Below are 114,002 nucleotides of genomic sequence, written 5' to 3'. Positions count from 1 at the left end.
ATCATGGGTTTGCCGCGTCGCAAGTAACAGGTTAGCGCCTTCCCATGAGCCCAGATACTTTCTGCGCTGTTGCTGCCGTCCGGCAAGATTTGCCGGACGGCAGTTTTATTTTGCGCAACGCACACCCTTTGCAGCCTTACGGCCGCTGCATTACCGATGCCTTGTTGTATTGGGCCGAACGCACGCCCCACGAAACCTTTCTGGCCCAGCGTATCGGCAATCTTGATACGCCCGAAGCAGGTTGGCAGCGGCAGTCTTACGCACAAACGCTGGCGCGTGCGCGGGCTGTTGGGCAGTATCTGGTTAATGTCGGGTGCGGGCCGCAGGCGCCTCTGGCGGTCGTGGCCGAGAACAGTATTGATACCGCCAATATTTTGCTGGGGGCGCTGTATGCCGGTGTGCCGGTAGCGCCGGTGTCGCCGGCCTACGCCGCCGTCGAAGCGGCATTCGACAAATTGCTGGCATGCTTTTCTGCGCTTAAGCCGGCGGTTATTTATACCGACAATCTGCCGCGGTATGGCGCCGCCCTGGTTAAGGCGTGTGCCCAAAACGTTGCGGTTATTGCTCCCGAGACGCATACGGGTGCGGTAGCACTTGACGAGGTGCTGGCTACGCCGGCAGACAGTGTTGACGTACGCAACGTAAGCATTGCCCCGGACGATGTCGCCAAAATTTTGTTTACCTCGGGTTCAACCGGTGTGCCAAAAGGGGTCATCAATACACAGCGTATGTTGTGCGCCAACCAGCAGCAGTTGGCGCAGATTTTCCCGTTTGTGCAGCAGCGCAAGCCTGTGCTGGTTGACTGGTTGCCCTGGCATCACACCTTTGGCGGCAACGAAGTGTTTTTTCTGGCTTTGAGCCACGGCGGCACGCTGTATATCGATGCCGGCAAACCAGCCGGTGCGCTGTTCGAACGCACCGTCAATAATTTGCGTGAAATCTCGCCAACGATTCACTTCAATGTGCCTTTGGCGTTTCATCAACTGGTTAACCGCATGACGCACGACGACGTGTTGTGCCAAAGTTTCTTCAAGCACCTTGACCTGATTTTCTATGCCGGCGCGGGTATGCCGCAAAAAACCTGGTCCGACCTCGAAGACCTTGCCGTCAAGGTGCGTGGTCACCGCGTGCCTTTGGTTACCGCGTGGGGCGCCACTGAAACCGCACCGCTGGCGACGGGGGTGTTTTTCGATTCCAGGCGTGCCGACAATATTGGTTTGCCGGTGCCGGGTTGCGATATCAAGTTTGCGCGTGTCGATGACCGTTACGAGCTGCGCGTCAAAGGGCCTAATGTGTTTGCAGGCTATCTGGCGCGTCCCGATTTAACACCATCGGTTTTTGACGACGACGGCTATTTCCGTTCGGGCGATGCGGCGCGGCTCGTGGACGACGCCGATCCGGCCCAGGGCATTGTTTTTGAGGGCCGGATTGCCGAAGACTTCAAGTTGCAAAGCGGTACCTGGGTCTCGGTGGGGCGCTTGCGTGGGTTGTTATTGGGCGAATTACTGCCGGTGGTGGCCGATGTTGTTATTGCCGGGTCGGGTCGCACTGATGTCCGTGCCTTGGTTTTTATCGACCTGGCGGCGGCGCGTCGTTTGGTGGGCGATGCCACTCTAAACTACGAAGCGTTGGCTCAGCATGTCGATGTGGCGTCATTTGTGCAGGCGGGGGTGAGTCGTTACAACCAGCGCAACCCAGGCAGCGCCATGTACATTGCCGCTTATGTGCTGGCTACTCAGCCGCCCTTGGCTCAAGCCCGTGAAATCACAGATAAGGGCTCGCTGAACCAGGCTAATGTACTGGCCAATCGCGCTCAGGCCGTTGAGGCGCTATACGCCGATTAGGCGGGCTGGCAGGCCGCTGCACCCACCTCGAAGTACTGGCTGGGGTGCAAATACGGAAATGGGTTGTCATTGTGTGTGACGACAGTCGTTATATGGTGTTCCTGAATCAGATGTTCCAGCGTGGCCGGCAACCAGGCCAGGGTGGCCGCTTCAAGCGGGGCGAAGGGTTCGTCAAGTAGCAGCACGCGCGGACGTACTACCAGTGCCCGGGCAATCGACACACGCTGTTGCTGGTCTTGCGTTAGCCGACTTGCCCGCGTGTGCATTACATTTCCTAATTGCATGCGTTGCAGGGCAATGGCGGTATCCACATGTAGTTCATCACGCGACTTGTGCCTTCCGTGAGCCCGGTCAACCGCCAAAAACACATTTTGGTAGGCCGTCAGCCAAGGCAGCAGGGCGGGCCACTGCGGGACAAGTGCACGTTCGGGGCTCGGGCCAGTCACCTCCTTGCCGTTACAAATCACCCCGCCGCGCCCGGGCGTGATCAGCCCGGCTATCAATAGTAAAAAACCCGACTTCCCTTTATTGGGCGGCCCATGCACCACAAGGGTAGTGCCTTGGGACACGGTGACGTCGACATTCAGCAGCGACAACCCTGCGGCTTCGGCGCTATCGGTACAGACCTGTTCCAGTGAAATGAACTTGGGGTTATGCATAATGACGTGGTGTAAAGCGTGTTGCGGTTGCCTTGGTGGGTGTGGCGACGCAGGTAACGGGCTTAGCGCCGTCTGACCAGTCGAAAGGGTACGCGCAACCATGCCGGGAAAATGGCATACCGGAAGGTTTGCCAAGGGCTCAGGTCAAGCATTTTTGCGGTAAAGCGGTAGTTGTTTTCCATCGGGCACCCCATAATTTCGTGGGCCGCAGGCGCGGTATGTAAAACTATTGAGCAAAAAGCGTGCCATTGTTTAGGGTCAACCCTAGGTATGTGTTGCGCTATTGTGGTGCGATGGCCTTGTGTGCTGCCCCGAAGCGGGGCAGCACGTTAAAATGGCGACTCTTCCCGGAGGTCGATTTCATGCCTATGTCGCTGGCAGAGCATCTGCGTCAGTTTCGCGCTGTACTTGCGGTGTGCAAAACAGGCAGTACGTCACAGGCGGCGACCATTCTCCCGTTGTCGCAGTCGGCCATTGCGCGCGCCATCCGTGAGCTTGAAACCGCCGTGGGCGTACCTATTTTCGACAGAACCGCGCGTGGCATGTTGCCCACGACCGTCGGCCAATTGCTGTCGCACCGTGCCGAACGCGCTTTTTCGCAATTGCGCCAGGGTGAGCACGAGGCCTTGAGTTTGGCCGAACAAAACCCACCCCACGTCCCGGCTGGCCGGTTTGCCGGTACCTGCGGCTACCGCCATTTGCAAACCTATATTGTGTTTTGCGAGGCGCGCAGTGAAACAGCCACCGCCGGCCGCCTGGGGGTTAGCCAGCCGGCCGTCAATCAAACCTTGCGTCAGCTCGAACATATGCTGGGCGTCCGCCTGTTCCATCGCTCTGCGCGGGGCGTTCGGTTGACTGAAAGTGGCGAAGTCGTTTTGCAGCGGGCCAAGCTGGCGCTCGACGAGTTCCGGCAAGCCTCTGAAGACCTGGCTGCGTTTCAGGGACGCATGCGCGGGCGTCTGGTGATCGGCTCGTTGCCGCTGTCGTCGGGGGCGCTGGTGCCGCGTGCCGTCGACCGCGTGTTGGCGCAATACAAAGATTTGAGCGTCAGTATTGTTGATGGCACGTACGACGGCCTGATGTATCAGCTGCGTCATGCTGACATCGATGTGCTGGTGGGGGCGTTACGCCCACAGGCGCCGGGGGCAGATGTTATTCAAACACCGTTGTTCGAAGACACCTTGTCGGTGGTTGTCCGTAAGGACCATCCGCTTGAGGGGCATACCATTGCGGGCCTTGACCAACTGGTAGGTGAGTCCTGGATCGCGCCGTTGCACGGTACACCGGCACGCGATGCCTTCGAGCGCGCCTTTCACGCGGTCGGCGTCCAGCCGCCTTCAACCGTGCTCGAAGTGAACAGCGCCATTGTGCTGCAGGCGTTATTGCAAGACAGCGACCGATTGGCCTTGCTGTCGCGCCGGCAAATGTTTCATGGGATATCTGCCGGCGCGTTTAGTGTCTTGCCTGTTCAGGTCAAAGAAACGACCCGCTATATTGGCCTGACGATGCGCGCTGACGCTGACCCCAATATCACCATGAAATCGTTTATTCATGAGCTTGGACGGCTGGCGGCGTCGTTGGTGTAGTGGGCGGCGTATAACCAGAACGCCTAGGTAGGGTGCCGATTGGCATTGGTGGCGTAAACCGTGTGGTGCGATGATAGTGACCATTCCAAAGTGTTTTGGAAGTCACACAGATCTATAACTATATACGGAGATGCGCCATGTATTCTTTTATTGGTAAGCGTTTTAAAGTGGGCGCCGCGGCCTGTGCAGTGGCCGGCAGCCTGCTCGCAGCACCGGTTCTGGCCGACGAAATCAAGGTTGGCTTGCTCAGTCAGTACTCGGGCACTTATTCGTGGTGGGGTCAAGAATACGACCGTGGTGTTGAAATGTTCATGGCCGAAACCGGCGGTAAAGTCGGCGACCACACCGTTACCGTGGTCAAGCGCGACGAAGGCGGCGCAAACCCGCAGCGCGCTCGTCAACTGGCACAAGAGCTTATCGTTCGCGACAAAGTGCAATACCTGACCGGCGGTGTGTTTACGCCTACTGTCATGGGCACCTCCGACATCGTTGACCAAACAAAAACGCCTTACGTGTTTGTTAACGCTGCAACGTCCAGCATGACCAATAAAACGCCGTACTTTGCGCGTGTGGGCTATACATCCTGGGCATACGCCGTTCCCCTGATGAAGTGGGCCTACGAACAGGGTGCCCGCGAGGCCGTTACGGTTATTGCCGACTACGCGCCGGGTACAGACCTTGCCCAGGCATTTGACACCAGCTTTACCGAGTTGGGCGGCAAAATCACCGAGCTCATCAAAGTACCGTTGGGCACCACCGACTTCTCTACTTACCTGCAGCGTATTTCCGACTCTGGCACCAAGCACGTCTTCATGTTCATGCCTGTAGGCCCTATGTCGGCAGGCTTCATCAAAGCCTTCCAAGACCGTGGTCTCGGTAAAGGCGGCGTACAGTTGTATGCCGGCGCCGAAACACAAGAGTCCGACCTGCCTGCTATCGGTGATTCGGCTCAGGGCATTATTACTTCGTTGCACTATTCGCCTTACCTCGACAACCCGGAAAACAAAGCCTTTGTTGAAAAATACAAAGCTAAATTCGGCCCTGATGCAATCCCCAGCCTGGCTTCTATGGGCGTCTACGACGCCATGCAGGTTATTGCACACATGATCAAAGCCACCGACGGTAAAAAAGACGGTGACGCTGCCATGGCATCCATCAAGGGCTATTCCTGGAAGAGCCCTCGTGGCCCTGTCACCATCGATCCGAACACACGCGAAATTACACAGAACATCTACATTCGCAAAGTTCAGAAAGTTGACGGCGGTTTGCTGGGTAACGTTCCTGTCCACACCTACGAAGCCGTTGCCGAACCCTGGCACGCGCGCAATCCCAAGTAAAGCCAAAACTACGTAGTACACGGCGCGGCTCCAATATCACCGGGGCCGTGCCCATCAACTAAACGGTCGGGTCCAGGCCGTACTCTCATCTGCACATCAGGAAAGCCAGGTCTGCCCCGGTATTTAGGGGGGTGTGCTTCGGTCGCCCTGTGTTTATACGAGTTACCCCATGCCAAATGCGCTATCTACATTTCTTACCCTGACCATCGACGGGGTGTCTTACGGGATGATGCTGTTTCTCATCTCGGTCGGCCTCACGATTACGCTTGGGGTGATGCGGGTTGTTAACCTTACGCACTCCGCGTTCGCCATGATCGGCGGGTTTATTACCTTGTGGCTGATGCGCTCAGCTGACATGAATTTTTTTGTGGCGCTGCCGGTCGGCGTTCTCGCCACCATGGCGCTGAGTCTGATCCTCGAGCGCACCTTGTACCAGTGGGTGTACAAGTGCGATCCGCTTGGACAGTTGCTCATGACTATTGGTATGACCTTCGTTATTACGGCGCTGGTCAAAAACCTTGCCGGCCCGCAAATTCAAAGCATTGCGCTGCCCGACGCCTTGTTGGGGCAGTGGTCGTTGGGCTCGCTCAATATTTCAGTGTATCGCTTGTTTGTGCTGGGTCTAAGTGTGGCGGTGGCTGGTGCGCTTTGGCTGTGCCTTGAATACACCACGTTTGGTGCGCGTTTGCGTGCGGCGGTCGATAACCCTCGCATGGCGCGTTGCGTGGGCATCAACGTGCCCCTGGTGTTCTCGGTAACGTTTGCCATCGGTTGCGGTCTGGCTGCGCTGGGCGGTGCCGTCGGTACGCAAATGCTCCCGCTCGAGCCCTACTACGGCCTGAAATACCTGGTGTTGGTCCTGATCGTGGTTGCTGTTGGCGGCTTGGGCAGCCTGAAGGGGTCGCTGTATTCGGCGCTGTTGCTTGGCCTGATCGATACGATGGGTCGTTATTACATCCCCGCGTTGGGTGGTTTCATTATTTACCTTGCTGTATTGGCTATTTTGTTGGCCCGCCCGCAGGGTCTGGTTGGTCGTGCAGGCTAAGGGGGGGCACATCATGAACAAACAATCTGATGCAAATCTGGTCGTTGGGGCATTTCGTCGGCAACGCTATAACCTGGCCGACGCCGCGTTGGTGGTGGCCGCCGCACTAACACTGTTATTTGGCGAGTATTACCTGGCGCTGGCCGCGTTCGTGGTCATCATGGCCATCTTTGCGCTCTCGCTTGACCTGGCCCAGGGCTATGGCGGGGTCGAGTCCCTGGGGCATGCCGCTTTCTTCGGTGTGGGCGCCTACGCTGCGGGCTTGTATTCGCTGCATTTCTCGCCCGAACCCATCAGCGGGTTGTTGGTTGCCGCCATTGCAGCCGGTGTCGTGGGTTTGTTGTCGGGTTTTGCCGTGCTGCGTACGCAGGGCCTTACCCAGTTGATGCTTACCCTGGCCGTGGCGACCTTGCTGTACGAACTGGCCAACGTTGCCAAAGGCATTACCAATGGCGACGATGGCCTGACGGGTTACGATGTCGCCCCGTTGCTGGGCATGTTCCAGTTCGACATTTACGGCTACACCGGATTTGTATATGCCTTTGTGGTGCTGGTGCTGGTGTATGCGCTGCTTAAAAAGCTGGTGAATTCATCCATTGGCCAAACCGCCCAAGGTATTCGCGAAAACCAGACCCGTATGCGCATGTTGGGCGTGTCGGTCGAAAAGCGCTTGTGGGTGCTGTACACCATTTCTGCGGCGGTCGCTGGTATTGCTGGTGGTTTGTCGGCGCAAATCAATCGCATCGTCGGTCTTGATTCGCTGGCGTTTACGTTGTCGGCCAACGTCGTCGTCATGTTGGCCTTGGGCGGTACCGGTCGCCTTTATGGCGCGTTGTTTGGCGCCATTTTGTTTGTGGTGCTGTCCGACCGCGCCGCCGCTATCGACCCCACCAACTGGCTCGCGGTACTGGGCGTTGTCCTGATTCTTATCGTACGTTATGCCCCCGATGGCCTGGCCGGCTTTGTGGCGCGCATGGTCGCCAAAAGGAGTGAAAAATGACAGCAGCACTTGAGCTTCAAGGGCTGAGCAAGCAGTTCGGTCAACTCAAAGTTACGCAAGACGTCAGTCTTAAGCTTGAAAAAGGCGTGCGCCACGCGCTTATCGGCCCCAACGGCGCCGGCAAAAGTACGCTGGTGCACCAAATTACCGGCTTGCTTCAACCGTCCAAGGGTCGGGTATTGCTTAACGGCACCGACATTACCGGCATGTCACCAGAAAAACGTGTGAAGCTGGGTCTGGCGCGTACGTTCCAAATCAATTCGTTATTCAATCGCCTGACGGTTGCCGAGAACATCGGCTTGGCGTTGTCGGCCCGCGAGGGGCGTGATGGCCGTCTGTTCAGCAGTATCACGCAATCGCCCGAGCTGATGGACGAGGCGGCGGCGCTGCTGCATTCGCTCGGTCTGCTCGAGCTGGCCGGCAGAACCATCTCCGACCTGGCCTATGGTCAGCGCCGGCTCATTGAAATCGCGCTGGCCTTGGCGCTCAAGCCTTCCGTACTGCTGCTCGACGAGCCCGTAGCCGGGGTGCCTTCAACCGAGGGGGCGCGTTTGTTCGATTTGCTCGAGCGTCTGCCGCAAGATGTTGCGGTGCTGGTGATCGAGCACGATATGGATCTGGTCTTCCGTTTCGCCCAGCGCATTACCGTGCTGGTCGAAGGGGCAGTGCTGGTCGAAGGAACTGTTAAAGAAGTGCGTAACGACCCGCGTGTACGCGCCGTATACCTGGGGGAGCGTCATCATGGCTGAACTGTTGAAAATAGATAACCTGTTTGCCGGCTATGGTGAAACTGTTGTCATCGAAGGGCTGTCGCTTTCTCTTGCCGATGGCGAGGCCATTAGTGTGTTGGGTCGCAACGGTGTGGGTAAATCTACCTTGCTTAATACGGTGCTTGGGTTAACCACGCAGCATTCGGGCAGTTTGCATTATTTGGGCAAAGATATTGGCAAAGTGCCCAGCCACGAGCGTGCGGTTGCGGGCCTTGGCCTGGTGCCCCAAGAGCGCGAAATTTTCCCGTCGCTGACCGTGCACGAAAACCTTCGGGTGGCACAGCAGCCTGGCGAATGGGATCTTGACCGCATTTACGAACTCTTCCCGCGTCTGGCCGAGCGTCGTCGCAATATGGGCAATCAGTTGTCGGGTGGCGAACAGCAAATGCTGGCCATTGGCCGGGCGCTTATCGGCAACCCGCGTGTGCTGTTGCTCGACGAGCCTTTCGAGGGTCTGGCACCCATTATTGTCGACGCACTCGTCGATGCCTTCCAGAAGCTGCGTCAGGGGTCGCGCATGGGCATTGTGCTGGTCGAACAGCACGCCGAACTGGCGCTTGAGCTGACCGAGCGCGCGATTGTGCTTGACCGCGGCAAGGCGCGCTGGGAAGGCGAAAGTAAAGTGCTGCTTAACGACCCCGACCAGTTGGCACAGCTGATTGGCCTGGGCGCCGAAGACGAATGATTCTTTATTTATAGCAATATAAGTAAATTGCGCCGGTGTGCGCTTTATCTCACTGGTCGTTTCCAGGGGGGTTGGGCACACTGGCCCAGATACTCAAGTACAGGTTAGAAGGGGATTCCTAATGACAACATCTAAAGACTCCACACCACTGGCGGGCCTGGTGGTCAGCGCGCACTCGGCCGACTTTGTCTGGCGTGCGGGCGGTGCTATTGCTGCTCACGTCGAACAAGGCTATCGCATGAAAATCGTTTGCCTGTCGTTTGGCGAACGCGGCGAATCGGCCAAATTGTGGCGCAAGGGCGAAATGACCCTCGAAAAGGTCAAGGCTGTGCGGCGCGAAGAAGCGCAGAAGGCTGCCGATATTCTCGGCGCCGAAATCGAGTTCTTCGACCTGGGTGACTACCCGTTGCGTGTCAGCGACGATGCCCTGATGCGCCTAGTTGATATTTACCGCGAGCTTCAGCCCGCATTCGTGCTTAGTCATTCGGCCAAAGACCCCTACAACTTCGATCACCCGCTGGCCATGCATGTGGCCCAAGAAGCGCGGGTCATTGCCCAGGCCGAAGGCCACAACCCAGGGCAAAAAGTAGTGGGCGCACCGCCGGTTTATGCGTTCGAGCCACACCAAACCGAACAATGCGAATGGGTGCCCAACACCTTCCTCGACATCACCCATGTGTGGGACAAAAAGCGCCAGGCTATTGAATGCATGGCGGGCCAGGAACATCTGTGGGCCTATTACACCCGCGTTGCACAGCAGCGCGGCGTACAGGCCAAGCGCAACATCGGTATTACCGCGGCGCGCAACATCGAATATGCCGAAGGTTATATGCGTCTTACCCCCAGCGTCGTCGGAGACTTGTCATGAATCGTGGTGTTGTCGTTCGTAAAGTAACGCGCGCGGCGCAAGCCGATATCGACATGCTGCGCGAGGCCGGCTCGGCCACGGTGCACGAAGCACAGGCCCGCCTGGGGCTGCTGGCGCCGTATATGCGCCCGATCTGGTCGGGGGCGCAAATTGCCGGTTCGGCCATTACCGTACTGGTCCCACCCGCAGACAACTGGATGATCCACGTTGCGATGGAGCAATGCCAGGCGGGCGACATTCTGGTTGTGGCCACCACGTCTGAATGCACCGATGGCTATTTCGGCGATCTGCTCGCCACATCGGCCATGGCGCGCGGTGTGTTGGGGCTGGTTATCGATGCCGGCTGCCGTGACGTTGCAGTGCTTAAAGAAATGGGCTTCCCCGTCTGGTCTAAAGCTATCTCGGCGGCCGGTACTGTCAAAGAAACTCTCGGCTCGGTCAATATCCCGGTCGTGTGCGCCCAGCAAGTGGTCAACCCCGGTGACGTCATCGTTGCCGATGACGATGGAATCGTGGTGGTGCCGGTTGCACAAGCCGCCAAGGTGGCCCAGGCCGCGCGCAAGCGTACCGAAAAAGAAAACGCCACCCGTGATGTACTGGCCACTGGCAAGCTGGGGCTTGACCACTACGGCATGCGCGAACGCCTGGCCGAAAAAGGCCTGCGCTACGTCGATTCGCTCGACGAACTTTAAGCACGCCAGGGCAACGTATGCAAACCAGGATCCCATGCGTGCAAATGCGAGGAGGGACGTCCAAGGGGGCGTACTTCCTGGCGGCCGACTTACCTGCAGACCCCGCCCTGCGCGACCGTGTTCTGCTGGCGGTTATGGGCTCGCCCGATGCGCGGCAAATCGACGGTATCGGAGGGGCCGACCCGCTGACCAGTAAGGTGGCCATTCTGGGGCCTGCCTCGCGCCCCGATGCCGATATTGATTACTTGTTTGCCCAGGTGGTCGTCAACGAAGCTCGCGTCGACACCGGCCAAAATTGCGGCAATATTCTGGCGGGCGTCGGTCCGTACGCCATCGAAACTGGCATGGTCAAAGCCGAGCATGGGGTGACACGTGTGGCCATCCATATGGTTAACACGGGGCAAATTGCCGTCGCATCGGTACCCACGCCTAATGGCGTGGTCCAGTACGACGGCGACCAGGCTATCGACGGCGTGCCGGGTACGGCTGCGCCTATTCCCATCGAGTTTCGTGACACAGCAGGCTCAACCTGCGGCGCGCTGTTGCCGACAGGTAATGTCAGCGACATCATCGATGGCGTTCAGGTGACGTGTATCGATAACGGTATGCCGATGGTGCTGCTGCGTGCAGCGGATTTAGGCCGCACGGGGCGCGAATCCCGCGCCGACCTCGACGCAGATGCCCAGCTCAAGCAGCGTATCGAAGCCATCCGCCTTAAGGCGGGGCCGATGATGAATCTGGGCGACGTGGCTCAGCGTACTGTACCCAAAATGTGCCTGGTCTCCGAGCCTGCCCAGGGCGGTGCTATCAATACGCGTTGTTTTATTCCTCATCGCTGTCATGCCTCTATTGGCGTATTGGCGGCGGTCAGTGTCGCTACCGCAGTGGCTTTGCCCGGGTCAGTTTGTCAGGGTGTGGGGCAGATGCCCTCAGGTTCAAATCCGTGCCTCGACATCGAGCACCCCACCGGGCATTTAAGTGTCGAGCTGACGCTGCAAGGCGAGGGTAGCCAGGTTAGCGTTGCCAGCGCTGCGCTTATTCGCACGGCGCGTTGGCTTTTCGACGGGCGTGTACATATTCCGTCGCGTATCTGGCCGGGTCCCGGCCAGTAAATTTATACAGGTTCACCATGAGCAAACAAGCACTACTGCTATTGCCAGGTCTGTTGTGTGATGAGGCCGTCTGGACACATCAGCAGCGGGCTTTGTCGGCCATTGCCGATTCCTTTGTGCCCGACTACAAGTCGCTGGACTCCATTACCGCCATGGCCGAAAAGGTCTTGCGCGATGCGCCAACCCAGGTATTCGCGCTTGCAGGACACTCTATGGGCGGGCGTGTGGCCCTCGAGGTGGTGCGTATGGCGCCCCAGCGTGTCTCGCGTCTGGCTTTGCTCGATACTGGTTTCGAGCCGATCGCCTCGGGCGAGGCAGGCGAGCAGGAACGCGCCAAGCGCATGCGCTTGCTCGACATTGCTAAAGCCGACGGCATGCGCGCCATGGGTCAACAGTGGGCGCCGGGCATGGTTCACCCCGACCGCGTCAACTCGCCGCTTTTCGACGATATCCTCGACATGATCGAGCGCCGTACTCCGGCCGAGTTCGAAGCGCAAATTAATGCGCTGTTGGGTCGCCCCGATGCCGGCCCGGTGCTGGCGTCGTTGTCGTGCCCTACTAGCCTGATTTGTGGCCGTCAAGACGCCTGGAGCCCGTACGCGCGGCACGAAGTCATGCAGGGCATGATTCCCGCATCGTTGGCCACCTTAAGCGCTGTCGAAGACAGCGGCCATATGTCAACTATGGAGCGGCCGGATGCCGTTAGTGCCTTGCTGGCACAATGGTTGTTGCGTTAACTGATTTTGGGGTGCACATGAGCTCATCTGTTGAAGACGTACTGGCGATTCAGGCCGTATGTAAAGATCTGGCCGCCCGCACGGCTTATTATTCCGACCTGCAAGACTACGCATCGTTTGTGCAGTTGTTTACTGAAGACGCCCAGCTGACGCGCCCGGGTGGCACGCCGCTGGTGGGCCGTCAGGCAATTCTTGACTCATACCGCGCCAAATCGGCCGACCGCATTACCCGTCATTTTGTGACCAATTCGGTGGTGTACGACATTACGCCCGGCAGTGCGTCCATGAGCAGCTATGTTTTGCTTTGGAGCAGCTCTACCAACGAGCCGGTCGAAGCCTTTGGCCGCAAAGCCAACGCGCGTCAGGTTGCAGGTGAATTCATCGACAAGGTTGTACTGACCGACGACGGCTGGAAAATTGCCGAGCGCAGCGCGATTTTTCATATGTACACCGACTGACTTCATTGATCATCGTCTTGCCGGAGGATGCTATGGCGAATGATAAAAGCGCGCCCGAGATTCGCAAGATCGGGCTGATTGGTTTTGGCGAGGCCGGCGGCTTGTTGGGCGAGGGCCTGGTCAAGGCAGGCCTGTGGGTCACGGCCTACGACATCAAGTGTCACGACGCGGACGCGTTGGCATCGCTCGAGCAGCGTGCCGAAGCTGCAGGCGTTTTACTCGCTGCATCGCTTGAGCAGGCCGTTTCCTCGGTCGACCTGGTGGTGTCGGCGGTAACGGCCAGTTCGGCGGCACAGGTGGCTGAACAAGCCGGCCCCCTTATGCGTGCCGGCCAGTATTTTCTAGACATCAATTCGGTGTCGCCGTCCACCAAAACCCACGACCGTAATGCCATTGAGAGCGCCGGTGCGGCCTATGTCGAAGCCGCCGTTATGGCGCCGGTGCCGCCGTATGGCCTGCATGTGCCCATGTTGCTAGGGGGCACGCAAGCGCAGGCGGTATCGGCGGCGTTGAATGCACTGGGCATGCGTACCCGGGCGGTGTCGGCCGACGTTGGCGTGGCGTCGGCGATCAAAATGTGTCGCAGCGTCATGATCAAGGGCATTGAGGCCTTGACGGTCGAATGCCTGACGGCGGCCCGTCGTTACGGTGCCGAGCACGAAGTGCTGGCCTCGCTCGCCGAAACCTCTCCGGGCATGGGCTGGACGGAAAAGCAACCTCATTATTTAATCAGCCGCGTGGCTGAACATGGCCGTCGACGTGCGGCCGAGATGCGTGAGGTGGCGGAAACCTTGTCCGATGCGCACGTCGACCCTGTCATGGCGCTGGCCACCGCAAAGCTGCAAGACGCCTTTGTTGATTTGATGGCGGCCAAAGGCGTGACCTACCCGAAAGACCAGGCCTTCGACTGGCCGTCGTTTATTGACCGGCTGCGTGATTGAGCTGCGGGTTTGTCGTTGTGTCGCCATAGGTTATATCTGTATCACCCAACCCACTGGTGGCGCATGAAACATAGCCATTGATACGTAGCACCACTATAAAAAAAGCCCCGGCTTTGCTTGTGCAAAGTCGGGGCTTTTGTCATGCCGCGGTATAAAACTGCGGCATTGGGTTGACAGGTTTAAGCGGCCCGAAGGTGTTTAAGCTGGTTGTGCGGGTCGATGACGAACTTCTTGGGGGCGCCGTGATCGAAGGCTTCGTAACCGCGCGGGGCATCGTCTAGCGAAATAACCTGTACGCCGACGATTTCGGCAATGTTGATGCGGTCCCACAAGATGGCCTGCATCAGGGCGCGGTTATACTTCATGACAGGCGTTTGGCCCGTGAAGAAGCTGTGCGACTTGGCCCACCCCAGCCCAAAGCGAACACTCAGTGAACCGTGTTTGGCGGCGTCGTCGACAGCGCCCGGGTCTTCAGTGACGTAAAGGCCGGGGATACCGATCTTGCCGGCGGCACGGGTGATGTTCATGAGTGAGTTCAGGACCGTGGCGGGTGCCTCGACTTGAGAGCCGCTATGGCCGTGGCCGCGTGCCTCGAAGCCAACGGCGTCGATAGCGCAGTCTACTTCGGGAGTGCCCAGAATGGCGGCAATTTGTTCGCCCAGCGGGGTGTCGAGCGAGACGTCTACGGTTTCAAAGCCGACGGCACGGGCATGTGCCAGACGTTCGGCGTTCAGGTCGCCCACAATAACGACAGCAGCGCCCAGCAAGCGTGCCGATGCGGCGGCCGACAACCCGACCGGGCCGGCGCCGGCCACATACACCGTACTGCCTGGGCCTACCCCTGCCGTTACCGCACCGTGAAAGCCGGTGGGCAAAATATCAGACAGGCAGGTCAGGTCGCGAATTTTTTCCATGGCCTGATCGCGATCGGGGAACTTAAGCAGGTTGAAGTCGGCATACGGCACCATGACGTATTCGGCTTGGCCGCCGATCCAGCCGCCCATGTCGACGTAACCATAGGCGCCGCCCGCGCGCGACGGGTTGACAGACAAGCACACGCCGGTGTCTTGCTCTTTACACGTACGGCAACGGCCGCAGGCCACGTTAAACGGCACGGAAACGATGTCGCCCTTTTTCATGGTTTCGACGTCACGCCCGACTTCGAGCACTTCGCCGGTGATTTCGTGGCCCAGAATAAGGCCGGTTGGGGCTGTGGTACGGCCGCGCACCATGTGCTGGTCTGAGCCGCAGATATTGGTGGACAGCACTTTAAGAATGACGCCGTGTTCGGCTTTTTTGCCATTGGGGGCGACGAGCTCGGGGAACGGGATGGATTGGACTTCTACCTTGCCTGGGCCGACGTAGGCAACACCTCGATTAGATGACATGTCTCTTGCTCCTTTGTGGTTGGGGTAAAGCTTTGGATCTTGTTATGTACGGTTTCCTGATAATAGCAACTCCGTGCGGTTATGACGTCGTGCGCTGCAATATTTCGGGTCGTCCCCAATCGGGGTCGCCGCGCCAGGCCGGCTCGATGGTGACACTGCCCCCGGCGATACGCGAAACACAGGCGCACATTTTGCGTTGTTCGGCCTGTTGGGCCGGGCTGTAGAAAACGTCGCGATGGTCGATGGTGCCGTTAGCAGCAATGATGTCGACACTGCACAGGCCGCATTCACCGCGACGGCAGTTTGACAGCGTGGCGACGCCGGCCGCGTTCAGGGCGTCGAGCATGGTTTGCCCGGTGCCTACATTGACATCAATACCCAGGCGCGGCACATGTACCGTAAATGCTTGCGTAGGGTGATGCCCGCTGGCGCCAAACGTTTCGTATCGAAGATTGGCGCGGGAGCGACCCTGTTGTGCCCAAATGCTGCGCACCGCCTCCATCAGGCCGATGGGGCCGCACATGGCCAGTTGGCCGTCGGGCGGCAACGCGCTGATGAGGGCGTGCAGGTCGGGCGCGGGGTCTGCGTCGGCGACATGGATGTCGAGGGCCTCGCCCAATAGGTCGCGCAAGGGGTCTGCATAAGCTTGTTCTTGCGCGTTACGCACCAGGTAGGCCATGCGCACGGGCCGACGGCGCTGCGTAAGTGCGCGCGCGTGGCTGACCAGCGGCGTAACGCCGATGCCGCCGGCCAGCAGCAAGACTTCGGGTGCATTCCAGGCCGGTTCAAACAGCGAGACGGGCTCGCTGGCGCGCAAGCGCGTACCGGGCTTGAGCAATCGCATGTATTGCGAGCCGCCACGGCTGGCATCGACGGCCTTGACCGCAATGACGACGTGCCCGTTGGGGTGGCTGTCGACGATGGAGTAGGAACGGGTTTCGGGCAGGTTGCCCACCATGACCTGGACGTTGATGTGCGCGCCCGCAGCCGCCGTTACCGCCTGCGGAAATTGCAGCGTAAATTCGCGGACGGTGGGGGTCAGGTCGCGCGCCTGCACAACCTGCGTGTCGAACCATGTCAAACCGTTCACGCCCGCACCTCTTTCAGTGCAATGACCTCGCCTGTGGGCTGCTCGCTGGTTTCTTTGTCAATCATTTGGTCGATCAGGCGACGCGCCCACAGCGAACCAGCGTCGATGCTGAGGTTGTAGAAGTCGCGATCGGGCAAGCGGTTCATGGCTTGCTGTTGGGCTTCGATAATGGTTTCGTCTTCGTGCAGTATGCCGCCGGCGGCCTGCAGAACCTCGCGGGTAACGCGCTGTTCGTTAATGCGGTAATTACGCATGTGGCACCAGAAGTAGTAGGTGTGTTGCGCGGTAGACGGGGTGGGAATATGAATAACCCACATGCCAACCCCCTGCGAGCGATCGCCTTCAGGCGCGCCGCTGCCCGCCGGTGCAACGCCGACGTCCAGGGCAATAACGCTGGGCGCCTTGAAGTGGATGATTTGCCAGCGGTCGACCGGGCCGGGCTTGCCCAACTGGGCCGCCCAGAAGGCGGGCGCTTCTTCGTTCAGTACCCAGCGGCGTACCGTGGCTGTGGTCTCGCCGTGTACGGCATCGAACGGTGCTTCGGCCAGGGCTTCGTTGCCAATGCTGGAGGCGTGTACGTAAGTTTCGTGAGTGAGGTCCATCAGGTTGTCGAGCACGAGGCGGTAGTCGGCCTTGACTTCAACCATGCTGCCATCGCCCGCCCATTTCGCGTCGGTCATCCACGTCAGGTCGGGGATCAGGGCGGGATCGGCCAGTGCCGGGTCGCCGGGCCATACCCAGATAAAACGATGGCGCTCGATGATGGGGTAAGACCGGACGCAGGCTGACGGGTTGATGGTGTCCTGGCTGGGCATGTGGGTGCAGCGGCCATCGGCATTAAAGCGCAAGCCGTGGTACCCGCAGCGCACTTCGTCGCCAACTAGCGTGCCCAGTGACAGCGGTACCAGACGATGCCAGCAGGCGTCGGCCAGGGCAACGGCATTGCCGTTGGTTTGGCGGTACAGCACCATGGGTTCGTTACAGATAGTGCGCGACAGCAGTTTGCGGCCGACTTCGGCGTCCCAGGCGGCCACATACCAGGCGTTCATGGGAAAGGTGGGGCGTGCCGACATGATTGTCTCCGGCAAGATTATTGTTTTGCTGAAAGGGGGCCCCGGCTGATGCCGGGGCCAGGGCGTGCGACGATTAACGCGCGTCGGGTACGCGGCGTGTTTTCATGAAGTCTTCGAACGATTCGCCGCGCATGATGGCGTAGACCTCGAGGTTGGACTTTCGTGCAACGCGGGCGAACTTTTCGAGGACAAAAAAGTTGACGCCATGCTGCACCAGACCCAGCCAGTCTTGCTTTCGGATCAGGTCTTTTTCGGTGTCGTTCAGCCCGGCTTCGGTCATGACGCCTTCGGGGTCTTTCAGGTAGCGTTCACGCCACTCGGCCTTGATCATGTTCCAGAAGAACCGGTTGACGTTCAGGGTGCGATTGCAGGTGCGGATGTCGAAAGCATAAGTGCCTTCGATGTTTTCGATGCCTTCAAGTTGCGGATTCATTTAGACCCCCTTAAGCGTTGGCAGCGGCAGCGGCAGCGGTTGCCTGGTCGGCACCGGCACTGACTTCGTCGCCTTCAAACAAAACGACTGTCATGGCGGTGGTGGTGGCCAGGTAGTAGTTTTGATGGATTTTGTTGATTTTTTCGGGCATGGCACCGCGCATGGCCAGCCACATGATTTGTTCGACGCTTTCGGCGCCGCCCAGGCGGACATAGTCGGCGTGGGTCATGTCGAGCAGTTTCTGCGGATTGTTTTGCAGCAGCTCAAGGAATTCGAGATCCCATTCTTCGTTGTTGAAGCCGGTGCGCTCGCCGTGTATTTGGTGCGACAGGCCGCCGGTACCCACAATGACGACGTTCAGGTCTTTGGGGTAGGATTCGACGGCACGACGGATGGCTTGGCCCAGCTTGTAGCAACGCCGGGGTGTGGGCAGCGGGTACTGCAGTACGTTGACGGCAATGGGTACGATTGCACCGGGCCAGTCGGGCTCATGCTTCCAGAGCAGCGGCAGTGGCGACGCGCAGCCGTGGTCGATAGGCTTGTTCTGGAAGATGGTCAGGTCGAACTCGTCGTTGACGAGGGATTCGGCAATGTGGGCCTGCAGATCGACGTCGCCCTTGATTTGTGGCAGGTTGCGCAGGCCAGCGCCTTCGTCGGCAATGGGGAAGCGTTCGCCGACGCCCAGGGCAAATGTGGGGTACATGTCGAAGAAGAATGTGGTGGCGTGGTCGTTATAAATGAAGACCAGAACATCGGCCTTTTTGTCTTCGAGCCATTGGGCGACGGGCTTGTAGCCGTCGAACAGCGGCTTCCAGGCCGGGTCTTCTTGACGGCCGCGGTCGTAGGCCAGGGCGATGGTGGGAACGTGAGAGGTGCCGATGCAGCCAATGATTTTAGCCATGATGGTTCCTGGTAAAGATTAGAGGGAGGCGTACCCGGCTTCTTCGGCCGCGAGCTTGTACAACACGCTGCGCATCATCAGGCCGGGTTTGTCGGGGGCGAAATTAAGGTCGAATTGCGGCTCGATGTCAGTCTGGACTACCTTGAGGATGGCTTCAAGTGCATCGACGTCTTCAAGGTAGGCCTTTGTCGAGGCGTCGTACATAAACTGGTTGATCTCGGCGTCGTCGTGGGCGAAGTCGCGCGAGTTGAACCACCAGTAGTGAATGCGGCCGTTGGATTCGGGGGTGATCAGGTGAGTGATGTTGAAACGGTACACCGACGGTTTACCATCGTCGGGCGCATGGTCGATGATTTGGGCAAATGCCGTATGGATGGCCGGTGACGCAAAGCGCGCCTCGGACAGGCGATCGACATCTTTGTGCATGATTTTTGCCGGAATGCCGTAAATGCCTGGGGGCGGCGAATTTTTAAGCGAGCGGTCGATGATGACGACATTGCCTTCTTGGCGCACCTTGAGTTTGGACCGGGCGTAAGCGACAGTGCCGACGGTGCCCGGATGCAAAAACGGGAAGTGGGTTTGATCGAGCAGGTTTTCGTGCATCGATACATAGTCGCAGTCCATCGCAAACGAGCCCCCCACGCTGGCCCAGGCCGGGTCGTTCAGCCACGAGGTGTCGGGAATGAGGCTATCGTCGGCCAGATCGGGGTTGCCCATCCAGATCCAGACCAGCGGGCCGCGTTCGGCCAGCGGAAACGAGCGGACATTGGCGTTGGCCGGCACGATAGGCATGGACGGCATGTTGGTACAGCGGCCCGACGGGTCGAACGCCATGCCATGGTAGCCGCAGACCAGGGTGTCGCCTTCGAGGCGGCCTTTGGCCAGTGGAAACGAGCGGTGCGGGCAACGGTTGCGTACGGCGATGGGTTCGCCGGCCAGGGTGCGATACAACGCAACGTCGACACCCAGGAAACGGCGCGCGATGATGTCGCGGGAGATTTCTTTGGCCAGCCCGGCAACGTACCAGGCGTTGCGTACCAAGGGCGTGCTGTGGTCGGCATAGGCGCCACGCTCGAAGGTAAATGCGATGTCGTCGGTGTAAGTCATGGGGTGTCTCCTAGGCGTCGAGGACCAGGCGCGCGCCGGTTGTGCGGGAAACGCAAATACAAAGCGTCTCGCCGGATTGTTTTTCGTCTTGATCGAGGTAGCGGTCGCGGTGGACCAGTTCGCCGTCGGTGTCGAGAACGGGCAAAGGGCACAGGCCACATTCGCCGCGTCGGCAGTCGGACAGCACGTCGACCCCGGCTTGTGTCAGGGCATCTAGGATGCTGACGTCGCGACCGACGTGAACGATGCGGCCCGATGCGCGTAATTCGACATCGAAGGCCACGTCGTTAACTGTAGGGCCGGATGAGAATAGTTCACTGCGTACCCGGCCGGCGGGCCAGTTAAGGGCGTTGGCCGCAGCCTGAACCGCGTGCACCAGGGGGGCGGGGCCGCAGACGTAAACGTTGGTGTGGGCGGACTGTGCCGCCAGCACGCTACGGACATCGAGCGGATTTTGGTTGGATTCGCCACTGATATGAATGCGGGCCTGGGCCCCGCCCAGGCGCTGGACATCTTGGTGGTAAGCCATGTCGGCCGCGTTACGGCCGGCGTAAATCATTTCGAAGGGCTTGTTGCGACGAACCACACTGCGCAGCATGGACAAAATGGGTGTGATGCCGATGCCGCCTGCAATAAGCAGGGTTTTGCCGTCGCGCCGGTCGAGCGGGAAGTGATTTTTTGGGGGCGAAATATGCAGCGCGGAGCCGACGACAAAGTGGTCGTGAATATAGGCGGACCCGCGCTGACGATCTTCGCGCTGAATGGCAATGCGGTAGATGTCGGGGGTGTCGTCCCAGGTGCCCGTGCCGCCAATAAGCGAATAGTGCCGAACGATGGGGCCGCTGACGGGCGATTGGGTGTGCAGCTCGATGTGGGCGCCGGGTTCGAAGCGGGGTAGCGGCGTGCCCGCGGGCGAGCGCAGCAGGTATTCGCGGATGCGCGGTGTGAGCTGGCGTATGCCTGCGACCACGACGGGGATATTGCTTTGGGGCACGGCTTGTCTCCGGGGAACGTATAGACGTCGTTCACGAATATTGGATTCAAATTTTACTATTTGGGATCCAAAAAAAGCAAATAATTTTATTTTTTATGAAAAATAATGTTTTTTGGATCCCAAATTGGATTCAATATAATCATTAAGACGGCATTCCCGTGCTGTCGAGCGCGCACGATGCAGTGTGCGTCCGCCGGCCTTGCGTTTATCATCGCACTCATTCCGGCCGGTGGTTAACCTTTGTGTATCTGCTTATGACTCAGCAAACTTCAGTAATCGTTCGTCTTCGGGAAATGATTTTGCGCGGCGATATCAAGCCGGGCGAGCGTATGCCGGAAGCCGAGTTGGCTACGCGACTGGGCGTGTCTCGCACGCCCGTGCGTCAGGCCTTGCCGGCGCTGGCCCAGGAAGGTTTGCTGGTGCCAGCCGGCAAGCGAGGGTATTCGGTGCGTGCCTTTACCGCGCAGCACAGTATCGAGGCGCTGCGTTTGCGCGCCGTGCTTGAGGGGTTTGCCGCGCGCCAGGTGGCCGACAGGGGGGCGTCGCCCGCTTTGCTGGCCGCACTGAAAGCGTGTCTGGCCGAAGGCGATGCCATTTTTGCAAACCGTCAGTTGCAGGAAGATGATGAGCTGCGTTATGCCGAAATGAATGCGCGGTTTCACGGGCTGATCATGCAGGCGGCCCAAATGCCACTGCTTGAAAGCCTGACTGAACGGTGCAATGTGGTGCCGTTTACTGCGCCGCTTAGCATTGCATTTTCCAGCACCAGCAAAGAGCGGATGTTCGACTTTTTGTTTTACGCTCACCGGCAGCATCATTCTATTGTGCAAGCCATCGAAGCTCGCCAGGGCGATCGCGCCGAATTCCTCTTCCGCGAGCACGCTTACACGCAAGAGCAGAGTCAGACCCTCAATCCCGAACTCGGCGCTGTAATGTCCGTCCGCTCCGACGCAAGCTAAGCACGCCGCACCCGCACCCGCACCCGCACCCGCACCCGCACCCGCACCCGCACCCGCACCCGCACCCGCACCCGCACCCGCACCCGCACCCGCACCCGCACCCGCACCCGCACCCGCACCCGCACCCGCACCCGTGGTGCGACATACAGCCGCCCAACCTCCCCTCATAAATTGTTATGTTATAACATTGCAAAATTTTCAAAAGGGAAGTTTATGAGAAAAATCATCAAGCCTGCACCGACCACGTTGCGGGCAATGGTACTGGCCGGCGCATTTATTCCGCCTGGACTGGTCTGGGCACAAGCACTCGAAGCTTCGCAAATGGCGATAACGCCTCAAGCCGCCCAAACAGCCAGCGCAAAGCAGTTAGCGCAAGCAGGGCAGGCATCTGCTGATCCGGTGCCGGCGCGCACGTTGGCGCCGGTTGTCATTACCGCCAACCCGCTGCGCCCGGATGCGGGTACTGCCGCCGTCCCGGTCGAGGTCATCGAAGGCCGCCATCTGCTGATGGCGGATCAGACCAGCCTGGGTGTGGCACTGGAAAGCCTGCCTGGGGTGCATGCGGATACGTTTGGTTCAGGCGCCAGCCGACCGGTCATTCGTGGTCAAACCCTGCCGCGCGTTCAGGTATTGACCGATGGCGCTGCTGTTTTTGACGCGTCCGGCGTGTCGCCAGACCATGCCGTCATGGCCGAACCCATGCTTTCCGAGCGTATTGAGGTCATTCGCGGGCCTGGTGCGTTGCTGTATAGCGGGGGCGCAATTGGCGGTGTCGTCAACGTCATCGATGGCAAAGTACCGACAGCTGTTCCTGCCAATGGCGTAGAAGGACATGTTGATGTGCGAGGCGCGACGGGGCTGAATGAACGGGCAGGCGCATTTTCTGTCACCGGTGGAGACGGCCCGATTGCCGTCCATGTTGAAGGCATGAAGCGTCGTACTGGTGATTATCGTGTGCCGGACTGGCAGACCGATCGTCTGGCGGGCTCGGATCAGGATACGTCGGCGGGCAGCGTGGGGCTGTCGTGGATCTACGACCGGGGTTATACCGGCATTGCCGTCACCCGCACGCGCAGCCGCTACGGTATACCTGGGCACAGTCATGGCTACGACGAATGCCACGTGCATGGCGACCACTTGCATTGCGACGACCATCACGGCCATGATCATGGTGATGAGGACGAAGAGGCGCCGCCACGCGTTGACCTCAAGTCGCAGCGCATTGACTTGCGAGGAGAGTACGCTCAGCCCTTTACCGGTATTGAGCGTATTAGCTGGCGTGCGGGGTTCGCCGATTACCGGCACGACGAGCTTGAGCACGACGAGGTTGCTGCCACTTACAAGAACCGTGGCCGCGACCTGAGGCTTGAGGTTGCACACGCACCAATTGGCGGCTGGGAAGGGGTGGTGGCCGTCCAGGCCGGTCAGTCTGACTTTCGTACCTCGGGCGAAGAGCGCTTCATGCCATCGGCCTTGACCCGAACGCAAGGGCTGGCGCTGCTTGAAGCCTACGAGACCGGCAACTGGCGCTTTGAGCTCGGGGCGCGATACGATCGTCAGCGGATTCGACCCGACAACACCGCGCCGGCTTATGGCGCGTCAGGTGCGTCGTTCTCGGCGGCTGCTACTTGGCAAGTTGCATCACAGTATGCGTTGTCGGTGTCGCTGACACGCGCCCAGCGCATGCCATCGGCACAAGAGCTTTACGCCGACGGGGTCCATCTGGCCAGCAACACTTACGAACGAGGGGATTCCAGCCTGGGCAAGGAAACCGCGCATGGGATTGACATCGGCTTGCGCAAAACGGACGGCGACCTCACCTTTAACGTCAATGTCTTTCACAATGAAGTCCGCGATTACATTTATGCCCGAACGCTTGATCGCTACGAAGACTTTCGTTTGATTCAATACACCCAGCGCGATGCGCGTTTTACCGGGCTCGAAGCCGGTATCGACTATCGCGTCAGCAACGGTCTGACAATGGGCGTGTTTGGTGATCTGGTGCATGGTCGTTTGCGCGGCGACGGCAACCTGCCACGTATGCCGGGCGCGCGCGTGGGCTGGCGTGGGCAGGCGAACTGGGGGCCGGTTACTGCCGACGCTACGTTTTATCGGGTATTCAGCCAGCATCGCATTGGCGCCGGCGAATCAGAAACACCCGGCTACAACATGCTGAATCTGGGTTTGTCGTACGATACGCGCTTGGGTCAGTCTGATCTGACCCTTTACGTGCGTGCGAGAAACCTGCTTAATGTGCAGGCTTTCAATCACGCGTCGTATCTGGCGCAAGCCGCCCCGTTGCCGGGTCGCAGCATTATGGCGGGGGTGCGCCTTGATTACTAACCACCCTGTGCCATGTCGCCGCCGCGTCGTATTGCCCACCTCGATATGGATGCCTTTTATGCATCTGTAGAACTGTTGCGTTACCCCGATCTGCGGGGCCAGCCTGTTGTGATCGGGGGGCGCAGCACGCCTGCGCCTCGTACGCTGGCCGACGGACGCCGCGAATACGGCAAACTGCGCCAGTATGCAGGTCGGGGGGTGGTGACAACGTCGACCTACGAGGCACGTGCTCTGGGCGTGTTCTCGGCCATGGGCATGATGAAGGCGGCCCAGCTGGCTCCCGATGCCATTTTGCTGCCGGCGGATTTCCAAGCCTACCGACATTATTCCCGTTTGTTCAAGCAGGCCGTTGCCGCGATTGCGCCGCGTATTGAGGATCGTGGCATTGACGAAATCTATATCGACCTGACCGAGGTGCCGGGCGAGGCTGCGCAACTGGGTCGGCAACTGAAAGCGGCGGTGCACGAGGCCACGGGCTTGAGCTGTTCTATTGCCATTTCGCCGAACAAACTGCTATCGAAAATCGGTTCCGAGCTGGACAAGCCGGACGGCCTGACGATTTTGACTCACGATGATCTTGACGGGCGTATCTGGCCGTTGCCCGTGTCGAAAATTAATGGCATTGGTCCCAAGGCTAACGAAAAGCTGGCGGGTCTGGGTATAGCAACGATTGCCCAGTTGGCCAGCGCAGACCCTGCGCTGTTGCAGGCGCACTTTGGCCTGACCTACGCACGATGGCTGGTCGAGGTGGCGCATGGCCGCGATGATCGCCCGGTAGTGACCTTCAGCCGGCCAAAATCCATCAGTCGTGAAACGACATTTGATCGCGATTTGCATGTTGTACGTGACCGTGCAACCTTGTCTGATGTGTTTCGTCGGCTGTGCGAGCAAGTGGCCAATGACCTGATGCGCAAACAGTGTCGCGGGCGCACCGTGGGCATCAAGTTGCGATTCGATGACTTTCGCACCGTAACGCGCGACATCACCTTGCCGCACGATACAGCTGACCCGACGGAAATTCATGCCGCAGCTCGCCAATGCCTTCGACGTGTTACGTTCGACGGACGCTTGCGCTTGCTTGGTGTGCGCATCAGCAGCCTGATCGACGATTCGCCAGCGTCTTTGGTTGGCTCAGGCCCGGCGCGACAGCTGACGTTATACTGAAAAAGTTTGCTCCAGAATATGGATCAGTGCAGCGCGTGCCTGCCTGTGGTGGTTTTACATTAAAAACCGTATGCCAGGTGTGGGAATTAAAATTGCTCTGTATACTGACAAAAGAGACATTAACACCCAATTACCATGAAAAAAATACGCGAGCCCGCACAGCCTAAAAACCCGCTATCGCACAAAGAAGACCTGCCTGACGACATTACCCCCGAAGTCTTCAGCAGCCATGGGCTGTGGTCGCGCCCGGGTTTTTTGGTGCGCCGCCTAAACCAGATCCATTACGCCATGTTCTTCGAAGAGTGCACCGAAGGCAGTATTACACCGGTGCAATATGGCATTTTGACGGTGCTCTCGCAAAACCCCTGGCTGGACCAGACCACCATTGGCTACGAACTGGGGCTCGACCGCACCACCTCGGCCGACGTGATCAAGCGCCTTGAAGACAAAGGTTTGCTCGAGCGACGCGTCAACCCCCAAGACAAGCGCTCGCGTCAGGCCAATATTACGCCTGCAGGGCTCGAGCTGATGGTGTCGCTGAAAGACAGCATGGCTCGCGCGCAGCAGCGCCTTATCGAGCCATTATCGCCTTCCAATCGCAAATTATTTTTGTCTTTGCTGACCGAGCTGGTCGAGGCCAATAACCAGTACGGGCGCGCCGCGCTTAAAGCCGTTTAACGTTCACCGCGAAGGCTCTAAGGGTTTACGCCATGTTAACTTTGGCGTAATTGTCAGTATACTGACTAGAGGACTTTTAGAGGAGATCCGCTGTGAGCCGTATTCGTAAAATTGCGCTGGAAGAGCACTTTTCCGGGGTGGGTTTTGGAGACTATTCCAAAGCATTTGTAAGTTTGATTGATCCCCAGGTTGCCGCCGATCTGACCCGACGCCTGACGGATTTTGACGATGTTCGTTTAAAAGAAATGGACGCCGCCGGTATTGATTACGTGATCTTGTCGCAAACCGGCCCGGGTGTGCAGGTCGAGCAAGATGTGCAGCTGGCGATCAAGCGCGCCAAAGAAAACAACGACTTTCTGGCCCAGCAAATTGCCCGTCACCCCACGCGGTTTGGCGGCTTTGCCCATTTGCCCATGCAAGACCCGCTTGCCGCCGCCAATGAACTTGAGCGCGCGGTTAAAGAGCTGGGTATGAAGGGGTCATTGGTTAACGGTCATACCAACGGGGTGTACTACGACGACCCGGCCTACGACGTGTTCTGGGAACGCATGCAGGCGCTGGATGTACCTATGTACCTGCACCCCTTCAACATGTTCGATTCGCCGCATATGTTCAGCCGCCACCCCGAGCTAACCGGCGCAACCTGGGGTTGGGGCGTCGAGACGGGCACCCATGCCCTGCGTTTGCTGTTTGGCGGCGTGTTCGACCGCTTCCCCAACCTTAAGCTGATTATTGGCCATATGGGCGAGGGCTTGCCGTTCTTGCGCTGGCGTTTCGACAGCCGCTTTGCCGTTTACCCGCAGGGCGTCACCCTCAAGCGCAAGCCGTCAGAATACTTTGGCTCCAACATCATTATCACAACGTCGGGCGTATGTTCGCACCCCGCCCTGATGGGCGCCATCGGTGAAATGGGGCCTGAAGGCGTGCTATTCTCGGTTGACTATCCCTACGAAGATACCGCCACGGCCGCGACGTTCATTGAAACCGCCCCGATGGACGAAAAAACGCGGGCGCTGGTTTGCCATGGCAATGCCGAGCGTCTGTTCAAACTGAACGGAGACAAATAAATGACGACTTTCCTGTATGGCGCCAATGTGCATGCCAACGGTATTCGTCAGCACTACCTGCGCTACGGCGGCACCGACGGTGCCCGTGCTCAGCGCGATGCTGTCATTATTGTGCCGGGCATTACCAGTCCGGCCATCACCTGGGGTTTTGTTGGCGAGCGTTTTGGTCGTCATTTCGATACTTACGTCCTCGATGTGCGCGGCCGCGGTTTGTCAGAAGCGTCGGATACGCTTGATTACAGCCTTGACGCGCAAGCTGCCGACGTACTGGCGTTTGCCCAGGCCTTGGGCCTGAAGCGCTACAGCATTGTCGGGCACTCGATGGGCGGGCGTATTGGTGTACGCGCCGCACGCACCAAGCCTGCTGGTTTAACGCGCCTGGTCATGGTCGACCCGCCCGTATCGGGCCCCGGGCGTCGCGAGTACCCTTCAAAACTGCCTTGGTATGTTGATTCGATGGCGCTGGCCCGTAAGGGGTGCGACCTTGAAGCCATGCGTGCCTTCTGCCCTACCTGGACAGACGAGCAGCTACGCTTGCGCGCCGAATGGCTGCATACCTGCGACGAGCGCGCCATTATTACCAGCTTCAATGCATTTCATACCGATGACGTTCATGTCGATATGCCGGCCGTGGGCGTGCCCTGCATGCTTATGGTTGCCGAGCGTGGCGACGTGATTCGCGAAGAAGACATTGCCGAGATCAAGACACTCATCGCCGATGTTCAGGTGACACATGTGCGTGATGCCGGTCATATGATTCCCTGGGATAACGAAGAGGGCTTTTATCAGGCCTTCGGCGATTTTCTGGGTGCGTCTTTAACTTAACGCGCAACTCGCGCATTGCATCATCTAGGAGCTCAACATGCCTGTCAGTGATTATCAGCTTATTTCGGCGTGGCAGCAGGTGCTGAAGCTGTCCAACCTCGAAGCCGGCCAGACCGTTACCATTCTGACCAGCTCGGCCACCAATCAGCAAACGCTGTTGGCCGCTACCGTTGCCTCGCAGTCGATGGGCGCGGTCGTCAACCGTTTAGATTTGCCGCCGGTCAATGCCGAAAAGGCGCTGAGCCGCGACCCGTTAGCCTACCTGGGGACGACACCCCTTACCGGCAACAAAGCGGCCATTGCCGCGCTTAAAGAAAGCGACCTTGTCCTCGACTTGATGACCTTGTTGTTTTCGCCCGAACAAATCGACATCTTGAAAGGCGGCACCAAAATTCTGTTGGCCGTAGAGCCACCCGAAATTCTGGTGCGCACGGTGCCTACCGAAGCCGACCGTACCCGCGTCAAGGCTGCCGCCGCCCGCATTGCCGCCGCCCGTGAAATGACGGTTGTTTCCGAGGCCGGAACCGACCTGCGTTGCCCCTTGGGTGAGTTCCACCCTATCAGCGAATACGGCTTTGTCGACGAACCCGGCCGTTGGGACCACTGGCCCAGCGGTTTTGCGCTGACCTTCCCCAACGAAGGGCAGGCCAGTGGCCGTATCGTGATCGACAAGGGCGACATTTTGCTGCCACAAAAAATGTATTGCAGCAGCCAGATTATCCTGACTGTCGAAAACGGCTACGCCACAAAGATCGAAGGCGGCATCGACGCCGATCTGCTTAACGAGTACATGGCGTCGTTCAACGACCCTGAAGGCTATGCCATTTCGCATATTGGCTGGGGCTTGCAGCCGCGTTGCCACTGGTCAACCCTGGGCTTGTACGACCGCGAGCAAACCATTGGCATGGATGCCCGCGCGTTCGAGGGTAACTTCCTGTTCTCGTTGGGGCCTAACAACGAAGCCGGTGGCAAGCGGACAACGGCCTGCCATATCGATATCCCGCTGCGTCATTGCACGGTCAGGCTCGACGGCGAAGACATGGTTCGCAATGGCAAGGTGCTTGACGGGGGCGTTAAATGAGCCAATCTGACGCACAAACCTATGCCAAACAGGGGTTTGGCAATAGTTTCGAACTGAAAGCCCCGGTGGGCCTGCTGATCATTGACTTCGTCAACGGTTTTGCCGACCCGGCCGTGTTTGGCGGCGGTAATATCAAAGAGGCCATCAACAATACAGTGCCTTTGCTGGCCGAGGCGCGCAAGCGCGGCTGGCCGGTGGCGCACACCCGTATTGTGTTTGCCGACGATGGCGCCGACCACAATATTTTTTCGTTAAAAGTGCCCAGCATGCTGGGCCTGAAAGAGCACGATCACAACAGTGCCATCGTGCCCGAGCTCACTCCGGCCGACGGCGAACTGGTGGTGCGCAAAACGGTACCGTCGGCGTTTTTCGGTACGTCGTTGGCCGCCTGGTTGGCCATGCGCGGGGTGCAAACCCTGGTGGTGGCGGGCGCTGTTACCAGCGGGTGTGTGCGCGCCAGTGTGGTCGACGCAATGCAGTGGGGGTTTCGCCCGCTGGTGTTGTCCGATTGCGTGGGCGACCGTGCGTTGGCGCCCCACGAGGCCAACTTGTTCGACATGACGCAAAAGTACGCCGCGGTCATGACGCGTGACGAGGCCTTGGCGGCTTTACCGGCCTGACGCGGCTGGCCCGGGGCAGGTATCCGGGAGGTAGCGTGCAAAAAGAAGGGGGAGGCATTTTTTACATGCCTCCCCCTTCTTTTTGGCCTGTGGTTCTGTTGCCAACCGCGGCCCAGTCGAGTGTTTTAGCCCGCCCGAAAAACAAGTGCTTGGGCGGGTTGCACCAGCTTGCGCGTCAAACCGGGTATACCAGATCGGTAGCCAGAATTTCGGTGTCGTGAATGACCTGACGCTCTTTCAGTAACAGGCGGTCGCCTTCGCGTACGAAACGATCGTAGTATTTGCCGGCCAGATGTACGGTAGAGGGGCCTTCGATCAGGGTTTGCACCAAAAGGAAGTTGGCCTCGGCTTCGATGACGCCGTTTGCTTCGTCGACAATACGAATGTTGGATACCAGGTGAAGCGTGTGACGCGGCGCAAACATCTGGGTGCGACCGATGGCAACAGCACGGTCGTGCATCATGTTGCGGCCTTCGGCGTAGACCAGGCCCACCAGCAGGCCCAGGTCCGCGTTCTCGCGCGAGGTAATGCGGTACAGGCCGTCTTCCGTAAAGAAGTTGGGCCAGAGTTCGACATTGTTGGTGTCGAGCACGGCGCAGTACTCGTTATGAAACGCTTCGACTTCGGCGCGCAGTTGCTGGGCCCGCGTGGCGTTAATGCGTGCGGGTTGAAACGAATAATCAGTCTTCATGGTCGAAAGCATCTTACAACTCCATTACGCCGCGATAGTATTGGTACATGGCACGGATGGCCGCTTCGGAAATCAGGGTGTTCGATGTCCCGATGGTGCCGGTGTCGAGCTTGATGATGTTTACGTCGGTGCTGGAGCGGCGCACGCCTTCTTGCACAAAGCGCATGGCCTCGTTGTCTTCCAGCCCTAAAAAGCCCGACGGGCCCATCAGGTTGCCTTGGCGTAAACGATGGCGCAGCATCTCTTCGGTGTCGTCTTCGTAACCAAACATGGTCCATTGCATGATCATGCTGTTCGGGCCGTTGGGGATAATCTGACGCACGCCCAGGGTATTCATTTCGCGCTGAACCACCAGGTTGGGCCAGATGGTGGTCATGGTGACAGACCAGGGCGAATTGAACTCTTTGACGAAGTCCAGGAAGCGTTCGTCGCGCAGACGCAGTTCGTCGCTGAAAGAGCGCATTTCTTTCTTGGTCTCTTCGCTGACGCTGGCGTAGATTTCGTCTTTCTTTGCTGAACCCATAATGCCGTGGCGCCCGTGTTTGCTGTCGGCAAACATCATGGACTTGTTGCCGGCAACCAGCAGCCCGAACACCACCAGGAAAGAGTGCAGCAGCGTGGCATGGTAGGGGTCTTTCAGGTTCTCGTGGTACATCTTCCAGTTGCAGGGCAGCTCGTTGCGGTAGTAGCCCAGCAATTTAAGTTTTTTACCCGGGAACACCACCTTGAAATCTTCAAGAATTTCGGGGGTCAGGTACTCTTCGATGGGTTCGACCTTGTCGGAATACGACGCGAAGATGACGCCATTGAGCGCAGTTACGTTAAGTTTGCGCAGGCCGTGGTCTTCGTTGCGAAAGTCGCGCGGCATGCCGCCTTCTTTGTTAACACCGCGCTTGAACGGTACGCCTTGCAGGTCGCCCTTAAGGGTGTACGACCACTGGTGATAGGGGCAGACGAATTCTTTGGCATTACCTTGGCTGGACCGGCAAAATTCGGCGCCACGGTGCGCGCAGCGGTTCTCGAATACGCTGACGGTGCCGTCTTCGGCGCGGGCAACCACAACGGGAATGGCGCCGACGTATGAACGCTTGTAATCGCCTGCATTGGGGATTTCGCACTCAAGCGCAACATAGTTCCAGGTGTCGCCCTGGAAAATTCTTTCCATTTCGCGGTCGTAAACGGCCTGGCTGGTGTACACCCAGTCGGGGATGGCGTCCAGGCCTTGTTCGGGCCAGACGCACTGATCGAGTGCCGGGTCTTTTGACGCCACGGTTTGCCCGATGACGGTTTGTGACTGATACATGAAGATCTCCTTGGAAATCGGGGCTAAGCCGGTGACACCGGCGCGGCTTGGGCCAATACTTGTTTGGCAAAAGCACGTACGGTGACCGATGTGTCGGTAAATTGGGAAGGGTCGATGGCCAGGCCGGCTTCGAAGACCGGGCGCAGTGCGCGCAGGTCGCCGCCGGCGTTAACGGCAATAGCGTGCATTGGGATGTTGTCGTGCAAGCCGACCATAATGAATTTTGCAGGTGAGGCGCCCCCCGAGGTATCGCCCCGGGTGACGTAGTGCAGACCTGCTTGCGGCAAACCCAGCATCTGGATATTGTGACCAAACTGGTCCGTCCAGAACCACGGGTAAGCGGCGGGTTCGGCGGTTTCGCCCAGCATGGCTGCAGCGGCAATGCGTGCCTGCTCGTTGGCATTTTGCCAAGATTCCAGGCGCATGCCGGCGCCCGAAGCGTCTCGAACCTGGCTGGTGCAGTCGCCGGCGGCAAAGATGTCGCCATGGCTGGTGCGGCACTGGGTATCAACGACAATGCCACCATTATGGGTATCGATGGCCAGGCCGGCGTTGCGTGCCAGACTGGTGTTTGCCGTCAGGCCAACGGCCACGACCACCAGGTCTGCCGAAAGTACGGCGCCGTTATTGAGTGTAAGTTGCCAGGTGGCACCGGGGGCAGAGGGCGCCACCACCTCGCGAGTTGCTTGCCCTAAATGCAGCGTTGCGCCGCTTTGGGCGGCTTGTGCCTCGAGCCAACCCGAAAACTCGGGGGGAACTACACGCGCCAGAGCACGCGGGGCGTACTCAATCACCGATGCCTTCAGCCCTTTGCTCAGCGCTGTCGATGCAATTTCGAGCCCTAAAAACCCTGCGCCGACAATCACCACATGCTTGCCGGTTTGCATGGCGGCGCGCAAGCGCCGGGCGTCGTCGAGTGTGCGCAAGTAAAAAACGTTGGGCGCCGCTTCGGGGAAGTCGGGCAAGGTGCGCGCCAGGCCGCCGGTAGCCAGCAGGCATTTGTCGAAACCGACGGTGCGGCCGTCAGACAAGGTGGCGACTTTGCCGGTGGTGTCCAGCTGCGTTACGCTCAGGCCAAGCTTCAGGTCGACCTGATTTTCTTCGTAGAAGCCTGCCGGCTTCACGCCAATGGTGGGTTCGGTATCGGACGATTCGGCGACAAGCAGGTCTTTGGATAACGGGGGGCGCTCGTAGGGTGGGTGGGCTTCGTCGCCCACCAAACTGATGCGGCCGCTATAACCGTGGCCGCGCAGGGCGGCTACGGCAACGGCTGCCGCCTGCCCCGCGCCGACAATCAGAATAGATGCTGGTGAGCTCATGCGTTAGCCTTGCCGGTTCAGAAGCGTACGAAAATTTCGTTGCCTTCAGTTTTCACTTCGTAGACTTTCATGTCTTCGGTGGCTGGTGCACACATGGCTTTGCCGGTGCGCAGGTCGAATTTGGCCTGGTGCAATGGGCATTCAATACAGCCGTCTTCCAGGAAGCCGTCGGACAGCAGGGCGTACTGGTGTGTACAGATGTTGTCCGAAACAAAGAACTCGCCTTCGGTGTGGTGTACAGCCAATTGATGGCCATTGACGTCGACAGCCAGGGATTCGTCTTCGGCGACTTGATCGACGGTAGCGATTTTTATCCAGTTCATAGTGTTTTCTTTGGTTTTAATGGCAATATAGTCAGTATGCTGTATATTTATTTTTGCCTATATAGGGGTTTACACCAAGTTATTAGGGATTGCCCGAAAATGGCGTGAATAAAGGCTTTCTCGGTGTTTACCCTCGTTGACACCCGTGCAGATTGATCAGCATACTAACAAATAACCTGCTCTGGTGCGCCAATTTTTAACCGTATTCGGCGTCTCGCATTTTGTCATCGGGCGGGTTGGCGAACTTTACGTTTTGTCCCCTTTTCGGCCCATGCGGGCCACAGCAGTTGTCTGTTCTATTCATAACAAATCACAAGGAGCTGTACATGCAACGACGTCGCTTTCTAACACAGGCAGTCGCCGCGACCGGCGCAGGTTTGGCCGCTGTCGGGATGCCCGCAGTCGCTCAAGGGACGCCCAGCGTGCGCTGGCGTATGTCGACCGGCTGGCCCAAAAGCCTTGACGCGATTTACGGTTCGGCCGAAGAGCTTTGCCGCCGCGTCAGCCAATTGACGCAAGGCAAATTTGAAATTCGTGCCTTCCCGGGCGGCGAAATCGTGCCTTACGCTCAAAACATGGAAGCGGTCAGCAACGGGACCGTTGAATGTAACCACGTGCTGGCTACGGCGCACATTGGTACGAATACCGCCATTGCCTTTGACACCGGCATGTCGTTTGGCCTGAACGCGCGTCAGCACAACGCCTGGCTGAACTACGGCGGCGGTATGGAGTTGCTGCGCAGCATGTACAAGCAATACGGCATTACCAACTTTGTGACCGGTAATGTGGGTGTGCAAATGGGCGGCTGGTACCGTCGCGAGATCAAGTCCCTGAAAGACATCGAGGGCCTGAAAATGCGCGTGGGCGGTATTGGTGGCATGGTGCTCAGCAAGCTGGGCGCTATTCCACAGCAAATTCCCCCCAGCGATATCTACCCCTCGCTCGAAAAGGGCACGATCGACGCGGCCGAATGGATTGGCCCCTACGATGATGAAAAACTCGGTCTGAACAAAGTGGCGCCGTTCTACTACTCGCCTGGCTGGTGGGAAGGCAGCGCATCGATCACCACCATGGTCAATACCAAAGCCTGGGAAGCGCTTCCGCCCGAGTTCCAAGCCGCGTTCGAGGCCGCCGCCGCCGAGCAAACCGTACGCATGCTGGCCAAATACGACGCGATGAACCCTGGCGCATTGCGCTCGCTCATTGCCAACGGTGCCAAGCTCAGTTTCTTCCCGAAAGACGTCATGGACGCCGCGTACAAGGCGTCGCAAGAGCTGTGGACAGAGCTGTCGGCCAAGAACCCCGACTTCGCCAAGATTTACCCCGAGTGGAAGAAGTTCCAGGAATCGGAAGCCAGCTGGTTCCGCGTCACTGAAAACGCACTCGACAACTTTACGTTCAACGAAGTACTGAAGAAATCGTAATCCGGTCTCTTCAAAGGGCGCGTCCGGTTAACGGGCGCGCCTTGCAGTACCCCGAATTAAGCAGGCAACTGATGCATTACAGGCAGGTTCAGGCATGACAGACTCACATCACTCCACATTCACCGCAAAGCCGCAGGGCGTTGGGGCACGAATTCCTCGTAAAGAAGACGCGCGCCACCTGCATGGCAAGGGCAACTTCATCGGCAACATGAGCATGCCGGGTCTCAGCGAGGTCGCCTTCTTGCGCAGTCCGCTGGCGCACGCGCGTATCACAAGGGTCAAAGTGTCGCCCGAGGCCGAGGGCCATGTGTTTCTGCGGTCGTCCATGCCCGACGCCAAAGACATTGTTGCCAACTCAACGTTACCTACTTACCAGGCATCGGGTCAGCCGCCATTGGCGCACGATAAGGTGCGGTTTGTGGGCGAACCCGTAGCCATGACGTTCGCGGCAACGCGTGCCGAAGCCGAAGACCTGGCTGAGCTGGTGGATGTCGATTACGACGAGCTGCCGGTTTACGTTGATATTGAAGGGGCCGAAGCGGCCACTGAAAATTTTGTGCACGATCACTGGAAAGACAATGTGTTCGTCACCCTGAATGCCAACACAAATTTCGACGAGCTTTCGGCAAAGGCCGAGGTCGTCGTCAAGCGTGAGATCGACCTTTCCCGCCAGTGCATGCTGCCCATGGAGGGCATTGCCGTGCTGGCCTACTGGGATAACCAGGTCAACCAGTTGGTTATCTACACCGCAACCCAGGTGCCGCACCTTATCCGCACCGGGCTGTCCGAATTCCTCGACCTGCCTCAAGAGCAGATCCGCGTGATATCGCCCGATGTGGGCGGCGGCTTTGGCTACAAATGCATTTTGCAGCAAGAAGAGCTGTGCGTGGCCTGGCTGGCCAAAACCTACAAGCGTCCGTTTCGTTATCTTGAAGACCGCCGCGAGCACTTGATTGCCGGTGCCAATACGCGCGAACACCATTACGAAATGACGGCGTACGCCGATAAACAGGGCAAATTACTGGCCCTGGATGCCAAAGTCACCATCAATGGCGGCGCATATTCTGTCTGGCCGTTTACCGTTGGCCTGGAAACGGGTCAGGCCCTGGGTAACCTGCCCGGCCCTTACGCGTTTCGTGGTTATCGCTGCCAGACGCGCTGCGTGGCCACCAATAAGCCGGGCTTTCTGCCGTATCGCGGCGTAGCCCGTACCGGCGTGTGCTTCGCTATCGAGCTGTTGCTCGACGCCGTGGCGCGCGAAGTCGGCCGCGAAGCCTGGGAAGTACGCCTGGATAACCTGGTGCAGCCCGAGCAAATGCCTTATGTCAACGTGACCAACAAGCACCTGGACAGTGGTGATTACCCGGCCAGCCTGCGGCGCGCCCTGGAAATGATTGATGTGAACGCGGTGCGCGAGCGTCAGCAGCGTGGCGAGCCTGACGGCCGTCTGATCGGCCTGGGCGTGGCCACTTATACCGAACAGTCTGCACACGGTACGTCGGTCTTTGCCGCCTGGGGCACACCTGTCATTCCGGGTTTCGATCAGGCTGCGGTCAAGTTAACGCCCGATGGCGGTGCAGAGCTACGTGTTGGTGTGCATTCCCACGGTCAGGGCATGGAAACCACTTTTGCCCAGATTGCCAACGAAATTCTCGGGATCGACGTCAATCGCATTCGTCTGGTGCATGGCGATACTGGTCAGACGCCGTATTCATCCGGTACTTACGCATCGCGGTCCCTGGTCATGTCGGGCGGTGCCGTGTCAACGGCCTGCAAGCAGTTGGTGCCGCGCATCAAAAAAATCGGTGCTCATTTGCTGGAAGCGTCTGTTGACGACGTGGTGCTTGAAGACGGCTTTGTGAAAGCGGGCGATCGTCAGGTGCCCATGTCGCAAATTTGTAATGCCTGGTATGTGAACCCGCAGCATCTGCCTGCCGATGTCGACCCTGCCGGTCTGGAAATCAGTGTGGGTTATCGCCCCAAAGTAGATACGGGCAGCTTTACTTACTGCAGCCAGGCGGCTGTGGTTGCGGTTGACCCCAACACGGGCGCCATCGAAATCCTGGATTATGTCGTGGTCGAAGACTGTGGCCGCATGATCAACCCCCTGGTGGTTGAGGGGCAAACCATTGGCGGCATTGCGCAGGGCATTGGCACGGCGTTGTACGAAGAAATGCCTTACGACGATCAAGGTCAGCCCTTGGCGTCGACGCTGGCTGACTACATCATGCCTGGCGCCACCGAAGTGCCCAACATCCGTATCGATCATTTCGAAACCTTGTCGCCGCACACCGAGTTCGGCGCAAAGGGCATGGGTGAAGGCGGGGCCATTGCACCGCCCGCCGTAATTTTCGGCGCCGTCAACGACGCCTTGAAGGATTACGGCGTCGAATTCACTCGCACGCCGCTGTCGCCGCATCGCTTGCTTGACGCACTGGCCGACGCGGGCCGTTCAACCGAATCACGTCCCAACGCAACAGCAGGGGCTACCGTATGAAAGCTGCAAAATTTGAATACCAACGTGCCGTAACGGCCAAAGACGCACTTACCGCCCTACAAAACACAGACGGGTCCGTCAAAGCCATGGGCGGTAGCCAGTCGTTGGGCCCCATGCTTAATTTGCGTCTGGCGCGCCCGGCCAAAGTTATCGACGTTTCGGGTGTCGACGAGTGGCGACAGGTCTCGGTCGAGGGCCGTCAGATTCGTATCGGGGCGGCTGTTACACACACCGATATCGAAGACGGTGTGTTCCCGGAGCTGCGTGGCCACATGCTGCAAGAAGTGGCAGGCCGCATTGCCTACCGGGCCGTGCGTAACCGCGGCACTATCGGTGGCAGTATTGCGCATGCCGACCCCGCCGCCGACTGGGTGCTGGCCACCAGCGCCCTTGCAGCCGAGCTCGAGCTGACCTCGGCTGCCGGTACGCGGCGCGTGCGCATGCCCGAGTTCATGCTGGGGGCGTATGCCGTCGATCTGCAACCCGAAGAATTGATTACTGCCGTGATGGTGCCGGCGCGCACCGCCCAAACCCGTTGGGGTTACTACAAGTTTTGCCGTAAAACCGGCGAATTCGCCGAAGCCAGCTGTGCGGCCTATTTCGAGCCGGCCACCCAAACTGCCCGCATTGTGGTGGGGGCGCTTGGTGGTGCACCACAGGTGTTGGCCGAATTGTCTGCCAGCGTGGCCAAGGCAGGCCTTGCCGCGGCCGACGAGCAGGCCATCGGGCAGGCTGTTGCCGCCATCGCACCCGAAAAAACCGCCGCCGACCGACGGTTGTACATCACGGTCATCCAGCGTTGCCTGCAACAGGCATTGGGTGAGTAAAGGAAAGTAGCTATGTCCGAGTTGAATATTGAAGTTAATGGTCGTCGTTTCAAGCGCGATGTTGTTGATCGCACGCATTTGGGCGACTTTTTGCGCGAAGACTTGCGTCTGACAGGTACAAATTTAAGCTGTGAGCACGGGGTCTGCGGGGCGTGTACGGTGCTGGTCGATGGCAAGCCGGTGCGCTCGTGCATTACGTTTGCCAGCGCCTGCGAGGGCCGTCAGGTCACCACCATCGAAGGTTACGACAATGATCCCGTCATGCTTCGTCTGCGCGAAGCCTTCAACACCCACCATGCGTTGCAATGTGGTTTTTGTACGCCGGGGATGTTGACGACGTCGCGTGACATTATCTTGCGCTTGCCCGATGCCGACGAAGCGCGTGTGCGTATCGAGTTGTCGGGCAATATTTGCCGCTGCACCGGCTATCAGGGGATTACCGCTGCGGTAATGTCTGTGCTTAAAGCCTTACGCGAGCAGCCTGACGCGGCCATTGAGGCGCTGCGCGAAGCCGCCATGCAGGGCAAGGCCGCCTTGCCACCCGTTGCCGATGCGCCCAAGCCTTTTACGGGCTTTGAGGCGGCTGCGTTGTCGACAAGCGCCAATGCGCCAGCAGCGCCTGCTGCAACACCTTCAGCGTCTACCGGCGCGCCTGCTTCTGCCGCCAGCGCAGGCAAGGGTACAAATATTCAAGGGGGCTTCGAGGTCCCGTTTTCTGCCGATCAGGTGTGGGCGTTTATGGCCGACTTGCGCGCGGTGGCCGGTTGCCTGCCTGGTGCGGTGATTGAGTCGCAGGAAGGCGACGAGGTCAAGGGGAAAATCGCCATCAAGTTCGGGCCGATGGCAGCAGCATTCAATGGCGCAGCAACGCTCGAGCGCGATGATGCGGCCAAGTCTGCCGTGCTGCGCGGTTCAGGGCAAGATTCGCTTAGCCAGTCGCGTGCCAAAGGCGATGTCAGCTATCGGGTCACGTCGTTGTCCGACGACAAAGCGCGAGTTGACGTTGACTTGCTTTATTCCCTGCAAGGGCCGCTGGCGCAGTTTTCGCGGTCAGGTCTGGTGCAAGACTTTGTCAAACGCATGATTGCCGACTTTGGCCGTAATGTGGCCTTGCGCATGGCGCAACCCGCCGGTTCGACCGAGCCCTTGCCGCAGGCCGAGTTCAGCCCCTTCAAGATGTTCATGAGCGTGCTTTGGGCTCGTCTGAAGCGGGTATTCGGCGGTCAATAAAGTTTCACCGTTCCAGGTTTTCTTTTCCACCAAAACCACAAGAGGTTTGCCATGAAGAAATTGCTGACGAAGTCCTGGGTGCGCGTACTGGCCGGTACCGCAGCCTGTTTGGTTGCCGGCACGGCTGCGGCGCAATCGTTAACGCCTTTAAAAGTACGTCTGGACTGGACGCCCTGGGGCATACATGGCGCGTTTCATTTGGCCACGCAAAAGGGCTGGTACAAAGATGCGGGCCTCGACATCAACTTCGAAGATGGCAATGGGTCGGTGACGACCGTGCAAATTGTGGGGTCGAGCGACAATTTTGACGTCGGTCATGCGGCTTTGGCACCCATGATCATTGCGCGCGATAAAGGGTTGCCCGTCAAGGCGGTTGCTCCTTTTGCGCGCCGTAACGACATTGGCGTGCTGGTGCCCAAAGACTCCGACATCAAAGGGCCGGCCGACTTGAAAGGCAAAAAACTGGTCTACACGGCGGGCTCGCTTGAAGCCCCGTTTGTAGATGCGTTTTTGGCGGCGGGTGGCGTAAAGCGTACCGACCTTGAATTGCTGAATGTTGAAGCGGCGGCCAAGGCCACAACATACGCCGTTGGCCGGGCCGACGCGGTAGTGTCGACGATCCCGTTCATCATTGCATCCGTTTCAAAAACCCGGCCTTCAGTGGCCATTCCTTTTGCCGATTACGGTCTGAACATCCCCAGCTTTGGCATTTTTGCTAACGAAAGCAAGCTGGCCAGTCACGGCGAAGCCATTTCGAAGTTTGCCAGTGTGACCGCGCGCACCTGGGAATACATCTGGGCAGGTAACGAAGACGAGGCCGTCAAGGCCATCATTGCCGCACGTCCGCAGGCGCGCCTCGACCCCGAGTCGTTGCGCGGCCAGCTTGATGCCTTGAAGCCTTATTTCGGTAAGCCTGTCGAGGGTTATCGCATGGGCATGCCGATTCCTGCCGAGTGGGACGACGCCGTCAAGACCATGACCAAGCTCGAGTTGATCAAAGGTGGTTTGCCGGCGACTGACTTTTACGTCACTGGCATGGTCAAGCCCGAAGCTTACGACGGGATGATTGGCAAATGAGTGTAGCGGCCGTCAGCGCAAGGCGTGTTCAAAAACAGTATCCGGGTGCCCGGGGCGTGTTAGCCCTGGACGGGATAAACATTGATATCCCCGAAGGGCAGTTTGTCAGCATATTGGGCCCTAGCGGATGCGGCAAAAGCACCTTCTTGCGTTGTGTCGCGGGGCTCGAAGAGATCACTTCGGGCGACCTCGAAGTTGGCGGTCGCCCGGTCTCGGGCCCACCCGATGGCATCGGCATGGTGTTTCAGCGCGATGCCTTGCTCGAGTGGCGCACGATCCGGAAGAACTTGCTGTTGCCGGTCGAGTTCGCAAAAAAGCCGGTGGCCAATTACCAGGCCAAGGTCGATCATCTGCTCGATCTGACGGGGTTGCGCGATTTTGAACAAAGCTATCCCCGTGAGTTGTCGGGGGGCATGCGTCAGCGTGCTGCGATTTGCCGAGCGCTGGTCGATGACCCATCGTTGTTGCTGATGGACGAGCCGTTTGGCGCGTTGGATGCGTTTACGCGCGACCAGATGAACTTCGAACTACAACGCATCTGGATGGAAACCCGTAATACGGTGCTGTTCGTGACACACGGGATTTCCGAGGCGGTATTTCTGGGCGACATCGTCATGGTGTTGTCGCCCCGGCCGGGGCGATTGGTTGAGGTGATCGAGGTTGATTTGCCAAGGCCACGACCGCTGTCGGTGCGCGAAACGCCGGAGTTCGGCAAGTATGTTTCTCATATCCGTGGCCTGTTCGACAACATGGACGCCGGAACAGAAAAGAGGAAAGCCTGATGACGATGAACCATCTGAAAACGGGGGCTGCCGGTACGTTCTCTCTGGTAGTGGTTTTGCTGATCTGGGAATTTGTGTGCCGGGCGTTCGAGATCCGCTCGATCATGTTGCCCCTTCCTTCGGCGATTTTGACCGAATTGAGTAATGAAGCCTCTTGGTATGTCGAGCAAAGTCTGTACACGCTGTTCATTACGTTGGGCGGTTTCGTGCTGGCGGTGGTGGGCGGCGTGCTGATTGCCGTTGCGCTGGTCAGTTCGCGTATTTTCGAACGGTTTTTGTACCCGCTGATTATTGGCTTTAACAGCGTGCCCAAGGTGGCGCTGGCCCCGCTGTTTGTGGTCTGGATGGGGACTGGCGCCGAGCCCAAGGTGGCTATCGCGTTCCTTATTGCGGTGTTCGCCATTATTGTCGACACCGTTCATGGGCTGCGGTCTGTGCCGTCCGACATTACCGATTTAGGCAAGGTGCTGAAGGGGTCGGCCTGGGACTTCTTCTTCAAGGTCAAGCTGCCGTGCGCGCTGCCTTCGGTGGTAGCCGGCATGAAGGTTGCCATGTCGTTGGCGCTGGTCGGCGCCATTGTCGGCGAGTTCGTCTCGTCGCAAAAAGGGTTGGGTTACGTGATCATGAGTGCGCAGGGCACGTTCGATACGGTTCGGGTGTTTGCGGCACTGTTCATTCTTGGGGTTATGGGCGTTGTGCTTTATGGCGCGCTCGCCTGGATCGAGCGCCACGCGACGCCGTGGCGACAAGGGCACGAAGAATAAATTGTTGGTCTGGTGGTTTCAAAGGAGTTGTTATGGGTGGTTTGCTGGCGTTGTCCCGGTTGATCGACGCGATCAATGTCAGGATAGGCAAAGCGGTGTCGTGGGTAATTTTGGTTGTCGTGGTGATCAGTTCGGTTAACGCCGTGTTCCGCAAGGCGTTCGATATGAGCTCCAATGCCTGGCTGGAAGTGCAGTGGTACATGTTCGGCATGATTTTCTTGCTGGCGGCCGGTTATACGTTTTTGCGCAACGGGCATGTACGCGTCGATATTGTGGCGTCGCGCTTGTCAGAACGCGGGCAGATCGTGATCGATATCATCGGCATTCTGGCGTTCTTTTTGCCGGCCTGCATGTTCATTCTCTGGCTTTCAGTCCCTATGGCCATCGAGTCTTATGTGCAGCACGAAGTGTCATCCAACGCGGGTGGCCTGGTGCGTTGGCCGGTCAAGGCGCTGATCCCGCTGGGGTTCATTTTGTTGTCTTTGGCCGGGGTGTCGCACCTGATCAAGTGTGCGGGGTTTTTGATGGGCAAGTGTCCCAATCCTACTCATCCCGAAGGTCACAAAACGTCTGAAGAATTGTTGGCTGACGAAATCGCCAACGCGGCATCGTCCAAATAAAAAGATAAGGTGGTTTGATCATGGAGTTCTTAATTGCCAACATGGCCCCGGTCATGTTTGCCTCGTTGATCCTGTTCTTGCTGATGGGGTTTCCGGTGGCGTTTACCCTGGCCGGGCATGGCTTGTTGTTTGGCCTGCTGGGCGTAGAGCTGGGCTTTTTCCAGCCGGCGTTGTTTCAGGCGCTGCCACAGCGCATTTTCGGCATTATCGCCAACGATACCTTGCTGGCGATCCCTTTCTTTACCTTCATGGGGCTGATACTCGAACGTTCGGGTATGGCCGAAGACTTGCTTGAAACGATTGGCCAGTTGTTTGGGCCATTGCGTGGCGGTTTGGCCATTGCCGTCGTGGTTGTGGGTGCCTTGCTGGGCGCCACCACAGGCGTGGTGTCTGCGTCCGTTATTTCAATGGGCCTGATCTCTTTGCCCATTATGTTGCGTTATGGGTATGATCGCCGGCTGGCCTCGGGCGTGATTGCCGCGTCGGGTACGTTGTCGCAAATCATCCCGCCGTCCATCGTCCTTATCGTGCTGGCCGACCAGTTAGGCCGCTCGATTGGCGACATGTATCGTGGCGCCATGGTGCCGGCCATGATGACGGTTGGCTTTTATATTGTCTATATCTTGTTGCTTGCGCTGTTCCGCCCACGTAACGCGCCGGCAATTCCTGAAGAAGGCCGGACCTTTATCGAACCCAATGGCAGTCATGGCATTCCATCCCTGCTGGTGCTGCTGGCGGTTGCGGTCGGTGCGTCGGTGCTGTTGTCGCCCATGGTCTTGTCGGCCGATGCGCCTATTGATGAAACCGTTGTAGTCGGTACCCTGATTGGCGGTGTGGTGGCGTTTGCACTGGCTGTACTGAACAAGGTTTTTGGGTTCGGTCTGCTGTCGCAAATTGCCGAGCGGGTTACGTTTGTCATGATTCCGCCCCTGGCCCTGATCTTCCTGGTGCTGGGCACTATTTTCTTGGGGATTGCGACGCCAACCGAAGGGGGCGCCATGGGCGCTGTCGGTGCCATTGTCATGGCATTGGTCCGCAAGCGTTTGTCGTGGTCGTTGCTCAAGCAGGCCATGGACACGACCACCAAACTTGCTTCGTTCGTGATCTTCATCTTGGTGGGTTCTACCGTGTTCGGTCTGACCTTCCGTGGTGTCGACGGCGACCTGTGGGTTGAGCATTTGCTGGTGGGGCTGCCTGGCGGCGAAACCGGCTTCCTGATCATCGTCAGCATCTTCGTGTTCGTTATGGCTTTCTTCCTGGACTTCTTCGAGCTGGCCTTCATTATTGTGCCGCTGCTGGGTCCGGTCGCCGACAAAATGGGTATCGACCTGATCTGGTTCGGGGTGTTGCTGGCGCTGAACATGCAAACCTCATTTATGCACCCGCCGTTTGGCTTTGCCCTGTTCTATTTGCGGTCGGTTGCGCCCAAAGAAGACTATAAAGACAAGCTGACCGGCCAGACCATTGCCAAGGTCACCACGGGCCAGATCTACTGGGGCTCTATCCCGTTTATCTGCATCCAGTTGCTGATGGTCGCGTTGGTCATGATTTTCCCGATGACGGTGATGCACTACAAAGACGGGGCGTCCAAGGTCGATCCTGATACGGTCAAGATCGAAGTCCAGGCCGATTATGGCGGCGGCAGTGTCTTTGGTGGTGACAGTTCCGGGCCGATATTTAAATAATCGGGTGGGGCGCCCGCGTTGCCGGGGCTGCCGCCCAATGGGTTTACCGCGTCGTTATCGTCGTGTTTCCGGGTGGCAAGTGCCACCCGGTTTTTCTTTGGTCGCGCAATTGCGTGTCGTCGCTTTCAACGCGCCCGGTTGGCGGGTATTTTCCGATAGCGTTTGCAAGGTGGACACGACTAAAGCGCTGACACCGAACAAGCCATCCCACTGCGTTAAAATTCACGTTTTGCAGCATGTGCTGTTTCGCCCTTTATTTTCTGGGAAGTCACTATGGAATTCGATCAGTCCGGCGTTAAAGCCCTTATGGAAATCACCTCGCGGCCCGACCTGGTGTTTGTACACGGTCAGGGGTCCTGGCTTGAAGACCATAACGGCAAGCGATACCTCGACTTCCTGCAGGGCTGGGCCGTGAATTGCCTGGGGCATTGCCCGCCGTCGGTGGTGGCTGCGCTTACAAAGCAGGCCTCAACGCTTATCAATCCTTCGCCAGCGTTCTACAACCAGCCGTCTATCGATCTGGCCAAGCGTATTACGGGGGCGTCGTGTTTCGACCGCGTGTTTTTTGCCAACAGCGGTGCCGAGGCCAACGAAGGCGCCATCAAGCTGGCGCGCAAATGGGGCAAGCTGCATCGTAACGGCGCCTACAAAATCATTACGTTCAACCATGGCTTTCACGGCCGTACGTTGGCCACCATGTCGGCCTCCGGCAAGCCCGGCTGGGACACGATGTTTGCGCCGCAAGTCGACGGTTTCCCCAAAGCTGAACTGAACGATATTGAATCGGTTCGCAAGCTCATTGATGACAAGACCGTTGCCGTCATGCTCGAGCCCGTACAGGGCGAGGCGGGTGTCATTCCGGCCACTGTCGAGTTCATGCAGGCATTGCGGGCCCTGACGCAAGAACTGGGCTTGTTGATGATTGTCGACGAAGTCCAAACGGGTATTGGCCGTACCGGCAAGCTGTTTGCCTACCAGCACGCCGGCATCGAGCCCGACATCATGACGCTGGCCAAGGGGATCGGCAGCGGTGTGCCGCTGGCCGCCTTGTGCGCACGCGAGGCCGTGGCGTGTTTCGAATACGGCGATCAGGGCGGTACTTACAACGGCAACCCGCTCATGGCTGCCGCCGGTATTGCAGTGTTCGACGAGGTCAGTGCGCCCGACTTTATGGCCGCGGTCAATGCACGCGCTCAGCAGTTGTCTGAAGGCCTGCTGGCCCTGTCGGCCAAATGGGGCATGGATGGCGAACGTGGTACGGGCTTGCTGCGTGCACTAAAACTGGGCAAACCCGATGGCGCCGCTATTGTGGCTGCGGCGCGCGACCGCGGGCCCGAGGGCCTGTTGCTGAACGCACCGCGCCCCGAACTGCTGCGTTTTATGCCTGCCCTGAACGTGACCGCCGAAGAAATCGACCTGATGTTGCGCTGGCTCGACGAGATCGTCGGCCAGGTTCGGGCGTAATCTTCAACTGCGTCGGTCGGCTTTATAGTGGCCGGCCTGTTGTTTTTGGCGGGGCAAGTTGCGCAAAGGGCGTCGTTTTGAACGACGCCCTTTTTTGTCCCCGCCCTGAGCATGCTGCGGGGGTCTGCAGGGAGTGCTCTTACCCCTGCTTGGCCACTTGCCGCCAGTGGTGCAGCAGCGGCTCGGTATAGCCGTTAGGCTGTTCAAGCCCCTTGAAGACCAGGTCGCATGCGGCCTTAAACGCTACTGACGTATCAAAATTGCCGGCCATGGGTTTGTACAGCGGGTCGCCATTGTTTTGTCCGTCGACGACTGCGGCCATACGTTTCATGGTTTCCATGACTTGCTCTTTTGACACAATGCCGTGACGCATCCAGTTGGCGATGTGCTGACTGGAAATACGCAAGGTGGCGCGGTCTTCCATGAGCCCCACGTTGTGAATGTCGGGCACTTTTGAGCACCCGACGCCTTGGTCGACCCAGCGCACGACGTACCCCAAAATGCCTTGGGCGTTGTTGTCGAGCTCTTGCTGCTTGTCGGCGTCGGACCAGTTGGTGTCGGTGGCCACCGGCACAGTAAGGATTTTGTCGAGCAAGGTTTCGGTTTTGCCTTCCATGCCCCGCTGGATGTCTTGCACGTTGATCTGATGATAGTGCAAAGCGTGTAGCGTAGCGGCGGTGGGCGAGGGTACCCACGCGGTGTTGCCACCGGCTTTAAGCTGGCCAATTTTTTGTACCAGCATGTCGGCCATCAGGTCGGGCATGGCCCACATGCCTTTGCCAATTTGTGCCCGCCCGCGCAAGCCGCATTCCAGGCCGACCTGCACATTATTACGCTCGTAGGCATCGATCCAGAGGCTGCGTTTCATTTCGCCTTTGCGAATCATGGGGCCCGCTTCCATGGCGGTATGGATTTCGTCGCCGGTACGGTCGAGAAAGCCGGTGTTGATGAAGGCGACGCGTTCAGTGGCTTGGGCAATGCAGGCTTTCAGGTTGACACTGGTGCGGCGCTCTTCGTCCATAATGCCCATTTTCAGGGTGTTTGGGGCCATACCGAGCAGTTGCTCGACGCGGCCAAACAGCTTGCCCGCAAAGGCGACTTCGGCCGGACCATGCATCTTGGGTTTGACGATATATACCGAGCCTTTACGCGAATTGGCCTTGCGTTCGAGATCGCGCAGGGCAATAAGCGAAGTGATCACGGCGTCCATAATGCCTTCGGGGACTTCGTTGCCGTCCTTGTCGAGAATGGCAGGGTTGCTCATGAGATGGCCGACGTTACGGATCAGCATCATTGAGCGGCCGCCCAGCACTTGCGGCTTACCGTTCAGGTCGGTGTATTCGCGATCGGGGTTCAGGGTGCGGGTGAATGTTTTGCCGCCCTTGGAGACTTCTTCGTTCAGCGTCCCGGTCATCAGACCCAGCCAATTACGATAGGCCAGAATCTTGTCTTCGGCATCGACGGTAGCCACCGAGTCTTCGCAGTCCATGATGGTGGTTAGCGCCGCTTCCATGAGGATGTCTTTGACGCCGGCGCTGTCTTGCTTGCCGATGGGGTGGGTGCTGTCGATTTGCAGTTCGAAGTGCAGGCCGTTATGACGGAATACCAGCGCTTCGGGTGCGTTAGGGTTGCCCCGGTAACCGAGCAGACATTCGGGTTGCGCCAGCGTGGTGCTGCCGTTGACGAGTTGCACGACCAGTTTGCCGTCTTCAACACGGTAAGCGGTGGCGTCGGCGTGCGAGCCTTGCGCCAATGTAATGGTATCGTCCAGAAAGCGGCGCCCGTACTCGATGACCTTGTTGCCGCGCACGGGGTTGTAACCGCCGGCGCGTGTCGCACCGTCGTCTTCCGAAATGGCGTCGGTACCGTACAGCGCATCGTACAGGCTGCCCCAGCGTGCATTGGCGGCGTTCAGGGCATAACGCGCGTTGGTAATGGGGACCACCAGTTGCGGGCCGGCCTGGTCCGAGAATTCGAAATCGATGTTTTGGGTGTTGACGCGAACCTGGGCCGGGGCGTCTTGCAGGTAGCCTATATTTTTCAGGAAGACCTTGTAGGCATCCATATCGCGAATCGGACCGGGATTGGCCCGGTGCCAGGCGTCTATTTCGGCCTGAAGGCGGTCGCGCTCGGCCAGCAAAGCTTTGTTTTCGGGCGCCAGATCGTGGACGATACTGTTAAAACCGGCCCAGAAGGCCGACGATGTGATGCCGCTGCCCGGTAGGGCTTCTTTCTCGATGAAGTCGTAGAGGCGTGTGTCGACCTGGAGCTGCTGGCATGTTGTTCTTTGTGTCATGGCGCTTCCTTGTTGCTTGGGTATTGGACAAAAATCGGTAAAGTTTTTAGCGTACGATGCTCGTATAGTATGGACCGTAGCAGGTGTAGGCTCAAGACTGTGCGGGTTCAATCACCTTGAACTAAAAGTTAACAAATAAAAACAACATGGCCACAAATAGTTCGTAATGCGTTGCCGGCGCCATTGCCGGCTGTCAACTCCGGGGGGCGTAATGAAAAGCTTGCCAAAACTGATTGGGGCGCCGTCGGCGCTGTTGTTGCTAGAGGGCTGGACGGCGGTTACCGGCCGTGATGCAATCCACAAAAATTATGTTTTCAAGAACTTCAATGAAGCCTTTGGCTTTATGACGCAGGTGGCGTTGCAGGCCGAGCGCACCGGGCACCACCCGGAATGGTTCAATGTATATAACCGCGTGAGTGTGACCTTGACCACCCACGATGCCAATGGCGTCACCGATCGCGATGTTGCGCTGGCCTCCTTTATGGACCAGCTGGTTTAGGAGAAGGTATGTCTTATCGATCTGGCGAGGGCCCAATTGCCCCGCTGGTAATGCCGCAGCTGATCCCGTTTGCAGGGTTCGAGCAGGCAGATGCCGCCGTGGCGCGGCTGGTTGAAATCTACGAGCGCAATACCGCGTTTATTCGCGATGGCTTCAAAATGTACGCCGAGGGCCGTTTGCTGCCCGGACAGCGGGTGCGCGCTTATTACCCCGCCATTCGTATCAAGGTCTCTACGTATCAGGCCATTGATAGCCGGCTTTCGTACGGGTATGTGGTCGAGCCAGGCACATACATGACCACCATTACGCAACCGCGTTTGTTCGAGCGCTATCTGTGCGAGCAAATTCATTTGCTTATCAAGAACCACGGCGTTGCTGTAGAAATCGGCGAGTCCGACGTACCTATTCCGTTGCATTTTGCCTTTCCCGAAGGCTATTACGTTGAAGGCGTGTTTGCAGACTCGGTGGGCGGTGCGTTACGTGACCATTTCGACGTGCCCGACTTGGCGGTCACCGACGATTCGATTGTGAACGGCACCTGGCGCAGCCGGCGCGGCGAGCCCGAGCCGCTGGCGCCTTTTACCGCGTCCCGCGTCGATTACTCGTTGCACCGTTTGCAGCATTACACGGCAACGGCGCCGCAGCACTTTCAAAGTTATGTGCTGTTTACCAACTACCAGTTTTATATCGACGAGTTCTGCCGGTGGGCCAAAGACATGCTGGCCAGCGGCGAGGGCGGTTATACAGCCCTGGTCGAGCCGGGCAATGTGATTACGCCAGCGGGCCCTGGGGCGTTGCCCAGTGGTCCGGCCCCGTCCCGCATGCCGCAGATGCCCTCTTACCATTTGCTGCGCGAGAACAATACCGGCATTACCCTCATCAATATTGGCGTCGGGCCGTCTAACGCCAAAACCATTACCGACCACGTCGCCGTCTTGCGCTCATCGGCCTGGATCATGCTGGGGCATTGCGCCGGCCTTCGCACAACGCAGCGGCTGGGCGACTACGTTTTGGCCCATGGCTATGTGCGCCAAGATCATGTGCTCGACGATGATTTGCCCGTTTGGGTACCGGTGCCGCCCCTGGCCGAAATCCAGGTGGCGCTGGAAGACGCCGTGGCCGAAGTGGCGGGCTTGTCGGGTTGGGAACTGAAACGGATTATGCGCACGGGCACGGTCGCCACCACCGACAATCGCAATTGGGAACTGCGCGACGATAACGAGCCGGTACGCGGCCTGTCGCAGTCGCGTGCGATTGCGCTTGATATGGAGTCGGCGACTATCGCGGCCAATGGCTTCCGGTTTCGCGTGCCGTATGGCACGTTGTTATGTGTGTCCGACAAGCCCTTGCACGGCGAGCTTAAGCTGCCGGGCATGGCCAGCGAGTTCTACCGCACGCAGGTGGGCCAGCATCTGCAAATTGGTATCCGGGCCCTCGAAAGCCTGCGTCAGATGCCGCACGAGCGTCTGCACTCGCGCAAGTTGCGAAGCTTCATCGAGACGGCGTTCAAGTAGGTTTTTCAGGCGGGATAACCTGGTTTACGCCATCGTTATCCCGTAGCTTTCGTGGCGGCGGCCAAAGGTGCTGTCCCACATTTCGGCGATGGTCTCGGCGCTCCAGCCGCCCTCTTTGAAGGCAATGTGTTTCTCGTCGGGGTGCGACCATAGTGCCAGTTTGTCACCCCCCAGCCCAATGCATTGGCCAGTGATGTGCTGTGCGGCCTGCGACGCCAGGAAAACGAACAGCGGTGCGACGTCTTCGGCTAAACCAAGGCCCATACCCATGCGTACTTTTTGGGGTAGCGGATCGCCGCGCTGTGCGGCGGCTACATAATCTTGCATACCAGGAATGGTGGCAACCATTTGGGTCAGGGCTGTGGGTAGCACGGCATTGACAGTGACGTTCATGCGGGCGCACTCCAGCGCCCAGGTGCGGGCGAAAGCGGCAATGCCGGCCTTGGCGGCGGCGTAGTTGCCTTGGCCGAAGTTGCCGCGCTGCCCCGCCAACGAAGACACCAGCAGTAGTCTGCCGCCTTCACCTTGGGCGCGAAATTGGCGCACAGCGGCCCGGGCGCAAGTAAATGTGCCGCGAAGGTGCGTGGTGATGACGTTGTCGAAATCGTCATCACTCATGTTCCAAAGGACTTTGTCGCGCAAAATGCCGGCATTGGTCACCATAATGTCCAGGCGCCCGAAAGCAGACACTGCGCGCTCGATACACAGGTCGGCCGCTTCGCTGCTACCAATTGGGGCGACGGCTGTGGTGGCTTTCCCGCCGGCCGCCGTAATGGCCTGAACGGCGGCTGTGGCGTGCGCTTCGCTGATGTCATTGACGACGACTGCCGCGCCAGCTTGCGCCAGGGCCTTGGCTGTGGCCAGACCCAGCCCCTGGCCGCTGCCCGTGACAACGGCGACCTTGTTTTCCAGACGGATCATGCTGGCTATCCTGTTCATTGCCCGCGAAACTCGGGCTTGCGTTTTTCCATAAAGGCCACCGGCCCTTCTTGCGCGTCAGCGCTACCCATTATTGTGCGGTAGCTCTCATCTTCCAGCGCATAACCGGCGTCCAGGGGCATGCCGATGGCGGCGCGGGTTACGCGTTTGATTTCGCGCACCGCCAGCGGGCCATTGGCTGCAATGCGTTGTGCGATTCGCTGTGCTTCGGGCAAAACCTCGTCGGCCGGCAATATCTGGTTGATCAGGCCCAGACTCAATGCGGTTGGCGCGTCTATTGTGCGGCCAGTCAGCAGCAGGTCCATGGCCTGGCAATAAGGTATTTGACGGGGCAGGCGCGCCAGCGTGCCGGCAAAGGGAATAAGTGCATGCTTGACTTCCAGCCATCCGAAGGTTGCCGTAGACGTCGCCAGGCGGATATCGGTGCCCAAGAGTATTTCTGCGCCGGCTGCCATGCAGATGCCATTTACTGCGGCTATCAGTGGCTTGCTAAGCGGCGTTTCGCGCAGGGGCGCCAGTGTCCTGATGCGTGGGTCGTCAAGCAGGCGACGATCCCAGTCGCTTTTGGGTTGAAGGCGTCCTGAAAGTAGTTGCAGCGTACTGCCCAGGTCGCCGCCCGAGCAGAATGCGCGCGGACCTGCGCCGGTGAGGATGGCCACATGCAGGTTCGGGTCGGTGTCGAAGGCGTCCAGCGCATCGACCAGCCTGCATAACAGCTCCGGGTCGAGTGCATTGTGCGCATCCGGACGATTCAGCGTCAGCGTTAGCACGCCGTCGCAGGTTTCAGTAAGCAAGGGCGGATTCACGCCGGGTCCTCCCAGTGGATTTGCAATGGCAGCCCGGTTAGCGCTTGGGCCAATGCCGCGCGCTGATCGGCGTTGAACGTCGATGGTACTTTAAGCCGGGCGACGACGCCGCGAGGTTCGGCCGCGCAATCGACATCAACCGCCTCGGGAAGATCCAGCGAACGGATCAGTGCGGCAATTTTTTCCTGGGCGGCCAGCGCGCGTAGCGCCGGCTTGTAGATTTTGCCGACAGGCGTCGTCGGGATTTTATCCAGGATCAACACGCGTTTGGGAAGGGCCGGGCGTTCGGGAATGTGCTGTGCCACGTCGGCGAGCAGATCGGCCGGATCGGCATGTACACCTTCTTTCAGGCTGACGAACGCCACGGGCAACTCGCCGGCATAGCTATCGGGCTCGCCTACTGCGGCGCAAGTGCTGACAGCCGGCAGCTTTAAAAATGCTTCTTCGATCAGGCCCGGGTCGATATTGTGACCGCTGCGGATGATGAGGTCTTTGCTGCGCCCGGTCAGGTAAATGTAGCCATCTTCGTCGACATGGCCTAAATCGCCAGAGATCAGCCATTGATCGTCGGTGAATGTGCCCGCGCTGTGCGCGTCGTCGAGATAGCCGGGGCTGACATGAGGGCCGCGGATCACCACAATGCCGGTTTCGCCGGGTTTGCAGAAGGTGTTTAACCTTTTGTCTGATGCGGTTTCAAGCGGAATAGCCGCTACATCGGAATAGGGCAGGCGAATGCCCACCGAACCGACATGGCGTGGGGCGTGACAGGGTTCGATGGAAACCAGGCCGGCGCATTCCGTCATGCCGAAAATGCTGCGGATGGGAATGCGATGTTCGTTCTCGAAGGTTTGCGCCAGTTCGTTGGGTAACGGCGAACCCCCCGACAGTGCCCAGCGGATGTTCTCCGCCTCCCCTGGCGATCGGGGTACGTCGAGTAGTGCCGACAAGACGGTGGGGACGCACCCCAAGTGTGTGAGTTTGTCGCGCTGCGCAAACGCCCAGGCCTGTTTTACAAAGGCCTGGTTGCGCATGCCAGTCAGTGTCGGTAGAAACAGCGCCGCACCCGCGGCCAGCGGTGCCAGGCCATAAACGAAAGTCCCGGCCACATGGAAGATCGGAAACCCGTTCAGAATCCGGTCGCCCGGCTGCATGTCGTAATACAGTGCGCCAAACCAGCTGGTATGCACTTCGTTGCGGTGGCTGTGTCGCAGAATTTTGGGCAGGCCTGTTGTTCCCCCCGTATGGAACATGGCCGCTGTGCGATCTGCGCTTAGCTCAGCTTCGTAGCTTCCGGTCGCGGGCTGCTCGTTTAGCAGGCGTTGAAAAGATCCGGGTCCCGGGTTGCGCTCGTCGGGGTCAATTTCAATAACATGCGTTACACAGCCGGCCAGCTCGGCGGCTCGCCGAGCTTCTGCATTGATGGGCAGCGTATCGCTGGGTGCCAGGGTGATGACAACACGGGTATTTGTTTTGCGTAGCAGTTCGGCAATGTGTTCGGCGCTAAGCAAATAGTTGATAGGAAAGGCGCAACCCGCCATTTGCGCACCCCACAGCGCAAATAAGGCCGAGGGGATGTGCGGTACCAAAAGCGCTACTGGATCGTCTTGATGCACACCCAGCGAGCGCAGCAGGTTGGCCGCCCTTACGCAGGAATCGAGGAAACCCTGAAAAGACCAGGTTAGCGGCGCCTCTGTGAGGTTGGCGCTTTCCTGGAAATAGAGGGCGGTTGCCGGGCCGTAGGTGTTCGCTGCGTAGCTTAACAGCGCCGCAGTAGAACGGAACGGCATCATGGTCTCGTAGGGCTTTTGCTCGAGGGCCCGGATATCTTTCAGCGTTTTGATTTCCGGGCGCAGGGCGGTGGTAAAACTCATGATGCTTACTGCTCCAGCTTCCATTTGCCGTCTTCCACTTTAACCATGACCTGGCCGCGTGCGTCCAGACCATTATGGTTGTCGGGGCTCATGTTGAAGACGCCTTCCGGGCTGACGACTTCTTTCATGCCTTCCAGCGCATCGCGCAGGGCGCTGCGGAATTCTGCTGTGCCGGGTTTGGCTTTTTGGGCGGCGGCGGGGATCGTGGCGTCAAGCATGTTGTAGGCCGTCCAGGCCGTCGAGCCGAAAAGAGAACGCGTGCCTGGGCCGTACTTGCCTTCGTATTTGGTCACGTACTCCAGGCCGGGCTTTTTCGTGGGATTGTCATCAGGTAATTGTTCGGCGACCAGCACAGGGGCAACCGCCAGTAATGTGCCGTTCAGGGCAGCGCCACCCAGACGCAGGTAGTCGGCATTGGCGACGCCGTGGGTTTGATAGATGATGCCTTTGTAGCCGCGCTTAAGCAGTTCCATTTGCGGCGTTGCGCCTGGCGTACCGAAACTGAAGATATAAACCGCGTCGGGTTTGGCGGAAATCATTTGTACGGCCTGGGTGGTCGCCGAGATGTCCTGGGCGCCGATGCGGGCTGTGGCGGTGATTTCGATGCCTTCGGCTTGCGCCTGCTTCTGGAAAGCATTCAGGAACCCGTCGCCGTAGCCTGTGGTCACGGCAATGACGCCCACCTTCTTGACCTGACGGGCCTTCATGTCTTGAATGGTTCGCTGCACCGAGAGCGCTTCGGGCGCAGGGATTTTGAAGGCCCAGGTGCGAGGCCCTTCCTGCGGTTCGATGATGGCGTTACCGCCACCTAGTGATACCAGCGGTGTACCGTTGCGGCCTGCAACTTCGACGATGGCAATGGACGGTGGCGTGATCGATGACCCGACCAGAACGTCTACTTTCTCTTCAGTAATGAGTTTGGCGGCTTGCTTGGCTGCCTCGGTCGGATCGCTGTTGTCGTTAAGGACGATAACCCTTGCTTTCTCTCCGCCGATGGTATCGGGCCAGAGCTTGACGGTGTTTTCTGCTGGCTTGCCCAGTGAGGCCGCCGGCCCCGTCAATGAAAGAATCACACCCACGGTGATCTCGGCGTTGGCGGATGTGGTGCCCAGCAAGGCTACAGCCGTCGCGCACGAAAGCAGGGTTTTTTTCCACTCGGAGCGTGGCGCAGCGCCGGCGGGTTTGCCGGGGTTAGTTGGATATGCAATGAAAGTCTTTGGGAACATGTCTAAGTCTCCTGGTAAACAACGTTTTGTTGTTTTGCTATTCTTTTATGTACGACGCACTACACTAACAAGTAAAAGCAAAAACGCTGTCATCCCAGAAGATGACAAGCCCCCGAAGGGGCAGAGGAGATCAGGATGCGAGCATGGAGTCTTGGCGGCGTGGCTTCGGGCCCCGACCCGACCAGCGAGGCCGTGGCCAATATTGTTGCCGCTATTGGCGAGGGCGATTTTTCCCAACGGGTTCTACACCAGGTCAACCGCGTTATACCGGTCGGTTGCTGGTCTGTGTACCGCATTGGCGGCGACGAGCCTCGCATGTTTTTGTCGGGTACCTATCATCGCAAAGACACCACAACAGGCAGTTGGCAGGCCTACCTTTCAGGCCCCCATCTGGCCGATCGTACCTTTGCCGTTACTGACGTTAAAGCCGCTGGCCCGCTTATTACCCACCTGACGGCTGAAGAAATTCCAACCCGGGCCCACCGCGACAAGGTCTACCGTCAATTCGACATGAGCGAGCGTTTGTCGGTTGTTGAGCCGCAGTCGCGCGACACGGTGTTTGCGCTAAATCTGTACCGTTACAACGGCCAGGGTTTTTTCACCGATCGCGAGCTGGCCGCCTTCGAGACCATCGCACCATCGTTGCTGGCGTCTGTGCATCGGCATTTGTTGCTGTACCCGCGTGCAGTGGCCTTGGGTAACCCGTTATCGCTTGGTTCAGTTCGGCGCAGCTTCGAAACCCATCGCCCCGACCTCACCGAGCGAGAGCTCGATGTTGTCGCCAGGACTGTTCTGGGGATGAGCTACGAAGGCATTGCGACAGATCTGGGTTTGAAGCTGCCTACCATCAAAACATACCGCAACCGCGCTTTCGAACGCCTGCAAATCAGTTTTCGAAGTGAGTTGGTCAGGTATTACCTGACCATTTCAGCGCCAGCGCCGTAATCAGGCGTTGTCGTGGCGCTGTAGCGAACGTCTGCACTCGCGCAAGTTGCGCAGCGCCATATAGGCCGCGTTCAAGCAGCTTTTTTTGTTTTGGTCTTTAAGGCCAGCATGGTGCCGCGGCAGTTGTCGTTACCACACAGGCATTGGTATTCCAGCTTGCGTTTTTTGGTCAGGCGGCCGTCAAGCACCAGGCCATAGTCGTAAAAAAGTTCTTCGCCACGCTTGATGTCGCGCAGGGCCACAATGTATACCCGTGTGCCTTTTTCGTTTTCTTGCGCCTCGCAGTTGGGGGCGCACGAGTGGTTGATCCATTTGGCGTCGTTGCCGCGCACGCCGCCGTCAATGACCTTGCCGCTGCTTAGCGCAAAAAAGAAGGTATGAAACGGGTCTTCCGGGTTGGTCGGGTGGCGTTCGTCGGCCTCTTCGGGCGATATTTTTTGCCCTGTGTATTCAAAAATACACGTGCCTTCGGGGATATTGCGGGCGGCAAATACGCCGTTGCCATGCGTTTTCGATTGCTTGACCTTATGCCAGACCGGCGTATCTTTTGCCATGGTGCCTTATCGTTTTAAAAGCGGTGCCAGGTAACGGCCGGTGTGGCTTTCCGGGTGTGCCGCGATGTCTTCGGGGGTGCCTTGCGCCACAATGCGGCCCCCGCCATTGCCACCTTCGGGCCCCATGTCAACCAGCCAGTCGGCGGTTTTGATGACGTCGAGGTTATGTTCAATAACAACTACGGTGTTCCCCGCATCAACCAACTGCTGAAGTACCTTGAGCAGCAGGGCAATGTCGTGAAAATGCAGGCCGGTAGTGGGTTCGTCGAGAATATACAAGGTTTTGCCGGTGCTGCGCTTAGATAGCTCAAGCGAAAGCTTGACGCGTTGCGCTTCGCCGCCCGAAAGCGTGGTTGCACTTTGGCCCAGGCGCAAATACGACAGCCCGACATCAATAAGGGTATTGAGCTTGCGCGCGATGGTGGGCACGGCATCGAAGTATTCAAGCGCCTGCTCCACTGTCAGGCTCAGTACTTCGCTGATATTGCGCCCCCGGTAGCGGATGTCGAGCGTTTCGCGGTTGTAACGTTCGCCTTTGCAGACGTCGCATGGCACATACATGTCGGGCAAAAAGTGCATTTCGACCTTGACGACGCCGTCGCCCTGGCACGCTTCGCACCGCCCGCCTTTGACGTTAAATGAAAACCGGCCGGGGTCATAGCCGCGTGTGCGCGATTCGGGCACGCCGGCAAATAGCTCGCGAATCGCCGTGAACATGCCGGTGTAGGTGGCCGGGTTGCTGCGAGGGGTGCGCCCGATGGGGCTTTGGTCGACATTGATGATCTTGTCGAAATGCGTCAGCCCTTCGAGGTGGCTGAATGGCGCGGGCTCGGTTTGCGCGCGGTGCAGATCGCGCGCTACTGCGGTGGCGAGCGTGTCATTGATGAGGGTGGATTTGCCCGACCCCGATACGCCGGTAATACACACCAGGCGGCCGGCCGGGATGGCCAGGTCGACGGATTTAAGATTGTTGCCCGTACAACCCAGCACTTTCAGCCATGTGCCTTCGGGGTCAACGGGCCGGCGTTGCGGGATAGCGATTTTTTTTGCGCCAGTCAGGTATTGACCGGTCAGTGAGGCTGGATCGGCTGCCAGGGCTTGCGGGGTGCCTTTGGCGACGACCTGACCGCCATGCTCGCCCGCGCCTGGCCCCATGTCCAGTACAAAGTCAGCGGCGCGAATCATGTCCTCGTCGTGTTCGACCACAATGACGCTGTTGCCCAAGTCGCGCAAGTGCTGCAACGTGGCAATAAGGCGATCGTTGTCGCGTTGGTGAAGGCCAATGGAAGGTTCGTCGAGTACGTACATGACGCCGGTCAGGCCGGAACCAATCTGGCTGGCCAGCCTGATGCGCTGCGCCTCGCCGCCCGAAATAGTGTCGGCGCTGCGGTCAAGCGACAAGTAGCTCAGCCCCACGTTATTCAGAAATTGAAGGCGGGCTTCAATTTCGCGCACGATACGGTCGGCAACCTCTTTTTTGGCGCCCGAGAGTTGCAACGCCTGGAACCACGCCAGGCAGTCGGACAGCGGCAGCGCTTCTACTTCGTAAATGGCGCGGCCTACGCGCTGTGCTTCGCCGATTTCGTGTCCGATCAGTACGTTACGTGCCTCGGGTCGCAGACGCGAGCCGTGGCAGCTGGGGCAGGTTTGTGTGTGACGGTATTTACCCAGTTCTTCGCGTACGGCGCTGGAGTCGGTCTCGCGCCAGCGCCGTTCAAGATTGGGAATGACGCCTTCGAAAGGGTGTTTTTTGACGCTGCTGCGGCCTTTTTCATTGATATAGAAAAAGCCGATTTCCTCATCACCCGACCCGTACAGCACAATGTGCTGTAGACGCTCGTCCAGTGTTTCGAAAGGTGTGTCGATGTCGAACTGGTAATGCGCGGCCAAGCTGGCCAGCAGGGCATGGGTGAAGGCATTGCGACGGTCCCAGCCGGCAATCGCGCCGCCGGCCAGACTGAGTTCGGGGAAAGCCACCACACGTTTGGGGTCGAAAAAATCGACATGGCCCAGGCCGTCGCAACGCGGACAGGCACCAACCGGGTTGTTGAAACTGAACAGACGCGGCTCGAGTTCGGTCAGGCTGTGCTGGCAGACCGGGCAGGCATACCGGCTTGAAAAGGCCGACTCTTCGCCAGAGTCCATGTTGAGTGCAATGACCCGGCCGTCTGACAGGTTCAGGGCCGTTTCGAAACTCTCGGCCAGGCGCTGCTGGCTTTCCGGTTTGATCTTGATGCGGTCGATGACGACATCGACACTATGTTTCTCGGTTTTCTTCAGAGGGCCAAGCTGGTCGATTTCGACCATGTCGCCATCGACGCGCACCCGCACAAAGCCTTGGGCCTGCAGCCCGGCGCATTCATCTTCGAAGCTGCCTTTGCGTGCGCGTGCCAGCGGCGCCAAAATGGCCAGTCGTGTGCCCTCGGGCCAGGTTAAAACCTTGTCGACCATCTGGCTGACGCTTTGCGCTTGCAGCGGCAGCCCGTGGTCGGGGCAATAAGGCGTGCCGACTCGCGCGTACAATAGACGCAAATAGTCGTGAATTTCTGTAATGGTCCCCACCGTCGAGCGCGGGTTATGCCCGGCCGACTTTTGTTCGATAGAAATTGCAGGCGACAGCCCCTCGATCAGATCGACATCGGGTTTGTCCATTAATTGCAAAAATTGCCGGGCGTAGGCCGACAAACTTTCGACGTAGCGCCGTTGCCCTTCAGCATACAAGGTATCGAATGCCAACGACGATTTCCCCGAACCCGACAGCCCGGTGACCACAACAAGCTGGTGTCTGGGCAGGTCGACTGAGATATTTTTGAGGTTGTGGGTGCGGGCGCCCCGGATGCGAATTGCGTCCATCTGGTCCATTCAGGTGTTTCGAAGGCTAACTTGCTACTATAACGCGCTGTGCCCGTCTTTATTAAATGAGTATTTATGGCTAACTCTGGTGCCGCAACGGTTAAACCGCCGCGGGTCAAGCTGAAACTGACCGCCACCGAGCGTAAAGCCAGCATCATGCTGGCCCTTTTATTTGCCTCGCGCATGCTGGGGCTGTTCTTGTTGACCCCGGTGTTTGCCGTGGCTGCATTGTCTATTCCCGGGGGCAACGATGCCGCCAAGGTAGGGCTTGCGCTGGGTGCCTATGGGCTAACCCAGGCGTTTTTGCAAATACCGTTAGGTATGGCGTCAGACCGTTTCGGCCGACGACCCGTTATTGTGGCCGGCATGGCGTTGTTTGTGGCCGGCGGGGTGATGTGCGCGCTGGCGTCCGACATTAACTGGATTATTGCCGGGCGGGTGTTGCAGGGGCTTGGGGCTATTTCGGCGGCCATTACGGCCTGGGTTGCCGACGCCACCCGCCCGGAAGTGCGCACCCGTGCCATGGCCATGGTGGGTGGGTCGATCGGCGTGTCTTTTGCCGTGTCGCTGGTGTTGTCGCCCGTACTTGTGGGCGAGTTCGGGCTGTCGGGCCTGTTCTGGGCGATAAGTTTGCTGGGGTTTGTGTGCTTGTTGATTGCGGCCTTTTTGGTGCCGGCCGCGCCGCAGTCCATGCAGCCTATCGTGCAAGCCAAAGCGTCCGACGTACTGCGGCATACCGATTTGCTGCGCTTGAATTTCGGCGTGTTTTGCCTGCATTTTGTGCTGATGGCCATGTTTGTGGTGGTGCCGGGTATTTTGGCGCGGCTGGGGGGATATGACTCGTCCCGGCTCTGGGAAGTGTACTTGCCGGTGATTTTGCTGTCTTTTGTACTGATGGTGCCGGCGGTGTTTTATACCGAGACACGGCGCGCGCACAAAGTCGCCCTGGAAATTGCCGTGGCCGGCCTGGTGGTCGTGCTGGCATTTTTGCCTTGGGCCAGCCAGCAGTTCGTGTCCATGGTGGCATTGCTTATTGGTTTCTTTATTGCGTTCAACGTGCTCGAAGCCTTGCAGCCATCTTTGGTGTCTCGCGTAGCGCCCCCCGAGTTCAAAGGTTTGGCGCTTGGTTTTTACAATACTGCGCAGTCGCTGGGTGTTTTTGCCGGGGCTTCGCTGGGCGGGGTTTTGGCTGCGGCAGGTAACACGTCGTATGTGTTTTTGGTGTGCGCCGTGCTGACTTTTGTCTGGTTTCTAACCGCGCGTGGCTTTCGCAACGGGGCGTAACCAGGGTTTTGGGCGAGGCTTTGGATCAGCGGGTTTGGCTTGTCTGGCCGGGCAACTTTAATGTACCGGGCCAAGACAAAAATATGCGTTCGCACTACTACGTATTTCGCTGTTTCGTTGGTGCCTATTCAACGATAATGGCGCTGTGAAATTTATTGATTGGGGGTTTAGATGGCTTCAGTAAACAAAGTAATTTTGGTGGGTAACCTGGGGCGCGACCCAGAGGTGCGGTATAGCCCCGAAGGCGTGGCCATTTGCAATGTATCGTTGGCCACAACGTCGCAATGGAAAGACCGCAACAGCGGCGAGAAGCGCGAAGAAACCGAGTGGCACCGTGTGGTGTTTTACAACCGCCTGGCCGAGATCGCCGGCGAGTACCTGAAAAAGGGCCGTTCTATTTACGTCGAAGGCCGCATCAAGACACGTAAATATCAAGACAAAGAAACCGGCGCCGATCGTTACAGCACCGAAATTGTTGCCGAGCAAATGCAAATGCTCGGCGGCCGCGACGGCGGCGATATGGGCGGTGGGGCCGACTTCGGGTCTGAATCGCCCGCGCCTCGCCAGCAGCGCACGGCAGCGCCACGCCCGGCCGCACCGCAAGCCGCGCCGGCAGCCAACCTGGCCGACATGGATGACGATATTCCGTTTTAAGGTTTACCTTAGCTAATGTCGTACAAAAGCCCAGCATGCAGTGCATTGCTGGGCTTTTCTATGTCGATGTGGCGAGGGGTGCCCTCCTACCCCATCCGCACCACTGGTTTGATAGTGTGAAGCCTTTCATCACGCTGTAGAGAGGATTCAACGTGTGGTTTTAGTCGATCATCGACACATTTACATTTTTGAGTTGCGTGAACTCATACAGCTCTTCGAGACATTCTTCTTTGCCAATGCCAGAGCGTTTGTAGCCCCCAAAAGGTGCTCCAATAAAGTGTGATGAGCAGTCGTTGACCCAGACATAGCCAGCTTGTACTTTGGCTGCCGCCCGGTGAGCAGTCACCAAACTACGCGTCCAGATTGATGCAGTTAAGCCGAACTCGGTACTGTTTACATCGTTGATAAGGGCGTCTTCATCATTCCATTTAAGTACAGAAAGTACGGGGCCAAATACCTCTTCTTGGGCAATGCGCATGTTTGGCGTTACGTTGGTAAATACGGTAGGCTCTATGAAGTATCCGTCCTTGAGCGCCGGATCGTCGGGTTTTTTGCCGCCGCACACCAGGGTTGCCCCCTCGGCTTTCGCAATCTCAATGTATTCAAGACTGCGTCGGTACTGAGCAGGGCTTGCCAGGGCGCCCATAGTTGAGTTGAGGTTAGTTGCGATGCCTGGCTTGTGTTCTTGGTGAATCTTTTGAATGAGAGCCTCGACAAATTGGTCATGTAAGCTTTCATGAATAAACAGCCGGCTGGTTGATCCGCAAGACTGGCCGCACCATGTGAAGTTCATTCCGCGTACTGCGCCGCTTACGGCTCGATCAAAGTTTGCATCAGGATAAATGATCATTGCATTTTTACCCCCCAGCTCAAGTAGCGTGCGCTTCATGTCAGTGGCGGTTGCGCGCAGTACGGCCTGGCCGGCCTGTACGCTACCAATCAGGCCTACCGCCGCAACCTCCGGATGGGCAACAAGTGCTGCGCCCGTGTTGCGGTCGCCAACAACGCAGTTTAGGACCCCCGCAGGGAAAATGTCGGCTAACAGTTCCATCAGCTTAATGGTGGATAAAGGCGCTTGCTCTGGAGGTTTGACAACGACAGTGTTACCTGCGGCGAGTGGTGCTGCAATTTTGCCACCGGCAAACATAAAAGGGTGGTTGAAGGGGAAAATGCGGGCAACTACACCCAGTGGCTCCCGCTGCGTGTAGTTCAAAGACCCATTGCTTGTAGGTATGGTTTCCCCCTTAACTTCAAGTACAAGGCCCGCAAAGTATTCGAGTTGGGTCGCGGCAATTTCTGCATCGAAGATCATGGCTTTAACGGGATTGCCACAGTCGGCGGCATCCAAGAGAGCCAAGTCTTCTGCATGCTCTCTGATCCGTGTGGCTGCTTTTCGCATAAGGCGCGCACGTTCAAGTGGTGGTGTGGTACGCCACTTTTCGAAAGCTTTGCTTGCCGCTTTGACCGCCAAATCTACCTGTTGATCGCTTGCAATGGGTAGTGATGCAAGTAGTTTGCCGGTTGATGGATTGATAGAGTCTATAAAGCCATTGTCGGCCGAGAAATGCCATTCGCCCCCCCAATAATGTCCGAGCTGTGACGGCATGATGGCAGGGACTCGGGCGGATAGGTCTTCGTTGGTCTGGTTTGTTTTGTGCTGTGTCATGATGGTTACTTCAAGCGGTTGGTTTTAAGGGGGCGAAGTACAAAAGTTGCATGCTGCGCATTAGCCGATCAGCCCTGGGAGCCAAGTGGCGATGCCGGGAACCATGAATACGGCGACAAGCATCAGCACGCCAATGATTACGAAGGGCATTGCCGATGCGAATACTTGGTTTATAGATATTGACGGCGGTACTACGCTTTTCATGGTGAAGAGTAGTAATCCGAAGGGGGGCGTCATGAGTCCCATTTGCATGGATATCAGAAATAAAACGCCAAACCAGATTTGATCGATGTCTGCGGCAAGTACTAAGGGCATAAAAAATGGCAACGTAAGCAGCATCATGCTGATTTGATCAACGAAGCAGCCTAAAACAATTAACACCAGAATCATCATGATCAATAGTGTTGTTGTGTTAAGGCTCATTTCGCTGATCATGCCCAGGAATCCGTTTGTGGCACCTGACATTCCTAAAAGTTGGGAGAATGAGGTGGCTCCGACGATAATAAAAAGAATGATTCCCGAGACATGAACTGTGCCTTTCAGGGAGGCAAGCAGGTTGGAGAGCGTTAGCGCGCGGTAGGTCAGTGCCAAAACGATGGTTGCTGCTGCTCCTAATGCGGCGGCCTCGGTTGGTGTCGCGATACCACCGGTCATGGTGCCAATTACTACCGCGAAAATAGACATTAACGGCAGTACGTAGGTTACGAACGGCTTGTACTTTTGCCACCCGGTATATCGAGTGCCAATGTCATCGGAGGGCACCATCGATGGCGAAATTTTGGCGCGCAACAGGATGTAAAGTACGAATAAACTGGCGAGTATCACGCCCGGCAAAATCCCGGCGAACAATAGTTTAGTAATTGAAATGTTCGCAAGACTACCTAAAAGAACGATTAGCGCAGAGGGTGGAATCAGCATGTCGACACCGCCAATCGCAATAATCGGTCCCATGGCCAGACTGGGGTGGTATTTTTTCTTCAGCATGACAGGCGTCATGGATCGTCCGAGCATGGCCGTAGTTGCGATTGTCGACCCTGAGACTGCCGAAAATGCTGTCCCTGCAACCACCGAAATGATTGGAAGGCGTGCTGGAACTCGGTAGATCAATCTATCAAAGCTGTCGATGACTTTGAGTGCCAAGCCGGTCTGAAACAGTACTTCCCCCATCAAGACAAAAAGGGGTATTGGTGTGAGTGAGAAGGTAATCACCGAAGCAATTGAGTTTCGGGCCAATTGGTCAATACCCGCAATGCCACCCATGAACAGGAAGGCACCAATAACATTCGAGGCCAGAAAAGCCATGGCGACGGGTAGTCCGATCAGCATTAAAAGCACGATCGTGCCCATCAAGAGGGCCAGGTTTGTCGTCCAGTCCATATGTTTGTCTCTTTTTGATTTTTCTGGCGTTACGCTACTGAGGTGGCTTCTGCCCGCAGAGTCTTGGCGCCTGCCCATAATCGACGAATTCTGAAGAGGAACTCGATTGCAAGAACAAGAAACATGGCCGCCGCAGGCGCCAGTACCCACCATTCTGGGAAGACCAGAATTTTTAATACAAGCGAACCACTGTCTGCGCTGGAAGTGACCGCTCGTATGCTGGAGACGGTCAAAATAAGGGCTGTTGCAGCGCCGATGATGTCGGCGATTAGTTCGGTTACCCAGGCGGCTTTAGATGGAATCGCACGTAAAAGCATGTCCATGCGGACGTGTTTGCCCTCACGCAGCAGCCAAGGGGCGGCCAAAAAAGTGGATAAGTAAAGTGTGTATTCGGCGACCTCAGGCGACCAGGGGATGTTGCCCCATTTCATCGCCCGAGTCCCGACATCGGCGCAGATCACGGCAACCATGATCATGATGAGTAGGCAAGCAACTAATGCAAGTCCATTGAGAAATTTTTCCCAATAGTGATCGATTTGATCTAGCATGCTTTAAGTCCTCAAGCTCATGGTTGCCGACTAGTGTTATTTCGTTACTAGGTCGCGGAGTTTCTGGCCATGCTCCGGGCTCCGCGAAATAATGCTGGCCCATATGGTGTTGTTGGCCTTCTCTACGTAAGCTGCACTTTCTTTGTCGTCAAAACTAATGGTTTCGATACCTGCAGCCGCCTGACGTTTTTTCTCCTCTTCCCACATTTTTGCGTTGTTGAGGTTAAGGTCTTCCATCCAGCGTGCGGCGTTATTCAGAATTTCTTTTTGTTTGTCGTTTAGCTTGTTCCAGGTGTTTACGTTAATCAGCACACCAACCTCTGTGTTGTAAAAGCCGGGCTCAATACGGTACTTGGTTTGCTCCTGAAGGCTAAGGTCGAAAATGCCAGATACAGGCCACCCGTACCCGTCGACGACGCCACGTTCGAGGGCTGTGTAAAGCTCGCCAGGGGCGATAGTTAATACCGAGCCGCCCAATGACTCAAAGAATGATCGATAGATCGGGATGCCACGAAGTCGCAATCCGTTCAGGTCCGGAGAAGAGATCGGCTTTTTCAGGAAAAGATGGTAGGGCATTTGATCAATGGCGCGACCAAGATATCGTGCATTGAGTTTCTCACCCCAGATTTTGTTGATGTAGTCGTACGCACCGTTTTTGTGCCACTCCTGGACCGGTATCGTACTGACTGACAGGGCGTCCGACTCGGGAAGCAGGTTCGTATAGAAATTACCGGTGACGTTTGCCATATCGATAACGCCCGCTTTGATAGCATTGCCGACTTCAAACGGGGGCATTACTTTTGCTCCGCCGCCCAGATATTGAATCTGTATATTGCCTTTTCCGTCTTCGTTCACTTTTTTGACAAATTTCTCGAAGTTTTGCGAGAAGAAGTTGCCTTCAGGCCATGCGCTCACGGCCCGAATGGTAATTTGCTCGGCTTGAGCTGCAGTGCTCATTGCGAATGTGATGGATGCTGCTGCCAGCAGAAATCGCTTGGTAAGTGTCATGATTGTCTCCTCTGGTTTTTTTGGGGGGGGCCGCGTTTTATTTGTTGTGCGAAAGGCGAACGATGAAACAGTGGCTGATTTGCCTGATTACAGGAACGTCAGTCCGCCATCTACGATCAATGACTGGCCAGTAATAAAACGGCTATCTTCCGAGGCCAAAAATACGGCGACGCCAGTCAGGTCTTCAGGGTTCTCTTCCCTAGGTATAGAACGCATCGCTATTTGCGCTTCCTTCTGCGCTGCCGTTACCGTTTCCCTCGAGATTTCCGTATCGGTTGCGCCCGGTAGTATGGCGTTGACAGTAATGCCGTCGCGCCCAAGCTCTTTAGCCATAGAGCGGGTCATGCCTATAACTGCAGCTTTGGATGTCGTGTAGTGAAGATAATGCGGCCGTCCCATTGTTACTGCAGCGGACGAAATGTTGATGATGCGGCCCCAATTGTTTTTGCGCATTGTCGGCAGGAACGCTTTAACCATTAACAGCGTGCCAGTGACGTTGACATGCATCACCTTAGTCCACTCATCCATTGGGATTTCTTCGAAGGGCCGCATCTTGAGTGTCGAGAAAATGGCCGCATTGTTGATCAGGATGTCGGCCTGCCCATAGGCCTCTAAGATTTTTTGATGCGCGTTTTGAACCGAGGACTCATTGCCGATATCAACGGCGACGGCAATGCATTGCCCACCATTGGCCTGGACTTCGGCGGCGACATTGGCGACGCCTTCTGTGTTGATGTCTAGCGCTGCAACCTTGTAGCCTAGTGCCCCAAATTTATGAGCGTAAGCTCGCCCAATGCCTTGGGCTGCGCCGGTGATTACTACAACGCGTTGTACCGAACGGCTCGTTTCCATTCTTGTCTCCGTTTGACTAGCTGATGCTGGACTTTTTTATATGTTTGAATGTAGTCTATCGATCAGTAGATATTGATTCAATCTCGATTCAACAATCGATCAATATAAATACCTAGGATGTATGCCAGAAGCGAAAAAAAACATATCTCCCGATAGCCTGCAGGACTCGGAGCTCTTGAGCGCGAAGCAGGCTTGCGAGGTGCTTGGCGTCAAGCCCGCAACGCTCTATACCTATGTCAGCCGTGGGAAGTTACATCCGGTAGGACAGTCGACGGGGCGCGAGAGCCTCTACTTGCGTCAGGATGTCCTTGGGCTGAAAGCGCGCAGCGAGTCTCGCCTGGGTCATGGGGCGGTGGCGGCCAGCGCGATGCGTTGGGGGCAGCCGGTTATTAATACAAGCATTACCGAGATTACGAGCCGGGGGCCAAAATACCGTGGGTACTTGGCAACCGAGCTGGCGACGTATCCAGGCGCATTTGAAGGTGTTGCCGAGTTGCTTTGGTCCGGGGTGCTTCCAAGCGGTCGGCATACTTGGCCCGTCGAGCCGATGGATATCGATGTTCAGGGGGCACTTGACGGCATGCATATCGAGCGTATGCCTAGTTTGCGCATGATGCGGGTGCTTGCTATTGCAGCCACCTCTATGGGAGGCGGGACGCTGGCCGAGGAGCTTCGAAGCGGCTCTTTAACACGCTACTCGCGTCAACTGATCTTTGCTTTTGTGGGTTGCTGCGGCATTTTAGGGATAAAGAAAAAATTTCACGAGCCAGTTGGCGAGCAGCCGATTGCTGCGCACATTGTTGATGCGTTGGGCATGCCCGCAGATCCGCTCTTGGTTGATGCGATTAACGCGGCCTTGATTGTCGGGGCTGATCACGAGCTATCTCCTGCTACCTTCGCGGCACGCATTGCAGCTTCGGTTGGCGCCGGCTTGCATGCTTGTGTTGTCGCTGCTTTGGCTACTCAAGTTGGAAGTACGCTTGGCGGAGGGTGTGATCAAGCTGATCAATTGCTCCGGGGATTTGCCTCACAGGCTCAGATTCGAGCTCGTGTAGACGAAGCGGATCGCCACCGCGAAAGGCTGCCGGGTTTTGCGCTGTCTTTGTATCCCGACGGCGACCCTCGTGCTGTTTTGTTGATTGAGCTTGTAAAGAAACTAGGAAAGCAGTCCCGACAGTCGGAGTTGGCTTTTCGATTCATCGACGATGTGCAGAGCCGCCTTGGTATCCATCCGAACATCGAAGTGGGGCTGGCGATGTTGTGTCTGGCCGGAGGCTTGCCCGAGCGCACTGCTGGGGCGCTTTGGGGAATAGGTCGATCGGCAGGATGGATTGCTCATGTTCTTGAGCAACGCCTTGCTGGCTTTGTATTGAGGCCGCGTGGCAATTACGCGGTACGCTAAGTTTGGTGGGGAGGTCGGGGAATGGAAGCCACCCGACCTCATACCGACTTAAATTTTGACGGTTTCGTATGTGGCGGGATGGAAAATTTCATCGACACTCATCAAGCGTGCCGAAAGTCCTTGTTTGTGATGATGATGGACGAAGGCCTCGAGTGTTTTCCTGTTTCGATCAACCCCATATGACCAATAGTCTTCGCCCATGAGTGCTTTTGCGGCTTTCAGCTGTTCTTCTACGAAGGGAAGCGTGACTTTTGTCGCAGACGTGTCGGCCAGTTTTTCAAGAGCGAAGCGTTTTGCTTGTTCAAATGCCTTATAGACCGCATTCGCTAGCCAGGGGTGCTGCTCCAGCAGGGTTTTGCGGATACCCACGACATGCATAATTGGGTAAATGCCTGTTCGTTTGAAGTAGTCTTTTGCCGTCGCTGTGGGGTCAGGGAATAGCCAGCCAACGTTTGGGTTCGTTGCGGCGCTGCCTGCGGGTGGTCGAGGTCCAATGAACCCGTCAATATCGCCTCGGCTTATCATTTCCGAAATGGTTTCGCCCTCGGGTGCGTTTTCAAGCTTAATGTCGTTTGGCAGTTGGAGTTTGATTTTTTCGGGTCGCCCTGGCTCTGCAATACCCCCTCTTACCCAGGTTACGCTTGAAGGCGTCACGCCGTAATCATCTTCAAGAATTGCACGTGCCCATACGTTAGCTGTAAGTTGGTATTCGGGCAGGCCAATGCGCCGGCCGCGCAGGTCTTCAGGTCGTTTAATTCGGTCGGTGCGAACGTAAATTGAGGTGTGACGAAAGGCACGCGAAAGAAATACCGGAATGGCGACATAAGCATTTTGCCCTTGAGAGGCTTTCACCAGATAGCTAGAGAACGACATTTCCGCAATATCAAATTCAGTGTTCCGGAAGGCCCGAAAAAATATCTCTTCCGGTGAAAGTGTCATGTAGACCGGATCGACGCCATCAACCAGCACGTTGCCGTCCAGCAGTGCTCTGGTGCGGTCGTAGTCACCCATAGCGATAGAAAGTTGTAGTCGTGCCAATTTAGGCTCCTGTAATAGTTCTACGTAAATTTGGGTCGTGGGCGTTACGCCGTTGCCTTGTCGGTTTCCCAGACAGGACCAACTTCATGTGTTCTCCAGTCGGTCCCTTTTGGCACCATGGTCTGAAAAGCGCAGATGTGCTTGGGTATGGCGTAGGTGCCAGCACCAATGACCTCACCGGTTTCCCTGAATACCTGCACTGCCTTAAGCATTTGCTTGCGAAACTCTGCTACGGCGATATCGCTTGCCCCAAGGTGGTCGGCGGTCCGGTCGGCAATAGCGCCCATCGTGCACCACATGGCAACGTCTTGGTTCGGGAAACCGGTAATGCCCGTGAAGTTACCTGCTTTCATGGCGTCACGATCTTGCCAGAAACTGTTTTCAACGGTGCGTAGCGGCCGATAATTCTGGTCGAGGTCTACACCTACCGTTTGCCCCAAGAACTTTCGCCATTGCTCGGTGTTTGGGGTTTGGGCAGGATGGCCCCACGCGATGAAGTAGAACACCGTAGTGGTGTCGTCGGCCGGCACGTTGATGTTGGCGACGTTATAAAGATTGTTGGGTGGTATTAGTGCGGTAGCGGGGGCAACGAATACTGTTGAGCGCACGTAATCGTTAACGTCGGCATTATGTATCGGGATACGAATGGCGGCGTAGCGAAAGCCGTATGGCGTTCTGTCGATTTGAAGTCGTGGCGCTTTGTCGTTGGATGGACGAAGCCATAGGCTATCAGTGGCTTCTGCGCCGCTAACTGACTCTGTAGAGACCATGTCGGAAGAGTGCAGACTCGAGCTATGCGCCGAGTCGATTGCACCTTCGAGAATTTGGGCCCAGTTGCAGGGCAGAACGGCCTTTGCAATGGTGACTTGTGTATCTGCCGTCGGCGCCCATGCCGGCGGCTGAAATTCTGGGATGGCATCTTGCGGACCCATATAGGCCCAAATCATACCGCCCCATTCTTTAACGGGGTAGGCGGGATGTTTGATGCCAGCCGCCATGCGATTGCCACCGGGCTCGGAGACCATTTCGAGAATGTTTCCGTGAATATCGAATTTCCAGCCGTGATACAAGCAGCGTAGCCCCCCCTCTTCGTTTCGGCCCAAGGCTAGAGATGGGCCCCGATGAGGACAGTGTTCTGCGATGACGCCTACCTTGCCTGAGGTATCTCGGAATACGACAAGGGGCTCCCCGAATATTCTTGCTTTTACGGGTGTGCCGTCGGGTTCTGCGACTTCTTCCACAAGACAAACAGGCGTCCAGTGACGTCGCATCAATTGCCCCATCGGAGCGTCTCCGGTAACTCGGCAAAGAAGATCGTTTTCTTCTGGTGTCATGACTACCTCCGTTTATGTTGTCGCGCGCAAATGAATGCGCCTGTGGTGACCAAGATTTATTGTTAGATATCTAACTATATTTGGACTATATTATTAGATATCTAACTTAGTTGCAATATGTTCAGGGGAGTTGAATGGAGAAGAAGCCGATCGGGCTGGGTGTCGTGGGCTTGGGGCGCGCGTTCACGCTGATGCTTCCTACGTTTATTCAGGACGAGCGAATCCGCTTGGTGGCGGCCGTTGATCCCCAGCCGGGTCCCCGCACGCAATTCGAGGCGGATTTTGGCGGACGCGTATATGACTCTGTGGCGGCGCTTTGTGGCGATCCGCTGGTTGAGGCTGTGTATATTGCGTCCCCGCACCAGTACCACGCCGAGCATGTTGCTCTAGCAGCGTCAGCCGGTAAGGCGGTGCTTGTAGAAAAGCCCCTGGCCATAACGCTGGAAGATTGCACCCGTATTGTGGAGGTGGCACATGAGGCACGGGTTCCTATCGTGGTGGGACATTCGCATAGTTTTGACGGCCCCGTTTTGCATGCTGCTCGATTGATACAGTCAGGCACTTTGGGTAGGCCTCGAATGCTGCATACGATGAATTACACAGATTATCTATACCGTCCGCGGCGACCAGAGGAACTGGATACGCGTCAGGGTGGCGGGGTTGTGTTCAGTCAGGCTGCCCATCAGGTTGACATCGTTCGCCTATTGTTGGGTGGCGAAGCTACCAGTGTTAGGGCGTATACAGGCTGTTGGGACACGACACGACCTACCGAAGGTGCCTACATGGCGCTGGTTGGGTTTGAGGGCGGGGCGTTTGCTTCATTGACCTACAGTGGCTTTGCGCATTACGACAGCGATCAATTAATGGGCAACATTAGCGAGATGGGTGAAATAAAGCCATTGGATGCCTATGGTCAGTCACGTGCCCGATTAGCGTCGGCTAATGCGGATCGGGAGGCTCAGCTTAAGGCCGCTCGTAACTATGGCGGCAGTGCCTATCGCCCGATGTCGGTTTCCGCGGGGGCCTATCATCAGCATTTCGGGCCTGTAATTGTTTCGATGGACCATGCAGATATTAGTTTGACGCCGGAAGGGCTATGGGTGTGTGGAGATATGCAACGGGAACTCCGGCCAACGCCGAAATGTGATGTGCCTCGGGTCGAAGTGGTTGATGAGTTATGGGCCAGCGTACGCGAGGTGCGCCCACCGCTGCATTCCGCGGCGTGGGCACGTGCAAACATCGAGGTGTGTTTGGCCATTCTGGAGTCTGCCCGAACCGGCAAAGAGGTAGCCTTAACCCATCAGGTCAAGGCCGGGATTGTGGCTTAGACTAATGCGTAAAATTTTGGAGCGTGATTGGTAATGACTGAAAAGAGTGTTGTTCTGGGCCGCCGCGACTGGCTGGAATCAATCCCGCAAGACCGTTTGGCACACCTGATTAAAGATGCCCGGCGCGCCATGGAGAGGTCGCTTCAAATTCGACTTATAGATCACTCGGTTTCATTCGGGCACTGGTCTTTCCTGCGCATATTGTGGGAGCACGACGGATTGACTCAGCGCGAACTGAGCGAAACTGCGGGGATGTCGGCGCCAACGACATTAGCGGCGATCCGCGCGATGGAGTCTTTGGGCTACGTCGAGCGTAAGCAAAAATCGGGGAATCGAAAGAACGTTTATCTGTACCTTACCGATTCAGGCAAGGCGTTAAAGACAACCCTCCTGCCGCTGGCCGAGGAAGTTAATGCTTTGGCTGTACAAGGTCTTTCTGTCCAGGAAGTGCTTATAGCGAGAAAAGTGTTGGCCAAAGTTATTGAAAATCTGGCGATGGACGAGCAAGAGCTGCTGCACTCTGAGAATAGAAAAGTACCCTCAACACGACACCTGGCTCGGTTAAGGTTGGCAGATGAGGCGGATGAGGTTTAATCATTAACGCCAACCTGTACTGCCCTCAGTTGACTTCGTCAGCTTCTTGTTTCCAGAGATTCCAGGCCCGGATGACTTGTGTTTCGATCGTTTCAGTAGCTGCTGCCGCCTCTTTCTCTGATAAGTAGCGTGGCTGCCCAAGCTGTAATGCTTGTAGTTGCGTCTTTGCGTTAATTTCAGCGTACACGGCGCGATACACAACTTTCTTGAGGTCATCTGCCACAACGGTAGACCCGTGGCCTCGCATCAAAACAAGTGTTTTTTTATCCAGGGTTCGGGCAAGCGCCTTTCCTAGGGGGGCGTCGGTAACCAAAAGATTACTGCCGTCGCCGATTTCATCGCTGATTTCAAATATCGGTGCGCCAATGCCCAAGAAACCAGCCATGTGACAAACGGGTCGAAGTGGAGCGGTGCGCACAACACTAAACGGAACGACGGAGGGTGAGTGGCTGTGTACGACAGCCATGACATCTGGGCGGGCCTTGTAGATCTCGCCGTGGATGAAGCGCTCCAGATATACCTTCCGACCATTTGCATTAAGGGGCCGACTGTCCAGGTCATATTGAATAATATCTTCGGCCTCAACTTGACCTGGGGCCATGTTACGACACAGCAGGTAGCGTTTTGGATTCTCGGGGTGTCGAACGCTCACATGACCAAAGGCGTCGAGCACACCCTGGGCGTACAGAATATGGTTGGCCGTTACCAGGTCGTTGATTAGCTCAGCGTTGGTTGGGGTTGGTTGATCAATATCTGTTGAGTCCCTATTTGTCGAAAGCGGCTGGATTGTATTCATGGTTGTGCGGCCTCTGTAATGGGCGAAAGGTGCGTTGTTGGTATATACGCCTCATAGGTTAGTGCTGTGCACCCGAGCCGTCTATTTTGAGATCGCTATACTTTGTATCAATAAAATTGATAAGAGACGTTTCTAAATGCTCAACAGTTCAATTAAAAACCTTGATCTTCGCTTGCTTGCGGTGTTCGATGAAATGTTTAGAACGGGTAGTGTGTCTGCGACAGCAGAGGCTTTGCATATGACCCAACCAGCGGTAAGCATGTGTTTGTCGCGTTTGCGCCGACAGTTCGGTGATGCGTTGTTTGTTCGTACAAATGCGGGGATGGCTCCAACGCCGCACGCTTTGTCGCTGCAGGAGCCTTTGGGCAAAGCTTATCGCTTATTGTGCGACGCGACGAGTTCAAGGGATCCGTTCGATGCGAGTACCTCAAGTCGGGTGTTTCGCATTGCGATGGCCGATGCGGGTTACTTGGCGCTCTTTAAACCGTTGTTTGAGTTCAAGCAGCGCCAGGCACCAAACATCAGTTTCGAGTTTCGTTCGATCAGCAAGGATACAGGTGCGCTCATGGCCGAAGGCGAAATTGATTTGACGATTGCCTTTTCCCCGCAACTTGGCCCAGGCATTTATCAGCAGTTATTGATCGAGCAGGATTTTGTAGGTGCAGTAAGGTGCGACCACCCTCGAATTGATCGTCAGATCTCGTGGTCGGACTATGCCGGAGAACAGCATCTGGCTGTCTCGTTGCAGGGAACCGGACATTGGGTGCTTAACAATGCTATCGAAGAGGTCGGTATCGTCAGACATATCGGTTGGCAGGCCGAAAGCTATTTGGCGGTGCCGCCAATAATTCCTTTTAGCGATTACATAGTGACTTTGCCTAAGGCGATGGCTCGATTTTTTGCCGAGCGGGGCGTGCTCAAGTACTTTGAGCTTCCCTTCAAAACGCCACGCATACTTGTCATGCAGCATTGGCACGAGCGATTTCATCGTGACCCGGGCGTAGTTTGGTTGCGCAAGGTAATGTTTGAACTATTCAGGGATCTGTGAGACGGTAGAACCTGTTCGCGTATCAATTTATGTGCACTAGAAGAGTACGCTTCTGCAAACAAACGAAAAGGGGGGGCTATGGGTGGGTTGACTGATGACGAGGCTTTTTTCGCCGCGAGAGGTTTTGGTGTAAAGATCGGGTTTGGTAAACGGCCGGCGGTGCTGGTTATTGATCTGACGAAAGGGTTTACCGATGCTCAAAGACCTTTAGGCGCTGATCTTTCCAGTCAAATAACAGTGGCAAACGAAATTATCACTTCTGCCAAAAACAAGGAGGTGCCAGTAATTTTTACTGCCGTTAGATACGACAACCCCAACTTGATTGATGCCGGCATATGGGCGATGAAACAAAAAGGCGTTGCTAGTTTATTGGCCAGTGGGGATGGGCACGAGTTAGATGAGCGTTTAAGTGCCAATTGGCTTTGTATTGAGGCCGCGTGGCAATTACGCGGTACGCTAAGTTTGGTGGGGAGGTCGGGGAATGGAAGCCACCCGACCTCATACCGACTTAAATTTTGACGGTTTCGTATGTGGCGGGATGGAAAATTTCATCGACACTCATCAAGCGTGCCGAAAGTCCTTGTTTGTGATGATGATGGACGAAGGCCTCGAGTGTTTTCCTGTTTCGATCAACCCCATATGACCAATAGTCTTCGCCCATGAGTGCTTTTGCGGCTTTCAGCTGTTCTTCTACGAAGGGAAGCGTGACTTTTGTCGCAGACGTGTCGGCCAGTTTTTCAAGAGCGAAGCGTTTTGCTTGTTCAAATGCCTTATAGACCGCATTCGCTAGCCAGGGGTGCTGCTCCAGCAGGGTTTTGCGGATACCCACGACATGCATAATTGGGTAAATGCCTGTTCGTTTGAAGTAGTCTTTTGCCGTCGCTGTGGGGTCAGGGAATAGCCAGCCAACGTTTGGGTTCGTTGCGGCGCTGCCTGCGGGTGGTCGAGGTCCAATGAACCCGTCAATATCGCCTCGGCTTATCATTTCCGAAATGGTTTCGCCCTCGGGTGCGTTTTCAAGCTTAATGTCGTTTGGCAGTTGGAGTTTGATTTTTTCGGGTCGCCCTGGCTCTGCAATACCCCCTCTTACCCAGGTTACGCTTGAAGGCGTCACGCCGTAATCATCTTCAAGAATTGCACGTGCCCATACGTTAGCTGTAAGTTGGTATTCGGGCAGGCCAATGCGCCGGCCGCGCAGGTCTTCAGGTCGTTTAATTCGGTCGGTGCGAACGTAAATTGAGGTGTGACGAAAGGCACGCGAAAGAAATACCGGAATGGCGACATAAGCATTTTGCCCTTGAGAGGCTTTCACCAGATAGCTAGAGAACGACATTTCCGCAATATCAAATTCAGTGTTCCGGAAGGCCCGAAAAAATATCTCTTCCGGTGAAAGTGTCATGTAGACCGGATCGACGCCATCAACCAGCACGTTGCCGTCCAGCAGTGCTCTGGTGCGGTCGTAGTCACCCATAGCGATAGAAAGTTGTAGTCGTGCCAATTTAGGCTCCTGTAATAGTTCTACGTAAATTTGGGTCGTGGGCGTTACGCCGTTGCCTTGTCGGTTTCCCAGACAGGACCAACTTCATGTGTTCTCCAGTCGGTCCCTTTTGGCACCATGGTCTGAAAAGCGCAGATGTGCTTGGGTATGGCGTAGGTGCCAGCACCAATGACCTCACCGGTTTCCCTGAATACCTGCACTGCCTTAAGCATTTGCTTGCGAAACTCTGCTACGGCGATATCGCTTGCCCCAAGGTGGTCGGCGGTCCGGTCGGCAATAGCGCCCATCGTGCACCACATGGCAACGTCTTGGTTCGGGAAACCGGTAATGCCCGTGAAGTTACCTGCTTTCATGGCGTCACGATCTTGCCAGAAACTGTTTTCAACGGTGCGTAGCGGCCGATAATTCTGGTCGAGGTCTACACCTACCGTTTGCCCCAAGAACTTTCGCCATTGCTCGGTGTTTGGGGTTTGGGCAGGATGGCCCCACGCGATGAAGTAGAACACCGTAGTGGTGTCGTCGGCCGGCACGTTGATGTTGGCGACGTTATAAAGATTGTTGGGTGGTATTAGTGCGGTAGCGGGGGCAACGAATACTGTTGAGCGCACGTAATCGTTAACGTCGGCATTATGTATCGGGATACGAATGGCGGCGTAGCGAAAGCCGTATGGCGTTCTGTCGATTTGAAGTCGTGGCGCTTTGTCGTTGGATGGACGAAGCCATAGGCTATCAGTGGCTTCTGCGCCGCTAACTGACTCTGTAGAGACCATGTCGGAAGAGTGCAGACTCGAGCTATGCGCCGAGTCGATTGCACCTTCGAGAATTTGGGCCCAGTTGCAGGGCAGAACGGCCTTTGCAATGGTGACTTGTGTATCTGCCGTCGGCGCCCATGCCGGCGGCTGAAATTCTGGGATGGCATCTTGCGGACCCATATAGGCCCAAATCATACCGCCCCATTCTTTAACGGGGTAGGCGGGATGTTTGATGCCAGCCGCCATGCGATTGCCACCGGGCTCGGAGACCATTTCGAGAATGTTTCCGTGAATATCGAATTTCCAGCCGTGATACAAGCAGCGTAGCCCCCCCTCTTCGTTTCGGCCCAAGGCTAGAGATGGGCCCCGATGAGGACAGTGTTCTGCGATGACGCCTACCTTGCCTGAGGTATCTCGGAATACGACAAGGGGCTCCCCGAATATTCTTGCTTTTACGGGTGTGCCGTCGGGTTCTGCGACTTCTTCCACAAGACAAACAGGCGTCCAGTGACGTCGCATCAATTGCCCCATCGGAGCGTCTCCGGTAACTCGGCAAAGAAGATCGTTTTCTTCTGGTGTCATGACTACCTCCGTTTATGTTGTCGCGCGCAAATGAATGCGCCTGTGGTGACCAAGATTTATTGTTAGATATCTAACTATATTTGGACTATATTATTAGATATCTAACTTAGTTGCAATATGTTCAGGGGAGTTGAATGGAGAAGAAGCCGATCGGGCTGGGTGTCGTGGGCTTGGGGCGCGCGTTCACGCTGATGCTTCCTACGTTTATTCAGGACGAGCGAATCCGCTTGGTGGCGGCCGTTGATCCCCAGCCGGGTCCCCGCACGCAATTCGAGGCGGATTTTGGCGGACGCGTATATGACTCTGTGGCGGCGCTTTGTGGCGATCCGCTGGTTGAGGCTGTGTATATTGCGTCCCCGCACCAGTACCACGCCGAGCATGTTGCTCTAGCAGCGTCAGCCGGTAAGGCGGTGCTTGTAGAAAAGCCCCTGGCCATAACGCTGGAAGATTGCACCCGTATTGTGGAGGTGGCACATGAGGCACGGGTTCCTATCGTGGTGGGACATTCGCATAGTTTTGACGGCCCCGTTTTGCATGCTGCTCGATTGATACAGTCAGGCACTTTGGGTAGGCCTCGAATGCTGCATACGATGAATTACACAGATTATCTATACCGTCCGCGGCGACCAGAGGAACTGGATACGCGTCAGGGTGGCGGGGTTGTGTTCAGTCAGGCTGCCCATCAGGTTGACATCGTTCGCCTATTGTTGGGTGGCGAAGCTACCAGTGTTAGGGCGTATACAGGCTGTTGGGACACGACACGACCTACCGAAGGTGCCTACATGGCGCTGGTTGGGTTTGAGGGCGGGGCGTTTGCTTCATTGACCTACAGTGGCTTTGCGCATTACGACAGCGATCAATTAATGGGCAACATTAGCGAGATGGGTGAAATAAAGCCATTGGATGCCTATGGTCAGTCACGTGCCCGATTAGCGTCGGCTAATGCGGATCGGGAGGCTCAGCTTAAGGCCGCTCGTAACTATGGCGGCAGTGCCTATCGCCCGATGTCGGTTTCCGCGGGGGCCTATCATCAGCATTTCGGGCCTGTAATTGTTTCGATGGACCATGCAGATATTAGTTTGACGCCGGAAGGGCTATGGGTGTGTGGAGATATGCAACGGGAACTCCGGCCAACGCCGAAATGTGATGTGCCTCGGGTCGAAGTGGTTGATGAGTTATGGGCCAGCGTACGCGAGGTGCGCCCACCGCTGCATTCCGCGGCGTGGGCACGTGCAAACATCGAGGTGTGTTTGGCCATTCTGGAGTCTGCCCGAACCGGCAAAGAGGTAGCCTTAACCCATCAGGTCAAGGCCGGGATTGTGGCTTAGACTAATGCGTAAAATTTTGGAGCGTGATTGGTAATGACTGAAAAGAGTGTTGTTCTGGGCCGCCGCGACTGGCTGGAATCAATCCCGCAAGACCGTTTGGCACACCTGATTAAAGATGCCCGGCGCGCCATGGAGAGGTCGCTTCAAATTCGACTTATAGATCACTCGGTTTCATTCGGGCACTGGTCTTTCCTGCGCATATTGTGGGAGCACGACGGATTGACTCAGCGCGAACTGAGCGAAACTGCGGGGATGTCGGCGCCAACGACATTAGCGGCGATCCGCGCGATGGAGTCTTTGGGCTACGTCGAGCGTAAGCAAAAATCGGGGAATCGAAAGAACGTTTATCTGTACCTTACCGATTCAGGCAAGGCGTTAAAGACAACCCTCCTGCCGCTGGCCGAGGAAGTTAATGCTTTGGCTGTACAAGGTCTTTCTGTCCAGGAAGTGCTTATAGCGAGAAAAGTGTTGGCCAAAGTTATTGAAAATCTGGCGATGGACGAGCAAGAGCTGCTGCACTCTGAGAATAGAAAAGTACCCTCAACACGACACCTGGCTCGGTTAAGGTTGGCAGATGAGGCGGATGAGGTTTAATCATTAACGCCAACCTGTACTGCCCTCAGTTGACTTCGTCAGCTTCTTGTTTCCAGAGATTCCAGGCCCGGATGACTTGTGTTTCGATCGTTTCAGTAGCTGCTGCCGCCTCTTTCTCTGATAAGTAGCGTGGCTGCCCAAGCTGTAATGCTTGTAGTTGCGTCTTTGCGTTAATTTCAGCGTACACGGCGCGATACACAACTTTCTTGAGGTCATCTGCCACAACGGTAGACCCGTGGCCTCGCATCAAAACAAGTGTTTTTTTATCCAGGGTTCGGGCAAGCGCCTTTCCTAGGGGGGCGTCGGTAACCAAAAGATTACTGCCGTCGCCGATTTCATCGCTGATTTCAAATATCGGTGCGCCAATGCCCAAGAAACCAGCCATGTGACAAACGGGTCGAAGTGGAGCGGTGCGCACAACACTAAACGGAACGACGGAGGGTGAGTGGCTGTGTACGACAGCCATGACATCTGGGCGGGCCTTGTAGATCTCGCCGTGGATGAAGCGCTCCAGATATACCTTCCGACCATTTGCATTAAGGGGCCGACTGTCCAGGTCATATTGAATAATATCTTCGGCCTCAACTTGACCTGGGGCCATGTTACGACACAGCAGGTAGCGTTTTGGATTCTCGGGGTGTCGAACGCTCACATGACCAAAGGCGTCGAGCACACCCTGGGCGTACAGAATATGGTTGGCCGTTACCAGGTCGTTGATTAGCTCAGCGTTGGTTGGGGTTGGTTGATCAATATCTGTTGAGTCCCTATTTGTCGAAAGCGGCTGGATTGTATTCATGGTTGTGCGGCCTCTGTAATGGGCGAAAGGTGCGTTGTTGGTATATACGCCTCATAGGTTAGTGCTGTGCACCCGAGCCGTCTATTTTGAGATCGCTATACTTTGTATCAATAAAATTGATAAGAGACGTTTCTAAATGCTCAACAGTTCAATTAAAAACCTTGATCTTCGCTTGCTTGCGGTGTTCGATGAAATGTTTAGAACGGGTAGTGTGTCTGCGACAGCAGAGGCTTTGCATATGACCCAACCAGCGGTAAGCATGTGTTTGTCGCGTTTGCGCCGACAGTTCGGTGATGCGTTGTTTGTTCGTACAAATGCGGGGATGGCTCCAACGCCGCACGCTTTGTCGCTGCAGGAGCCTTTGGGCAAAGCTTATCGCTTATTGTGCGACGCGACGAGTTCAAGGGATCCGTTCGATGCGAGTACCTCAAGTCGGGTGTTTCGCATTGCGATGGCCGATGCGGGTTACTTGGCGCTCTTTAAACCGTTGTTTGAGTTCAAGCAGCGCCAGGCACCAAACATCAGTTTCGAGTTTCGTTCGATCAGCAAGGATACAGGTGCGCTCATGGCCGAAGGCGAAATTGATTTGACGATTGCCTTTTCCCCGCAACTTGGCCCAGGCATTTATCAGCAGTTATTGATCGAGCAGGATTTTGTAGGTGCAGTAAGGTGCGACCACCCTCGAATTGATCGTCAGATCTCGTGGTCGGACTATGCCGGAGAACAGCATCTGGCTGTCTCGTTGCAGGGAACCGGACATTGGGTGCTTAACAATGCTATCGAAGAGGTCGGTATCGTCAGACATATCGGTTGGCAGGCCGAAAGCTATTTGGCGGTGCCGCCAATAATTCCTTTTAGCGATTACATAGTGACTTTGCCTAAGGCGATGGCTCGATTTTTTGCCGAGCGGGGCGTGCTCAAGTACTTTGAGCTTCCCTTCAAAACGCCACGCATACTTGTCATGCAGCATTGGCACGAGCGATTTCATCGTGACCCGGGCGTAGTTTGGTTGCGCAAGGTAATGTTTGAACTATTCAGGGATCTGTGAGACGGTAGAACCTGTTCGCGTATCAATTTATGTGCACTAGAAGAGTACGCTTCTGCAAACAAACGAAAAGGGGGGGCTATGGGTGGGTTGACTGATGACGAGGCTTTTTTCGCCGCGAGAGGTTTTGGTGTAAAGATCGGGTTTGGTAAACGGCCGGCGGTGCTGGTTATTGATCTGACGAAAGGGTTTACCGATGCTCAAAGACCTTTAGGCGCTGATCTTTCCAGTCAAATAACAGTGGCAAACGAAATTATCACTTCTGCCAAAAACAAGGAGGTGCCAGTAATTTTTACTGCCGTTAGATACGACAACCCCAACTTGATTGATGCCGGCATATGGGCGATGAAACAAAAAGGCGTTGCTAGTTTATTGGCCAGTGGGGATGGGCACGAGTTAGATGAGCGTTTAAGTGCCAATGAGCAGGACATAAGGCTATATAAGAAGTATGCCTCTTGTTTCTGGGGCACTGACTTACTGTCGATGCTCATCAACCTGAACGTTGACACTGTGATTATGGTTGGAACTTCGACAAGTGGTTGCGTCAGAGCTACTGCAGTGGACGCCTGCCAGGCGGGGTTCCGTCCAATGGTGGTGGAGGAGGGGGTTGGAGACCGCTCGGAAGCCTCGCATCGTCAGAGTTTGTTCGACTTAAATGCGAAGTATGCCGATGTGGTCTCGCTAAGAGAAACGCTAGACTACTTAAGCGGCCTGCCTACCCCATCCGTACCACGGGTTTGATGGTGACGCCTTTGTCCATATCTTCCATGGCCTGGTTAATGTTGGCCAGGTCATAGAACTTAAGCAGCCGGTCGAACGGGAAGCGGCCTTGGCGGTAGAGTTCGATCATTTGCGGGATGAAGATGTCGGGGACGCTGTCGCCCTGGTGTATGCCCCGTACGGTGCGGCCGCCCAATACCATTTGCAAAATATTGACCTGGGCGTCGGCGCCTTTGGCAGTGTTGATCAGGCCGCAAACGCCGCGCGGCGCCAGGTGGTTGACGGCGTTTTTAATTAACGGCAGGCTGCCGGTGGTATCTACCACGTAGTTCAGCCCCTCGGGCGCCAAGCCGCGAATGACATCAAAGGTTTCTTGTTTTGCACCGTTGATGGTGTGCGTGGCGCCCAATTCCATCGCCAAGTCAAGACGCGAGTCTTGGGTGTCGACGGCAATAATGGTGGCGGCGCCGCACAGGCGTGCGGCCATGACGGCGGCCAGCCCGACCGACCCGGTACCCAAAATGGCAATGCGGCTGCCGGCCGACACTTTTAATGAATTGATCACCGCACCGGCACCGGTCTGGATGCCGCAGCCCAGCGGGCCCAGTAGCTCCAGGCTTACGGATTTGTCGACGGGGACCACGGTACGCTCGGTGCACAGGCTGTAGGTGCCAAACGAAGACTGGCCGAAGAAATGGCTGTGAACAGGCTCGTTGCCTGCCTTCAAGGCAGTAGAGCCGTCGATGCGCTTGCCCGAAAATGCATGTCGCCCCAAATGCTGGCAGTAGACTGAGTCGCCCTTGCGGCAGCTTTGGCAAGTACCGCATGAGTCAAACGAAATGACAACGTGGTCGCCCGGCTTGACCTTTTGTACCGATCGACCCACGCGCTCGACAATGCCCGCACCTTCGTGGCCCAGTACGATGGGCTTGGGTACGAAAACGTCGGAATTACGCATGTTGACGTCGGTGTGGCAGATGCCCGTTGCAACGACGCGAACCAGGACTTCGTTATCACGGGGGTCTTCAAGCGTGAGGGTTTCGATGGAAAATGGTTCGCCGGACTTGCGGCTGACTGCTGCGGTGATTTCTGTCGTCATGGTTTGTGTGAATTAATGCTGGGCAGCCGGAAACGGCTGCCGTTTGTTAGTTGACGCTGGCTTCAACGGGCTGGGCTTGCACCGCATCGGCCTCGGCCAGGCGCTGGACGATACGGCGTGCCGAAATGGCGCCGCTGTCGGCCCGGATACTGATGTCTGGGTTGGCGCGCGTGTCGGTTTCGATAAGTTGCTGTTGGGCTTCCAGAACCTCAACGTCTTCCAGAAACGTTTTCAGAATCTGATCGTTGATCATCTGGGTGAGATTGTCGTCATCTAGCGCAAAACAGCGGGTGATCGTCCAGAAGTACAGACTGCTGCGCTCGTCGATAGGGGTAATCGAATTGATCGAAAACCAGCGCATGCCTTGTTCAAGGTCATCGATACCGGCGGGGTAGCCGCGGGCGTCAATTGAAACGTTGGCCGGCATCTGAAAGCGGATGACCTGCCAGCGGTCGATGTTGCCGGTGAAGCCGCGCACTTTCTTGAACAGAGGCGGTGGCGGGGTGTTGCGCATGATGCGCTGCACATGCACTTCGTTGCCTTCGACGCGGTATTCCATAGGGGTTTCGACAATAGCCGAGTTGCCAATGGTTTTGCCGTGCACATAGGTTTCGTGGGTCAGGTCGAGCAGGTTGTCTGTGAGTAACTGGTAGTTGGCATCGACTTTCAGGCAACCGCCCGTGGCCAGCCAGCCGGGCATGTCGTTGTATTGGAACTCAGGCAGCAGTGATTCGTCGGCCTTGTCGGGGTCGCCCATCCATACCCAAATCCATTTCCATTTTTCAATGACCGGGTAACGGCGCACCTGCATGGCTGGCGGGATTTTGTCCTGACCAGGAATGTGCGTGCATTTGCCGGAGCAATCGAACGTGATGCCGTGGTAGCCGCACTGAACGGCATCGCCCACCAAGTTGCCTTTGGACAGAGATGCACGACGGTGCGCACAGCGGTCTTCAAGGACGGCGACTTCACCGGCCTCGGTGCGGAACATAACCAGGGGTTCGCCGGTGATCCAGCGCTGGGTCAGGTGACGCCCAATTTCATTGCCCCATGCTGCAACATACCAGGCATTCTTGATAAACATTGTTGTCTCCTGCGGTGTTTCATACCCGGCGCGCGCAGTCTGGGGCTGCTTTGGCACCGGTGTTATGTGTGTTGCTTATTTGGTTTCAAGGTAGAAGTGCTTGGTCTTCATGAAGTCGTACATGCCTTCCCAACCGTGCAGTTTGCCGTAGCCACTGTCGCCATAGCCGCCGGTTTCGACTTCGGCAAACAGTCGGTTGTGGCTATTGCACCAGACGTTGCCAAAGTTCAGGCGTGACGCCATGCGGCGCGCCAGCAGGGCGTTTTCCGTCCAGACGCTGGACGCCAGACTGTAGCGAGTAGCATTGGCCCGTGAAACAGCTTCGTCTTCTGACGTAAAGCGTTCGAGCACGAGAATGGGGCCGAAGAGTTCATCTTGAATAAACGGCGAGTTCAGATCGTCGACTTCGATCAGGCTGGGTCGGATGAATGCCCCTTTAGCCAGATCGCCGCCCGGAATCTCGCCTTTCAGGACGACTCTTGCTTCGCGCTCGGCCTTGGCGACCAGGTCGGCAATGCGATCGCGGTTGCGAATGTCGATCAGGCAGCCCATTTGTGCTTCGGGATCAGTACCAGGGCCGACTTTAAGGTTCTTCAGGGCGTGGGTCAGGCGGGCGCGGAATTCGTCGTAGATGCTGTCGTGGACCAGAACACGCGCAATGGCGGTACATTGCTGGCCGGCCATGACCATGCCGCCGGCTACAATGCCCGCGACGGTTTTGTCCATGTTGCAGTCGGGGAAAACAATGGCAGGTGCTTTGCCGCCCAGTTCGAGGGACAGGCGCTTGAGCGTGCCGGCGGTGGCTGCGGCAATCAGCTTGCCCACATGTGACGACCCGGTGAAACTGATAACGTCGACATCGACGGTATCGCACAGATAGCGCGATACGTCGGTGCCCGACTCAATGACCGAATTGATAATGCCTTTGGGCACACGTTCGTCGTTGACGACGCATTCGAGGGCCAGATTGTTGGCAATGCAGGTTTGGAACGCGGGCTTGATGACGACTGAGCAGCCTGCCGCCAGGGCGGGTGCCAGTGAGCGGATCAGCAACGTGATGGGCGCGTTCCAGGGCAAAATAATGGCAGCGACACCTGCGGCTTCGCGGTCTAGCGTAGAAAAACAGCCGGGCTCAATTTCAAGGATACGACCAAATTGGTTGCGTGCCAGACCGGCGTAGTACTTCAGTTCAGAAACGCCAGCCATGATTTCACCGATGGCTTCACGGCGTAATTTGCCGTTAACTTTAACGATCCAGTCGGCAATTTCGTCTTTGCGGGCTTCGAGGTTGGTTGCAAAGGTCAGTAAGACCTCGGCCCGAACCCGGGGGCTTTGCTTCCAGTTGGTGTCGTTGAATGCGCGTCGAGCGGCAGCAACGGCGGCCTGCGCTTCGGCAGTGGTTCCGTCGCAGAAGTCCATCACATGTTCAGACGTGGCGGGATTAAGAATGGGACCGGTCGTGGCGGTGCCTGAAACAGCGGTGACCCATTGGCCGTCGATGTAATGGTGTGCAAGTGTCATGATGAGTTTGTCTCCGGGCTAATACTAAGGTTATTAGAAAGGACTCGGGGGTATCATGGAAATTTGAATATAAAATGAATTAATAATAATAGTTTATGAATATCAGTTTTAGGCAAATCAAGGCGTTTTTGCATGTGGCGCGCCTGGGTAATTTCACACGTGCTGCCGAACAAATGCACGTTACCCAAGCCGGGCTCAGCATCATGATGCGCGAGCTCGAGTCGCAGCTTAATTGCCGTTTGTTCGACCGCACCACCCGTAACGTTACGTTAACCACCGCCGGGCAAGAGTTCCTGCCAGTAGCGTCGCGCATGGTGCAAGAGCTCGAATCGTCGGCCCAGTACCTGGGCGAGCTGACCGACCGGGCAAATCAAACCTTGAACGTGGGTGTAACGCCGTTGGTGGCCTCTAATGTTTTGCCGGCGGCATGCCGCATGTTTCGCCTGATGCACCCCGAGGTCAACATCCGCTTGGTCGATGCCATACCGGCGCAAGTGCAGCACATGGTCGAAGGCGGCGAACTTGATTTTGGTCTGGGGGCGTTTTTCAAGCCAACTTCAGGTGTCGAGCTGGTGTCACTGTTCGAGTATCAACTCATGTGGGTGGCGCCGGTCGACTTCGACGCGCCCGAGGGCGGCCCGTCGCCCGATGCCGAGGTTATTCCATGGTCCAGCCTGATCGACGTACCGCTGATGGGGCTGCCGCCCGAAAATCGTATCCAGCAAGTGGTCGAGAAACACCTGGCGGCCATAGGCCGCGCCAATGAAGAACGCCTGACCCTGAACAACTTTGAAACCGTGATTGCGATGGTGTCGGCGGGGCTGGGGACGGCCATTGTGCCGTCGTATGCCAATGCGGCCTGCAAGCGTTATGGTGTGCGCACGGCCATTATCAACGAGCCGGCGGCGTCGCTAAGTTTTTATCGTATTACCAAGCGGGGGCGCGCCGATGCCGTACTGATGCCCGACTTTATTGATGCGTTTGTGTCGGCGGTGCCGGCGCATACCCTTTAGGCAATGGTTGCAAAGGGCTTGTTATGAATTCATCCGTGTCAGACGCCCGGGTACAGGCGTTGCGCAGTTATGCCGTCCCGACGCCTGCAGACCCGGTCGGGATGCCAAACCGGGCCTTGCCTGCGATTGCGCCGGGCTCTTTCGGGGGCATGTCGGTTGCACACGCACCGCTGGCCCGGTTGGCTCGGGGCGTGGCTTCGGGCGAGGTTAACCCCGTCGACCGCGTGCAGCACTTTCTTCAGGTCATTGCTGCCAAGGCAGAACTGAACGCGTTTATTTATGTCGACGCCGAGGGGGCGCTTCAAAAGGCACGGCAATTGCAACGCCAAATTGCCGACGGCTATGACCCGGGCCCCCTGGCAGGCGTTGTGTTCGCCGTCAAAGACTGCATTCCGGTGGCCGGTCTGCCGTATCAGGCGGGGTCGTTGTCCATTACCCGACAAGTTGCCCGGCAAAGTGCGCCGGCGGTGGCCCGGCTGGAAGCGGCAGGCGCCATTGTGATTGGCATGGCCAATATGCACGAGCTGTCGTATGGCGGTTTGTCGAACAATATGCATTTTGGCGCAGTAGGGCATCCGCTTGATCCTTCTTGTGTGCCGGGCGGCTCAAGTGGTGGCTCGGCCGTCGCGGTGGCGGCAGGTATGGCCGATTTTGCCTTGGGTACTGATGCGGCCGGTTCGGTGCGCATGCCGGCGGCGTTGTGCGGGCTGGTCGGGTTCAAGGCCAGTTACGACGTCATCCCGCGCGATGCAGTTATTCCGCTGACATTTACGCTGGATCACGTAGGCCCGTTAACCAAGACGGTGGCAGACGCTGCGCTGGTCTCTGCCGTGATGGCCCAGGAAACGCCTGAGGTGCTTAGTGCCGGTGCGGCGCAGGCGGCGCCGGTGGTGGATGATGCTGACGCCAGGCCGATGTCCCTGGACGATATTACGGCCTATTGCCCGCAAAACTTCTTTAACGATTTGCTGCAGCCTGGGGTGCATGCCGCGTATAACGCAGCGCTAAATACCTTGCAGAATGCAGGTTTGCAACTGCAGCGCGGCACTATCCCGGCACTTGATCAGGCGCCTGCCATCCAGCATGTCACGCTTGCCGCCGAGGCGGCGCAGGTACACGACGGCCTTGCATTGCGTCGCCCCGAACATATTGCGCCAGACATCAGGTCGCGACTGGAGGCCGGGCGGGCCATTGCTGCGGTCGATTACATCAAGGCCCAGCGTTTGCGCACAGCCCTTACCCACGACGTATCGGCGGTGTTGATTGGGCCATCGTCTGTCATGGTGACCCCGACGGTATTAACGGTGGCGAGTCCTGTTGACGCGGTCATTCAACAAGACGATCGCAGTATTCCGGTTCGCACGGTGCTGACGCGCTTGACCTCGCCGTTCAACCTGACGGGGATGCCGGCGATCTCCATACCTTGCGGCGTAGATGCCGCCGGGTTCCCGGTTGGCTTGCATATTGGCGGCAAATTGGGTGATGATGCTTTGGTTCTGGCGACGGCCGCCGCGTTTGAGGCTGCGCTGGCTGTTAAATAAACAAGGTGCGGCTGCGTTGGCCGCCTTTTGGTAGTCGAATTATGGAAAATCTTGATCTGGTTGTATTGCGCGCCCTGAAAGACTGGCGTCTGGCGGGTAAACGCGGGCTACTGGCAACCGTGGTGCGCACCTGGGGTTCGTCGCCTCGGCCAATTGGCTCGACCATGGCGCTTTGCGAAGACGGCTCGGTGGTCGGGTCGGTGTCGGGTGGCTGCATTGAAGATGACCTGATCTACCGGTTTACCAAAGCCTATGCCGGTGCGCCGCAAAACGAAGACATGCCGCATGGGGCGCCCCGGTTTTTAAAGTACGGCATCAAGGCCGACGAGGCCCACCGGTTTGGTTTGCCTTGCGGCGGTACCCTGGAGCTGTTGCTGGAGTTCGACCCGGATGCCCAGGCGCTGGCAACACTTATAGCGTCGCTTGAACAGGGCAAGCTCATGCAGCGCAGCGTTAACCTGGCCGATGGCGTGGTCACGCTGCGCGAAGCCGCGCAACCCGAAGCGCTGGCCGTTTCCGATACCGAACTGGTCAATACCTTTGGGCCCGAATACCGCATGCTGCTGATCGGGACGGGGCAGTTGGCCGAGTATCTGGCCACTATGGCGCTGTTCAACGGGTTTGCGGTGACTGTCTGCGATCCGCGTGAAGAGTATCGCGGCAGTTGGTCGGTGCCGGGGGTCAAGGTAGTGTCTGATATGCCCGACGACGTGGTTCTGGCGTTCAAGGCCGACCGCCGTTCGTGCATTATTGCGCTCACGCACGACCCTAAACTAGATGACCTGGCGCTGCTCGAGGCCCTCGAAACCGAGGCCTTTTATATCGGCGCCATCGGCTCGCGCAGCAACAACGAGGCCCGCCATCAGCGCATGATCGAACATTTGGGCCAAACCCGCGAAACGCTGCAGCGTTTGCGTGGGCCTATTGGTATTTTTATTGGCAGCAAAACACCGCCCGAAATTGCTGTCAGCATCATGGCCGAAGTGCTGGCTGTTAAAAACGGTGTGACCTTGCCGCGCGACATGGAAGTGGCTTATGCCAAGAACAATGCCGGCGTCGCTTCGTCGGGTGCCGATGTCATGTGTTCGATCTAAGCCAAAATTTGCCTAATGTTTGGCATGCAACGGGTAAAGGTCGCATCAGGTCTGGCTGACGGCACCCCAGGCGTTGCTAGCCGGCTATCGGTTGGTCGTCCCTGAACCAGCCGGTCAGGCTCCAGCGTGTTTTACGGGTGGGAAGTACTTCGTGCCAGATTTGGTCGCTTCTGAACATGACAAACCGGCCTGGCGTGGGTAATAGCCGTGTCACACGTTCAAGGCCGGCGTTGCCTTCTTCGTACAGGCAAAGCTCGCCGCCGTCGTCTGTGCCCCAGTCGTCGTTAAGATACAGTACGACCGAAATTTTGCGGTGGGGGCAGTTGCGGTGTTGATCAAGGTGTTTTTTGTAGCCGTAGCCACTGCCATAGCGCGCAAAGTGCAGTTCTTCGCTGCGCAGGCCCAAAAAATAAGTCTGGTTAAGGGTTTGGCGCAGATCGGCCAGAAAAAGAAAGAAGGGGTGTGTGACGTAGGGGGGGAGATGAGGGTCGACCCAGCAAATGCTGTCGCCGCGAATGTCGGTGTTTTTTTGCCGGCTTGCGTGTTGCCCGATGAGCGCATCGTGGAACTGGCCGGCTTCGAAAAGTGTTTGACTGACCTCTTTTAATGAGTGCCGCCATTCGACGGGGATGACCGCGTCGGACATGGCCCAGCCCGAGGTCTCGAGGCTGGTAAAAAGCTGATCTGGAAGTGCGATCAAGATGAACGCCTAAAGCTGAAATTTTAAGCGATTTCCCCTAGTTTGCTCAAAATGCTTTAAGGGTAAAATTTTCTTGTTTCAAGCGCCTGCGCTGCGGGCCGGCCGGGCGCAGGTGCCCGGTATGTTCTGCAGCGGGCAGACATAGGCTAGGCAGATGACAGAATCGACTTCTTTAAAAGTGTGTGTAGTGGGTGCGGGCGCAATCGGCTGCACCCTTGCGGCAAGGTTGCAGGCTGCCGGGCAGCCGGTAAACGTGCTGGCTCGCGGGGCGACGCTGGCGGCGTTGCAAACCGGTGGTATCTGCTTGCACGACCTTGACGGCGAGCACCGCGTTAACGTGAATGCCAGCGACGACTGTGCCGATTTTGGCGTGCAAGATATTGTCTTTGTATGCACCAAGGCGCAAGCCTTGCCCGCCTTGTTGCCCACCCTGGCGCCCTTATTGGGTGACGACACTGTGGTGGTGCCCATGGTTAACGGCGTCCCGTGGTGGTACTTTTTTGCCGAAGGCGGCCGCTTCGACGGGCAGCCGGTGCATGCCGTCGACCCAAGCGGTGCCTTGGCCCGCGCTGTGCCGTTGGCCCAGGTTATTGGTTGCGTGGTATTTATTACGGCGCAAGCCCTGTCCCCGGGGGTGGTCAGGTCTGTTAACCCGCACCTGGTGGTCTTTGGCGAACCCTCCGGCGAACTGACCCCACGCCTGGAACGCTTGCGCGCCATGGTTGAGCGGGCCGGCATAGAAGCGCGCGGCGTCGATCGCATTCGCGACACGCTCTGGACGAAAATTCTGGCTAACCTGACCTCCAATCCGCTCTCGGTCGTTATTGGCGGCACGCTCGACCAATTGTATTCCGAGCCCGATATCAAGCAGATTGTGGTCAAAATGCTGAACGAAGGCCTGGCGGTGGCGGCAGCCTATGGGGCGCGCATCAACTTTGACCCGCACACCTTTTTAGAACTGGCGGCCGGTATGGGCCCGGTCAAGACGTCGATGCTGCAAGACTACGAAAAAGGCCTGCCGCTTGAATTGGCCGCCATTGGCGATGCCGTTATCGAGCTGGCAGACCGTATGAATATCCCCATGCCGGTCAGTCGCGACATTCTGGCGCTGGCGCGGTTTCGGGGCGCCCATGCCTCTAAACAATAACCTTCACCCCCAGGAGATCTGACCATGTCACCCGTTACCCGCCCCGAAAACTGCCCTGAAGCCGAATGGGCTTTGCGTGAACAGCTGGCGTATTGCTATCGGCTGGTTGATTTTTCTGGCTGGACCGAGACAATTTTTAACCATATTTCGGCGCGGTTGCCGGGGCCGACGCACCATTACCTGGTTAACCCCTTTGGGCTGAACTATAGCGAGGTCACGCCGGCCAACCTGCTTAAGGTCGACCTCGATGGCCATAAGCTTGAGGTCTCCGAATACGATGCAAACCCAGCGGGTTTTGCTTTGCACAGCGCTGTGCATGGTGCGCGCGACGATATCCATTGCCTGATTCACACCCATACGACGCCGATCTCGGCCGTGGCACAAAAGCAGAACGGTTTTGATCACAACAATTTTTACGGGGCGCAGTTGTATGGGCGGGTGGGCTATCACGCCTTCGAGGGCATTACGTTGTTTGCCGACGAAAAGGCCCGCATGCTGGACAGTTTGGGTAACAAACACATTCTGGTGCTGCGTAATCATGGCGTGGCCGTGGGCGAAAGCTCCATCGAAAAAGCATTTTTTCTGCTCTGGACGGTGCAGCGCGCTGCCGAAATTCAGTGTCAGGCGGCGGCGATGGGGGGCGAGGATGTAGCGTTGTCAGACGAAATTGCACAGAAATGCGCAGACTTGACGGCCATGCTTATTCGTGAAGACGATTTCGCCGTTAAGTTCTTCAAGGCCATGGTGCGCAAAATGCATGCCGAAAAAGGGGCCTCCTGGTAGGCGATGTGTAGGGCGACTCTTCGAGTGTTACATGCAGATGGTTTAGGCTGTCATTGTTTAAGGTTAAAATTCTGCGCTCAACGCTTACAGGACGAGTCGTATGCAACAATCTTTCGAGACACAGTCCGGGCCGGTCGGCGGCTCCGGGCTGTCGCGGGCCTATAGGGGCCTGTTAAATGGTACGGGCGCTTTTGCCGCCTTGCTTTTCTTTGCCATGGCGCTGCTGGTGTGCGCCGACGTTCTGCTTCGAAATCTGGGTGTCACATCAATTCAGTGGGCTGTCGAAGTCACTGAATACATGATGATGATTGCCGCGTTTTGTGCGGCACCCTGGCTGGTTTATACCAACGACCACATTCGTGTCGACGTCATTGTGCGTAATTTCACCGGGGCAGCTGCGTTTTTGGTAGGCCTGGTGTCTTACGGCGTGTGCCTGTTTATTTCGGCGGTTTTGGCCTGGTACAGCTACACCAGCCTGCTCGACGCCGCGCAGCAGGGCGGTATCGTGTTCAAGGTGCTGATGTTCCCCGAGTGGTGGCTTGGGCTGCCCATGCTGTTTTGCTTTGTGCTGCTGACCATCGAATTTACACGTCAGTTTGCAGGTCTGTTTTTCAAAGATAAGGTGGCATGATGGATTGGCAGTCGGCAATTATGTTGTTGTTGGGTACGCTCTTCGTGCTGATGCTCGTTGGCGTGCCAGTTGCTTTTGCGTTTCTGGGGGTCAACCTGCTGGGCGCATGGGTGTTCATGGGGGGCGAGGCCGGTGTCAGTCAACTGGTTCGCAATTCCATTCAGTCTGTCAGCAGTTTTTCGTTAACGCCCATCCCGCTGTTCATTCTTATGGGCGAGGTCCTGTTTCATACCGGGCTGGCGTTCAAGGCCATTAACGCCATCGAACGCCTTATCGCCCGGGTGCCTGGGCGGTTGTCTGTTGTGTCGGTGGTTGGCGGTACGGTGTTTGCCACCTTGTCGGGTTCAACCATTGCCAATACGGCCATGATGGGGGGCACCTTGTTGCCCGAAATGATGCGACGGGGCTACCACCCTAACCTGGCTATGGGCCCGATTATGGCGGTAGGCGGCATTGCCATGCTCATTCCGCCTTCGGCGCTGGCCGTGATGCTGGGCAGTCTGGCCGGCATTTCCATTTCCAAACTGCTTATTGGCGGCATTATTCCGGGCATTCTGTTGTCTGTCATGTTCGTCGGCTATGTTGTTTTGCGCTGCAAAATGAACCCCGAACTGGCGCCCGCCGACGATCCCAGCGAGCGCGTCTCGGGCTGGGAAAAGTGGAAGCCTTTCATGCGCGACGTGGTGCCGCTGTTGGGTATTTTCGTTGCTGTGGTGGGCAGCATGCTGGTGGGTTGGGCCTCGCCTACCGAGTCTGCCGCTATTGGCGCGGTCGCGGCTACTATTGCCACGATGTGCTATGGCACTTTCACCGTCAGCAGCTTTTACAAGTCGCTCATCGAAACTGCTCGTATTTCTGTGGTGATTCTGTTTGTGCTGATTGCGTCGACTACGTTCTCGCAGTTGCTCAGCTTTTCGGGGGCTACCACGGGTTTGCTTAACCTGATTACCGAGTACAACCTGTCGCCCATGTGGCTGATTATCGGTATGCTGCTGATTCTGCTGGCCTTGGGATGTGTGATTGACCAGGTCAGCATGATGATGATTACGCTGCCGTTCTTCATGCCTCTGGCCAACGCGGCCGGTATCGACCCCATCTGGCTGGGCGTCATGTTCTTGCTGGCCATGGAAATGGGCCTGCTGACGCCGCCATTCGGTTTGCTGTGCATGGTCATGCAAAGCGTGGCCCCGCCACAAATTCGTCTGACGCAAATTTATGCGTCGGTCATGCCATACCTTCTCATTGAGCTGCTGGTGCTGGGCTTGATCTTGTTAATCCCGTGGCTGGCTGTGGGGCTGCCACAACTCATGATGTAACCAAAGGAGATCTGTACATGAAGTTTCAATTGAAAAAAATCGCGCTGGGCGCGGTGCTTGGCTTGGCCGCGGTGTCGGCACAAGGTGCAGAAGTCACACTGAAAGCTGTTAGCGTATTCAACAAAGATGCGTTCTTCTTCCGTCAGTTCAACGAATTCATGAACTCGGTGAACGCCGAAGGCAAAGGTCTGGTCCAGATCCAGTTTGTGGGTGGCCCCGAGTCCATGCCTCCGTTCGAAGTCGGTAGTGCCCTGCGTTCGGGTGTGGTCGATATCGCCAACACAACGGCCGTGTTCCACGCCAACCTGGTGCCCGAAGGCCTGGCCCTGACCGTAACCAATACTCCCATGGCCGAGCTGCGTAAAAACGGCGGCTACGAACTGATGGACAAGATCCATCGCGAAAAGGCCAACATGGTGTGGTTGGGTCGTACTACCGATGGCCTGAAATACCACGTATACAGCAACAAAAAGCCCGATGGCAATTCGTTTGCCGGCATGAAGCTGCGCAGTGTGCCTGTGTACCGTGCGTTCTTCCAGTCGCTTGGCGCAGCGCCTTTGCAAGTACCCCCCGGCGAAGTATTTACAGCGCTTGAGCGTGGTGTGGTCGACGGCTACGGCTGGCCTAGCGTAGGTATTTTTGACCTGGGTTGGCAAGAAAAAACCAAGTACCGCGTTGAACCTGGTTTCTACAACGTAGAAGTCAGCCTGTTCATGAACCAGGACACCTGGGAAAAGAAGCTGAACAACGAACAGCGCGAGTTCTTGAAAGCGCAAATGGCCAAAGTTGAGGCCAATTACGCCAAAGACCATGAGCTGGCTGTTGCCGAGAAGAAGCGTCAGGAAGAGTTCGGTATTGAAATGGTGTCGGTCAGCAACGGCGATGCTTTCGTCAAGCAAGCCAACACCGAAGCCTGGAAAGCGATTGACCAGGCCAGCCCCAAGTACGCCGCAGAACTGCGTGCCAAGTTTGGTGGCAACCAGTAATCACAGCTTGATATAAACGGGTACGGAGCACACGATGACAACCGGTGAACTGATCGTTCTTGCTTTGTTCGGCATTGGCCTGGTGTGCTCCATTACCCTGTTTGTCTGGCTGGTTCGCATGCTGCGACGCGACCGTAAAAAGTAAGTGCAATGCGCCTGTGGGCCAGACGGCCACAGGCGCAGCGTTGCCAAAAAAATTCGGCTAGTTAAGCGGTTTTTAAGGCGGTACGTTGAAGACGCAATAAATAAAAAGGCCTGAAGCCGCTGTTATAGCGGCTTCAGGCCTTTTTGGTATTGGTTGCAGGGCCTGACCAGGTGGTCGTTAGCTGAATGCCTGGTGCGGCAGCAAGAAGAAGAATGCCGCAATAAGCGTGGGCACCAGGGCCGAGAGCAGCAATTTCAGGGGTGAAATGGCGCCATCGGGAAAGGTGTTTTTCAGGATGGCAAAGCCAGCCGGGTTAGGCGCGTTGGCAATGACGGTTAAGCCGCCGCCGGTTACTGCGCCGGCAACCAGCATATAACGCCAGATATCGCTGGTGCCTTCGACCAGAGAGCCCAGATAAGTGAGCGCGGCGTTATCGGTCAGTGCCGTCAGGAAGGTAGCGCCCCAAAACAGCACGGTGGGCGGAAGGCTGCCCAGCAAGTCTTGCAGCCACCATTTTTGCAGGCCGCCCAAGATGACCAGACCGGCCAGAAAGAAGCCCACCATCAGGCCTTCTTTAATGAGCAGACGGTTCTGGAACTTGGGGTAGGCTTCGGCGTAGCCGATAAACATCATGAGCAGGCCCAGGAACATGGCCGGGTGGTGCGCGGTAAGCACAATGGCCACCAGGAAGGCCAGGTGGATGGCCATGACGAAGGGCGGTGCCGGTGGGCGTTTTTCGGCGGTTTCGTCGGCATTGTTAACCCCCGAGCCCGTACCGATTTCTTTCGTGACCAGATACTTGCGCACAATAAGGGTAAGCAGGGCTGCATTGATGAACACCGCTGCCGCAGCGCGCCAGCCAAAGTGCGTCAGCATGTAGTAGGAGTCCCAGCCGAAGGTTTGGGCGACCATGAGCACGGGGGGGGCAGCATAGGCTGTAAGCACGCCACCAATCGAAATATTGACGAACAGCACGCCCAGCGTCAGGTACTTGAAGCCGGCCTGTTCAGAACGCCGGAAGTAGGCGTCGCGCAACAACAGGGCGGCCAGCGTCATGGCGGCGGGTTCGGTAATAAACGAACCGGCCAGCGGCACCAGCGACATGGTGATAAAGAACATTGACACTTCGGTGCGTATGGGCACTGCACGCGCCAGGCCGCGCACCAGCATCCCGACCAGGTCAAGAATAGGTTTGCTGGCAGCGACCACCATAATGGCAAACACAAAAGCGGGCTCGGTGAAGTTGCGCGAGTCGATATAGCTGATGGCCTCGGGCGCTCCGGCCGAAATCACCATAAAGACGATCAGGACGAACGCCCAGACACCGAAAACGGCCTCGACTTCGGCCAGCATGTGCCACAACCCGGCGTGCGGGCCATGTTTGTTGGCCAACCGCGCGAAAACCGGGACAGAGAACGTGTGGATAATGGCAACGGCAAAAAGAAACGTTGCCAGCGCTTCAAGGAAAGATGGCATGGGTTTGACCTTTAGTTGATTAGGGTGCCGCCCAACGAGGCGACAATCAGTAATACACCCACCGTCATGTTCGACCGGAACAGCATGAAGTTGCGGTCGGGACGGCTAAGACTGAACACCCACATTTGCCAGGCAAGGTGAGCGGTAATGACAGCCAGGACCAAAAAATAGGCCCAAGACAAATGAAGGGCAATACCGGTATACAGCCAAAGCAGCACTGTTGCCACGTAAAACCCGCTGATCCATAGTTTACCGTGCTCGCCAAAGCGCATGGCGGTTGACTTGACCCCTAGTTTAAGGTCGTCGCGTACATCGACGTAGGCGTAGATGGAGTCGTAACCGACCTGCCACAGTACGGCGCCCACCCACATGGCAATGGCGGCCAGCGGCACGATGTTTTGGGTGTCGGACCAGGCCATGAGCATGCCCCAGTTAAACCCGATACCCAGCACAATTTGCGGCCAGTACGTAAAGCGCTTGCACAGCGGATACACGATAACAATAGGGACCAGCAGCACGGCCAGCCAGCGGCTGTATTCGTTAACGGCGAACAGCAAGAGGCCGCACACCACAAACTGCCCGAACAAGAACCACAGGGCATTCTTTAATGAAAGTTGCCCGCTGGTCAGTGGCCGAAAGCGCGTGCGCTCGACTTTGCTGTCGATATCGCGGTCGAAGATGTCGTTGATGGTGCAGCCCACACCGCGCATGAGCAGGGCGCCCAGCGAAAATATAAAAAGACGAAACAGAGTGGGCCAGCCTTCGGCGGCCTGAACCAGTGCCGCCAGGCAGGGCAGAAGCGTTAACCAGGTGCCCACAGGCCGATCGAGCCGGCACAGCCGGGCATAAGGGCCCCAGGCGGCCGGCAGGTAGCGCGCCACCCAGTCGTCGTGGCGCATATCGGACAGGTCGGGCTTTTGCTGCCGGGCCCCGCTCACGCTGCTTTGCTGATGGCCGTTTCGGCGATCAGGCGGCCGAGAATTTCGATGCCCTCGCGGATGCGCTCTTCGGAGACGGTGACGAAACTGAGGCGCATGGTGTTGCGTTTGGGCTCGGCGCCGGCATAGAACGGTTCACCCGGCACAAAGGCTACGTTTTGCTTGATGGCGCGTTCGAGCAGCTCGTAGGCATTGATGTGCTCGGGTAGCGTGACCCAAATAAACATGCCGCCTTCGGGGCGCGTCCAGTGGGCGTCTGCCGGAAAGAACTGCTGCATGGCTTCGAGCATGTAGCCGCACTGTTCTTTGTAAATATCGCGCACGGCCGGCAAATGGAAATTAAGGAAGCCGTCTTGAATGGCTTCGTAGACCGCCATTTGTGTGAGCGTGGCCGTGTGAAGGTCGGTGGCTTGCTTGATTTGAACCAGCTTCGAAATGATGGCTTCGGGGGCAACGATGTAGCCCAGACGCAGGCCAGGGGCCAGAACTTTTGAAAAGCTGCCCAGCCGGATGACGGTGGCGCCGACTTCGCGGCCCAGCCCCAACAGGCCCGGCAGTGCTTCGCCCGCATAGCGAAGATCGCCGTAGGGGTCGTCTTCGATGATGGGGACATTGGCCTGGGCGCAGCGCTTGACCAACGCTTTGCGGCGTTCGAGGTTAAGCGTGAGGCCCGTAGGGTTCTGGAAATTAGGCAAGGCGTAGATAAAACGCGCGCCGGCAACGCGCTCGTCGGTCAGGCCTTCGGGGACCAGGCCGTGTTCGTCGGTGGGGACGGCGACGTAGTCGGGCTCGAATAACGAAAAGGACTGCAAGGCACCCAGGTAGCTGGGGGCTTCGACCAATACCTTGCTGCCCGGGTCGATGAACAGTTTGCCCAGCAGGTCGAGCGCCTGTTGCGAGCCCGAAACAATAAGTACCTGGTTGATATTGACGTCGGTGGCGCCGACGCGTTTCAGGTCTTGCGTGACCCATTCGCGCAGGGGTGCGTAGCCTTCGGTGGGGCCGTACTGCAGCGCGGTGCGGCCATTGCGGCTAAGCACGCGTTCGAAGGCCGCGCTAATGGTGTCGACGGGAAACCCCTTGGCTGCCGGTAACCCGCCGGCGAACGAAATGATTTCGGGGCGCTCGGTCACTTTCAAGATTTCGCGAATCGTTGAACTGGTGATTTTTTGCGCACGCTGCGAAAACGTATAGGGTTGCGTGTTGGGGCTATGGGCGTTCGAGCTCGTCATCCCGCATGATTCCTAAAAAAGAGGGCACTTAGCCCTTAAGAATACTTCAACTTTGGCCGAAATGCTTGTAACCTGCCCCAGTGCCCCCATCTATGGCGTGACAGCTTTGTCGGCCAAGCCGGCCAGTCTGGGTAAATACCCGTAAAAAAAGCTAAAATCGCGTGTTTTGGGCCGCTTTGTTGTAAGGCAGCCATGCGCTGGCGAAGCCGCTTTTTTGCGGGCGTTCAAGTATTTCTTCTGGGGTAAGTATTGTGCCTATTTACGCTTACAAATGCAGTGCCTGCGGCCATGCCGAAGACGTTCTGCAAAAAATTTCCGACCCGCTATTAACGCAGTGCCCCCAATGCGGGCAATCTACCTATGCCAAGCAGGTGACTGCGGCAGGTTTCCAGCTTAAAGGTTCGGGTTGGTACGTTACCGATTTTCGCGGCGGGGCCAGTGCGTCGGGCGCTTCGGGTGCTACAGCATCTGGCAGCGCCGACACCGGGTCTTCCACCACGGCGGCAAGTGCTCCCGCCGCCACACCTGCGGCGGCGCCTGCGCCGTCGGCAACCTAGGGCCGCATGCGTACATTCAAACGCTACTTCATCACCGGGCTGCTGGTCTGGATCCCGCTGGTCATCACGCTGTGGGTGTTGTCCTTGGTGTTCACCACCCTCGAAGGCGTGGTGCCCGGTTTTCTTACCTCGCAATCGTTGTTCGGTATCCAGATCCCCGGTTTTCAGCTGTTGCTGGTCTTGCTGGTGGTGTTTTTTACCGGTCTGGCCGTGGCCAATTTCATTGGCCGCGCGTTGGTCGACCGTTGGGAGCGCCTGCTGGGCAAAATTCCGCTGGTGCGTTCCATTTATAATTCGGTCAAGCAGGTTTCCGACACGGTATTGTCGCCCAGTGGTCAGGCGTTTCGCGAAGCCGTACTGGTGCAGTACCCGCGTCAGGGAGCCTGGACAATCGCCTTCTTGACCGGTGTTCCGGGTGGCGAGGTGGCCGACCGTCTGGGGGGCGATTACGTCAGCGTGTATGTGCCCACCACACCCAACCCCACATCGGGCTTCTTTTTAATGATGCCGCGGGCCGATGTTCAGGTACTCGACATGAGCGTTGACGCGGCACTCAAGTACATTGTTTCTATGGGGGTAGTGGCGCCCGGCGCCCTGAAACCCGAACTGGAAAGCGCAGTCATTAACGCCGTGCAGGCTGCTGCGGCGGTGGGTGCGGCAGCCGCCGCCCCCGAACAGAACAACCCTGGCAAGCCGGGCTCTGATACTTAACAGACGCGGTTCGCCAACGTCAAAATCTTGAATATATAAACGGAGTATTCTTTCATGCGTACGTGCTATACCGGCGAGGTGGGTCGTGCCCAACTGGGCCAAACCGTCACATTGTTTGGCTGGGTGCATCGTCGCCGCGACCACGGCGGCGTCATTTTTATCGACCTTCGCGACCGCGCCGGCCTGGCTCAGGTGGTGGTAGACCCCGATAACGTTGCCGCCTTCGAAACTGCCGAGCGTATCCGTAATGAATTTTGCGTACGTATTACCGGGCTGGTGCGCGAGCGCCCCGAAGGTACCACCAATGCCGAATTGGCCTCGGGCGAGGTCGAGGTCTTGTGCCGTGAAATCGAGATCCTGAATGCGTCGGTCACGCCGCCGTTTCAGCTCGACGACGACAACCTGTCTGAAACCACCCGCCTTACTCACCGCGTGCTCGATCTTCGTCGCCCGCAAATGCAGCGCAACCTTATGCTGCGTTATCGCGTCTCCATCGAGGTACGTAAATACCTCGACGACCTGGGTTTCATCGACATCGAAACCCCCATGCTGACCAAAAGCACCCCCGAAGGCGCACGCGACTACCTCGTGCCATCGCGCGTCAATGCGGGCGAATTCTTCGCCTTGCCTCAGTCGCCCCAGCTCTTCAAGCAGATGCTGATGGTCGCTGGTTTCGACCGCTACTATCAAATCACCAAGTGCTTCCGCGACGAAGACCTGCGTGCCGATCGCCAGCCCGAATTCACGCAAATCGATTGCGAAACCTCCTTCCTTAACGAAGAGCAGATTCGTGAAATTTTTGAAGGCATGCTGCGTCATGTGTTCAAGTCGGTCCAGAACGTCGACCTGCCGTCGCAGTTCCCCACCATGACATGGGCCGAAGCCATGCGCCGTTATGGCTCCGACAAGCCCGATCTGCGCGTCAAGCTCGAGTTCGTCGATGTCTCCGACCTGATGTCTGATGTCGACTTCAAGGTGTTTTCGGCCCCTGCCAACGACCCGGCCAGCCGCGTCGTCGCATTGCGTGTACCCGGCGGCGCCAGCATGCCCCGAAGCGAAATCGATGCCTACACCAAGTTCGTTGGCATCTATGGCGCCAAAGGGTTGGCGTATATCAAGGTCAACGATGCGGCCAGCATCCCCGACGGCCTGCAGTCGCCCATCGTCAAGAATATCCACAACCAGGCGCTCACCCAGCTTATCGAGCGTACCGGTGCACAAAGCGGCGACCTGATTTTCTTCGGCGCCGACAAGACCAAAGTCGTCAACGACGCCATGGGCGCGCTGCGTGTCAAAATCGGCCACAGCGATTTCGGCAAGCAGAATGGCCTGTTCGAAGCCGGCTGGCAGCCATTGTGGGTTGTCGACTTCCCCATGTTCGAGTACGACCCGCAAGAAGGCCGTTACTTTGCCGCGCATCACCCGTTCACCAGCCCCAAAGACGGTCACGAAGAGCTGCTTGAAACCGATCCGGCAAGTGCATTGGCCAAGGCGTACGACATTGTCCTGAACGGCTGGGAAATCGGCGGTGGTTCGGTTCGTATCCATCGTGCCGACGTTCAAAGCAAAGTGTTCCGCGCCCTGAACATCGGGGCCGAAGAGGCCGCCGAAAAATTCGGTTTCCTGCTCGACGCCCTGCAATACGGTGCACCACCCCATGGCGGTGTGGCGTTTGGCCTCGACCGTCTTGTCACCATGATGACGGGCGCCGAGTCCATCCGCGATGTCATCGCCTTCCCCAAAACACAGCGGGCCCAGTGTCTGCTCACGCATGCGCCGTCGCCGGTCGACGAAAAGCAATTGCGCGAACTGCACATCCGTCTGCGCAAGGCCGAGGCACCGTCGTCTTAAACGACGTCGGGCCCTAACGACTATGTCGGTACTTCGGGTCGTCAGCTACAACATCCATAAGGGCCGCTCCGCCACGGGCGCGCGCGAGTCCCTTTCCCAGTTGCGTCTGGGGTTGTATGGGCTGCGGCCCGATTTGCTTTTTTTGCAAGAGGTGCAAGGGCGCAATCACCGGCAAAGCGTGCTCGACGCCCAGCACGAATCGCTGGGGGCCGCCCTGGGCATGGACGTCTGTTATGGGCGCAATGCCGTGCGCACCCACACCGACCATGGCAACGCGCTGTTGTCGCGCTTCGAAGTCCTGAGCTACGAGAACGAAGACGTATCCGATCATCGCCTGGAACAACGTGGGTTGTTGCATGCTGTGGTGTCCATCAACAACACCGATGTGCATTGCATTGTGGTGCACTTGGGGCTGTTTGCCGGCGGTCGATCCCGTCAGGTGCTGGCGCTGGTCGAGCGCATCCGGCGGCTGGTGCCCGCTGATGCCCCTTTGCTTATTGCCGGCGATTTCAACGACTGGAACAACCGCCTGGCACCGTTGTTCGTCAAGCAGTTAAGTTTGTACGAGGTGTTCTCGGTCGCGCCGCATGCGCCGCACCCGGGGCCGTTAACAATACCTGCGCCGCTCAAGGCGTTGGGCCAGTCGTTGCGTGTGCTGGGTGGCAATGGGGGTTTTGGCGGGCGCCCGCGCGAACTGGGTGTCGACGGTATGGCGCGTACCACGCCGCCGCCGCGCACGTTTCCCGCTGTCTTTCCCTGGTTCCGGCTCGATCGTATTTATCAGCGGGGCTTCGCCGTACGCACCGCGCGTGTGTTGCACGGCAAGCCCTGGTCGCAGTGGTCAGACCACGCGCCTATATTTACCGAGCTCGAGTTGCCTTGAACAAGCCTGGGCCAGACCGCTACCCGGATTTTGTCCGTTGGCGCGACGGCAACGAGGTTGCGCTGTTACAGAACGGCGCCGAATATTTTCCGACGCTGTTCCAGGCCATAGACCAGGCGCGCTTCAGCATTCAACTTGAAACCTATATTTTCAATCTTGACGACACTGGCCTGAAGCTGCTGGCGCATTTGCGTGCGGCCTGCGAGCGCGGTGTACGGGTGCGTGTTGTTGTCGATGGTTTTGGCAGCGCGCCCAATGCCGAAGCGATCGGGCGCGAGGTGATGCAAATGGGTGGGCGCTACCGCGTGTACCGACCCGAGCCGCAGGGCATTGAGTTTTACCGCTTCAGCTTGCGTCGTTTGCGGCGCTTGCATCGCAAACTGGTGGTCATCGACCAAAGTGTGGCCTTTGTGGGTGGTATTAATGTGCTGGACGACCTGGTTGATGTGCCGGATGACGGGCAAGGGCCCAAACCGCGCTTCGATTTTGCCGTTAAAGTGCGCGGCCCGATTGTGCAAGATTTGTTCAAGGCGCAAAGCGACTTATGGATGCGTATGGCCTGGCGGCATCGCAGCGATTGGGCCGCCTTTTATAAACGGGTCAGGGGCTGGCGCCGGCGGCGCGATATCGCACTGATGCAGCGGTCCGGCCCGGTGACCGGGGGCGTACGTGCGGCGGCGTTGTTCCGTGATAATGTCCGGTTTCGTAAAACCATCGAGTCTGCCTACATCGGCGCCATTTATCGAGCGCAGCGCGATATCCTGATTGCCAATTCATACTTTTTGCCTGGGCGCGCACTAAAAAAAGCCTTGCAAGATGCCGCAGCGCGTGGGGTCGCCGTGCGTTTGCTGCTGCAGGGGCGGTCTGAATATACTTTGCAGTTTAGGGCGTGCCGCAGCATGTATGGCAAGTTGCTCAAGCATGGCATTCGTATTTACGAATACATGCCCAGTTATTTGCATGCCAAGGTGGCCGTCATCGACGATCGCGCCATGGTGGGCTCGGCCAATATGGACCCGTTCAGTTTATTGTTGGCGCGTGAAGCCAACGTGTATGTAGACGACGCCGGTTTTGCCGCGCAATTGCGCGAACGGCTCGAAGCCCAATTGCAGGGCAGCAGCCAGAACGTTACCCCGCTGGTCTACGAAAAGCGATCGTGGCTGACGATGTTTCTTGATGCCTGCGCGCATCGCTTGTTGCGTCTGGGCGTTGCCGTTACTGGCAAGTCCTCTGAATACTGATTTTTTAATTAAGGTTCTCCATGTCTGATCTTTCTGCGTTTCCCATTACCCAAAAATGGCCGGCCATACACCCCGATCGTATTCAGCTTTATTCTTTGCCCACGCCCAACGGCGTCAAGGTGTCGATCATGCTCGAAGAGACGGGCCTGCCCTACGAAGCGCATCTGGTCAGTTTCCAGACCAACGACCAGTTAACGCCGGAGTTCGTGTCCCTGAATCCGAACAACAAGATCCCTGCCATCATCGACCCGAACGGCCCGGGCGGCAAGCCGCTGCCGCTATTCGAGTCGGGGGCTATTTTGGTGTATTTGGCCGAAAAAACCGGTAAGTTTTTACCTGCCGACCCGGTGCAGCGTTACACGACTTTGCAATGGCTGATGTTCCAGATGGGTGGCGTGGGGCCAATGTTTGGGCAGTTGGGCTTTTTCCACAAATTTGCCGGCAAAGACATCGAAGACAAGCGTCCGCGCGACCGCTATGTGGCCGAAACCCGGCGTTTGCTGGGGGTGCTGGACAAGCACCTGACGGGCCGCCAGTGGGTCATGGGCGACGACTACACCATTGCCGACATGGCCACGTTGCCCTGGGTGCGCAGCCTGATGCAGGTCTACGAGGCCGCTGATTTGATCGGCATCAACGACTTTTCTCAGGTCTTGCGCGTGCTCGACGCGTTCCTGGCGCGGCCGGCGGTTCAGGCCGGACTGAATCAGCCGCCGCGCAACTGACGGGGCGGGCGGGTCGCCGCGTCGGGTTAAGGGTTGGCCAGGCTGGTTGCCAGCCGTTCAACCAGGCGTTGGCGTCGTATCGACGTTTCGTAGTGTTCGTCGAGCGTTGACCACTGCGGGTTGCTGCGGGCTTCGATAATGGTTTCGGGCAGGCGCGGGTCGCTAAAGCCATTGACGCGTTCGATATCAATGGTGATGGGGTCTCTTGCGGCATGACCGCGTTGTTCCAGTGCTGCAATCAGGGCCATTTGGCGGGCCGCCAACAGCCGAACAACATTGTCATCAACCGAGACCTCTTGGTAGCCGCGCAGCTTGCCCAGCAGGCGTTTGCCAAAACGGTCGACCCCTTGCCAGGCGCCGCCCACTGCAGCGCCGATCATGGTGCCAGTGCCCAGGCTTAGTCCTGCGCTTAGCAAGTCGACGGTTAAACCCGCAGCGGCGCCCGCCGCCGCACCTTTACTGACTTCGATGCCGGCTTCTTTAAGGGTTTGGGGGCTGAACAAATCCATCCCCCAGCGCTCGCCCTCTAGAGGCAGCGCATGTTGCAGGAAGTCTTCGCGACGAAAGTTGTAGTGCTTGAGCAGGGCTTGCAGACAGGTTTGTTCGTGACGCCGGACCAGATCGCGCAATACCTGGGTGGTTTCTTCGATGGCGGCGCTGTCGGCTTTGGTGCTGATGCGCAGGGCGGCGACATCGACCAGCAGTTCGGCCAACAAGCGGTATGCGCCCTGGCGGCGTGTGTGCCGTTGTGCCTGGATATTGGCTTTCAAGGCAGCCAGCAGCGGCGCGTGGCGGTCGAGCAAAACGCCCAGCTTCTCGTAAAGCTGGTCTTCGCCGTCGAGTGACGGCGCCACTGTGTCGAACTCGACCATGGCATGCAGGTTCAGGCGGCCAAGGCCTTCGCGCCACTCGTCGACACGCTGGTATTTGTGTTGCGTAAAGTTCAGCACCGGCAAAATAGGGCGCCCGCATGAGGCCAGTATGGCCAGCTCTTCTTTATGCTTGCTTAGCATCGGGTCCCGGGTGTCGATGACGTACAACGCGGCGTCGCATTCAAGCAATTTTTTCAGGACACGTGCTTCTTGTTCGAAGCGGCGTCGGCTTTCAACTGAATCAAGAAAACGGTCGACACGGTCAAAGGCGTCCAGGCGTTCTTCTCGGGGGCAAAGGCGCTCGATGTAGTCCGACAAACCGATGGCGTCTTCAATGCCTGGCGTGTCAAAGAACTCGATGACGGGTGTTTCGTCGATGAGGAGTTGAATGCCTTCGACATGGCGGGTGGTGCCGGGACGGTCGCTGACTTCGCCAAAGTCGGGGTTGCGCGTTAGAGAACGCAGCAATGACGTTTTGCCGGTGTTGGTGTGGCCAACTACGGCAATGCGCAGCAGGACGTCGGGCGTCGGGGCCGGATCGGTGGGCGGCTGTGCGATATCAGTGGTTGCCATGCGGGGTGCTCAGGGTAATACCGGTTTGCGCCTTAAGGTTCGCCGGCCCGGTGTAAACACGGGCGCCGTCAAAGCCGGCGCGCTCAAGGTTTGCTTGCCATAGTGTAGTGCGATTGTTTTCAGGCATTGTGTCAGGCAGCAAAATCAGTACATGAAACTGTTTGCAGGTTTGGGCCAGCGCCTGAAAATACAGCAAGGTGCCGCGGTCGGGTGTCAGGCGGCCGTCGCACGCCGCAATCAGGTGATCATATTGCTTCGATTCCAGCACACTCAGCAGCGTATGACGTTGCTCGCGTGTATCGACCCGGCCCAGGTCGGTACCCAGGGTTTCCAGGCCCGACGGGGGCCAGGTAATGTCATTGGGCAGCTCAAGGGCCACCAATGCGTTATGGCCTCCCGGCGTCATGGGACGGCTCGGGCCAGCTTCGCGGGGGTGCGAGAAAAGGTCGGGGGCAGGCGCATCGATGCCGGTATTCAGGCTGCCGGGCATCAGGCGCGGCTTCAGTTCTATAAACCCGGGCAGCGTGGTGTCGAGGGTAAGGTGTTGCATGCGCCGTTGCCATGTTATTACGCAAGCCAGCAAGGCCAAAAACCGTGGCACGAAGCCGTAAGCAACAATAACGCCCAGCAACCACTGCGACCATATCGGCCCGGCGCCGATGTTGGCGGGCAGTGCGCCGGCCATGCTTTGCGATACGACGGTGTCGGCGGGTACCGGAAACCCGATCAGCGACGGCAGCCCGCCAAGCAGGCGGGTGATGGTCGCGAAGGTATCGGGGGCGAGCAGGGTCGTTTCCCACTGAAATACGTACTGGCGCGCCGACAGCAGGGCCAGCAATGTCAGCAGGGCAGCGACAAAAGCGACGCTCCAGACGGCGTGGGTCAGCATGCCCAGCATCGGCTTAAGGCCCTGGCTGCGCTGCAATGTGGCAACCAGCGCCTGCCCGGCCGCAGTGCTTTGGGGCGTGCGCGCCATGCGCGCGGTCATCCATAGCCAGACCGTGCCTAAACCGCTGGCGTGCGAACTGGACGCGGTAGTGCCAATTAACCAAAAGATAAAGGTCAGCGTATGCAGGCCCAACAGCAAGGCAATTGCCAGCATCAGGTTGACAGGACGGGTCCCATCACCCAAGGCGCCGGCCGCCAGCCCCGCGCCGGTCAATATTGCGGCAATCGCCATCACTGCAAATGCCAGCTTGCCCAGCGCTCGCCAGTGCACGAATGTTGTTTGTATGTTCTCGCGCTCGGCCAGGCCTTGGGCGCGTGCCACCAGGCGCTGGGCAAAACTGCCGCCGCGCCCAAGTGCGCGCGCTACCTGTGTCGTGTCTTCCAGGGCACCATCGCGCAGTTCTTTGATGCGAAGCGTCTCGGCCAGCCATACCGCGTTGAACGACAGCGCATCACGCATGATGCGCTCCGGACAAGTCTAAGTGAAAACCCCGAGTCGGGCTTGAAATAAAAACCATAAAAAGGCGTAGAGCAAGCAATGGCAAGGGAGAATATTAGGCTGGCCATCATGCCAGCGTCCAGTCAACAGGCGTTCGAGGTATTTTGTTGGGGTATCAACTAGTTGACTTACCAACTAGTTTGAACTTAGACTCGTTCCACGTGAGACAGAAAAGGGCCCGCAGAGGCCGACATCTGCTCACCCTAATAATCAAGGAGACAAAATGAAAGCACTACGTTTAGGTGCCATCGCACTGATGGCCGTGTCGTTGTCGGGTTTTGCGCAAGCCGAAACCGTGAAGGTCGGCATTATTGCCCCGTTTTCCGGCCCGTTTGCACACTACGGTAAATTGTTCAAAGATGGCGCCGAGTCGTATCTGGCGCAGCAAGGTGGCAAGTTTGGTGGTCACGATATCCAGATTATTTATCGCGACAGTGGCGGTCCCAACCCGGGCGGCACCAAAACCGTAGCCCAAGAGCTGATCGTCAATGAGCGTGTCGATTACCTGGGCGGTCTGGTGTTCACCCCTAACGCCATGGCGGTTGCGCCACTCATCCAGCAGTCCAAAACCCCCACGGTTATTTTCAACGCCGCAACATCTTCCATCAATACCAAGTCCGACTACTTCGTGCGTACGTCTTACACCCTGTGGCAGGTGACGGTACCCATCGCCCAATGGGCCAAAAAGCAGGGCATTAACAAGGTCGTGACTGCCGTTATGGACTACGCGCCAGGGGTTGACGCTGAAGCGGCCTTCAAAGACGAGTTCGCCAAGCAGGGCGGCGAGGTGGTCGAGAGCATTCGTATGCCGCTCAATACCAACGACTTCAGCCCGTTTGCCCAGCGCATCAAGGCCAGCGGCGCCCAGGCTGTTTATGTCTTTTTGCCCGGTGGCCCGCCTAATCTGGGTTTTGTAAATGCATACAACCAGAATGGTTTGCGTGAGGCCGGCATTCAGTTCCTGGGTACGGCCGAAATGGATGAGTTCGACCTGCAGAAGTTCGGCGACGCCTCGTTGGGCCTGCTGACTTCGTTTCACTACTCGGCCGATCACGATTCTGACGCCAACCGTCAATTTAAAGACGCCATGAAGAAACAGGCGGCCGATGCATTGGCCAACTATGCTTCGGTGGGGGCATACGACGGTATGCGCGTGATTCAAAAAATGGTTGAAGCTACCGACGGTAAAAAAGACGGTGACAAAGCCATGGCGGCCATTAAAGGCTTTGAATGGGAAAGCCCACGCGGCCCGGCAAAAATCGATCCGGATACCCGTCACATTACCCAGAACGTGTATTTGCGCAAAGTCGAGCGTAAAGACGGCATTCTGGTTAATGCCGAAATCGAAAACTTCGGTCCGCAACGCGACCACGGCTTGAAGTAATCGAAGGGGGCGGGTGTGCTGCTACTCAGCAATATTCTGATCGACGGAATCGTCTACGGGATGGTGTTGTTCGTCATCTCGGTGGGCCTTTCCGTCACCATGGGGTTGATGCGTTTCATCAACCTGGCCCATGGCGCATTTGCCATGATGGGGGGGTATGTCACGGCCATTCTGGTGCGTGAACAAGGTTACCCCTTCGTGACCGGCTTGTTGGTTGCCATTGTGGCCACCATGGTCGTAGCGGCACTGCTCGAAACTTTTGTGTTCCGTTTTCTGTACAAGAAAACGGAACTTCAGCAGGTGTTGTTCACCATCGGCTTTACGTTTGCCTGCATTGCTACGGCCAACTTCTTTGCCGGCGCCTATATTCAGCAAATACCTTTGCCCGAATTGCTGCAGGGGTCGATAAGCCTGGGTGAACGCACCTTGCCTAAACAGCGCGTGCTGGTCGTGGTGGCCGGGTTTGTCGTGGTGCTGCTTATCTGGCTGCTCATTTCCAAAACCCGATTTGGCATCTGGTTACGCGCGTCGGTCGACAATGCCGCCATGTCGTCATCGCTGGGGATCAATATCCGGGTGGTGCAGTGCGCCACCTTTGCGGCCGGGGCAGGTCTGGCGGCCTTGGGGGGAGTGCTTGGCGCCGAACTCATGCCCCTCGAGCCCTACTACCCCTTGAAGTATCTGGTCTTGATGCTGGTGGTGGTTGCCGTAGGCGGCTTGGGCAGTATTTCGGGCACGTTGGCGGCGGCCTTGTTGTTGGGCGTTATCGATACCACCAGCAAGTACCTGGCGTCCGACTTTGGCACATTCTTTTTCTACGCAGCCATGATTGTTTTGCTGGCGTTGCGACCTGAAGGCATTTTACGGAGACATTGATGACGTTATCCCCTGTTTCCGCGGGTATGGCCATGCGTCAATCCCCTTGGGGCTGGCTGGGCTATGTGGCTGCGCTGGCGGTTATTTTCTTGTTGTACTGGTATCTGCCCGGGCAGCTGCTTATTCTTACCCGCATTGCCATGATTGCCATATTGGTCATGTCGCTTGATCTGGTAACGGGTTATGGTGGTTTGCCCACATTGGGCCAGGCAGCCATGTTTGGTATGGGCGCGTATGCGGCCGGCCTGTTCGCCAAGTTTGTGATGCCCGACCCTTTGCTGGGGCTGTTGGTTGCTGCCGGCTCGGGCGCCCTGCTGGCTTTTATCGCCGGTTTGTTTCTGGTGCGCTACCAAGGGCTGGCGTTCTTGATGCTGACGATCGCGGTAGCGCTCATCATGCAGAATCTGGCCAGCAAGCTGCAGTTTATTACCGGGGGTGACGACGGCTTGTCCGGTTTCGAGGTGTCGCCTATTTTCGGCCAGTTCCAGTTCGATATTTTTGGCGTCACCGGCTACTGGTACAGCATGATCGTCATGTTGGTGTCGTTCGCTGTATTGCGGCGCATTATGCGTTCGCCGTTTGGCTTGTGTTGTGTTGGTATCCGCGAAAACCGCGACCGTATGGCCGCCAACGGCACGCGTATTTACCCTCATCTGGTCAAGCTGTACACGTTGTCGGGCGTATTCGCCGGTATTGCCGGGGGCCTGTTCGCCCAGGTCAACCAGGTCGTTGGCCTTGATAGCCTGGGCTTCGAGTTGTCAGCCGAGGCGCTGGTCATGCTGGTGCTTGGCGGGCTGGGTACGTTAAGCGGGGCCATTATCGGCACCACCTTGTACACCATGATCCATCACTTTGCCGCGACAGCGAACCCGTTCCATTGGTTGTTTGTCATTGGCGGGCTGCTGATGCTTGTCGTGTTTTTGCCTAAAGGCTTTTTGCAGCAGCTCATGCGCCGGTTAGGGTTGAATGTACTGGCACTCTTCGGGAGGCGCGCATGACGTTGCTGAAGGTTGAGCATCTTAAAAAATCGTTTGGGGGCCTGAAGGTCACTGACGATGTGTCGTTCAGTTTGTCGGCGGGCGAACGCCTGGCCATCATTGGCCCCAATGGCGCTGGCAAAACCACGTTGGTCAATCAGGTGGGCGGGGTGCTGCATGCCGACCAAGGGCGTGTGTTGCTGAACGACACCGACGTGACGTCGTGGCCCAGCTACAAGCGTGTGGCCCACGGACTGGTGCGTACTTTCCAGATTTCGAAGCTGGCGCCTGACATGCCGGTGATTGACCAGGTGGCGCTGGCTATCCATCAGCGAGATGGTTCGATTGGTCAGATGTGGCGAAGCAAAAACTCATACCCCCACATTATTGACGAGGCCGCAAACATTCTGGCCGAGCTGCAGTTAACGCGCGTAGCCCACAACACGCCGTCTGAAATGGCGTATGGCGATCAACGTCTGGTTGAAGTGGCACTTGCGCTGGCGCTGCGGCCTAAGGTGTTGTTGCTCGACGAACCTATGGCCGGCGTGCCCAAGTCAGAGGCGCAATTGGTGCTCGATGCCCTTGAGCGTTTGCCCGCCGATTTGGGGGTGGTGATTATCGAGCACGATATGGACCTGGTATTCCGTTTTGCGAGCCGCATTCTGGTGCTGGCCAATGGCGCGGTCTTGGCCGATGGCACTCCCGATGAAATTCGCCGCAACGACGTGGTTCGTGCGGTGTACCTGGGTAAAGAGGGACAGATATGAGTCAGCTATTGGCTTTAGAGGGCCTTGAAGCCGGATACGGCCCACTTACGGTGTTGCATGGCGTGTCGTTTGGTATTGCCGAAGGCGAGCGGGTGTGTCTGATCGGCCGAAACGGCGTGGGCAAGTCGACCACACTGAAAACCATTATGGGGCTGACCGACTACCGCCGCGGCAGCGTGGCCTGGAAGGGTACCGACGTGGCGCGGCGCAGCACGGTCGACCGCGCCCGGATGGGTATAGGCTACGTGCCGCAAACGCGCGACGTCTTTCCGTCACTCACCGTCGAAGAAAACCTGATCGCGGGACTGCGTAACCGGCCCGCCTCTGAAATTCAGCATGCCTACCAGCTGTTTCCACGCCTGCAAGAGCGTCGCAACAACCCGGGGACGGCGCTTTCTGGCGGCGAGCAGCAAATGCTTTCAGTGGCCCGTACCTTGTTGGGCAACCCGCAGTTGTTGCTGCTCGACGAGCCGCTTGAGGGCCTTGCGCCCATTATTTGCGAGGAACTGATGCACGCGTTCGACCAGTTAAGCCAGCAGCATGGCGTAGCCATTTTGCTGGTCGAGCAAAAAGTACAAGAGGCCCTGAAGTTTGCCCAGCGAGCCCTCATTCTTGACCACGGTGCAGTCGTGCACGAAGGCCCCACCGCAGAACTGATTGAAGACCCTTCGGTACTTGACCGCCATATTTCGGTGGCTGCAGTGCCGGGGCAAACCCATTAAGCAGAATACGAAGCAGGAGACAACCATGAAAATTCATGCCAGTAAAACCCAGACGCCGCCGGCGCATGTCACTCGTCTCGATATCGACCCGTTCGGCGACGATTTTTTAACCATGCCGTATCCGCATCACGAAATTATGCGTGAAGCGGGCGAGGTTGTTTGGCTGGATACCTACGGCTTGTGGGCGTTTACCCGCTATCAACCCGTCAAGGCTGGCCTAAGCGATTGGCAAAACTTTATTTCCTCTGCTGGCGTTGGTCTGGCCAACTTCCGTACCGAAAAGCCGTTTCGTCCCCCCAGCCTTATTCTCGAAGCCGATCCACCCGATCACACCAAGGCTCGCGCGATTCTTGCGCGTATTTTGTCGCCTAAGGTTGTGCAGCAGGTGCGGGCCGAATTCCAGGCTCAGGCCGAGGCGCTGATTGATCGTCTGGTCGAAAAGGGCGAGATCGACGCCATTAATGATCTGGCCAAGGTGTATCCGCTGCGCGTGTTTCCTGACGCCGTTGGCTTGCCCGATGAAGAGCGTGACACGCTGCTGCTTTATGGCGATATGGTGTTCAATGCCTTCGGGCCGCGCAACCATGTGTTTCAGAAAGCGGTCGAGCGCTACGAGCCGGTGCGTGAGTGGATTATGGATAAGTGTCGCCGCGAGGCGCTGCGCCCGGATGGCTTTGGCGACCAAATTTATCAGGCGGCAGATGCGGGCGAAATTACCCATGAAGAGGCCACGATGCTGGTGCGCTCGTTCTTGTCAGCCGGGGTCGACACAACGGTTAACGGGATCGGCAACGCGATCTATTGCTTCGGGCAGTTTCCCGACCAGTACGCCAAGCTCGCAGCAGACCCTGCGCTGGCGCGCATTGCCTTTGAAGAAACATTGCGTTTCGAGTCCTCGGTACAAACTTTCTTCCGTACGGTGAATCGCGATGTTGAGTTTGCCGGTGCCCAAATGCAAGAGAACGATAAAGTGCTCTTTTTCCTGGCGGCGGCCAACCGCGACCCACGTCAGTGGAAAGATCCTGAGGTATTCGACATTGAGCGCAAGCCGGTGGGGCACATGGCCTTTGGCACGGGCATTCACGGTTGTGTCGGTCAGGCCATCGCCCGGCTGGAAGGCGAGCTTATACTCACGGCCCTGGCCCGTAAGGTCAAGCGCATTGAAATCATCGGTGAGCCGGTTCGCCGCCTGAACAATACGCTGCGCGCGCTCGAGTCTTTGCCGGTGCGCCTGGTTCCGCATTAACAGAAAAGAGGTTTGATTAAAGTGGCTGTTGTTAAATATATAAGTGCCGACGGTGCAGTGACCGAGATTGATGTTTCGCCGGGTGTCAACCTGATGCAGGCGGCTGTCAACGGTGGCGTCTCCGGGATTGTGGGTGAGTGTGGCGGGTCGGCCATGTGCGCGACCTGTCATGTGTATGTCGATGAAAACGACATGGGCAAGTTCGACGCGGCCAATGCGCCCGAGCAAGAAATGCTCGAGTGCACGACCAGTCCGCTCAAGCCCACCAGCCGACTCAGTTGCCAACTGGTAATTAAAGACGACTGCGATACGATCACGGTACACTTGCCCGAAACACAGCAATAACGCGGGTTTACGGCATATGGCCAAGGCAAAAGGTTCGGTTTCGACGGCAGCGCCAACGGGTGGGCGCGGTATGCGCGCACCCCGCAAGCGGGCGGGGGTAACGCCCGTACAGCAACCGTTGGTGCCAGAGAACCCGACCGGCGGCATTGACCTTGAACAATATGTGCCGGCCTACCTGACGTTTACCGCTACCAAGCTGGCCAGTGGTGCCGCCGCCGTTTACCGCAAGTATTACGGGGTCGGCATCGAGGTCTGGCGGGTGCTGGTCATGCTGGCGCTTGAGGAAAAAGTGTCGGTCAATATGGTGTGCAAGCTCATTGGCATGGACAAGGGCTCGGTCAGTCGCTGCTTTAAAACCATGTACGAAAAGGGCTTCATCACGTTTTCGGTCGACCCTGACGACGGCCGGGTGCGTTATGCTACTTTAACGCCGGCCGGCCGCGCCAAGCACGACGAAATCAAGGCTGTGGCGCTCGAGCGCCAGCGTGTGTTGCTGTCATGTTTGTCCGACGCAGAGGCCCAGACGTTCATGGGCTTGTTGCTGCGCGTGCACGCCAATTTGCCGAACGTCGAAAAGGCAACCCAGGCCTACATCAAAGAAAAAGGCCCCAAAGCCATTACGTCAACCTGAAGGATGATCCCGTTGTGAAGAATATCGTTGTTGTCGGGGGCGGGCATGCCGCAGCCCAGTTTTGTGCATCCGTCCTTGAAGCCGGCCAGCCGGTAAAGCTGACCCTGATCACTGAAGAAGGCTATTTACCTTATCAGCGGCCACCCCTGTCAAAAACCTTCATCAAAGACGAAAACCCACAACCGGCGTGGCTGCGGCCGGGCAGTTTCTATGCTGACAACGGCATTAATGTCCACGTTAATACGTGTGTCACTGCCATCGACCGCGAAGTGCAACAG

General features: G+C 57.3%; 108 protein-coding genes (2 of these 108 running past the window's edge). 69 read left to right on the top strand and 39 right to left on the bottom strand.

All coding sequences use genetic code 11. The features are described from left to right. Together GTU67_RS04010 and GTU67_RS04005 are read left to right on the top strand one after the other, a co-directional pair. Window positions 1–27, top strand: the 3' end of a protein-coding gene (locus GTU67_RS04010; RefSeq protein WP_185778873.1) for a beta-keto acid cleavage family enzyme. 864 nt of this gene lie to the left of the window's left edge; the window shows 27 of its 891 coding nt (coding positions 865–891); the start codon falls outside the window, past its left edge; it ends in the stop codon at window positions 25–27. 17 nt (window positions 28–44) lie between these two features. Next, window positions 45–1,844, top strand: coding sequence for an AMP-binding protein (locus GTU67_RS04005; protein WP_185778872.1), 1,800 nt, complete (start codon window positions 45–47; stop codon window positions 1,842–1,844). On the opposite strand, the gene GTU67_RS04000 is transcribed toward GTU67_RS04005, so the two are convergent. Beyond that, window positions 1,841–2,503 carry an ATP-binding cassette domain-containing protein gene (locus tag GTU67_RS04000; RefSeq protein WP_185778871.1) on the bottom strand — a complete coding sequence of 221 codons (663 nt, stop codon included), beginning with the start codon at window positions 2,501–2,503 and terminating at the stop codon, window positions 1,841–1,843. The two genes, GTU67_RS04005 and GTU67_RS04000, sit on opposite strands and share 4 nt — an antisense overlap. A 362-nt stretch (window positions 2,504–2,865) precedes the next feature. Between GTU67_RS04000 and GTU67_RS03995 the strand changes: the two genes are divergently transcribed. From GTU67_RS03995 to GTU67_RS03940, 12 genes are all read left to right on the top strand, one after another. Continuing rightward, on the top strand, window positions 2,866–4,089 hold the full coding sequence (locus GTU67_RS03995) for a LysR family transcriptional regulator (RefSeq protein ID WP_185778870.1): 1,224 nt from the start codon (window positions 2,866–2,868) through the stop codon (window positions 4,087–4,089). 137 nt (window positions 4,090–4,226) lie between these two features. After that, window positions 4,227–5,426: an ABC transporter substrate-binding protein gene (locus GTU67_RS03990; RefSeq protein WP_185778869.1), complete on the top strand. Its 1,200-nt coding sequence runs from the start codon at window positions 4,227–4,229 to the stop codon at window positions 5,424–5,426. Window positions 5,427–5,595: 169 nt separating this feature from the next. Continuing rightward, entirely contained in the window at window positions 5,596–6,471 is an 876-nt protein-coding gene (locus tag GTU67_RS03985) for a branched-chain amino acid ABC transporter permease (protein ID WP_185778868.1), read from the top strand. 13 nt (window positions 6,472–6,484) lie between these two features. Continuing rightward, complete coding sequence (locus GTU67_RS03980) at window positions 6,485–7,471, top strand: branched-chain amino acid ABC transporter permease (RefSeq protein WP_185778867.1); 987 nt, start codon at window positions 6,485–6,487, stop codon at window positions 7,469–7,471. Further along, complete coding sequence (locus GTU67_RS03975; RefSeq protein ID WP_185778866.1) at window positions 7,468–8,220, top strand: ABC transporter ATP-binding protein; 753 nt, start codon at window positions 7,468–7,470, stop codon at window positions 8,218–8,220. Before GTU67_RS03980 ends, GTU67_RS03975 begins: the two co-directional genes overlap by 4 nt. Then, window positions 8,213–8,926, top strand: coding sequence for an ABC transporter ATP-binding protein (locus tag GTU67_RS03970; RefSeq protein ID WP_185778865.1), 714 nt, complete (start codon window positions 8,213–8,215; stop codon window positions 8,924–8,926). The genes GTU67_RS03975 and GTU67_RS03970 overlap by 8 nt, the downstream gene beginning before the upstream one ends. A gap of 121 nt (window positions 8,927–9,047) precedes the next feature. Beyond that, window positions 9,048–9,794 carry a PIG-L deacetylase family protein gene (locus GTU67_RS03965; protein WP_185778864.1) on the top strand — a complete coding sequence of 249 codons (747 nt, stop codon included), beginning with the start codon at window positions 9,048–9,050 and terminating at the stop codon, window positions 9,792–9,794. After that, complete coding sequence (locus GTU67_RS03960) at window positions 9,791–10,486, top strand: 4-carboxy-4-hydroxy-2-oxoadipate aldolase/oxaloacetate decarboxylase (RefSeq protein ID WP_185778863.1); 696 nt, start codon at window positions 9,791–9,793, stop codon at window positions 10,484–10,486. Before GTU67_RS03965 ends, GTU67_RS03960 begins: the two co-directional genes overlap by 4 nt. A 17-nt stretch (window positions 10,487–10,503) precedes the next feature. Continuing rightward, on the top strand, window positions 10,504–11,598 hold the full coding sequence (locus tag GTU67_RS03955; protein ID WP_185778862.1) for a 4-oxalomesaconate tautomerase: 1,095 nt from the start codon (window positions 10,504–10,506) through the stop codon (window positions 11,596–11,598). Window positions 11,599–11,615: 17 nt separating this feature from the next. Further along, entirely contained in the window at window positions 11,616–12,335 is a 720-nt protein-coding gene (locus GTU67_RS03950) for an alpha/beta fold hydrolase (protein ID WP_185778861.1), read from the top strand. A 17-nt stretch (window positions 12,336–12,352) separates the two neighbouring features. Next, on the top strand, window positions 12,353–12,793 hold the full coding sequence (locus GTU67_RS03945) for a nuclear transport factor 2 family protein (protein ID WP_185778860.1): 441 nt from the start codon (window positions 12,353–12,355) through the stop codon (window positions 12,791–12,793). Window positions 12,794–12,825: 32 nt separating this feature from the next. Then, window positions 12,826–13,734 (top strand): NAD(P)-dependent oxidoreductase, encoded by a 909-nt coding sequence (locus GTU67_RS03940; protein ID WP_185778859.1) that lies wholly within the window; start codon window positions 12,826–12,828, stop codon window positions 13,732–13,734. Window positions 13,735–13,913: 179 nt separating this feature from the next. On the opposite strand, the gene fdhA is transcribed toward GTU67_RS03940, so the two are convergent. From fdhA to GTU67_RS15560, 7 genes are all read right to left on the bottom strand, one after another. Further along, window positions 13,914–15,122 carry a formaldehyde dehydrogenase, glutathione-independent gene (gene fdhA / locus GTU67_RS03935; protein WP_093971575.1) on the bottom strand — a complete coding sequence of 403 codons (1,209 nt, stop codon included), beginning with the start codon at window positions 15,120–15,122 and terminating at the stop codon, window positions 13,914–13,916. A 79-nt stretch (window positions 15,123–15,201) separates the two neighbouring features. After that, the gene (locus GTU67_RS03930; protein WP_185778858.1) at window positions 15,202–16,212 is read right to left on the bottom strand and encodes a 2Fe-2S iron-sulfur cluster-binding protein; all 1,011 of its coding nucleotides are present in this window, start codon (window positions 16,210–16,212) and stop codon (window positions 15,202–15,204) included. After that, window positions 16,209–17,285 carry an aromatic ring-hydroxylating dioxygenase subunit alpha gene (locus tag GTU67_RS03925; protein WP_185778857.1) on the bottom strand — a complete coding sequence of 359 codons (1,077 nt, stop codon included), beginning with the start codon at window positions 17,283–17,285 and terminating at the stop codon, window positions 16,209–16,211. Before GTU67_RS03925 ends, GTU67_RS03930 begins: the two co-directional genes overlap by 4 nt. A 73-nt stretch (window positions 17,286–17,358) precedes the next feature. Beyond that, window positions 17,359–17,718: a protocatechuate 3,4-dioxygenase gene (locus tag GTU67_RS03920; protein ID WP_185778856.1), complete on the bottom strand. Its 360-nt coding sequence runs from the start codon at window positions 17,716–17,718 to the stop codon at window positions 17,359–17,361. A gap of 10 nt (window positions 17,719–17,728) precedes the next feature. Beyond that, the gene (locus tag GTU67_RS03915; RefSeq protein ID WP_185778855.1) at window positions 17,729–18,619 is read right to left on the bottom strand and encodes a gallate dioxygenase; all 891 of its coding nucleotides are present in this window, start codon (window positions 18,617–18,619) and stop codon (window positions 17,729–17,731) included. 18 nt (window positions 18,620–18,637) lie between these two features. Further along, a complete protein-coding gene (locus GTU67_RS03910; protein WP_185778854.1) occupies window positions 18,638–19,726 on the bottom strand; it encodes an aromatic ring-hydroxylating oxygenase subunit alpha in 1,089 nt (362 codons plus the stop codon). A 10-nt stretch (window positions 19,727–19,736) separates the two neighbouring features. Then, window positions 19,737–20,720 (bottom strand): 2Fe-2S iron-sulfur cluster-binding protein, encoded by a 984-nt coding sequence (locus GTU67_RS15560; protein WP_185778853.1) that lies wholly within the window; start codon window positions 20,718–20,720, stop codon window positions 19,737–19,739. Window positions 20,721–20,974: 254 nt separating this feature from the next. Between GTU67_RS15560 and GTU67_RS03900 the strand changes: the two genes are divergently transcribed. From GTU67_RS03900 to GTU67_RS03865, 8 genes are all read left to right on the top strand, one after another. After that, window positions 20,975–21,679 (top strand): GntR family transcriptional regulator, encoded by a 705-nt coding sequence (locus tag GTU67_RS03900; protein WP_185778852.1) that lies wholly within the window; start codon window positions 20,975–20,977, stop codon window positions 21,677–21,679. Window positions 21,680–21,892: 213 nt separating this feature from the next. Further along, window positions 21,893–24,022 carry a TonB-dependent receptor domain-containing protein gene (locus GTU67_RS03895; RefSeq protein ID WP_249417566.1) on the top strand — a complete coding sequence of 710 codons (2,130 nt, stop codon included), beginning with the start codon at window positions 21,893–21,895 and terminating at the stop codon, window positions 24,020–24,022. Between the two features lie 12 nt (window positions 24,023–24,034). After that, the gene (dinB, locus tag GTU67_RS03890; protein ID WP_185778851.1) at window positions 24,035–25,186 is read left to right on the top strand and encodes a DNA polymerase IV; all 1,152 of its coding nucleotides are present in this window, start codon (window positions 24,035–24,037) and stop codon (window positions 25,184–25,186) included. A gap of 135 nt (window positions 25,187–25,321) precedes the next feature. Then, window positions 25,322–25,864: a MarR family winged helix-turn-helix transcriptional regulator gene (locus GTU67_RS03885; RefSeq protein ID WP_185778850.1), complete on the top strand. Its 543-nt coding sequence runs from the start codon at window positions 25,322–25,324 to the stop codon at window positions 25,862–25,864. Window positions 25,865–25,956: 92 nt separating this feature from the next. After that, window positions 25,957–26,931: an amidohydrolase family protein gene (locus GTU67_RS03880; protein WP_185778849.1), complete on the top strand. Its 975-nt coding sequence runs from the start codon at window positions 25,957–25,959 to the stop codon at window positions 26,929–26,931. Further along, window positions 26,932–27,756, top strand: a complete 825-nt coding sequence (locus GTU67_RS03875; protein ID WP_185778848.1) for an alpha/beta fold hydrolase — start codon at window positions 26,932–26,934, stop codon at window positions 27,754–27,756. A gap of 37 nt (window positions 27,757–27,793) precedes the next feature. Then, on the top strand, window positions 27,794–28,837 hold the full coding sequence (locus GTU67_RS03870; protein WP_123660269.1) for a 2,5-dihydroxypyridine 5,6-dioxygenase NicX family protein: 1,044 nt from the start codon (window positions 27,794–27,796) through the stop codon (window positions 28,835–28,837). After that, window positions 28,834–29,457, top strand: a complete 624-nt coding sequence (locus GTU67_RS03865) for an N-carbamoylsarcosine amidohydrolase (protein ID WP_185778847.1) — start codon at window positions 28,834–28,836, stop codon at window positions 29,455–29,457. The genes GTU67_RS03870 and GTU67_RS03865 overlap by 4 nt, the downstream gene beginning before the upstream one ends. A gap of 175 nt (window positions 29,458–29,632) precedes the next feature. Here the strand turns inward: GTU67_RS03865 and GTU67_RS03860 are convergent, their stop codons facing one another. The 4 genes from GTU67_RS03860 to GTU67_RS03845 are packed head-to-tail and all read right to left on the bottom strand — an operon-like array spanning window position 29,633 to window position 33,093. Further along, window positions 29,633–30,148, bottom strand: coding sequence for an aromatic-ring-hydroxylating dioxygenase subunit beta (locus GTU67_RS03860; RefSeq protein ID WP_185778846.1), 516 nt, complete (start codon window positions 30,146–30,148; stop codon window positions 29,633–29,635). 13 nt (window positions 30,149–30,161) lie between these two features. Then, window positions 30,162–31,451 (bottom strand): aromatic ring-hydroxylating dioxygenase subunit alpha, encoded by a 1,290-nt coding sequence (locus GTU67_RS03855; protein ID WP_093971589.1) that lies wholly within the window; start codon window positions 31,449–31,451, stop codon window positions 30,162–30,164. Window positions 31,452–31,474: 23 nt separating this feature from the next. Beyond that, window positions 31,475–32,770, bottom strand: a complete 1,296-nt coding sequence (locus GTU67_RS03850) for an NAD(P)/FAD-dependent oxidoreductase (RefSeq protein WP_185778845.1) — start codon at window positions 32,768–32,770, stop codon at window positions 31,475–31,477. A gap of 17 nt (window positions 32,771–32,787) precedes the next feature. Then, window positions 32,788–33,093 (bottom strand): non-heme iron oxygenase ferredoxin subunit, encoded by a 306-nt coding sequence (locus GTU67_RS03845; RefSeq protein ID WP_093971591.1) that lies wholly within the window; start codon window positions 33,091–33,093, stop codon window positions 32,788–32,790. Between the two features lie 326 nt (window positions 33,094–33,419). Between GTU67_RS03845 and GTU67_RS03840 the strand changes: the two genes are divergently transcribed. The 10 genes from GTU67_RS03840 to GTU67_RS03795 all read left to right on the top strand — a co-directional run bounded on the left by GTU67_RS03840 (window position 33,420) and on the right by GTU67_RS03795 (window position 45,463). Next, complete coding sequence (locus GTU67_RS03840; RefSeq protein WP_185778844.1) at window positions 33,420–34,517, top strand: TRAP transporter substrate-binding protein; 1,098 nt, start codon at window positions 33,420–33,422, stop codon at window positions 34,515–34,517. Between the two features lie 94 nt (window positions 34,518–34,611). Beyond that, window positions 34,612–37,014, top strand: coding sequence for a xanthine dehydrogenase family protein molybdopterin-binding subunit (locus GTU67_RS03835; protein WP_185778843.1), 2,403 nt, complete (start codon window positions 34,612–34,614; stop codon window positions 37,012–37,014). Beyond that, on the top strand, window positions 37,011–37,841 hold the full coding sequence (locus GTU67_RS03830) for an FAD binding domain-containing protein (protein ID WP_185778842.1): 831 nt from the start codon (window positions 37,011–37,013) through the stop codon (window positions 37,839–37,841). The genes GTU67_RS03835 and GTU67_RS03830 overlap by 4 nt, the downstream gene beginning before the upstream one ends. 12 nt (window positions 37,842–37,853) lie before the next feature. Continuing rightward, window positions 37,854–39,071, top strand: a complete 1,218-nt coding sequence (locus GTU67_RS03825; protein WP_185778841.1) for a xanthine dehydrogenase family Fe-S subunit — start codon at window positions 37,854–37,856, stop codon at window positions 39,069–39,071. A 51-nt stretch (window positions 39,072–39,122) separates the two neighbouring features. Beyond that, window positions 39,123–40,148 (top strand): ABC transporter substrate-binding protein, encoded by a 1,026-nt coding sequence (locus tag GTU67_RS03820; RefSeq protein WP_185778840.1) that lies wholly within the window; start codon window positions 39,123–39,125, stop codon window positions 40,146–40,148. Beyond that, complete coding sequence (locus GTU67_RS03815) at window positions 40,145–40,930, top strand: ABC transporter ATP-binding protein (RefSeq protein WP_185778839.1); 786 nt, start codon at window positions 40,145–40,147, stop codon at window positions 40,928–40,930. Before GTU67_RS03820 ends, GTU67_RS03815 begins: the two co-directional genes overlap by 4 nt. 5 nt (window positions 40,931–40,935) lie before the next feature. Beyond that, window positions 40,936–41,694: an ABC transporter permease gene (locus GTU67_RS03810; protein WP_185779026.1), complete on the top strand. Its 759-nt coding sequence runs from the start codon at window positions 40,936–40,938 to the stop codon at window positions 41,692–41,694. Between the two features lie 32 nt (window positions 41,695–41,726). Next, the gene (locus GTU67_RS03805; protein ID WP_185778838.1) at window positions 41,727–42,314 is read left to right on the top strand and encodes a TRAP transporter small permease subunit; all 588 of its coding nucleotides are present in this window, start codon (window positions 41,727–41,729) and stop codon (window positions 42,312–42,314) included. Window positions 42,315–42,334: 20 nt separating this feature from the next. Next, a complete protein-coding gene (locus GTU67_RS03800; protein ID WP_185778837.1) occupies window positions 42,335–43,999 on the top strand; it encodes a TRAP transporter large permease in 1,665 nt (554 codons plus the stop codon). A gap of 273 nt (window positions 44,000–44,272) precedes the next feature. Then, window positions 44,273–45,463 carry an acetylornithine transaminase gene (locus GTU67_RS03795; RefSeq protein WP_185778836.1) on the top strand — a complete coding sequence of 397 codons (1,191 nt, stop codon included), beginning with the start codon at window positions 44,273–44,275 and terminating at the stop codon, window positions 45,461–45,463. Window positions 45,464–45,602: 139 nt separating this feature from the next. On the opposite strand, the gene GTU67_RS03790 is transcribed toward GTU67_RS03795, so the two are convergent. Continuing rightward, window positions 45,603–47,759, bottom strand: a complete 2,157-nt coding sequence (locus tag GTU67_RS03790; protein ID WP_185778835.1) for a malate synthase G — start codon at window positions 47,757–47,759, stop codon at window positions 45,603–45,605. Window positions 47,760–47,970: 211 nt separating this feature from the next. Between GTU67_RS03790 and GTU67_RS03785 the strand changes: the two genes are divergently transcribed. Next, window positions 47,971–48,258 (top strand): 4a-hydroxytetrahydrobiopterin dehydratase, encoded by a 288-nt coding sequence (locus GTU67_RS03785; RefSeq protein ID WP_185778834.1) that lies wholly within the window; start codon window positions 47,971–47,973, stop codon window positions 48,256–48,258. Window positions 48,259–48,308: 50 nt separating this feature from the next. Beyond that, window positions 48,309–49,772, top strand: coding sequence for an AMP nucleosidase (locus tag GTU67_RS03780; RefSeq protein WP_430458996.1), 1,464 nt, complete (start codon window positions 48,309–48,311; stop codon window positions 49,770–49,772). Window positions 49,773–49,796: 24 nt separating this feature from the next. Here the strand turns inward: GTU67_RS03780 and GTU67_RS03775 are convergent, their stop codons facing one another. From GTU67_RS03775 to GTU67_RS03760, 4 genes are read right to left on the bottom strand one after another with little or no spacing between them, the layout of a single operon-like run. Continuing rightward, window positions 49,797–50,693 carry an SDR family NAD(P)-dependent oxidoreductase gene (locus GTU67_RS03775; protein WP_221893255.1) on the bottom strand — a complete coding sequence of 299 codons (897 nt, stop codon included), beginning with the start codon at window positions 50,691–50,693 and terminating at the stop codon, window positions 49,797–49,799. Between the two features lie 14 nt (window positions 50,694–50,707). Beyond that, entirely contained in the window at window positions 50,708–51,517 is an 810-nt protein-coding gene (locus tag GTU67_RS03770) for an enoyl-CoA hydratase-related protein (RefSeq protein WP_185778832.1), read from the bottom strand. Next, a complete protein-coding gene (locus GTU67_RS03765) occupies window positions 51,514–53,388 on the bottom strand; it encodes an AMP-binding protein (RefSeq protein WP_185778831.1) in 1,875 nt (624 codons plus the stop codon). Before GTU67_RS03765 ends, GTU67_RS03770 begins: the two co-directional genes overlap by 4 nt. Before the next feature lie 5 nt (window positions 53,389–53,393). After that, window positions 53,394–54,614 (bottom strand): ABC transporter substrate-binding protein, encoded by a 1,221-nt coding sequence (locus GTU67_RS03760; protein WP_185778830.1) that lies wholly within the window; start codon window positions 54,612–54,614, stop codon window positions 53,394–53,396. A 135-nt stretch (window positions 54,615–54,749) separates the two neighbouring features. On the opposite strand from GTU67_RS03760, the gene GTU67_RS03755 reads away from it, so the two are divergent. Then, window positions 54,750–55,559 (top strand): helix-turn-helix transcriptional regulator, encoded by an 810-nt coding sequence (locus GTU67_RS03755; protein WP_185778829.1) that lies wholly within the window; start codon window positions 54,750–54,752, stop codon window positions 55,557–55,559. 71 nt (window positions 55,560–55,630) lie between these two features. On the opposite strand, the gene GTU67_RS03750 is transcribed toward GTU67_RS03755, so the two are convergent. Both GTU67_RS03750 and uvrA read right to left on the bottom strand, forming a co-directional pair. Beyond that, on the bottom strand, window positions 55,631–56,113 hold the full coding sequence (locus GTU67_RS03750; protein ID WP_185778828.1) for an SET domain-containing protein: 483 nt from the start codon (window positions 56,111–56,113) through the stop codon (window positions 55,631–55,633). Window positions 56,114–56,119: 6 nt separating this feature from the next. Further along, on the bottom strand, window positions 56,120–58,966 hold the full coding sequence (gene uvrA, locus GTU67_RS03745) for an excinuclease ABC subunit UvrA (protein ID WP_185779024.1): 2,847 nt from the start codon (window positions 58,964–58,966) through the stop codon (window positions 56,120–56,122). Window positions 58,967–59,041: 75 nt separating this feature from the next. On the opposite strand from uvrA, the gene GTU67_RS03740 reads away from it, so the two are divergent. Both GTU67_RS03740 and ssb read left to right on the top strand, forming a co-directional pair. After that, window positions 59,042–60,250 (top strand): MFS transporter, encoded by a 1,209-nt coding sequence (locus GTU67_RS03740; RefSeq protein WP_185778827.1) that lies wholly within the window; start codon window positions 59,042–59,044, stop codon window positions 60,248–60,250. Between the two features lie 171 nt (window positions 60,251–60,421). Beyond that, window positions 60,422–60,904 carry a single-stranded DNA-binding protein gene (gene ssb, locus GTU67_RS03735; protein WP_185778826.1) on the top strand — a complete coding sequence of 161 codons (483 nt, stop codon included), beginning with the start codon at window positions 60,422–60,424 and terminating at the stop codon, window positions 60,902–60,904. A 160-nt stretch (window positions 60,905–61,064) separates the two neighbouring features. On the opposite strand, the gene GTU67_RS03730 is transcribed toward ssb, so the two are convergent. From GTU67_RS03730 to GTU67_RS03710, 5 genes are all read right to left on the bottom strand, one after another. Further along, window positions 61,065–62,570: an aldehyde dehydrogenase family protein gene (locus GTU67_RS03730; RefSeq protein WP_185778825.1), complete on the bottom strand. Its 1,506-nt coding sequence runs from the start codon at window positions 62,568–62,570 to the stop codon at window positions 61,065–61,067. A 60-nt stretch (window positions 62,571–62,630) separates the two neighbouring features. Then, complete coding sequence (locus GTU67_RS03725) at window positions 62,631–63,947, bottom strand: TRAP transporter large permease (protein WP_185778824.1); 1,317 nt, start codon at window positions 63,945–63,947, stop codon at window positions 62,631–62,633. Window positions 63,948–63,976: 29 nt separating this feature from the next. Further along, on the bottom strand, window positions 63,977–64,495 hold the full coding sequence (locus GTU67_RS03720) for a TRAP transporter small permease (RefSeq protein WP_185778823.1): 519 nt from the start codon (window positions 64,493–64,495) through the stop codon (window positions 63,977–63,979). 36 nt (window positions 64,496–64,531) lie between these two features. Next, entirely contained in the window at window positions 64,532–65,503 is a 972-nt protein-coding gene (gene dctP / locus GTU67_RS03715) for a TRAP transporter substrate-binding protein DctP (RefSeq protein WP_185778822.1), read from the bottom strand. Window positions 65,504–65,590: 87 nt separating this feature from the next. Next, window positions 65,591–66,355: an SDR family NAD(P)-dependent oxidoreductase gene (locus GTU67_RS03710; RefSeq protein ID WP_185778821.1), complete on the bottom strand. Its 765-nt coding sequence runs from the start codon at window positions 66,353–66,355 to the stop codon at window positions 65,591–65,593. Between the two features lie 121 nt (window positions 66,356–66,476). Between GTU67_RS03710 and GTU67_RS03705 the strand changes: the two genes are divergently transcribed. After that, window positions 66,477–67,757: a citrate synthase family protein gene (locus GTU67_RS03705; RefSeq protein WP_185778820.1), complete on the top strand. Its 1,281-nt coding sequence runs from the start codon at window positions 66,477–66,479 to the stop codon at window positions 67,755–67,757. A 48-nt stretch (window positions 67,758–67,805) separates the two neighbouring features. On the opposite strand, the gene GTU67_RS03700 is transcribed toward GTU67_RS03705, so the two are convergent. Together GTU67_RS03700 and GTU67_RS03695 are read right to left on the bottom strand one after the other, a co-directional pair. Beyond that, entirely contained in the window at window positions 67,806–68,795 is a 990-nt protein-coding gene (locus GTU67_RS03700) for a substrate-binding domain-containing protein (RefSeq protein ID WP_185778818.1), read from the bottom strand. Between the two features lie 44 nt (window positions 68,796–68,839). Then, a complete protein-coding gene (locus tag GTU67_RS03695; protein ID WP_185778817.1) occupies window positions 68,840–70,129 on the bottom strand; it encodes a Rieske 2Fe-2S domain-containing protein in 1,290 nt (429 codons plus the stop codon). 134 nt (window positions 70,130–70,263) lie between these two features. Between GTU67_RS03695 and GTU67_RS03690 the strand changes: the two genes are divergently transcribed. Both GTU67_RS03690 and GTU67_RS03685 read left to right on the top strand, forming a co-directional pair. Beyond that, a complete protein-coding gene (locus tag GTU67_RS03690; RefSeq protein WP_185778816.1) occupies window positions 70,264–71,457 on the top strand; it encodes a Gfo/Idh/MocA family protein in 1,194 nt (397 codons plus the stop codon). Between the two features lie 33 nt (window positions 71,458–71,490). Then, entirely contained in the window at window positions 71,491–72,051 is a 561-nt protein-coding gene (locus GTU67_RS03685; protein WP_249417552.1) for a MarR family winged helix-turn-helix transcriptional regulator, read from the top strand. Window positions 72,052–72,076: 25 nt separating this feature from the next. Here the strand turns inward: GTU67_RS03685 and GTU67_RS03680 are convergent, their stop codons facing one another. Beyond that, a complete protein-coding gene (locus tag GTU67_RS03680) occupies window positions 72,077–72,847 on the bottom strand; it encodes a class II aldolase/adducin family protein (RefSeq protein ID WP_185778815.1) in 771 nt (256 codons plus the stop codon). Window positions 72,848–72,983: 136 nt separating this feature from the next. On the opposite strand from GTU67_RS03680, the gene GTU67_RS03675 reads away from it, so the two are divergent. Then, window positions 72,984–73,895, top strand: coding sequence for a LysR family transcriptional regulator (locus tag GTU67_RS03675; protein ID WP_185778814.1), 912 nt, complete (start codon window positions 72,984–72,986; stop codon window positions 73,893–73,895). Window positions 73,896–73,973: 78 nt separating this feature from the next. Next, window positions 73,974–74,414, top strand: coding sequence for a cysteine hydrolase family protein (locus tag GTU67_RS03670; protein ID WP_185778819.1), 441 nt, complete (start codon window positions 73,974–73,976; stop codon window positions 74,412–74,414). Here the strand turns inward: GTU67_RS03670 and GTU67_RS03665 are convergent. Further along, complete coding sequence (locus tag GTU67_RS03665; RefSeq protein ID WP_185778818.1) at window positions 74,404–75,393, bottom strand: substrate-binding domain-containing protein; 990 nt, start codon at window positions 75,391–75,393, stop codon at window positions 74,404–74,406. The two genes, GTU67_RS03670 and GTU67_RS03665, sit on opposite strands and share 11 nt — an antisense overlap. Before the next feature lie 44 nt (window positions 75,394–75,437). Continuing rightward, window positions 75,438–76,727 carry a Rieske 2Fe-2S domain-containing protein gene (locus GTU67_RS03660; RefSeq protein ID WP_185778817.1) on the bottom strand — a complete coding sequence of 430 codons (1,290 nt, stop codon included), beginning with the start codon at window positions 76,725–76,727 and terminating at the stop codon, window positions 75,438–75,440. A 134-nt stretch (window positions 76,728–76,861) separates the two neighbouring features. Here GTU67_RS03660 and GTU67_RS03655 point away from each other — a divergent pair, with 134 nt between their 5' ends. After that, a complete protein-coding gene (locus GTU67_RS03655) occupies window positions 76,862–78,055 on the top strand; it encodes a Gfo/Idh/MocA family protein (protein ID WP_185778816.1) in 1,194 nt (397 codons plus the stop codon). Window positions 78,056–78,088: 33 nt separating this feature from the next. Then, window positions 78,089–78,649 carry a MarR family winged helix-turn-helix transcriptional regulator gene (locus GTU67_RS03650; protein WP_249417552.1) on the top strand — a complete coding sequence of 187 codons (561 nt, stop codon included), beginning with the start codon at window positions 78,089–78,091 and terminating at the stop codon, window positions 78,647–78,649. A gap of 25 nt (window positions 78,650–78,674) precedes the next feature. Here the strand turns inward: GTU67_RS03650 and GTU67_RS03645 are convergent, their stop codons facing one another. Continuing rightward, entirely contained in the window at window positions 78,675–79,445 is a 771-nt protein-coding gene (locus GTU67_RS03645; protein WP_185778815.1) for a class II aldolase/adducin family protein, read from the bottom strand. A 136-nt stretch (window positions 79,446–79,581) separates the two neighbouring features. On the opposite strand from GTU67_RS03645, the gene GTU67_RS03640 reads away from it, so the two are divergent. After that, entirely contained in the window at window positions 79,582–80,493 is a 912-nt protein-coding gene (locus GTU67_RS03640; protein WP_185778814.1) for a LysR family transcriptional regulator, read from the top strand. A gap of 78 nt (window positions 80,494–80,571) precedes the next feature. After that, window positions 80,572–81,231, top strand: coding sequence for an isochorismatase family protein (locus GTU67_RS03635; protein ID WP_185778813.1), 660 nt, complete (start codon window positions 80,572–80,574; stop codon window positions 81,229–81,231). Here the strand turns inward: GTU67_RS03635 and GTU67_RS03630 are convergent. From GTU67_RS03630 to GTU67_RS03620, 3 genes are all read right to left on the bottom strand, one after another. Then, window positions 81,206–82,309 carry an NAD(P)-dependent alcohol dehydrogenase gene (locus GTU67_RS03630; protein WP_185778812.1) on the bottom strand — a complete coding sequence of 368 codons (1,104 nt, stop codon included), beginning with the start codon at window positions 82,307–82,309 and terminating at the stop codon, window positions 81,206–81,208. The genes GTU67_RS03635 and GTU67_RS03630 overlap by 26 nt on opposite strands. 46 nt (window positions 82,310–82,355) lie before the next feature. Continuing rightward, the gene (locus GTU67_RS03625; RefSeq protein WP_185778811.1) at window positions 82,356–83,393 is read right to left on the bottom strand and encodes an aromatic ring-hydroxylating oxygenase subunit alpha; all 1,038 of its coding nucleotides are present in this window, start codon (window positions 83,391–83,393) and stop codon (window positions 82,356–82,358) included. 75 nt (window positions 83,394–83,468) lie between these two features. Then, window positions 83,469–84,914 carry an aldehyde dehydrogenase family protein gene (locus GTU67_RS03620; protein ID WP_185778810.1) on the bottom strand — a complete coding sequence of 482 codons (1,446 nt, stop codon included), beginning with the start codon at window positions 84,912–84,914 and terminating at the stop codon, window positions 83,469–83,471. Between the two features lie 95 nt (window positions 84,915–85,009). Between GTU67_RS03620 and GTU67_RS03615 the strand changes: the two genes are divergently transcribed. From GTU67_RS03615 to GTU67_RS03605, 3 genes are read left to right on the top strand one after another with little or no spacing between them, the layout of a single operon-like run. After that, on the top strand, window positions 85,010–85,927 hold the full coding sequence (locus GTU67_RS03615; RefSeq protein WP_185778809.1) for a LysR family transcriptional regulator: 918 nt from the start codon (window positions 85,010–85,012) through the stop codon (window positions 85,925–85,927). A 23-nt stretch (window positions 85,928–85,950) separates the two neighbouring features. Beyond that, a complete protein-coding gene (locus GTU67_RS03610; RefSeq protein ID WP_185778808.1) occupies window positions 85,951–87,468 on the top strand; it encodes an amidase in 1,518 nt (505 codons plus the stop codon). A 41-nt stretch (window positions 87,469–87,509) separates the two neighbouring features. Continuing rightward, window positions 87,510–88,562, top strand: a complete 1,053-nt coding sequence (locus tag GTU67_RS03605) for an XdhC family protein (protein ID WP_185778807.1) — start codon at window positions 87,510–87,512, stop codon at window positions 88,560–88,562. Between the two features lie 76 nt (window positions 88,563–88,638). Here the strand turns inward: GTU67_RS03605 and GTU67_RS03600 are convergent, their stop codons facing one another. Then, window positions 88,639–89,262, bottom strand: a complete 624-nt coding sequence (locus tag GTU67_RS03600) for a 2OG-Fe(II) oxygenase (RefSeq protein WP_185778806.1) — start codon at window positions 89,260–89,262, stop codon at window positions 88,639–88,641. A gap of 154 nt (window positions 89,263–89,416) precedes the next feature. On the opposite strand from GTU67_RS03600, the gene GTU67_RS03595 reads away from it, so the two are divergent. The 5 genes from GTU67_RS03595 to dctP (GTU67_RS03575) all read left to right on the top strand — a co-directional run bounded on the left by GTU67_RS03595 (window position 89,417) and on the right by dctP (GTU67_RS03575) (window position 94,125). Then, entirely contained in the window at window positions 89,417–90,409 is a 993-nt protein-coding gene (locus GTU67_RS03595) for a ketopantoate reductase family protein (protein WP_185778805.1), read from the top strand. A gap of 24 nt (window positions 90,410–90,433) precedes the next feature. Next, on the top strand, window positions 90,434–91,192 hold the full coding sequence (locus tag GTU67_RS03590) for a class II aldolase/adducin family protein (RefSeq protein WP_185778804.1): 759 nt from the start codon (window positions 90,434–90,436) through the stop codon (window positions 91,190–91,192). Between the two features lie 100 nt (window positions 91,193–91,292). Beyond that, the gene (locus tag GTU67_RS03585; protein WP_185778803.1) at window positions 91,293–91,823 is read left to right on the top strand and encodes a TRAP transporter small permease; all 531 of its coding nucleotides are present in this window, start codon (window positions 91,293–91,295) and stop codon (window positions 91,821–91,823) included. Next, complete coding sequence (locus GTU67_RS03580) at window positions 91,820–93,139, top strand: TRAP transporter large permease (RefSeq protein WP_249417543.1); 1,320 nt, start codon at window positions 91,820–91,822, stop codon at window positions 93,137–93,139. Before GTU67_RS03585 ends, GTU67_RS03580 begins: the two co-directional genes overlap by 4 nt. 17 nt (window positions 93,140–93,156) lie before the next feature. Further along, complete coding sequence (gene dctP, locus GTU67_RS03575; RefSeq protein ID WP_185778802.1) at window positions 93,157–94,125, top strand: TRAP transporter substrate-binding protein DctP; 969 nt, start codon at window positions 93,157–93,159, stop codon at window positions 94,123–94,125. Window positions 94,126–94,447: 322 nt separating this feature from the next. Here the strand turns inward: dctP (GTU67_RS03575) and GTU67_RS03570 are convergent, their stop codons facing one another. Genes GTU67_RS03570 through GTU67_RS03560 form a run of 3 tightly spaced genes read right to left on the bottom strand, consistent with a single transcriptional unit; the run spans window position 94,448 to window position 97,916 of the window. After that, on the bottom strand, window positions 94,448–95,746 hold the full coding sequence (locus GTU67_RS03570; protein ID WP_185778801.1) for a putative Na+/H+ antiporter: 1,299 nt from the start codon (window positions 95,744–95,746) through the stop codon (window positions 94,448–94,450). Window positions 95,747–95,757: 11 nt separating this feature from the next. Continuing rightward, window positions 95,758–96,684 carry a 4-hydroxybenzoate octaprenyltransferase gene (ubiA, locus tag GTU67_RS03565; protein WP_430458993.1) on the bottom strand — a complete coding sequence of 309 codons (927 nt, stop codon included), beginning with the start codon at window positions 96,682–96,684 and terminating at the stop codon, window positions 95,758–95,760. After that, window positions 96,681–97,916, bottom strand: a complete 1,236-nt coding sequence (locus GTU67_RS03560; protein ID WP_185778800.1) for an aminotransferase-like domain-containing protein — start codon at window positions 97,914–97,916, stop codon at window positions 96,681–96,683. Before GTU67_RS03560 ends, ubiA begins: the two co-directional genes overlap by 4 nt. Before the next feature lie 251 nt (window positions 97,917–98,167). Here GTU67_RS03560 and GTU67_RS03555 point away from each other — a divergent pair, with 251 nt between their 5' ends. The 6 genes from GTU67_RS03555 to GTU67_RS03530 are packed head-to-tail and all read left to right on the top strand — an operon-like array spanning window position 98,168 to window position 103,884. Next, a complete protein-coding gene (locus GTU67_RS03555; RefSeq protein ID WP_185778799.1) occupies window positions 98,168–98,473 on the top strand; it encodes an FmdB family zinc ribbon protein in 306 nt (101 codons plus the stop codon). Window positions 98,474–98,479: 6 nt separating this feature from the next. Next, complete coding sequence (locus GTU67_RS03550; protein ID WP_185778798.1) at window positions 98,480–99,184, top strand: DUF502 domain-containing protein; 705 nt, start codon at window positions 98,480–98,482, stop codon at window positions 99,182–99,184. Window positions 99,185–99,238: 54 nt separating this feature from the next. Next, window positions 99,239–101,035, top strand: coding sequence for an aspartate--tRNA ligase (aspS, locus tag GTU67_RS03545; RefSeq protein WP_185778797.1), 1,797 nt, complete (start codon window positions 99,239–99,241; stop codon window positions 101,033–101,035). A gap of 22 nt (window positions 101,036–101,057) precedes the next feature. Then, entirely contained in the window at window positions 101,058–101,918 is an 861-nt protein-coding gene (locus GTU67_RS03540; protein ID WP_185778796.1) for an endonuclease/exonuclease/phosphatase family protein, read from the top strand. Beyond that, the gene (gene clsB / locus GTU67_RS03535) at window positions 101,915–103,159 is read left to right on the top strand and encodes a cardiolipin synthase ClsB (RefSeq protein ID WP_185778795.1); all 1,245 of its coding nucleotides are present in this window, start codon (window positions 101,915–101,917) and stop codon (window positions 103,157–103,159) included. Before GTU67_RS03540 ends, clsB begins: the two co-directional genes overlap by 4 nt. 20 nt (window positions 103,160–103,179) lie before the next feature. Next, window positions 103,180–103,884 (top strand): glutathione S-transferase N-terminal domain-containing protein, encoded by a 705-nt coding sequence (locus GTU67_RS03530; RefSeq protein WP_185778794.1) that lies wholly within the window; start codon window positions 103,180–103,182, stop codon window positions 103,882–103,884. Between the two features lie 26 nt (window positions 103,885–103,910). Here the strand turns inward: GTU67_RS03530 and GTU67_RS03525 are convergent, their stop codons facing one another. Both GTU67_RS03525 and GTU67_RS03520 read right to left on the bottom strand, forming a co-directional pair. Beyond that, window positions 103,911–105,329, bottom strand: a complete 1,419-nt coding sequence (locus GTU67_RS03525) for a GTPase/DUF3482 domain-containing protein (RefSeq protein WP_185778793.1) — start codon at window positions 105,327–105,329, stop codon at window positions 103,911–103,913. After that, complete coding sequence (locus tag GTU67_RS03520) at window positions 105,316–106,737, bottom strand: DUF2868 domain-containing protein (protein ID WP_185778792.1); 1,422 nt, start codon at window positions 106,735–106,737, stop codon at window positions 105,316–105,318. The genes GTU67_RS03525 and GTU67_RS03520 overlap by 14 nt, the downstream gene beginning before the upstream one ends. 262 nt (window positions 106,738–106,999) lie before the next feature. On the opposite strand from GTU67_RS03520, the gene GTU67_RS03515 reads away from it, so the two are divergent. The 9 genes in view from GTU67_RS03515 to GTU67_RS03475 are tightly spaced (at most 25 nt apart) and all read left to right on the top strand, a layout consistent with a single transcriptional unit that may run on beyond the window. After that, window positions 107,000–108,160: an ABC transporter substrate-binding protein gene (locus GTU67_RS03515; RefSeq protein ID WP_185778791.1), complete on the top strand. Its 1,161-nt coding sequence runs from the start codon at window positions 107,000–107,002 to the stop codon at window positions 108,158–108,160. Between the two features lie 15 nt (window positions 108,161–108,175). Then, complete coding sequence (locus tag GTU67_RS03510) at window positions 108,176–109,036, top strand: ABC transporter permease subunit (protein WP_185778790.1); 861 nt, start codon at window positions 108,176–108,178, stop codon at window positions 109,034–109,036. Further along, window positions 109,036–110,034, top strand: a complete 999-nt coding sequence (locus GTU67_RS03505; RefSeq protein ID WP_185778789.1) for a branched-chain amino acid ABC transporter permease — start codon at window positions 109,036–109,038, stop codon at window positions 110,032–110,034. The genes GTU67_RS03510 and GTU67_RS03505 overlap by 1 nt, the downstream gene beginning before the upstream one ends. Beyond that, entirely contained in the window at window positions 110,031–110,780 is a 750-nt protein-coding gene (locus GTU67_RS03500) for an ABC transporter ATP-binding protein (RefSeq protein WP_185778788.1), read from the top strand. Before GTU67_RS03505 ends, GTU67_RS03500 begins: the two co-directional genes overlap by 4 nt. Next, the gene (locus GTU67_RS03495) at window positions 110,777–111,502 is read left to right on the top strand and encodes an ABC transporter ATP-binding protein (RefSeq protein WP_185778787.1); all 726 of its coding nucleotides are present in this window, start codon (window positions 110,777–110,779) and stop codon (window positions 111,500–111,502) included. The genes GTU67_RS03500 and GTU67_RS03495 overlap by 4 nt, the downstream gene beginning before the upstream one ends. 25 nt (window positions 111,503–111,527) lie before the next feature. Next, on the top strand, window positions 111,528–112,748 hold the full coding sequence (locus GTU67_RS03490; protein ID WP_185778786.1) for a cytochrome P450: 1,221 nt from the start codon (window positions 111,528–111,530) through the stop codon (window positions 112,746–112,748). A 21-nt stretch (window positions 112,749–112,769) separates the two neighbouring features. Beyond that, window positions 112,770–113,093, top strand: coding sequence for a 2Fe-2S iron-sulfur cluster-binding protein (locus GTU67_RS03485; RefSeq protein ID WP_172684671.1), 324 nt, complete (start codon window positions 112,770–112,772; stop codon window positions 113,091–113,093). 16 nt (window positions 113,094–113,109) lie between these two features. Beyond that, the gene (locus GTU67_RS15285) at window positions 113,110–113,724 is read left to right on the top strand and encodes a MarR family winged helix-turn-helix transcriptional regulator (RefSeq protein WP_012806006.1); all 615 of its coding nucleotides are present in this window, start codon (window positions 113,110–113,112) and stop codon (window positions 113,722–113,724) included. Between the two features lie 14 nt (window positions 113,725–113,738). After that, window positions 113,739–114,002, top strand: the 5' portion of a protein-coding gene (locus GTU67_RS03475) for an NAD(P)/FAD-dependent oxidoreductase (RefSeq protein WP_172684665.1). Its footprint extends 951 nt past the window's final position; the window shows 264 of its 1,215 coding nt (coding positions 1–264); its start codon is at window positions 113,739–113,741; the stop codon falls past the right edge of the window.

Origin of the sequence: Pusillimonas minor, from assembly GCF_014237865.1 — a bacterium.
In the GTDB taxonomy this organism is placed as follows: domain Bacteria; phylum Pseudomonadota; class Gammaproteobacteria; order Burkholderiales; family Burkholderiaceae_B; genus Neopusillimonas; species Neopusillimonas minor.
This window is presented reverse-complemented; position numbering and strand designations above follow the sequence as displayed.

Bases quoted from the DNA above. Each gene is read 5' to 3' on its own strand.
- GTU67_RS03825 (WP_185778841.1), top strand. From the start codon at position 37,854: ATGTCCGAGTTGAATATTGAAGTTAATGGTCGTCGTTTCAAGCGCGAT.
- dinB (WP_185778851.1), top strand. From the start codon at position 24,035: ATGTCGCCGCCGCGTCGTATTGCCCACCTCGATATGGATGCCTTTTAT.
- GTU67_RS03725 (WP_185778824.1), bottom strand. From the start codon at position 63,947: ATGGACTGGACGACAAACCTGGCCCTCTTGATGGGCACGATCGTGCTT.
- GTU67_RS04000 (WP_185778871.1), bottom strand. From the start codon at position 2,503: ATGCATAACCCCAAGTTCATTTCACTGGAACAGGTCTGTACCGATAGC.
- GTU67_RS03995 (WP_185778870.1), top strand. From the start codon at position 2,866: ATGCCTATGTCGCTGGCAGAGCATCTGCGTCAGTTTCGCGCTGTACTT.
- GTU67_RS03660 (WP_185778817.1), bottom strand. From the start codon at position 76,727: ATGACACCAGAAGAAAACGATCTTCTTTGCCGAGTTACCGGAGACGCT.
- GTU67_RS03840 (WP_185778844.1), top strand. From the start codon at position 33,420: ATGCAACGACGTCGCTTTCTAACACAGGCAGTCGCCGCGACCGGCGCA.
- GTU67_RS03830 (WP_185778842.1), top strand. From the start codon at position 37,011: ATGAAAGCTGCAAAATTTGAATACCAACGTGCCGTAACGGCCAAAGAC.
- GTU67_RS03845 (WP_093971591.1), bottom strand. From the start codon at position 33,093: ATGAACTGGATAAAAATCGCTACCGTCGATCAAGTCGCCGAAGACGAA.
- GTU67_RS03610 (WP_185778808.1), top strand. From the start codon at position 85,951: ATGAATTCATCCGTGTCAGACGCCCGGGTACAGGCGTTGCGCAGTTAT.
- GTU67_RS03585 (WP_185778803.1), top strand. From the start codon at position 91,293: ATGCAACAATCTTTCGAGACACAGTCCGGGCCGGTCGGCGGCTCCGGG.
- GTU67_RS03720 (WP_185778823.1), bottom strand. From the start codon at position 64,495: ATGCTAGATCAAATCGATCACTATTGGGAAAAATTTCTCAATGGACTT.
- GTU67_RS03820 (WP_185778840.1), top strand. From the start codon at position 39,123: ATGAAGAAATTGCTGACGAAGTCCTGGGTGCGCGTACTGGCCGGTACC.
- GTU67_RS03900 (WP_185778852.1), top strand. From the start codon at position 20,975: ATGACTCAGCAAACTTCAGTAATCGTTCGTCTTCGGGAAATGATTTTG.
- GTU67_RS03635 (WP_185778813.1), top strand. From the start codon at position 80,572: ATGGGTGGGTTGACTGATGACGAGGCTTTTTTCGCCGCGAGAGGTTTT.
- GTU67_RS03740 (WP_185778827.1), top strand. From the start codon at position 59,042: ATGGCTAACTCTGGTGCCGCAACGGTTAAACCGCCGCGGGTCAAGCTG.
- GTU67_RS03500 (WP_185778788.1), top strand. From the start codon at position 110,031: ATGACGTTGCTGAAGGTTGAGCATCTTAAAAAATCGTTTGGGGGCCTG.
- GTU67_RS03925 (WP_185778857.1), bottom strand. From the start codon at position 17,285: ATGTCGGCACGCCCCACCTTTCCCATGAACGCCTGGTATGTGGCCGCC.
- dctP (WP_185778802.1), top strand. From the start codon at position 93,157: ATGAAGTTTCAATTGAAAAAAATCGCGCTGGGCGCGGTGCTTGGCTTG.
- GTU67_RS03870 (WP_123660269.1), top strand. From the start codon at position 27,794: ATGCCTGTCAGTGATTATCAGCTTATTTCGGCGTGGCAGCAGGTGCTG.
- GTU67_RS03640 (WP_185778814.1), top strand. From the start codon at position 79,582: ATGCTCAACAGTTCAATTAAAAACCTTGATCTTCGCTTGCTTGCGGTG.
- GTU67_RS03855 (WP_093971589.1), bottom strand. From the start codon at position 31,451: ATGTATCAGTCACAAACCGTCATCGGGCAAACCGTGGCGTCAAAAGAC.
- GTU67_RS03595 (WP_185778805.1), top strand. From the start codon at position 89,417: ATGACAGAATCGACTTCTTTAAAAGTGTGTGTAGTGGGTGCGGGCGCA.
- GTU67_RS03570 (WP_185778801.1), bottom strand. From the start codon at position 95,746: ATGCCATCTTTCCTTGAAGCGCTGGCAACGTTTCTTTTTGCCGTTGCC.
- GTU67_RS03625 (WP_185778811.1), bottom strand. From the start codon at position 83,393: ATGTTTATCAAGAATGCCTGGTATGTTGCAGCATGGGGCAATGAAATT.
- GTU67_RS03695 (WP_185778817.1), bottom strand. From the start codon at position 70,129: ATGACACCAGAAGAAAACGATCTTCTTTGCCGAGTTACCGGAGACGCT.
- GTU67_RS03730 (WP_185778825.1), bottom strand. From the start codon at position 62,570: ATGACACAGCACAAAACAAACCAGACCAACGAAGACCTATCCGCCCGA.
- GTU67_RS03605 (WP_185778807.1), top strand. From the start codon at position 87,510: ATGGAAAATCTTGATCTGGTTGTATTGCGCGCCCTGAAAGACTGGCGT.
- GTU67_RS03550 (WP_185778798.1), top strand. From the start codon at position 98,480: ATGCGTACATTCAAACGCTACTTCATCACCGGGCTGCTGGTCTGGATC.
- GTU67_RS03495 (WP_185778787.1), top strand. From the start codon at position 110,777: ATGAGTCAGCTATTGGCTTTAGAGGGCCTTGAAGCCGGATACGGCCCA.
- GTU67_RS03655 (WP_185778816.1), top strand. From the start codon at position 76,862: ATGGAGAAGAAGCCGATCGGGCTGGGTGTCGTGGGCTTGGGGCGCGCG.
- GTU67_RS03515 (WP_185778791.1), top strand. From the start codon at position 107,000: ATGAAAGCACTACGTTTAGGTGCCATCGCACTGATGGCCGTGTCGTTG.
- GTU67_RS03590 (WP_185778804.1), top strand. From the start codon at position 90,434: ATGTCACCCGTTACCCGCCCCGAAAACTGCCCTGAAGCCGAATGGGCT.
- GTU67_RS03790 (WP_185778835.1), bottom strand. From the start codon at position 47,759: ATGACACAAAGAACAACATGCCAGCAGCTCCAGGTCGACACACGCCTC.
- GTU67_RS03615 (WP_185778809.1), top strand. From the start codon at position 85,010: ATGAATATCAGTTTTAGGCAAATCAAGGCGTTTTTGCATGTGGCGCGC.
- GTU67_RS03530 (WP_185778794.1), top strand. From the start codon at position 103,180: ATGTCTGATCTTTCTGCGTTTCCCATTACCCAAAAATGGCCGGCCATA.
- GTU67_RS03765 (WP_185778831.1), bottom strand. From the start codon at position 53,388: ATGAGTTTTACCACCGCCCTGCGCCCGGAAATCAAAACGCTGAAAGAT.
- GTU67_RS03955 (WP_185778862.1), top strand. From the start codon at position 10,504: ATGCAAACCAGGATCCCATGCGTGCAAATGCGAGGAGGGACGTCCAAG.
- aspS (WP_185778797.1), top strand. From the start codon at position 99,239: ATGCGTACGTGCTATACCGGCGAGGTGGGTCGTGCCCAACTGGGCCAA.
- GTU67_RS03990 (WP_185778869.1), top strand. From the start codon at position 4,227: ATGTATTCTTTTATTGGTAAGCGTTTTAAAGTGGGCGCCGCGGCCTGT.
- uvrA (WP_185779024.1), bottom strand. From the start codon at position 58,966: ATGGACGCAATTCGCATCCGGGGCGCCCGCACCCACAACCTCAAAAAT.
- GTU67_RS03780 (WP_430458996.1), top strand. From the start codon at position 48,309: ATGCCGCAGCTGATCCCGTTTGCAGGGTTCGAGCAGGCAGATGCCGCC.
- GTU67_RS03630 (WP_185778812.1), bottom strand. From the start codon at position 82,309: ATGACGACAGAAATCACCGCAGCAGTCAGCCGCAAGTCCGGCGAACCA.
- GTU67_RS15285 (WP_012806006.1), top strand. From the start codon at position 113,110: ATGGCCAAGGCAAAAGGTTCGGTTTCGACGGCAGCGCCAACGGGTGGG.
- GTU67_RS03915 (WP_185778855.1), bottom strand. From the start codon at position 18,619: ATGGCTAAAATCATTGGCTGCATCGGCACCTCTCACGTTCCCACCATC.
- GTU67_RS03755 (WP_185778829.1), top strand. From the start codon at position 54,750: ATGCGAGCATGGAGTCTTGGCGGCGTGGCTTCGGGCCCCGACCCGACC.
- GTU67_RS03560 (WP_185778800.1), bottom strand. From the start codon at position 97,916: ATGACGAGCTCGAACGCCCATAGCCCCAACACGCAACCCTATACGTTT.
- GTU67_RS03860 (WP_185778846.1), bottom strand. From the start codon at position 30,148: ATGAAGACTGATTATTCGTTTCAACCCGCACGCATTAACGCCACGCGG.
- GTU67_RS03620 (WP_185778810.1), bottom strand. From the start codon at position 84,914: ATGACACTTGCACACCATTACATCGACGGCCAATGGGTCACCGCTGTT.
- GTU67_RS03835 (WP_185778843.1), top strand. From the start codon at position 34,612: ATGACAGACTCACATCACTCCACATTCACCGCAAAGCCGCAGGGCGTT.
- GTU67_RS03980 (WP_185778867.1), top strand. From the start codon at position 6,485: ATGAACAAACAATCTGATGCAAATCTGGTCGTTGGGGCATTTCGTCGG.
- GTU67_RS03785 (WP_185778834.1), top strand. From the start codon at position 47,971: ATGAAAAGCTTGCCAAAACTGATTGGGGCGCCGTCGGCGCTGTTGTTG.
- GTU67_RS03490 (WP_185778786.1), top strand. From the start codon at position 111,528: ATGAAAATTCATGCCAGTAAAACCCAGACGCCGCCGGCGCATGTCACT.
- GTU67_RS03775 (WP_221893255.1), bottom strand. From the start codon at position 50,693: ATGATCCGTCTGGAAAACAAGGTCGCCGTTGTCACGGGCAGCGGCCAG.
- GTU67_RS03985 (WP_185778868.1), top strand. From the start codon at position 5,596: ATGCCAAATGCGCTATCTACATTTCTTACCCTGACCATCGACGGGGTG.
- GTU67_RS03645 (WP_185778815.1), bottom strand. From the start codon at position 79,445: ATGAATACAATCCAGCCGCTTTCGACAAATAGGGACTCAACAGATATT.
- GTU67_RS03945 (WP_185778860.1), top strand. From the start codon at position 12,353: ATGAGCTCATCTGTTGAAGACGTACTGGCGATTCAGGCCGTATGTAAA.
- GTU67_RS03525 (WP_185778793.1), bottom strand. From the start codon at position 105,329: ATGGCAACCACTGATATCGCACAGCCGCCCACCGATCCGGCCCCGACG.
- GTU67_RS03650 (WP_249417552.1), top strand. From the start codon at position 78,089: ATGACTGAAAAGAGTGTTGTTCTGGGCCGCCGCGACTGGCTGGAATCA.
- GTU67_RS03810 (WP_185779026.1), top strand. From the start codon at position 40,936: ATGAACCATCTGAAAACGGGGGCTGCCGGTACGTTCTCTCTGGTAGTG.
- GTU67_RS03895 (WP_249417566.1), top strand. From the start codon at position 21,893: ATGAGAAAAATCATCAAGCCTGCACCGACCACGTTGCGGGCAATGGTA.
- GTU67_RS03805 (WP_185778838.1), top strand. From the start codon at position 41,727: ATGGGTGGTTTGCTGGCGTTGTCCCGGTTGATCGACGCGATCAATGTC.
- GTU67_RS03690 (WP_185778816.1), top strand. From the start codon at position 70,264: ATGGAGAAGAAGCCGATCGGGCTGGGTGTCGTGGGCTTGGGGCGCGCG.
- GTU67_RS03520 (WP_185778792.1), bottom strand. From the start codon at position 106,737: ATGCGTGATGCGCTGTCGTTCAACGCGGTATGGCTGGCCGAGACGCTT.
- fdhA (WP_093971575.1), bottom strand. From the start codon at position 15,122: ATGTCATCTAATCGAGGTGTTGCCTACGTCGGCCCAGGCAAGGTAGAA.
- GTU67_RS03940 (WP_185778859.1), top strand. From the start codon at position 12,826: ATGGCGAATGATAAAAGCGCGCCCGAGATTCGCAAGATCGGGCTGATT.
- GTU67_RS03750 (WP_185778828.1), bottom strand. From the start codon at position 56,113: ATGGCAAAAGATACGCCGGTCTGGCATAAGGTCAAGCAATCGAAAACG.
- GTU67_RS03505 (WP_185778789.1), top strand. From the start codon at position 109,036: ATGACGTTATCCCCTGTTTCCGCGGGTATGGCCATGCGTCAATCCCCT.
- GTU67_RS03795 (WP_185778836.1), top strand. From the start codon at position 44,273: ATGGAATTCGATCAGTCCGGCGTTAAAGCCCTTATGGAAATCACCTCG.
- GTU67_RS03675 (WP_185778814.1), top strand. From the start codon at position 72,984: ATGCTCAACAGTTCAATTAAAAACCTTGATCTTCGCTTGCTTGCGGTG.
- GTU67_RS03670 (WP_185778819.1), top strand. From the start codon at position 73,974: ATGGGTGGGTTGACTGATGACGAGGCTTTTTTCGCCGCGAGAGGTTTT.
- GTU67_RS04005 (WP_185778872.1), top strand. From the start codon at position 45: ATGAGCCCAGATACTTTCTGCGCTGTTGCTGCCGTCCGGCAAGATTTG.
- GTU67_RS03685 (WP_249417552.1), top strand. From the start codon at position 71,491: ATGACTGAAAAGAGTGTTGTTCTGGGCCGCCGCGACTGGCTGGAATCA.
- GTU67_RS03975 (WP_185778866.1), top strand. From the start codon at position 7,468: ATGACAGCAGCACTTGAGCTTCAAGGGCTGAGCAAGCAGTTCGGTCAA.
- GTU67_RS03760 (WP_185778830.1), bottom strand. From the start codon at position 54,614: ATGTTCCCAAAGACTTTCATTGCATATCCAACTAACCCCGGCAAACCC.
- GTU67_RS03865 (WP_185778847.1), top strand. From the start codon at position 28,834: ATGAGCCAATCTGACGCACAAACCTATGCCAAACAGGGGTTTGGCAAT.
- GTU67_RS03875 (WP_185778848.1), top strand. From the start codon at position 26,932: ATGACGACTTTCCTGTATGGCGCCAATGTGCATGCCAACGGTATTCGT.
- GTU67_RS03885 (WP_185778850.1), top strand. From the start codon at position 25,322: ATGAAAAAAATACGCGAGCCCGCACAGCCTAAAAACCCGCTATCGCAC.
- GTU67_RS03950 (WP_185778861.1), top strand. From the start codon at position 11,616: ATGAGCAAACAAGCACTACTGCTATTGCCAGGTCTGTTGTGTGATGAG.
- dctP (WP_185778822.1), bottom strand. From the start codon at position 65,503: ATGACACTTACCAAGCGATTTCTGCTGGCAGCAGCATCCATCACATTC.
- GTU67_RS03920 (WP_185778856.1), bottom strand. From the start codon at position 17,718: ATGAATCCGCAACTTGAAGGCATCGAAAACATCGAAGGCACTTATGCT.
- GTU67_RS03965 (WP_185778864.1), top strand. From the start codon at position 9,048: ATGACAACATCTAAAGACTCCACACCACTGGCGGGCCTGGTGGTCAGC.
- GTU67_RS03580 (WP_249417543.1), top strand. From the start codon at position 91,820: ATGATGGATTGGCAGTCGGCAATTATGTTGTTGTTGGGTACGCTCTTC.
- GTU67_RS03850 (WP_185778845.1), bottom strand. From the start codon at position 32,770: ATGAGCTCACCAGCATCTATTCTGATTGTCGGCGCGGGGCAGGCGGCA.
- GTU67_RS03800 (WP_185778837.1), top strand. From the start codon at position 42,335: ATGGAGTTCTTAATTGCCAACATGGCCCCGGTCATGTTTGCCTCGTTG.
- GTU67_RS03540 (WP_185778796.1), top strand. From the start codon at position 101,058: ATGTCGGTACTTCGGGTCGTCAGCTACAACATCCATAAGGGCCGCTCC.
- GTU67_RS03680 (WP_185778815.1), bottom strand. From the start codon at position 72,847: ATGAATACAATCCAGCCGCTTTCGACAAATAGGGACTCAACAGATATT.
- GTU67_RS03960 (WP_185778863.1), top strand. From the start codon at position 9,791: ATGAATCGTGGTGTTGTCGTTCGTAAAGTAACGCGCGCGGCGCAAGCC.
- GTU67_RS03710 (WP_185778821.1), bottom strand. From the start codon at position 66,355: ATGGAAACGAGCCGTTCGGTACAACGCGTTGTAGTAATCACCGGCGCA.
- GTU67_RS03705 (WP_185778820.1), top strand. From the start codon at position 66,477: ATGCCAGAAGCGAAAAAAAACATATCTCCCGATAGCCTGCAGGACTCG.
- GTU67_RS03910 (WP_185778854.1), bottom strand. From the start codon at position 19,726: ATGACTTACACCGACGACATCGCATTTACCTTCGAGCGTGGCGCCTAT.
- GTU67_RS03815 (WP_185778839.1), top strand. From the start codon at position 40,145: ATGAGTGTAGCGGCCGTCAGCGCAAGGCGTGTTCAAAAACAGTATCCG.
- GTU67_RS03970 (WP_185778865.1), top strand. From the start codon at position 8,213: ATGGCTGAACTGTTGAAAATAGATAACCTGTTTGCCGGCTATGGTGAA.
- ssb (WP_185778826.1), top strand. From the start codon at position 60,422: ATGGCTTCAGTAAACAAAGTAATTTTGGTGGGTAACCTGGGGCGCGAC.